98 protein-coding genes, 1 pseudogene and 2 other annotated features (2 of these 101 cut by a window edge) are annotated in these 115,343 nt (G+C 38.4%); of the genes and pseudogenes, 93 read left to right on the forward strand and 6 right to left on the reverse strand.

Annotation, left to right across the window (positions count from 1 at the left end; translation table 11 throughout):
- The 30 genes from asd to QNH29_RS09400 all read left to right on the forward strand — a co-directional run.
- Positions 1–123, forward strand: partial view of an aspartate-semialdehyde dehydrogenase gene (gene asd, locus QNH29_RS09255; protein WP_283864500.1) — the 3' portion only. The gene continues 936 nt to the left of window position 1, outside the view; only the last 123 of its 1,059 coding nucleotides appear in the window; its start codon lies beyond the left edge, outside the window; it ends in the stop codon at positions 121–123.
- A 33-nt stretch (positions 124–156) separates the two neighbouring features.
- Entirely contained in the window at positions 157–1,401 is a 1,245-nt protein-coding gene (gene dapG, locus QNH29_RS09260) for an aspartate kinase (RefSeq protein WP_283864501.1), read from the forward strand.
- An 86-nt stretch (positions 1,402–1,487) separates the two neighbouring features.
- Complete coding sequence (gene dapA, locus QNH29_RS09265) at positions 1,488–2,354, forward strand: 4-hydroxy-tetrahydrodipicolinate synthase (RefSeq protein ID WP_283864502.1); 867 nt, start codon at positions 1,488–1,490, stop codon at positions 2,352–2,354.
- Between the two features lie 212 nt (positions 2,355–2,566).
- Positions 2,567–4,234, forward strand: a complete 1,668-nt coding sequence (locus QNH29_RS09270) for a ribonuclease J (protein ID WP_283864503.1) — start codon at positions 2,567–2,569, stop codon at positions 4,232–4,234.
- A 158-nt stretch (positions 4,235–4,392) separates the two neighbouring features.
- On the forward strand, positions 4,393–5,145 hold the full coding sequence (locus QNH29_RS09275) for a ClpP family protease (protein ID WP_481858822.1): 753 nt from the start codon (positions 4,393–4,395) through the stop codon (positions 5,143–5,145).
- Complete coding sequence (locus tag QNH29_RS09280; RefSeq protein ID WP_283864505.1) at positions 5,142–5,378, forward strand: YlzJ-like family protein; 237 nt, start codon at positions 5,142–5,144, stop codon at positions 5,376–5,378. Before QNH29_RS09275 ends, QNH29_RS09280 begins: the two co-directional genes overlap by 4 nt.
- A 128-nt stretch (positions 5,379–5,506) precedes the next feature.
- Positions 5,507–7,852: an FtsK/SpoIIIE family DNA translocase gene (locus tag QNH29_RS09285; RefSeq protein ID WP_283864506.1), complete on the forward strand. Its 2,346-nt coding sequence runs from the start codon at positions 5,507–5,509 to the stop codon at positions 7,850–7,852.
- A gap of 248 nt (positions 7,853–8,100) precedes the next feature.
- Positions 8,101–8,826, forward strand: coding sequence for a GntR family transcriptional regulator (locus QNH29_RS09290; RefSeq protein WP_283864507.1), 726 nt, complete (start codon positions 8,101–8,103; stop codon positions 8,824–8,826).
- Between the two features lie 83 nt (positions 8,827–8,909).
- Positions 8,910–10,010, forward strand: coding sequence for a BMP family lipoprotein (locus QNH29_RS09295; protein WP_481858787.1), 1,101 nt, complete (start codon positions 8,910–8,912; stop codon positions 10,008–10,010).
- Positions 10,011–10,194: 184 nt separating this feature from the next.
- Positions 10,195–11,718 carry an ABC transporter ATP-binding protein gene (locus QNH29_RS09300; RefSeq protein ID WP_283864508.1) on the forward strand — a complete coding sequence of 508 codons (1,524 nt, stop codon included), beginning with the start codon at positions 10,195–10,197 and terminating at the stop codon, positions 11,716–11,718.
- On the forward strand, positions 11,715–12,794 hold the full coding sequence (locus tag QNH29_RS09305; RefSeq protein ID WP_283864509.1) for an ABC transporter permease: 1,080 nt from the start codon (positions 11,715–11,717) through the stop codon (positions 12,792–12,794). Before QNH29_RS09300 ends, QNH29_RS09305 begins: the two co-directional genes overlap by 4 nt.
- A 1-nt stretch (position 12,795) precedes the next feature.
- Complete coding sequence (locus QNH29_RS09310; protein ID WP_283864510.1) at positions 12,796–13,746, forward strand: ABC transporter permease; 951 nt, start codon at positions 12,796–12,798, stop codon at positions 13,744–13,746.
- Positions 13,747–13,943: 197 nt separating this feature from the next.
- Positions 13,944–15,230 (forward strand): EF-P 5-aminopentanol modification-associated protein YfmF, encoded by a 1,287-nt coding sequence (gene yfmF, locus QNH29_RS09315; protein WP_283864511.1) that lies wholly within the window; start codon positions 13,944–13,946, stop codon positions 15,228–15,230.
- Complete coding sequence (gene yfmH / locus QNH29_RS09320) at positions 15,223–16,512, forward strand: EF-P 5-aminopentanol modification-associated protein YfmH (RefSeq protein ID WP_283864512.1); 1,290 nt, start codon at positions 15,223–15,225, stop codon at positions 16,510–16,512. Before yfmF ends, yfmH begins: the two co-directional genes overlap by 8 nt.
- Before the next feature lie 57 nt (positions 16,513–16,569).
- Positions 16,570–17,292 (forward strand): elongation factor P 5-aminopentanone reductase, encoded by a 723-nt coding sequence (gene ymfI / locus QNH29_RS09325; RefSeq protein ID WP_283864513.1) that lies wholly within the window; start codon positions 16,570–16,572, stop codon positions 17,290–17,292.
- A gap of 78 nt (positions 17,293–17,370) precedes the next feature.
- Positions 17,371–17,628, forward strand: a complete 258-nt coding sequence (locus tag QNH29_RS09330) for a DUF3243 domain-containing protein (RefSeq protein WP_283864514.1) — start codon at positions 17,371–17,373, stop codon at positions 17,626–17,628.
- Positions 17,629–17,790: 162 nt separating this feature from the next.
- Positions 17,791–18,582, forward strand: a complete 792-nt coding sequence (locus QNH29_RS09335; protein ID WP_034676716.1) for a DUF3388 domain-containing protein — start codon at positions 17,791–17,793, stop codon at positions 18,580–18,582.
- Positions 18,583–18,603: 21 nt separating this feature from the next.
- Entirely contained in the window at positions 18,604–19,506 is a 903-nt protein-coding gene (locus QNH29_RS09340) for a helix-turn-helix domain-containing protein (RefSeq protein WP_283864515.1), read from the forward strand.
- Positions 19,507–19,556: 50 nt separating this feature from the next.
- A complete protein-coding gene (gene pgsA, locus QNH29_RS09345) occupies positions 19,557–20,135 on the forward strand; it encodes a CDP-diacylglycerol--glycerol-3-phosphate 3-phosphatidyltransferase (RefSeq protein WP_283864516.1) in 579 nt (192 codons plus the stop codon).
- Between the two features lie 18 nt (positions 20,136–20,153).
- Positions 20,154–21,407, forward strand: coding sequence for a competence/damage-inducible protein A (locus tag QNH29_RS09350; RefSeq protein WP_283865577.1), 1,254 nt, complete (start codon positions 20,154–20,156; stop codon positions 21,405–21,407).
- Positions 21,408–21,939: 532 nt separating this feature from the next.
- Positions 21,940–22,980, forward strand: a complete 1,041-nt coding sequence (gene recA / locus QNH29_RS09355; protein WP_283864517.1) for a recombinase RecA — start codon at positions 21,940–21,942, stop codon at positions 22,978–22,980.
- A gap of 316 nt (positions 22,981–23,296) precedes the next feature.
- Positions 23,297–24,856 (forward strand): ribonuclease Y, encoded by a 1,560-nt coding sequence (gene rny / locus QNH29_RS09360; protein WP_283864518.1) that lies wholly within the window; start codon positions 23,297–23,299, stop codon positions 24,854–24,856.
- Positions 24,857–24,965: 109 nt separating this feature from the next.
- Positions 24,966–25,763 carry a TIGR00282 family metallophosphoesterase gene (locus QNH29_RS09365; protein WP_283864519.1) on the forward strand — a complete coding sequence of 266 codons (798 nt, stop codon included), beginning with the start codon at positions 24,966–24,968 and terminating at the stop codon, positions 25,761–25,763.
- A gap of 170 nt (positions 25,764–25,933) precedes the next feature.
- Positions 25,934–26,194, forward strand: coding sequence for a stage V sporulation protein SpoVS (spoVS, locus tag QNH29_RS09370; protein WP_003181955.1), 261 nt, complete (start codon positions 25,934–25,936; stop codon positions 26,192–26,194).
- A 468-nt stretch (positions 26,195–26,662) separates the two neighbouring features.
- Positions 26,663–28,399: a 2-oxoacid:acceptor oxidoreductase subunit alpha gene (locus QNH29_RS09375; protein ID WP_283864520.1), complete on the forward strand. Its 1,737-nt coding sequence runs from the start codon at positions 26,663–26,665 to the stop codon at positions 28,397–28,399.
- A gap of 2 nt (positions 28,400–28,401) precedes the next feature.
- Positions 28,402–29,268 carry a 2-oxoacid:ferredoxin oxidoreductase subunit beta gene (locus tag QNH29_RS09380; protein ID WP_283864521.1) on the forward strand — a complete coding sequence of 289 codons (867 nt, stop codon included), beginning with the start codon at positions 28,402–28,404 and terminating at the stop codon, positions 29,266–29,268.
- Between the two features lie 190 nt (positions 29,269–29,458).
- Entirely contained in the window at positions 29,459–31,003 is a 1,545-nt protein-coding gene (gene miaB / locus QNH29_RS09385; protein WP_283864522.1) for a tRNA (N6-isopentenyl adenosine(37)-C2)-methylthiotransferase MiaB, read from the forward strand.
- A 1-nt stretch (position 31,004) separates the two neighbouring features.
- Positions 31,005–31,451 carry a YlbF/YmcA family competence regulator gene (locus tag QNH29_RS09390; RefSeq protein WP_283864523.1) on the forward strand — a complete coding sequence of 149 codons (447 nt, stop codon included), beginning with the start codon at positions 31,005–31,007 and terminating at the stop codon, positions 31,449–31,451.
- Between the two features lie 226 nt (positions 31,452–31,677).
- Positions 31,678–32,223, forward strand: a complete 546-nt coding sequence (locus tag QNH29_RS09395; RefSeq protein WP_283864524.1) for an outer spore coat protein CotE — start codon at positions 31,678–31,680, stop codon at positions 32,221–32,223.
- Positions 32,224–32,339: 116 nt separating this feature from the next.
- Complete coding sequence (locus QNH29_RS09400; protein WP_283864525.1) at positions 32,340–32,540, forward strand: hypothetical protein; 201 nt, start codon at positions 32,340–32,342, stop codon at positions 32,538–32,540.
- 23 nt (positions 32,541–32,563) lie between these two features.
- Here QNH29_RS09400 and QNH29_RS09405 read toward each other — a convergent pair whose 3' ends face one another.
- Positions 32,564–33,142 carry a GNAT family N-acetyltransferase gene (locus QNH29_RS09405; RefSeq protein ID WP_283864526.1) on the reverse strand — a complete coding sequence of 193 codons (579 nt, stop codon included), beginning with the start codon at positions 33,140–33,142 and terminating at the stop codon, positions 32,564–32,566.
- Positions 33,143–33,260: 118 nt separating this feature from the next.
- Between QNH29_RS09405 and QNH29_RS09410 the strand changes: the two genes are divergently transcribed.
- Entirely contained in the window at positions 33,261–33,911 is a 651-nt protein-coding gene (locus QNH29_RS09410) for a protein kinase family protein (protein WP_283864527.1), read from the forward strand.
- A 26-nt stretch (positions 33,912–33,937) separates the two neighbouring features.
- Here QNH29_RS09410 and serC read toward each other — a convergent pair whose 3' ends face one another.
- Positions 33,938–35,035, reverse strand: a complete 1,098-nt coding sequence (gene serC, locus QNH29_RS09415; protein WP_283864528.1) for a 3-phosphoserine/phosphohydroxythreonine transaminase — start codon at positions 35,033–35,035, stop codon at positions 33,938–33,940.
- 465 nt (positions 35,036–35,500) lie between these two features.
- Here serC and QNH29_RS09420 point away from each other — a divergent pair, with 465 nt between their 5' ends.
- From QNH29_RS09420 to QNH29_RS09570, 32 genes and pseudogenes are all read left to right on the forward strand, one after another.
- Positions 35,501–36,691: an MFS transporter gene (locus QNH29_RS09420; protein WP_283864529.1), complete on the forward strand. Its 1,191-nt coding sequence runs from the start codon at positions 35,501–35,503 to the stop codon at positions 36,689–36,691.
- 249 nt (positions 36,692–36,940) lie between these two features.
- Positions 36,941–39,232 (forward strand): arylsulfatase, encoded by a 2,292-nt coding sequence (locus QNH29_RS09425; protein WP_283864530.1) that lies wholly within the window; start codon positions 36,941–36,943, stop codon positions 39,230–39,232.
- Positions 39,233–39,317: 85 nt separating this feature from the next.
- The gene (locus QNH29_RS09430; protein ID WP_283864531.1) at positions 39,318–40,568 is read left to right on the forward strand and encodes an anaerobic sulfatase maturase; all 1,251 of its coding nucleotides are present in this window, start codon (positions 39,318–39,320) and stop codon (positions 40,566–40,568) included.
- A gap of 219 nt (positions 40,569–40,787) precedes the next feature.
- Complete coding sequence (locus QNH29_RS09435; protein WP_283864532.1) at positions 40,788–41,636, forward strand: alpha/beta fold hydrolase; 849 nt, start codon at positions 40,788–40,790, stop codon at positions 41,634–41,636.
- A 113-nt stretch (positions 41,637–41,749) separates the two neighbouring features.
- Entirely contained in the window at positions 41,750–42,409 is a 660-nt protein-coding gene (locus QNH29_RS09440; RefSeq protein ID WP_283864533.1) for a GntR family transcriptional regulator, read from the forward strand.
- A gap of 34 nt (positions 42,410–42,443) precedes the next feature.
- Complete coding sequence (locus QNH29_RS09445) at positions 42,444–43,637, forward strand: acyl-CoA dehydrogenase family protein (protein WP_283864534.1); 1,194 nt, start codon at positions 42,444–42,446, stop codon at positions 43,635–43,637.
- A 65-nt stretch (positions 43,638–43,702) separates the two neighbouring features.
- On the forward strand, positions 43,703–44,656 hold the full coding sequence (locus QNH29_RS09450) for a VOC family protein (RefSeq protein WP_283864535.1): 954 nt from the start codon (positions 43,703–43,705) through the stop codon (positions 44,654–44,656).
- 43 nt (positions 44,657–44,699) lie between these two features.
- On the forward strand, positions 44,700–45,173 hold the full coding sequence (locus QNH29_RS09455; protein ID WP_283864536.1) for a flavin reductase family protein: 474 nt from the start codon (positions 44,700–44,702) through the stop codon (positions 45,171–45,173).
- 29 nt (positions 45,174–45,202) lie between these two features.
- Entirely contained in the window at positions 45,203–45,979 is a 777-nt protein-coding gene (locus QNH29_RS09460; RefSeq protein ID WP_283864537.1) for a 2-keto-4-pentenoate hydratase, read from the forward strand.
- A 122-nt stretch (positions 45,980–46,101) separates the two neighbouring features.
- Positions 46,102–47,958 carry a V4R domain-containing protein gene (locus tag QNH29_RS09465; RefSeq protein WP_283864538.1) on the forward strand — a complete coding sequence of 619 codons (1,857 nt, stop codon included), beginning with the start codon at positions 46,102–46,104 and terminating at the stop codon, positions 47,956–47,958.
- 162 nt (positions 47,959–48,120) lie between these two features.
- Positions 48,121–48,960 (forward strand): alpha/beta fold hydrolase, encoded by an 840-nt coding sequence (locus tag QNH29_RS09470; protein ID WP_283864539.1) that lies wholly within the window; start codon positions 48,121–48,123, stop codon positions 48,958–48,960.
- A 21-nt stretch (positions 48,961–48,981) separates the two neighbouring features.
- The gene (locus QNH29_RS09475; RefSeq protein WP_283864540.1) at positions 48,982–49,935 is read left to right on the forward strand and encodes a VOC family protein; all 954 of its coding nucleotides are present in this window, start codon (positions 48,982–48,984) and stop codon (positions 49,933–49,935) included.
- 75 nt (positions 49,936–50,010) lie between these two features.
- Positions 50,011–51,510 carry an FAD-dependent tricarballylate dehydrogenase TcuA gene (gene tcuA, locus QNH29_RS09480; protein ID WP_283864541.1) on the forward strand — a complete coding sequence of 500 codons (1,500 nt, stop codon included), beginning with the start codon at positions 50,011–50,013 and terminating at the stop codon, positions 51,508–51,510.
- Positions 51,511–51,698: 188 nt separating this feature from the next.
- Positions 51,699–52,895 carry an acyl-CoA dehydrogenase family protein gene (locus QNH29_RS09485; RefSeq protein WP_283864542.1) on the forward strand — a complete coding sequence of 399 codons (1,197 nt, stop codon included), beginning with the start codon at positions 51,699–51,701 and terminating at the stop codon, positions 52,893–52,895.
- Positions 52,896–52,945: 50 nt separating this feature from the next.
- Positions 52,946–53,782, forward strand: coding sequence for an FAD synthetase family protein (locus tag QNH29_RS09490; protein WP_283864543.1), 837 nt, complete (start codon positions 52,946–52,948; stop codon positions 53,780–53,782).
- Positions 53,779–54,651 carry an isocitrate lyase/PEP mutase family protein gene (locus QNH29_RS09495; RefSeq protein WP_283864544.1) on the forward strand — a complete coding sequence of 291 codons (873 nt, stop codon included), beginning with the start codon at positions 53,779–53,781 and terminating at the stop codon, positions 54,649–54,651. Before QNH29_RS09490 ends, QNH29_RS09495 begins: the two co-directional genes overlap by 4 nt.
- 17 nt (positions 54,652–54,668) lie before the next feature.
- Positions 54,669–56,090: an FAD-binding protein gene (locus QNH29_RS09500; protein WP_283864545.1), complete on the forward strand. Its 1,422-nt coding sequence runs from the start codon at positions 54,669–54,671 to the stop codon at positions 56,088–56,090.
- A 17-nt stretch (positions 56,091–56,107) separates the two neighbouring features.
- Positions 56,108–56,836, forward strand: a complete 729-nt coding sequence (locus QNH29_RS09505) for an SDR family NAD(P)-dependent oxidoreductase (protein WP_283864546.1) — start codon at positions 56,108–56,110, stop codon at positions 56,834–56,836.
- Positions 56,837–56,876: 40 nt separating this feature from the next.
- Positions 56,877–57,323, forward strand: a complete 447-nt coding sequence (locus tag QNH29_RS09510; protein WP_283864547.1) for a GlcG/HbpS family heme-binding protein — start codon at positions 56,877–56,879, stop codon at positions 57,321–57,323.
- 6 nt (positions 57,324–57,329) lie between these two features.
- Positions 57,330–58,706, forward strand: coding sequence for an FAD-dependent oxidoreductase (locus QNH29_RS09515; RefSeq protein WP_283864548.1), 1,377 nt, complete (start codon positions 57,330–57,332; stop codon positions 58,704–58,706).
- A 354-nt stretch (positions 58,707–59,060) separates the two neighbouring features.
- Positions 59,061–59,912 (forward strand): aspartate/glutamate racemase family protein, encoded by an 852-nt coding sequence (locus tag QNH29_RS09520; protein WP_283864549.1) that lies wholly within the window; start codon positions 59,061–59,063, stop codon positions 59,910–59,912.
- 185 nt (positions 59,913–60,097) lie between these two features.
- Entirely contained in the window at positions 60,098–60,892 is a 795-nt protein-coding gene (locus QNH29_RS09525) for an electron transfer flavoprotein subunit beta/FixA family protein (RefSeq protein WP_283864550.1), read from the forward strand.
- 12 nt (positions 60,893–60,904) lie between these two features.
- Positions 60,905–61,885, forward strand: coding sequence for an electron transfer flavoprotein subunit alpha/FixB family protein (locus tag QNH29_RS09530; protein WP_283864551.1), 981 nt, complete (start codon positions 60,905–60,907; stop codon positions 61,883–61,885).
- Positions 61,886–61,967: 82 nt separating this feature from the next.
- A complete protein-coding gene (locus QNH29_RS30400; protein ID WP_481858788.1) occupies positions 61,968–62,093 on the forward strand; it encodes a hypothetical protein in 126 nt (41 codons plus the stop codon).
- A pseudogene (locus tag QNH29_RS09535) lies at positions 62,084–62,413 on the forward strand (ATP-binding cassette domain-containing protein); the annotation flags it as partial. The gene QNH29_RS30400 and the pseudogene QNH29_RS09535, both read left to right, overlap by 10 nt.
- A gap of 132 nt (positions 62,414–62,545) precedes the next feature.
- Positions 62,546–63,409, forward strand: coding sequence for a fumarylacetoacetate hydrolase family protein (locus QNH29_RS09540; RefSeq protein WP_283864552.1), 864 nt, complete (start codon positions 62,546–62,548; stop codon positions 63,407–63,409).
- Positions 63,410–63,643: 234 nt separating this feature from the next.
- Positions 63,644–64,396: an SDR family NAD(P)-dependent oxidoreductase gene (locus QNH29_RS09545; RefSeq protein ID WP_283864553.1), complete on the forward strand. Its 753-nt coding sequence runs from the start codon at positions 63,644–63,646 to the stop codon at positions 64,394–64,396.
- A gap of 69 nt (positions 64,397–64,465) precedes the next feature.
- The gene (locus QNH29_RS09550; RefSeq protein WP_283864554.1) at positions 64,466–65,644 is read left to right on the forward strand and encodes an acyl-CoA dehydrogenase family protein; all 1,179 of its coding nucleotides are present in this window, start codon (positions 64,466–64,468) and stop codon (positions 65,642–65,644) included.
- A gap of 96 nt (positions 65,645–65,740) precedes the next feature.
- Positions 65,741–66,841: a TRAP transporter substrate-binding protein gene (locus tag QNH29_RS09555; protein WP_283864555.1), complete on the forward strand. Its 1,101-nt coding sequence runs from the start codon at positions 65,741–65,743 to the stop codon at positions 66,839–66,841.
- A gap of 152 nt (positions 66,842–66,993) precedes the next feature.
- Complete coding sequence (locus QNH29_RS09560; RefSeq protein WP_283864556.1) at positions 66,994–67,452, forward strand: TRAP transporter small permease; 459 nt, start codon at positions 66,994–66,996, stop codon at positions 67,450–67,452.
- Positions 67,445–68,743 (forward strand): TRAP transporter large permease, encoded by a 1,299-nt coding sequence (locus tag QNH29_RS09565; RefSeq protein WP_283864557.1) that lies wholly within the window; start codon positions 67,445–67,447, stop codon positions 68,741–68,743. The genes QNH29_RS09560 and QNH29_RS09565 overlap by 8 nt, the downstream gene beginning before the upstream one ends.
- Positions 68,744–68,910: 167 nt before the next feature.
- The gene (locus QNH29_RS09570) at positions 68,911–69,528 is read left to right on the forward strand and encodes an NUDIX hydrolase (RefSeq protein ID WP_283864558.1); all 618 of its coding nucleotides are present in this window, start codon (positions 68,911–68,913) and stop codon (positions 69,526–69,528) included.
- A 57-nt stretch (positions 69,529–69,585) separates the two neighbouring features.
- On the opposite strand, the gene QNH29_RS09575 is transcribed toward QNH29_RS09570, so the two are convergent.
- From QNH29_RS09575 to QNH29_RS09585, 3 genes are all read right to left on the reverse strand, one after another.
- Positions 69,586–69,969 (reverse strand): DUF1398 family protein, encoded by a 384-nt coding sequence (locus QNH29_RS09575; protein WP_283864559.1) that lies wholly within the window; start codon positions 69,967–69,969, stop codon positions 69,586–69,588.
- A gap of 267 nt (positions 69,970–70,236) precedes the next feature.
- The gene (gene thrS / locus QNH29_RS09580; protein WP_283864560.1) at positions 70,237–71,448 is read right to left on the reverse strand and encodes a threonine--tRNA ligase; all 1,212 of its coding nucleotides are present in this window, start codon (positions 71,446–71,448) and stop codon (positions 70,237–70,239) included.
- A gap of 54 nt (positions 71,449–71,502) precedes the next feature.
- Positions 71,503–71,724 (reverse strand) — a binding site (T-box leader).
- A 39-nt stretch (positions 71,725–71,763) separates the two neighbouring features.
- Positions 71,764–71,991 (reverse strand) — a binding site (T-box leader).
- A 73-nt stretch (positions 71,992–72,064) separates the two neighbouring features.
- A complete protein-coding gene (locus QNH29_RS09585; RefSeq protein WP_283864561.1) occupies positions 72,065–74,635 on the reverse strand; it encodes a rhamnogalacturonan lyase in 2,571 nt (856 codons plus the stop codon).
- A 336-nt stretch (positions 74,636–74,971) separates the two neighbouring features.
- Between QNH29_RS09585 and bglB the strand changes: the two genes are divergently transcribed.
- From bglB to QNH29_RS09725, 28 genes are all read left to right on the forward strand, one after another.
- Positions 74,972–76,057: a beta-galactosidase BglB gene (gene bglB, locus QNH29_RS09590; protein WP_283864562.1), complete on the forward strand. Its 1,086-nt coding sequence runs from the start codon at positions 74,972–74,974 to the stop codon at positions 76,055–76,057.
- 25 nt (positions 76,058–76,082) lie between these two features.
- Complete coding sequence (locus QNH29_RS09595; RefSeq protein ID WP_283864563.1) at positions 76,083–77,396, forward strand: Gfo/Idh/MocA family protein; 1,314 nt, start codon at positions 76,083–76,085, stop codon at positions 77,394–77,396.
- A gap of 238 nt (positions 77,397–77,634) precedes the next feature.
- Positions 77,635–78,666 (forward strand): glycoside hydrolase family 88/105 protein, encoded by a 1,032-nt coding sequence (locus QNH29_RS09600; protein WP_283864564.1) that lies wholly within the window; start codon positions 77,635–77,637, stop codon positions 78,664–78,666.
- Positions 78,667–78,752: 86 nt separating this feature from the next.
- On the forward strand, positions 78,753–80,843 hold the full coding sequence (locus tag QNH29_RS09605; RefSeq protein ID WP_283864565.1) for a glycosyl hydrolase 115 family protein: 2,091 nt from the start codon (positions 78,753–78,755) through the stop codon (positions 80,841–80,843).
- Entirely contained in the window at positions 80,840–81,520 is a 681-nt protein-coding gene (locus QNH29_RS09610; protein WP_283864566.1) for a rhamnogalacturonan acetylesterase, read from the forward strand. The genes QNH29_RS09605 and QNH29_RS09610 overlap by 4 nt, the downstream gene beginning before the upstream one ends.
- Before the next feature lie 29 nt (positions 81,521–81,549).
- Positions 81,550–83,538, forward strand: coding sequence for a beta-galactosidase (locus tag QNH29_RS09615; protein WP_283864567.1), 1,989 nt, complete (start codon positions 81,550–81,552; stop codon positions 83,536–83,538).
- 100 nt (positions 83,539–83,638) lie between these two features.
- Positions 83,639–83,953: an L-rhamnose mutarotase gene (gene rhaM / locus QNH29_RS09620; protein ID WP_283864568.1), complete on the forward strand. Its 315-nt coding sequence runs from the start codon at positions 83,639–83,641 to the stop codon at positions 83,951–83,953.
- Between the two features lie 120 nt (positions 83,954–84,073).
- Entirely contained in the window at positions 84,074–85,816 is a 1,743-nt protein-coding gene (locus QNH29_RS09625) for an ABC transporter ATP-binding protein (RefSeq protein WP_283864569.1), read from the forward strand.
- 6 nt (positions 85,817–85,822) lie between these two features.
- Complete coding sequence (locus QNH29_RS09630) at positions 85,823–87,607, forward strand: ABC transporter ATP-binding protein (RefSeq protein ID WP_283864570.1); 1,785 nt, start codon at positions 85,823–85,825, stop codon at positions 87,605–87,607.
- 216 nt (positions 87,608–87,823) lie between these two features.
- Complete coding sequence (locus tag QNH29_RS09635) at positions 87,824–89,608, forward strand: sensor histidine kinase (RefSeq protein WP_283864571.1); 1,785 nt, start codon at positions 87,824–87,826, stop codon at positions 89,606–89,608.
- A complete protein-coding gene (locus tag QNH29_RS09640; RefSeq protein WP_283864572.1) occupies positions 89,601–91,160 on the forward strand; it encodes a response regulator transcription factor in 1,560 nt (519 codons plus the stop codon). Before QNH29_RS09635 ends, QNH29_RS09640 begins: the two co-directional genes overlap by 8 nt.
- Positions 91,161–91,182: 22 nt before the next feature.
- Positions 91,183–92,478 (forward strand): ABC transporter substrate-binding protein, encoded by a 1,296-nt coding sequence (locus QNH29_RS09645; protein ID WP_283864573.1) that lies wholly within the window; start codon positions 91,183–91,185, stop codon positions 92,476–92,478.
- 186 nt (positions 92,479–92,664) lie between these two features.
- The gene (locus QNH29_RS09650) at positions 92,665–93,969 is read left to right on the forward strand and encodes an ABC transporter substrate-binding protein (protein ID WP_283864574.1); all 1,305 of its coding nucleotides are present in this window, start codon (positions 92,665–92,667) and stop codon (positions 93,967–93,969) included.
- A gap of 83 nt (positions 93,970–94,052) precedes the next feature.
- Positions 94,053–95,012, forward strand: coding sequence for a carbohydrate ABC transporter permease (locus QNH29_RS09655; protein ID WP_283864575.1), 960 nt, complete (start codon positions 94,053–94,055; stop codon positions 95,010–95,012).
- A gap of 2 nt (positions 95,013–95,014) precedes the next feature.
- A complete protein-coding gene (locus tag QNH29_RS09660; protein ID WP_283864576.1) occupies positions 95,015–95,860 on the forward strand; it encodes a carbohydrate ABC transporter permease in 846 nt (281 codons plus the stop codon).
- Between the two features lie 112 nt (positions 95,861–95,972).
- Positions 95,973–96,611: a YesL family protein gene (locus QNH29_RS09665; protein WP_283864577.1), complete on the forward strand. Its 639-nt coding sequence runs from the start codon at positions 95,973–95,975 to the stop codon at positions 96,609–96,611.
- A 654-nt stretch (positions 96,612–97,265) separates the two neighbouring features.
- The gene (locus QNH29_RS09670) at positions 97,266–98,021 is read left to right on the forward strand and encodes a CAP domain-containing protein (protein ID WP_283865578.1); all 756 of its coding nucleotides are present in this window, start codon (positions 97,266–97,268) and stop codon (positions 98,019–98,021) included.
- A gap of 190 nt (positions 98,022–98,211) precedes the next feature.
- Positions 98,212–98,580 (forward strand): hypothetical protein, encoded by a 369-nt coding sequence (locus tag QNH29_RS09675; RefSeq protein WP_283864578.1) that lies wholly within the window; start codon positions 98,212–98,214, stop codon positions 98,578–98,580.
- 137 nt (positions 98,581–98,717) lie between these two features.
- The gene (locus QNH29_RS09680) at positions 98,718–99,977 is read left to right on the forward strand and encodes an MFS transporter (RefSeq protein ID WP_283864579.1); all 1,260 of its coding nucleotides are present in this window, start codon (positions 98,718–98,720) and stop codon (positions 99,975–99,977) included.
- Positions 99,978–100,174: 197 nt separating this feature from the next.
- Positions 100,175–101,146 carry an ABC transporter permease gene (locus QNH29_RS09685; protein WP_283864580.1) on the forward strand — a complete coding sequence of 324 codons (972 nt, stop codon included), beginning with the start codon at positions 100,175–100,177 and terminating at the stop codon, positions 101,144–101,146.
- An 11-nt stretch (positions 101,147–101,157) separates the two neighbouring features.
- Positions 101,158–102,036: a carbohydrate ABC transporter permease gene (locus QNH29_RS09690; protein WP_283864581.1), complete on the forward strand. Its 879-nt coding sequence runs from the start codon at positions 101,158–101,160 to the stop codon at positions 102,034–102,036.
- A 118-nt stretch (positions 102,037–102,154) separates the two neighbouring features.
- Complete coding sequence (locus QNH29_RS09695; RefSeq protein WP_283864582.1) at positions 102,155–103,744, forward strand: extracellular solute-binding protein; 1,590 nt, start codon at positions 102,155–102,157, stop codon at positions 103,742–103,744.
- A 150-nt stretch (positions 103,745–103,894) separates the two neighbouring features.
- A complete protein-coding gene (locus QNH29_RS09700) occupies positions 103,895–104,935 on the forward strand; it encodes a response regulator transcription factor (protein WP_283864583.1) in 1,041 nt (346 codons plus the stop codon).
- Complete coding sequence (locus QNH29_RS09705; RefSeq protein ID WP_283864584.1) at positions 104,932–106,764, forward strand: cache domain-containing sensor histidine kinase; 1,833 nt, start codon at positions 104,932–104,934, stop codon at positions 106,762–106,764. Before QNH29_RS09700 ends, QNH29_RS09705 begins: the two co-directional genes overlap by 4 nt.
- Before the next feature lie 219 nt (positions 106,765–106,983).
- Positions 106,984–109,503: a DNRLRE domain-containing protein gene (locus QNH29_RS09710; protein ID WP_283864585.1), complete on the forward strand. Its 2,520-nt coding sequence runs from the start codon at positions 106,984–106,986 to the stop codon at positions 109,501–109,503.
- 211 nt (positions 109,504–109,714) lie between these two features.
- Complete coding sequence (locus tag QNH29_RS09715) at positions 109,715–110,479, forward strand: SDR family NAD(P)-dependent oxidoreductase (RefSeq protein WP_283864586.1); 765 nt, start codon at positions 109,715–109,717, stop codon at positions 110,477–110,479.
- 33 nt (positions 110,480–110,512) lie between these two features.
- Positions 110,513–112,798: a DUF4962 domain-containing protein gene (locus QNH29_RS09720; protein ID WP_283864587.1), complete on the forward strand. Its 2,286-nt coding sequence runs from the start codon at positions 110,513–110,515 to the stop codon at positions 112,796–112,798.
- Positions 112,799–112,819: 21 nt separating this feature from the next.
- A complete protein-coding gene (locus QNH29_RS09725) occupies positions 112,820–113,134 on the forward strand; it encodes a cupin domain-containing protein (RefSeq protein ID WP_283864588.1) in 315 nt (104 codons plus the stop codon).
- A 78-nt stretch (positions 113,135–113,212) separates the two neighbouring features.
- Here the strand turns inward: QNH29_RS09725 and QNH29_RS09730 are convergent, their stop codons facing one another.
- Positions 113,213–113,347: a hypothetical protein gene (locus QNH29_RS09730; protein WP_283864589.1), complete on the reverse strand. Its 135-nt coding sequence runs from the start codon at positions 113,345–113,347 to the stop codon at positions 113,213–113,215.
- Positions 113,348–113,647: 300 nt separating this feature from the next.
- Here QNH29_RS09730 and QNH29_RS09735 point away from each other — a divergent pair, with 300 nt between their 5' ends.
- Complete coding sequence (locus QNH29_RS09735) at positions 113,648–114,607, forward strand: LacI family DNA-binding transcriptional regulator (protein WP_283864590.1); 960 nt, start codon at positions 113,648–113,650, stop codon at positions 114,605–114,607.
- 41 nt (positions 114,608–114,648) lie between these two features.
- On the forward strand, positions 114,649–115,343 hold the 5' portion of the coding sequence (locus QNH29_RS09740) for a Cof-type HAD-IIB family hydrolase (protein ID WP_283864591.1). It continues 85 nt past the right edge of the window; 695 of the gene's 780 nt are visible here — the first part of the coding sequence; its start codon is at positions 114,649–114,651; the stop codon falls past the right edge of the window.

Raw genomic sequence — 115,343 nt, forward strand, 5'->3', positions numbered from 1 at the left:
AACGAAAGTCGTGGTTTCCATATGTGGGTTGTTTCTGACAATTTACTCAAAGGTGCTGCCTGGAATTCAGTTCAAATTGCTGAAAGTTTAATAAAGCTGGGTTTAATCAAAGAAAAAAAATAAAGTTTTGATTTTAAAGGCAGGTTTAAAGGTTATATGAAAATCATAGTACAAAAATTTGGCGGGACATCTGTTAAGGATGAAGAAAGCCGACAACATGCGAAGAGACATATCAATAATGCATTAGAAGAAGGATATAAGGTAGTAGTTGTAGTGTCTGCAATGGGAAGAAAGGGTGATCCCTATGCAACGGATACACTCCTCTCTTTGATTGGGAGTAATGAAAGTAAAGTCAGTAAACGTGAACAGGATCTTCTTGTATCATGTGGTGAAATTATTTCAAGCGTTGTTTTTGCCAATATGCTGCAAGAAAACGGGATAAATGCGATTGCTTTGACTGGGGCACAAGCAGGATTTAGAACCAATAGTGATCATTCACAGGCTAAGATTGTCGAAATGAAATGTGATCGATTACTGCGGGATTTAGAATACCATGATGTTGTTGTGGTAGCTGGTTTTCAAGGTGCTGCGAAGAACGGTGATACTACCACTATTGGACGAGGTGGCAGTGACACATCGGCAGCAGCATTAGGAGCGGCTCTAAATGCAGAATGGATTGACATTTTTACTGATGTAGAAGGCATCATGACAGCAGACCCAAGAATAGCAGATAACGCTAGACGCCTTTCGGTTGTTACCTATACTGAGGTATGTAACATGGCCTATCAGGGTGCTAAAGTTATTCACCCAAGAGCAGTTGAAATAGCGATGCAGGCAAAGGTTCCAATTCGAATCCGCTCCACCTATTCGGACGATTTAGGAACATTAGTCACATCTATCTCAAAAGAGTCAAGAGGCAGTGATATTAAAGAGAGAACCGTAACAGGAATTGCTCATGTTTCAAATGTGACTCAAATTAAAGTGTTTGCTAAAAAAGACCAATACTACTTACAATCAGAAGTTTTTAAAGCTATGGCAAATGAACAAATTAGTGTGGATTTTATAAACATTTCACCTAATGCCGTTGTATATACGGTTACCGATGAAATGACAGACAGAGCAATTAGGGTCTTAAAGGAAATAGGTCATGAACCTGTTGTTGAACGCTATTGTGCAAAGGTTTCAGTTGTTGGAGCAGGTATTGCCGGTGTCCCGGGTGTTACTTCTAAAATCGTTACAGCTCTATCAGAGAATGGAATCCGGATTTTACAATCTGCTGATAGCCACACTACCATTTGGGTTCTTGTGAAGCAAGACGACCTGGCTAAATCAGTTAACGCATTACATGACGCCTTTCATCTAGAAGAAGAAACCCTGGATATAAAGCTTACGGATATCTAGTATATTTAGTCGGCTAAGAGTCGTCTAGATTTCTATAATCCCTATTTTTGCGCAACGGGATTTTCGTAATTGAAAGGAGTAGTAAAATGGTTCATTTTGGTCGAGTTTCGACAGCCATGGTCACACCTTTTGATAAAAAAGGTCACATCGATTTTTCTAAGACCACTCAACTAATAAATTATTTAATCGATAATGGAACGGATTCTCTAGTGGTTGCAGGGACAACGGGTGAATCTCCAACCTTGTCAAAAGAAGAAAAACTGGCATTATTTGATCATGTTGTAAAGGTAGTTGCAAAAAGAATTCCTGTTGTTGCAGGCACAGGCAGTAATAACACCTACGCTTCGGTGGAACTAACGAAGAGAGCAGAACAGCTTGGCGTTGATGGTATTATGTTAGTAGCACCCTACTACAATAAACCAAATCAGGAAGGGCTATTTCAGCACTTTAAGACGATTGCTGAAGCTACTTCTTTGCCAGTTATGGTTTACAATATCCCTTCAAGGGCATCTGTAAATATTCATCATGAAACAATAATAAGGTTGTCAAAAATACCGAATATTGTAGCTGTGAAGGAAGCGGGCGGCGATCTAAATGCGATGACAAATATTGTTGCTAATACGGATCGTGATTTTGATCTGTACAGCGGCGATGATGCTATTGCTTTACCGGTGCTTTCAATTGGCGGGGCAGGGGTAGTTTCCGTAGCCTCACATGTGATTGGAAATGATATGCAAAAGATGGTGAGGTCTTTTTTAAACGGAGATCATGAAAAAGCAGCAAAACTACACCAGAAGCTTCTCCCTATTATGCAGGGACTTTTTGCTGCTCCTAGTCCTGCACCCGTTAAAACGGCTCTTCAAATAATAGGGCTGGATGTAGGTTCAGTAAGGCTTCCACTTGTGCCATTAACGGAACAAGAACGGTCTGCCCTAACTAAATTATTATTATAATAATATAAATGCCAATCGAATTTTATTCGGTTGGCATGTTTTTTTACACATGTATATCCTCCAATGGTAAAAACAACTAAATTTGGTTGTAAAGGTTTTCACCTATCAAGTATAATAATCATAACTGATTTCGATCGGGCAATTTTGAAATGTCGAAAACCTCTAGTGAAAAAATGCTTGAGTTTGACAATCAACATAGGAGGAAACGGAAATTGATAAATAGAAAAAATAGTTCCATTAAGATTATCACGCTTGGTGGTATTGGAGAAATCGGAAAAAACATGTATCTTGTGGAAGTGGACAAGGACATTTTTATCATTGATGCCGGGCTAATGTTCCCCGAGGATGAAATGCTTGGCATTGATATCGTTATTCCGGACATCACGTATTTAACAGAAAACAAAGAAAGAGTAAAGGCTGTATTCTTAACACACGGACATGAGGATCATATCGGTGCTCTTTCCTATCTTCTCCGCCAAATCGACGTACCGGTATATGGGACTAAACTCACATTAGCTCTTGCAAATGCTAAGCTGAAAGAGCAGGAATATAATGGAAAGACTAATTTTATTGAAATAACATCGGATTCTATCATTACTATGGATTCCGTGGAAGTAAGCTTCTTTCGAACAAATCACAGTATTCCCGACTCAGTTGGTGTTTGTGTAGAAACATCAGAAGGCAGTATCGTTTATACAGGTGATTTCAAATTTGACCAAGCAGCAACAAAACTATATAAGCCTGAAATAGGTAAAATGGCTGCTATTGGAGAAAAGGGGGTACTTTGTTTACTCTCAGATAGTACGAATGCAGAGAAACCTGGATATACTACATCGGAGGCAATTGTCGAACGAGAATTATCCACTGCTTTCTATAATACTAGGGGCAGAATGATTGCCGCTTGCTTTGCGTCTGATATTAATAGAATCCAGCATATCTTTGATGCTGCTAGGGATAACGGACGTAAAGTTGCTGTTGTAGGAAAAAGCCTAGAAAGAATTTATCATATTGCTCTAGATTTAGGATATTTAGAAGTAGAGGAAGACCTTATTATCCCGGTAAATGAAATAAATAACTACGAGGATAGCGAAATTCTCGTTTTAATGACAGGAAGTCAAGGCGAGCCAATTGAGGCACTTCAAAAAATGGCAAAGCAAACTGCGAAACATGTAAATATCCAGCCCGGAGATACGGTATTAATTGCTGCTTCCCCACTAAGAGGAAGTGAATTATTAATTTCTAGAACAGTGGACATGCTCTATCGGGCTGGAGCGAATGTTATCTCAGGTAAAAGAATTATTCATGTATCCAGTCACGGCAGTCAAGAAGAACTTAAATTTATGATTAACTTGATGAAACCACAGTTTTTTATCCCAGTGCATGGGGAGTATCGAATGTTAAAGGCACATAGGAAACTGGCATTAGATTGTGGAATCAAGGATGAGAATATAATGATTCCGGACCGTGGTGATGTAGTAGAATTAAAGGATGGTAAATTAAGTATAGGCGGTAAGGTACCATCAGGAAATGTGTTAATCGACGGTATTGGTGTTGGTGATGTTGGAAATATCGTATTAAGAGACCGGAGGCTATTATCCCAAGATGGTATATTAATTGTAGTCGTTACTTTAACCCGCCAAGATAAAAAAATCGCTGCTGGACCTGAAATTATCTCTCGTGGTTTTGTTTATGTCCGCGAATCTGAAAAGTTGATGGATGAATCAACAAAATTGGTTCGAGATATTGTTCAAAAGAATATTTCAAAGGAATCCTTTGAATGGTCAAGTTTAAAGCAAGAAATAAGAGATGGATTAAATCGATATTTATATGATAAAACGAAAAGAAGACCTATGATACTTCCTATTATAATGGAAGTATAGTAGTAGGTAGGCATTGGTAAAACCAATGCCTTACTTTATTGTCAGACTGGTGATTACAGTGATTATCAATAGAGCAATTCAAATGATTATTGCTCCCTAAGAATGAAATTGTTTCATAGGTCAATACTAACGGTATCATGCGTGAAGGGAGACTTATGATGAATAACGATTTACAAAAAAACGAATCCGCAAATCAAGAGGGTCAAGAACCTCAAAAAGAGGATAAGCCTTCTTCTTTAATGGAAAAAATACAACAGCTTGGGCAAACGAATGTACCGCAGCTGTCCTCCGATTCAAGGATTCATTGTTTAACGATTATCGGACAAATTGAGGGTCATTTAGCGTTACCGCCACAGAATAAAACTACAAAATATGAACATTTGATACCTCAATTAGTAGCGATAGAGCAAAATCCAAAAATAGAAGGGTTACTGATTATATTAAATACAGTAGGTGGAGATGTGGAGGCAGGATTAGCCATCTCTGAAATGCTGGCAACACTTTCAAAACCAACTGTTTCGATTGTCTTAGGCGGAGGCCATTCCATTGGCGTGCCTATAGCTGTGTCATGTGATCACAGTTTTATCGCTGAAACCGCAACGATGACCATTCATCCTATTCGATTAACGGGCCTCGTAATCGGTGTTCCTGCAACGTTTGAATATTTAGATAAAATGCAGGATCGAGTAGTGAATTTTGTAACAAAGCACTCGAAGATTACCGAAGAGAAGTTTAAAGACTTAATGTTTGCAAAAGGCAATCTAACCCGTGACATCGGTACAAATGTAGTAGGACCGGATGCAGTGGAATATGGATTGATTGATGAAGTTGGCGGATTAGGACAAGCGATGAAGAGGCTAAACGAGTTGATTGATGAAAGGAAAGCATCTTCCGAGGGGATGATTCAATGATTCTGTATACCACAATGCCGCAGGAATCTATATTCCCTCCAGAAGCAGATTCCTTTACTAGACAACAAACGGTAACTTACCAAGGTGTATCACTAATCGTTGAACAATCTGACGCGCAAAATGTACAGGTTGTTCGTATTTTGAGCAGTGATCCTAAGCATTATCTTGACGAGCGTATATGTCCTGGTGCTAAAATTTCTTGTGCAAGCATTGAAGGATTGTCGGCAAACTAAAAGGATATTATGGTATAATTAGGATTAGAAGCTTAAGCAGCCATTCAGGCTGCTTTATTCATTTGCGGTTAAAGATCATACCATAGGATGATAATGATAGTATTACACAAATATAGACAGGTGATTAGATGGCAAAGAAAAAGAGAAGATCAAAAAAGAGAGATAATCATTTAAAACAAACCGTTCAATTTGAACTTTCCGCGCTTGTCTTATTAGCACTGGCGATTATATCGATCGCCAAATTAGGAGCTGTTGGTGAGGCAGCAGTATTGTTTTTTCGATTTTGGATGGGTGAATGGTACATGCTCAGCCTGATAGGTCTTGTGATCCTCAGTGTATATCTCATGTGGAAACGGACAATACCCTTTGTATTCCATGTTAAATTAGTCGGTATTTATTTAATTGTTTCCTCGTTACTCCTTTTAAGCCATGTTACACTATTTCATTTATTGACGAAAGATGGTAACTTTAAAAACCCAAGTGTCATAAGCAGCACATGGGAAATTTTTATGATGGAAGTAAAAGGAGAAACGAGCACAATTGATCTTGGCGGGGGAATGATTGGTGCCGTTCTATTTGCTATGTTTCATTATCTTTTTGCAGAAACGGGAACCAAAATTATTGCATTTATCTTTATTCTAATTGGATTTATTTTAGTTACAGGGAAATCATTCGGTGAATTTGTCGCTAAAATAGGGATTACACTAATTGATTTTTCAAAAGGACAATGGAGTGCGTTTCAATTAGACATGGAAGAATGGAAGCAGAAAAAACAAGAACGCCGTGAAGAAAAACGAATACAACAGCAGCAAGAAAGGGAAAACCGCGCGGCTGTTGTCCAGCCTGAAATGATTACTCCCATGCAAAATACACAGGAAGAAGTGGTTATACCTGAGCCGCTTATCTCAAGTTTTGCAGATCGTGCATACATAGATGAGGAACCACAAAAACCGAAGCGGAGAAAAGAGGAATCTAAAAATAAGGGTAATGACCAGGTAATAGACGAAGATGATTCCACACCTCCGATTACTTTCACAGAAGTGGAGAATGCAGCATATGAATTACCGCCTTTAAAACTTCTTAAACTTCCGAAGAAAACAGACCAGAGCGGGGAATATGAATTAATTCATGCAAATGCAGCTAAATTAGAACGTACTTTTCAGAGCTTTGGGGTAAAAGCGCGAGTTACCCAAGTACACCTAGGACCAGCTGTTACTAAATATGAAGTTCATCCTGATGTTGGGGTCAAGGTTAGTAAAATTGTTAGTTTAAGTGATGACCTAGCCTTAGCACTAGCTGCTAAAGATATTCGAATAGAAGCTCCTATTCCTGGAAAATCTGCAATTGGGATTGAAGTGCCAAATTCTGAAGTTGCTATGGTTTCCCTAAGGGAGGTATTAGAAGCAACCCAAAATAATAAGCCCGAGTCAAAACTGTTGATTGGTCTTGGCAGAGATATTACTGGGGAAGCAGTACTTGCTGAATTAAATAAAATGCCCCATTTGCTTGTAGCTGGTTCTACTGGAAGCGGGAAGAGTGTTTGTATTAATGGTATTATTACAAGCATACTTATGAGAGCTAAGCCGCATGAAGTCAAGTTAATGATGATAGATCCGAAGATGGTGGAATTAAATGTCTATAATGGTGTTCCTCACTTATTAGCGCCAGTGGTTACAGATGCCAAAAAAGCATCGCAGGCCTTAAAAAAGGTCGTAAGTGAGATGGAGAGACGATATGAGCTGTTCTCTCATACAGGTACTCGTAATATTGAAGGGTATAATGACCATATTAAAAGGCATAACATTGAGGAAAATGACAAACAGCCGCTTTTGCCATATATCGTTGTAATTGTGGACGAGCTAGCTGACTTAATGATGGTAGCCTCATCAGATGTAGAGGATTCCATTACTAGACTCGCACAAATGGCACGTGCTGCGGGTATCCACTTAATCATAGCAACACAGCGTCCATCTGTTGATGTCATAACAGGAGTTATTAAAGCAAATATTCCTTCAAGGATTGCTTTTGCTGTCTCCAGTGCTACCGATTCAAGAACAATCTTGGACATGGGTGGTGCAGAAAAACTGCTAGGAAGAGGAGATATGTTATTTCTGCCTGTAGGAGCATCAAAACCTGTTCGTGTACAAGGAGCATTTTTATCGGATAATGAAGTTGAAGATACCGTTAATTTTGTCATTGGACAGCAAAAAGCGCAATATCAAGAAGAGATGATACCAGATGATACACCAGAAGCAGTTGGTGAAGTGGACGATGATTTATATGCTGAGGCTGTTGACTTAGTTATTGAAATGCAAACCGCTTCAGTATCAATGCTCCAGCGCCGTTTTCGAATTGGGTACTCTAGAGCTGCACGTTTAATTGACGAGATGGAAGCGCGTGGGATAGTGGGAGCATATGAAGGTAGTAAACCAAGAACAGTTTTACAATCGAAAACAAACGAAGAAGTGAATTAAAAAAAGAGCCATTAGGCTCTTTTTTTTTTACATAATACGCCGATTGATTGTAGACAACTAAAAATTATAGCAGATTTCAGAGTAAAAAGTCCTATCAATTATGACAACTTTCGACAATTTCGCTTTTTTCGACAAAAATTACAAATTCTATTTCCATAAGCCTAAAAAAATGGTATATTATTTTCGATTAGTAGGAATGATTATACATCAGATGTCTGATGTCTTAGGAAAGAGTTGGAGGTACCTGCATGTCTATTAAGCTAGATAACCGACATTTATACCTACAAGTGATCGATCGGTTAAAACAAGATATCGAACAAGGGGTTTATAAGGAAAAGGAAAAATTACCTTCTGAATTCGATCTTGCGAAACAACTGGGTGTAAGTAGAGCCACACTTCGGGAAGCACTACGAATACTCGAAGAGGAAAATGTTATCATTCGCCGCCATGGTGTTGGTACGTTTGTTAATTCGAAACCTCTTTTTACTTCGGGGATTGAACAACTTAATAGTGTCACGGACATGATCTTCCAAGCTGGGATGAAACCAGGCACCATTTTCTTAAGTTCATCAACTGTCGGGGCTACTGAAGAGGATATTCGTCGTTTCTCATGTTCTACAAATGAGGAAATTGTGGTTATGGAGCGGGTTAGAACCGCTAATGGGGAACCAGTCGTTTATTGCATCGACAAAGTACCTGAAAAAATTCTGCCAGAGACATTTTCACATGGTGAAGAATCCATATTTTTCATTTTGGAAGAAGAAGCCAACCGAAAGATTACATATGCGGTTGCTCAAATTGAACCAATTGGGTACCACGAGAAAATTTCGCCTATTTTAGAATGTGAACCAGAAACTGCACTGCTTGTATTAAAGCAAATGCATTTTGACGAAATGGATGAACCTGTCCTTTTCTCGGTAAACTACTTTAAAGCAGATAAATTTAGTTTTCAGGTATTACGAAAAAGATTTTAATTTTTTGTGGATTATGAAAACGCAATCAAGCTGCTTTCTGAAAGTTCCTACTAAATCAAACAAATATTAGGGGGTCAATTGCCTTGAAGAAAAGTAAATTTGGCTTAACTATGTCAGTAATTTTAGCTGCAGGCACCATGTTAGCTGCATGTGGCGGCGGGGATGACAAAGGTACTGGTAAGGATAATGGTAAAGACGCTGTTAAAATTGGTATGGTTACAGATGCTGGAACGATTGATGACAAATCCTTTAACCAAAATACTTGGGAAGGTATTAAAATGGCTGAGGAAGAACTTGGAATACAATCAAAATATCTTAAGCCAGCTGGTACAACTGAGGCAGAATACCTGAAAGAAATGGGTAATTTATATGATGCAGGATATAAATTTATCGTTTCTCCTGGATTTAAGTTTGAAACTGCCGTTTTCCATGCACAAGATAAATATAAAGATGCAAAATTTGTAATTCTTGATGGTAACCCTCATTCTGGTGACTTTAAACCTGTTGTTAAAGAAAACACAGTTGCCGTTTTCTTTGCTGAGCATGAGTCAGGCTTCCTAGCTGGTGTTGCTGCTGCACTTGAATTAAAAGAAGGTGAAGCTGGCTTCATCGGCGGTATGGAAATTCCTGCTGTTCAAAAGTTTAACTGGGGCTTCCAGCAAGGTGTTAAATATGCAAATGATAATTTAGGAACTAACCTAACAATTAAAGCTGAAAACGTAGTTTACCAAGGTTCATTTGATAACGTAGCTGCTGGCGGACAAATTGCTGCTCAAATGTACGACCGTGGTGTAGATGTAATCTTTACAGCTGCAGGCGGTGTTGGTGTAGGTGCAATCAACGAAGCGAAAACACGTGGAAAAGCAGGCGAAAAAGTTTGGATCGTTGGTGTTGACTCTGACCAATATGAAGATGGTAAATATGATGGCGATAAATCAATTATCCTAACTTCTGCTATGAAGAAATTAGACAATGTTACACTAGACATTATTAAGCGCGAATTAGATGGTGACTTCCCTGGCGGAGAAACATTAGTATTTGATGCTAAAAATGATGGTATTGGCTTACCAGAAAAAAATCCAAACTTAAGCGAAGATACAACTACTAAGGTAAAAGAAGTATTTGAAAAAATTAAGTCTGGCGAAGTCAAAGTTGCTGCTGAAAAAGGAAGTTTATTTAAGTAATAAAAAATCATAAAGGGACGGTTTTTTCCGTCTCTTTTATGTCCTTATGTATGATTGTTCTGTCCAATATCCATATTACAAGAGTAATCATGTCTAACTGATACAATATCTTCAGCTTGACGTTGTGATAGGGGACTCCCTATTTTCAAAGAAACTCGAGTCTATAAAAAAGGTGAGTGCTACTATGAGTTATGTGGTTGAAATGCTGAATATCAGGAAAGAATTCCCTGGTATTGTAGCAAACGATAATATTACCCTGACATTAAAAAAAGGGGAAATACATGCCTTACTAGGTGAGAACGGTGCCGGTAAATCAACTCTTATGGGTGTATTGTTCGGTATGTATCAACCTGAGCAAGGTATCATTAAAATACGTGAAAAAGAAGTTCGTATTGGTAATCCGAATGTAGCCAATCAACTAGGTATTGGAATGGTCCATCAGCATTTTAAATTAGTAGAAAATTTTACAGTAACAGAAAATATCATTCTAGGCAGTGAACCGTTAAAAGGTATGGTCCTAGATATAGATAAGGCTTCAAAAAGAATTGCAGAATTGTCCAAGCATTATGGATTAAATGTTGACCCTCATGCAAAAATTGAAGATATATCAGTAGGAATGCAGCAAAGAGTAGAAATTATGAAAATGCTTTATCGTGAAGCCGAAGTTCTTATTTTCGATGAACCAACAGCTGTACTAACACCACATGAAATTGAAGAGTTAATGAAGATTATGCGTAATCTTATTAAGGAAGGTAAATCGATTATCATCATTACCCATAAATTAAAAGAAATAAAAGCGGTTGCAGACCGTTGTACGGTTATCAGACGTGGAAAAGGTATTGGAACCGTTAACGTAAAAGAAACAAGCGAGGCACAGATGGCAGAAATGATGGTTGGCCGTCAAGTTAACTTTAAAGTGGATAAGAAAGCTAGTACACCGGGTGAGGTGGTACTTCAAATAGATTCTCTTTCTGTAAAAAATAACAGAAAAGTATTAGGTCTTAAAAACTTCTCTGTGGAAGTTAGAAGAGGCGAAATTGTTGGTATCGCAGGGGTTGAAGGAAATGGTCAATCAGAAATCGTGGAAGCGGTTACCGGGCTTAGAAAAGTTGAATCAGGGAAGATTTTATTAAAAGGTCAAGATATTACAAATATTCCAATACGCCAAAGAATTGAAAGCGGAATTGGCCATATCCCTGAGGATAGACATAGACGAGGACTTGTTCTTGATTATACCATGGAAAATAACATGGTTTTAGAGGTTTACAATAAACCGCCGTTTGCAAAGGCTGGATTACTAAACCGCGCTGCAATTAAGAAATATGCTAAGAGTATTTTAGAAAACTTTGATGTTCGTTCAGGTGAAGGCGGTGCGTCAATTGCAAGAACTTTATCCGGAGGGAACCAGCAAAAAGCGATTATCGGCCGTGAAATAGAATTAGATCCTGATCTGCTTATCGCTGTACAGCCTACACGAGGATTGGATGTTGGATCAATTGAATATATCCATAAAAGAATAATCGAGCACCGTGATAAAGGAAAGGCAGTTCTTCTCGTTTCCTTAGAATTGGACGAAGTACTGCAGCTTTCAGATCGTATTGCCATCGTTAATAATGGAGAGTTGATTGGAACCGTTAATGCTTCTGAAACCAATGAGAACGAAGTAGGGTTGATGATGGCAGGAGTGAGCAAGGAGGGAAGCGTGTGAGAAACACCATTGTATCGCTAATATCAATTATTTTAGGTCTAATTGCAGGTGGTCTGCTAATGCTCTTCATAGGGGCAAGCCCTATTGAAGGTTACACATATTTATTTCAAGGTGCTTTAAAGAATATATCACGTATTGGTGATACTCTTGCAACAGCAACACCCCTCGTTTTTACTGGACTTGCTGTCGCTTTTGCTTTCCGTACAGGTCTATTTAATATCGGTGCTGCTGGTCAAATGCTAATTGGCGGTCTCGCAGCTACTGCGGTTGCTTTAACATTTGATCTATCACGACCTATATTAATCCTTGTAATGGTAGTAGCTGGTATTGCCGGTGGTGCATTATGGGCATTTATACCAGGGTATTTTAAAGCTAGATTCAATGTACATGAGGTAGTATCTACCATCATGATGAACTGGATTGCATATTGGACCGTTTACTATGTTGTTCCAGGTTATTTCAAAGGTGAATTCCTTGAAACTGAATCACGCAAACTTGCTGAAGAATCTACTTTAAGAACGCCTTGGCTGACCGAAATGTTTCAGGGTTCTTATATCAACCTAGGTTTGTTCTTTGCAGTTATCGCTGTCATCATCATTGCATTTATCATTAATAAAACTACTTTAGGTTTTGAATTAAAAGCTGTAGGTTTCAATCGACATGCAGCAGAGTATGCAGGTATGAAGGTTAATCGCAATATTATTTTATCTATGTTAATCTCAGGTGCGCTCGCAGGTCTTGGCGGGGTAGCATTATACACTGGTAATGCTTCAAGCATGCAAATCGGTATTTTACCATCACAGGGTTATGATGGCATTGCGGTTGCATTACTTGGAGCAAACTCTCCGGTTGGAGTATTCTTTGCAGCACTTCTCTTTGGAATTCTATATTCAGGAACTGGCTTTATGAATGCGATGATCGAGATTCCACCAGAACTTGCAAATACAATCATTGCGATTATTATTTACTTTGCTGCTACTAGCGTACTGATTCACCGTGTGTTAAATAAATTCCGTAAGACTCGTTCAAATGCAAATGATGTAGATGGACCTGTTGGCAAGAAGGGAGAAGCATAAAATGTGGACCATAATTGAACAAATATTCCCTTACGCAATTGTTTTTACTATTCCTCTTCTTATTACAGCATTGGGTGGTCTTTTTAGTGAAAGAAGCGGTATCGTAAATATCGGTTTAGAAGGTTTAATGATTTCAGGAGCATTTGCGAGTGCACTAACAGTTAACTTCTTGCAAGATAGTATGTCTGGATCAGCGGTGTTATGGATTGGTTTACTAGTTGCAGTCGTAGTAGGGATTTTGTTTTCTTTATTACATGCATTTGCCAGCATCAATTTAAGTGCTGACCAAGTAATCAGTGGTACAGCCATTAACATGATTGCAATGGCTTTAACTGTATTTTTAGCTAGAAATATTACTGGTAGTGGTAACATTCGTATAACGAACGGTTTTACACCATTTGATGTGCCAGTTTTATCTCGAATTCCAATTATTGGGGATTTGTTATTTACAAAAACATATGCCACAACTTGGTTTATCTTAGTCGTACTTCTTGTAAGTGCATTTATACTGAACAAAACCAAATTTGGTTTACGTTTAAAATCTTGTGGAGAGTTTCCGCAGGCTGCTCAAGCAGCAGGGATTAATGTAGTAAGAATCCGTTATATCGGGGTTATGATTTCTGGTGCTTTATCCGGTTTAGGTGGAGCCATCATTATTTTAACGTACGCAGGCGAATTTACTGGTTCTGTATCAGGTCTTGGGTTCTTAGCACTTGCTTCCTTAATCTTTGGTCAGTGGAGACCGCTCGGAATCTTAGGAGCAACATTATTCTTCGGATTTGCCAGCACAATCGCTAACGTATCTCAAGTTATTCCTGAATTGGCTGTTATTCCGCCAATTATTCTTAAAATCTTCCCATATGTGGTTACATTAATTGCTTTAGTTATCTTCTCTAAATCTTCACAAGCACCTAAAGCAGCAGGAGAACCATTCGATCCAGGAAAACGTTAATCATAATAAGATATCGGGGCTGACTAATTAGTCAGCCCTTTTTTTGTTTTGATAGTCAGTGGTTTTAACTTGTAAAAACCAAGCCTGGCAAATTATAGTAAGAATAAGCGTTTAAAACAATGGAAAAGATGTAAAATAACCGGATGAATGTTTACATATATAATAAGAAGGATTTGAAATCTAAAGGAGGTTATAAGATGGATTCAACAACCGAAAAGATTACCAATATGCAGGGATATAAACTCCATGTCATTGAAACAGATAAATACAAAACGAATACATTTGTATGGAAGATGAAAGCACCTTTAACAAAGGAGGATGTAACGAAAAGAGCATTGCTTCCTCATGTTTTACAAAGCAGCTCCTCGAAATATTCGACAACAACCGCATTACGGTCCTATTTAGATGAATTATATGGCGCAACCTTATTTGTAGATTTAGCAAAAAAAGGTGAATACCAAATTATCAGTTTCACTCTTGAGATCGCAAATGAGAATTTCTTAAGCGATCCTGCCCCTTTATTGGAGAAAGGTTTTGAACTTCTTTCCGAGGTGTTAACAAAACCAAATGCTTCAGGAAGTGCATTTGATCAAGAGACAGTGAACAAAGAAAAGAGAACGTTAAAACAGCGAATTCAATCTGTTTATGATGATAAAATGCGTTATTCCAATGTTCGTCTGCTCCAAGAAATGTGTAAGGGTGAACCCTACGCTCTTCAAGTAAATGGTGAAGCGGAGGATATTGATGCAATCACTCCTGAAAATCTATACGAATATTATAAAAAGGCCTTTTCCGAAGATGAAATGGACTTATATATCATTGGTGATGTAAAGGAAGATGAGGTAAAAAGCCTTGCAGACAGGCTTTTGTCATTTGAAAACCGTACACCGCAGAAAATAGTTTCCAGGGAGCAGTCCAAAAAGGAAAAGGTAAATGAAATAAAAGAACAACAGGATGTAAAGCAAGGTAAGTTAAATATCGGGTACCGTACCAATATTGTTTATGGTGATTCAGATTACTTTGCACTTCAATTGTTCAATGGCATTTTTGGAGGATTTTCACACTCGAAGTTGTTTATCAATGTTCGTGAAAAAGCAAGCTTAGCATATTATGTTTCCAGCAGGCTGGAGAGTCATAAAGGGCTGATGATGGTCATGTCTGGGATAGATTTAAAAAACTACGACCAGGCTGTGGGAATCATTCGTGACCAGTTAGATGCGATGAAAAAAGGCGACTTTTCTGATCAAGAACTTATCCAAACAAAAGCAGTGATTCGAAATCAAATTCTTGAAACCATAGATACCTCGCGGGGGTTAACAGAAATTCTTTATCATAATGTTGTTGCGCATAAGGATATAAAACTTGAGCAATGGATCAATGATATGGAGAAGACGACCAAGGAAGAAATTGTGTCTGTTGCAAATAAGATTGAACTTGATACCATCTACTTCTTAACTGGATCGGAGGCGGTAAATAATGGATAAAATTAATTTTGACCAGCTTCAAGAAGAACTTTACCATGAAAAATTACCCAATGGTTTAAATGTCTACATTTTGCCAAAAAAAGGTTTTAACAAGACGTTTGCTACTTTTACTACAAAGTATGGATCGATTGATAATCATTTTGTGCCATTGGGAAAAGAAGAATATGTTAAAGTTCCCGATGGTATTGCCCATTTTCTTGAACATAAGCTTTTTGAAAAGGAAGACGGTGACGTTTTTCAGCAGTTTAGCAGGCAGGGAGCTTCAGCGAATGCGTTTACCTCTTTTACCCGTACAGCTTATTTGTTTTCAAGTACTTCGGATGTTGAGAAGAACTTAGAAACATTAGTTGATTTCGTTCAAGATCCATACTTTTCGGAAAAAACGGTTGAAAAGGAAAAAGGGATTATCGGTCAGGAAATTACCATGTATGATGATAATCCAGATTGGCGTCTCTATTTTGGGCTGATACAAAATTTATATCAAAATCATCCTGTAAAGATTGATATCGCCGGTACCATTGAATCGATCTCTCATATTACAAAAGACTTGCTTTATGAGTGCTATAATACCTTCTATCATCCGAGCAATATGTTATTATTTATTGTTGGGCCAGTCGATCCTAATAAATTTATGGAACAAGTGCGAGAAAACCAAGCGAAAAAGGAATACAAGGAAATGCCAGAGATTAAACGTAAATTTGAGGATGAGCCAGTTCAGACAGCACAACAGAAACAAGTGTTGGAGATGAATGTACAAACCTCTAAATGTTTAATCGGCATGAAAGCACTTCATGTAGATCAATCGGGACCAGAATTGTTAAAGAATGAATTGACCATGAATGTTTTATTGGATTTATTGTTTGGTAAAAGCTCTGAAAATTATAATGAACTTTATAATGAAGGTCTGATTGATGAAACCTTTTCTTATGATTATACACAGGAACAAGGTTTTGGCTTTGCGATGGTCGGCGGTGATACCGGGAATCCAGATAAACTTGCTGATGAGCTAAAAAACATGCTGTTTCAAGCAAAGAATGGAACCACATTTACAGAACAGCAGTTAGAAAGAGCTAAAAAGAAAAAAATTGGGGCATTTTTACGTGCTGTGAACTCTCCAGAGTATATTGCCAACCAATTCACACGGTATGCGTTCAACGACATGAATTTATTTGATGTTGTTCCTACATTAGAAAAAATAACTATGGATGATATTAAAAAAATGGCCGCAGAAGTTATTTCAGAAGAACGTTTCTCAGTCTGTCAAGTAATACCTAAGAAATAACAAAAAGCGTCGCTAGCCGGCGCTTTTCTTTAGTTAAAAATAGAGAGAGTGAAACATGTGGGAAAATATGTACTAGTTACAGGGGCAAGCGGCGGGATAGGACAAGCGGTGGCTTTAAAATTAGCTTCTCTTGGCTTTAATTTATATCTGCACTTTAATCGAAATGAAACATCCATTAAGGATTTACTAAATCAACTTGAACCTTTTGGCGGCGATTATACTCCGATTCAAGCCAACCTGGAAGAGCCGGATGGTTATAAAAAGATTTGTTCACAAATCTTCTCCCTCGATGCTATTGTTCATTGCAGCGGTAATACGCATTATGGCCTCCTTGTCGATGTAAAACAGGAAGACATAGAATCATTAATGAGAGTTCATGTAATGAATCCTTTAATGATAACAAAAGAACTACTGCCGAAACTAATTCAAAAAAGGTCAGGAAATGTAATCCTTATTTCATCTATATGGGGTCAAACTGGTGCTGCATGCGAAGTCGTTTATTCGACTGCTAAGGGAGCGCAAATTTCGTTTGTAAAAGCATTAAGTAAAGAAGTGGCCTTAAACGGAGTCAGGGTGAATGCAATTGCTCCTGGAGCAGTTGAAACACCAATGATGAGCCAGTTCTCTGAGGAAGACAAACAGCTAATAGAATACGAAATCCCTATGGGACGATTAGGTGTTCCTGAGGAAATAGCCAATGGTGTTAAATTTTTACTTTCTGATGAATCTTCCTATATTACAGGACAAGTTCTCTCGATAAATGGCGGATGGTATACATAAAATATACATTTTTTTCTTGAATAAATTCTCCCTTATCATTGCAAAATAACAATGTACAACTATAAAGGAGGGTTTAATATGTCTGTTTTAGATAACTGGAAACAATGGGAAGATTTTCTTGCTGACCGCCTTCATCAAGCACAAAACGAAGGGATGAGCGAGGGTGCGATAAGTGCGCTGGCACTACAAATTGGTGATTACCTTTCAGAGCAAGTAGAACCAAAAAACGAGCAAGAAAGAATTCTTGCAGATCTTTGGTCTGTTGCAAATAAAGAAGAGCAGCAAGCAATTGCAAACATGATGGTAAAATTAGTTCAAAATAATGGTACTCGTTAAGAGAGAGGGCAACCTCTCTTTTTTTTTTTGCCTTTTAGGAGTAAAACATACATAATTAAGAATTGTACTTGTTGTTTTGCTTTCATCTTCATTCGAAATCATATATTATATTGGATAGATGAGGAAATGAAAATTTTGTCGTATACACCTGAGGAGGTTTTTATGGAGAAAAAAGAGTGGTATTTAGAATATGAGATTCAAAAAAACCGTCCCGGTTTATTGGGCGACATTTCATCTCTGCTCGGAATGCTATCAATTAATATTGTAACCATTAATGGGGTTGATGAAGGTCGACGCGGTTTATTAATTTTAGCAAAAGACGATAACCAAATAAAACGGTTAGAGTCAATTTTAAATACAATGGACACAATAAAAGTAATAAAGATTAGAGAACCAAAACTGCGTGACAGGCTGGCTGTCCGTCATGGCCGATACATACAACGAGATGCGGATGATAAAAAGACATTCCGATTTGTTCGGAGTGAACTGGGTGTATTGGTTGATTTCATGGCGGAGTTATTTAAGCAGGAAGGACACAAACTAATAGGTATTCGTGGGATGCCGAGGGTAGGTAAAACTGAATCTGTAGTTGCGGCGAGCGTGTGTGCCAATAAGCGTTGGTTGTTCGTATCTTCCACTCTTCTAAAGCAGACGATACGTAACCAGCTAATTCAAGACGAGTACAATGAAAACAACTTGTTTATACTTGATGGAATTGTTTCCACAAAGCGTGCTAGCGAACGTCATTGGCAGCTCGTACGCGAAATCATGCGTTTACCGGCGGTTAAAGTGGTCGAACACCCTGATATCTTTGTTCAAAATTCCGAGTATACGCTTGATGATTTTGATTATATTATCGAATTGAGAAACGACGCGGACGAAGAAATTACATATGATATCGTCGACCAAAATAACTTATTCTCCGGCTCTGATTTTGGAGATTTTGGATTTTAATTAATTGGAAGGTGTTAATAAGTGACTGAATTAGGTAATCGACTAAAAGAAGCGCGATTAGCCAAAGGATTAAGCTTAGAGGATTTACAGTCAATCACAAAAATTCAAAAACGGTATTTGATAGGGATCGAAGAAGGCAATTATTCTAGTATGCCAGGGAATTTTTATGTTCGTGCTTTTGTAAAACAATACGCTGAAGCGTTGCAGCTTAATCCTGAAGAAATATTTGAAACGTATAAAAACGAAATTCCAGCTACCCATAATGAGGATTTACCTGAGAAATTATCGAGGGTGAAAACGCGAAAGACGGTAACAGACGGTTCCTCAAAAATTTTTGATATAATACCAAAGGTTTTAATTGGAATCTTTATAATTGGTGCCGCAGGATTACTTTATTATTTCTTTGTTAATAACGTTGGAGACAAAGCTACTGATCAGATTAATGAGGAAAATGAACCTGTAAAATTCGTGCGCTCTCAAAACTTGGAAAAGGCAAACGAAACAGAAAAAGAAGATACTAAAGAAAATCAAGAGGCTGGGAAGGATGAACAGGAGACTGTTGAGGAAAACCCAGTAGTAGAAACTCCAAAACAAGAATTAACGCCTGTTCAAAACAGCGGAAAAAATTCTACCTATGATTTGAAAAATGCAGATAAATTTGTTGTAAAGTTGGTTTCAACAGGGCAGACATGGGTAAATGTAAAAAATAGCAGTGGTCAATCTAAGTTCCAGGGGTTATTATCAACCACTGGTACCCAAAGTACGGAAGTAGATTTAACGGGGGATACCAAAGCAGTCATTGTTGTTGGCAGAACCGTTGATACCGAGATTTACGTAAATGACCAAAAGCTAGAGTATGCCATCGCACCTGCTGATGTGGTTCAACAGAACATTACGATTCAATTTGTTCCGAAGAACGAATAGTCATCTTGTGATGACTATTTTTCTTCTTACTATTACCTGGAGGAAAAACAATGAATGTACCAAATCAAATAACGATATCAAGGATTCTTTTAATTCCTATTTTCTTGATAATTATGCTTTTTCCCTTTGATTGGGGAAACATGCATTTACTGGGAGCTGACCTTCCGGTAACCCATTTTGTTGGAGCATTAATCTTTATTTTTGCTTCTGCGACAGATTGGGTAGATGGCTATTATGCACGAAAATATAATCTTGTTACCAATATGGGGAAATTTCTTGATCCGCTTGCAGATAAGTTACTTGTCTCTGCAGCACTAGTTGTACTAGTTGATCTAGGCTATGCAGCCTCTTGGATTGTTATTTTAATCATAAGCCGGGAATTTGCGGTCACGGGCCTTCGCCTTTTGCTTGTAGAGGGTGGAGAAGTTGTCGCTGCTAATAACCTTGGAAAAATTAAAACTTGGGCACAAATTATCGCGATATCAGCACTTTTATTACATAATATTATTTTTGAAGTGATTGGATTTCCATTTGATCAAGTAGCTTTATGGATTGCATTAATTTTTACTATCTGGTCTGGATGGGATTATTTTTCGAAGAATATGCATGTTTTTAAAAATTCTAAATAGAACGCGAGGTAACGGATGATGAATGCAGAAATTATTGCAGTTGGTTCTGAATTACTGCTGGGTCAAATCGTTAATAGTAATGCACGATTTATTTCGCAACAACTCGCAGGACTAGGAATCAATGTTTTTTTCCATACGGTGGTTGGTGATAATCCTGACCGATTAAGGTCTGTAATTGAAATTGCTGAAAAGCGTTCCAATTTGATCATTTTTACAGGCGGGCTGGGACCGACAAAAGATGATCTAACAAAGGAAACCATTGCACGGCATTTAGGTAAAAATCTAGTAATGGAACAAGAAGCATTAGAATCTATTGAACTTTATTTTAAGAAGGCAAATAGGGTAATGACGGAAAATAATAAGAAGCAGGCTCTTGTTTTAGAAGATTCTATTATCCTGCCAAACCATCATGGGATGGCACCAGGAATGATGGTAGAGAAGGGTAACTGTATTTATATGCTTCTGCCAGGACCCCCGAAAGAAATGGAACCAATGTTTTTACGCTTTGGTACGGCAGCTTTGTCGGAACAAGTAAAAACGGATGAGAAAATAGTTTCTAGAGTTTTAAGGTTCTTTGGAATCGGAGAGGCTGCATTAGAAACGGAAATTTTGGATTTAATAGAACAGCAAACAAATCCAACAATTGCTCCGCTGGCTGCGGATGGTGAATGTACATTACGGATTACCGCAAAGCATCAGGATTTGCAAAAGGCAGAGACTATGCTGGATGAAGTAGAGGATAAAATTAGAGCTCGTGTAGGACAGTTTGTATATGGGTATGACAATACTTCGTTAGTAGCTGAACTTATGAACGTTTTACAAGCAAATAACTTAACGATCTCAGCGGCAGAGAGCTTAACAGGGGGATTATTTCAACAGGAATTAACGGGTGTTCCAGGTGTTAGTTCAGTCCTGAAGGGCGGAGTCGTTTGCTACACGAATGAGGTTAAGAAGAATGTTTTAAAGGTTAAACCAGAAACGATTGAAAAATATGGGGTTGTAAGTCAAGAGTGTGCAAAAGAACTTGCCGAAAATGTTGCGACATTAGTAGCTACGGATGTTGGAATTAGTTTCACTGGTGTTGCCGGTCCTGATGAGCTTGAGGGAAAACCTGTAGGAACAGTTTACATTGGGATCTCGATTAAAGGTAAAGAAACAGTCGTTGTAAAGCTGGAACTGGGCGGATCAAGAGAGGCAAACCAAATCCGTTCTGTAAAATATGGCTGTTACCATTTGATAAAGCAATTACAAGAATCACAGAAAGCTAATTAAGCTCTCTGTGGTTTTTTATCTTAAGCATTCCCTAGTATCTTATTCTCGTATAATGGAAGTTATTCTCGGATAAGCAGTAATACTCTCGTATAATGGAGGTTACTCTCGGATGAACAGAAATTACTCTCGTATAATGGAAGTTACTCTCGGATAAGCAGAAATACTCTCGTATAATGGTAGTTACTCTCGGATGAACAGATTTACTCTCGTATAATTGAAAATACTCTCGCATGAGCAGAAATACTCTCGCATAAATGGAAGTTACTCTCGGATAGGCAAAAATTACTCTCACATAACTCCATAAAAGTCTGAAAATAGATAAAAAGGTAAATTAGACTTCAAAAACTGTTGAAAAAAGCTTTAAATGTTAGAGGAATTTCCTATTATTACATGATTACTTGTTTTAAAAAAAACGAATAAGTGTTCGACTTTTTGCTGTACAAATGTCCTAAAAGAGGTTATATTATTAATAGGTTTTAAATTATAGATTTGGCTATTAACTTTTTGGTTTATATATAAGGGAGGAACTGTAGTGAGTGATCGTAAAGCGGCTTTAGAAATGGCGCTAAAACAGATAGAAAAGCAATTTGGTAAAGGTTCCATCATGAAAATGGGAGAGAAAACAGACACAAGAATTTTAACAAGTCCGAGCGGCTCATTAGCCATTGATGCAGCACTTGGTGTTGGCGGGTATCCTAGAGGAAGAATTATCGAAATTTATGGACCTGAAAGCTCTGGTAAAACAACTGTAGCTTTACATGCAATTGCAGAAGTACAAGCTACTGGCGGACAAGCAGCGTTTATCGACGCCGAGCACGCACTTGACCCAGCATATGCACAAAAATTAGGGGTAAACATCGATGAGCTATTATTATCACAACCTGATACAGGGGAACAAGCACTAGAAATCGCAGAAGCACTTGTACGAAGCGGTGCAATTGATATTCTAGTAGTCGATTCCGTAGCAGCATTAGTTCCAAAAGCAGAAATAGAAGGAGAAATGGGAGATTCACACATGGGTCTTCAAGCTCGTTTGATGTCTCAAGCACTCCGTAAACTTTCTGGTGTCATTAACAAATCAAAGACTATCGCAATCTTTATTAACCAAGTTCGTGAAAAAATTGGAGTTATGTTTGGGAACCCAGAAACAACTCCAGGTGGTCGTGCGTTGAAATTCTACTCTACGATTCGTGTTGAGGTACGTCGTGGAGAAGCTATCAAACAAGGTACTGACGTCGTTGGTAACAAAACAAAGATTAAAGTTGTTAAAAATAAAGTTGCGCCTCCATTCCGTACAGCTGAAGTAGATATTATGTATGGAGAAGGAATTTCTAAAGAGGGCGAAATCATTGATATTGGCTCTGAATTAGATATCGTTCAAAAGAGCGGTTCTTGGTATTCATATAATGAAGAAAGAATTGGTCAAGGCCGTGAAAATGCGAAGACTTTCTTAAGAGAAAATCCAAGTATTCGTCTTGAAATTCAGCAAAAGATCCGTGAGCACTTCGGATTAGACGGAGAAAAAATAGTCACAGAAGCTGATGACGATGAACAGTTCGAATTAATAGACTAATAAGAAGAGCAAAGCCTGATTAGGTTTTGCTCTTTTTAATAAAATGAATAATTATTTAATTTTATGTATATTTATTCAACTGAAGGCAGTTTTGTATATTGTTAATACATGAACAAAGTCTAAATATTTCAAAAAGCTGACAGGAGTTACCCTTGACAATGAATATACACACATTTACAATTAACATGTATATTTTACATTTTTGTTAATATTACAATGAAAAAGCTTGGTGCTTGCTGTATGTTGAACCTAACCAATGTACATGCCGACACTTAAAAAAGTGTAACAAAAGTTCATAGCAAGAGGAGGTGTAACGATGGAACCTATTACTATCATCTCCATTTTGCTTGGCATTATCGTCGGTGCCGTTGTTGGCTATTTTGTTCGTAAATCCATTGCTGAGGCAAAAATAGCAGGTGCAAAGGATGCTGCAGAGCAGATTCTTGAAGATGCAAAGCGTGATGCTGATTCATTGAAAAAAGAAGCTTTGCTAGAGGCAAAGGATGAAATTCACAAGCTTCGTACCGAAGCCGAACGTGAGGTTCGTGAACGAAGAAATGAACTGCAAAAACAAGAAAACCGTTTACTGCAAAGAGAAGAGAATTTAGATCGAAAGGATGAATCGTTAAATAAACGAGAAATTCTGTTAGAAAAGAAGGATGATTCTCTAAACCAAAGACAACAGCATATTGAACAGATGGAAAGCAAAGTGGACGAGTTGGTACGAACACAACAAACAGAACTTGAACGTATTTCGAGTTTGACTCGTGAGGAAGCAAAGAACATCATTATCGAGAAAATGGAGCAGGAATTAACCTATGATACTGCGATAATGATTAAGGAAAGTGAAAACCGCGCGAAAGAGGAAGCAGATAAGAAAGCGAAGGAAATTTTATCGCTAGCAATCCAGCGTTGCGCTGCTGACCATGTTGCGGAAACGACTGTATCTGTAGTCAACCTTCCAAATGATGAAATGAAAGGTCGTATTATCGGCCGAGAAGGAAGAAATATCCGTACACTAGAGACACTTACAGGAATTGACTTGATTATTGATGATACTCCAGAAGCTGTTATTCTATCAGGATTCGATCCGATTCGTCGAGAAACTGCACGACTGGCGCTAGAAAAGTTGGTCCAAGATGGACGAATCCATCCTGCACGAATTGAAGAAATGGTCGAAAAATCTCGTCGAGAAGTGGATGAGTATATCCGTGAAGTTGGTGAACAAACGACATTTGAAGTCGGAGTTCACGGATTACATCCGGATCTTATTAAAATCCTAGGACGCCTAAAGTTCCGTACCAGTTACGGTCAAAATGTCTTAAAGCACTCAATGGAGGTTGCACAGCTTTCGGGCTTACTTGCAGCTGAGCTTGGTGAGGATGAAACGCTGGCACGACGTGCAGGTCTATTACACGATATTGGGAAAGCAATTGACCATGAAGTAGAAGGAAGTCATGTTGAAATCGGGGTTGAACTTGCAACAAAATACAAGGAACATCCAGTTGTTATTAACAGTATAGCTTCACACCATGGTGATACGGCGCCAACATCAACCATTTCCGTTCTAGTGGCCGCTGCTGACGCTTTGTCAGCTGCAAGACCAGGAGCACGCAGTGAGACTTTAGAAAACTATATCCGCCGCTTAGAAAAGCTGGAGGAAATTTCAGAGTCTTATGAAGGTGTTGAAAAATCTTTTGCAATTCAAGCCGGCCGAGAGGTGCGAATAATTGTAAGACCTGATGCGGTCGATGATTTAGCTGCGCATCGCTTAGCACGAGATATTCGGAAACGAATTGAAGAAGAGCTTGATTATCCAGGACATATTAAAGTCACAGTCATCCGTGAAACACGGGCTGTAGAATACGCAAAATAAAGCGGTGCTTTCGCACTGCTTTATTTTTTTTCGGTATTCCACTTGCGGTTAAATAAAATAAAAGTGTGATACAATTTATAGTAAATATATGCTTTTGAAAGGATAACAAATGAACTTATTATTTATTGGAGATGTTGTAGGATCACCAGGTCGAGATATGGTTAAAGAATATGTGCCAAAAATTAAAGAAAAATATCGACCAAATTTCACCATTATTAATGGTGAAAACGCAGCAGGCGGCAGAGGTATTACAGAAAAAATCTATCGAGAATTTTTAGGTTCTGGCGCTCAAGCTGTAACCCTTGGGAACCACTCATGGGATAACAAAGAGATTTTCGAATTTATTGAATCAGCAAAGAATATGGTACGTCCTGCAAATTTTCCAGAAGGGACTCCCGGAAAAGGTTTGGCATTTTTCAAGGTAAATGACATAGAAGTAGCTGTTATCAACTTGCAGGGGCGGACGTTTATGCCTCCATTAGATTGTCCTTTTAAAAAGGCAGATGAATTAGTCGAAATCGCTCAAGAGCGTACACCTTTTATCTTTGTGGATTTTCATGCAGAAGCCACAAGTGAAAAACAAGCAATGGGCTGGTATTTAGATGGGAGGGTCTCCGCAGTCGTAGGTACCCATACACATGTGCAAACAGCTGATAGCCGCATCCTGCCAAACGGAACAGGCTATTTAACAGACGTAGGGATGACAGGGCCATATGATGGAATTCTCGGTATGGAAAGAGAAGCGGTCATCACAAAATTTCTTACGAGCCTTCCAGTAAGATTTGAAGTCCCAAAAACGGGTAGAACACAACTTAGCGGTGTTTACATGGAACTGGACAGAAAAACTGGCAAATGCAAAAAAATGGAGAGAATTTTAATAAACGAAGATCACCCTTGGTATTCTTAACCTTCCGACAGGAAGGTTATTTTTTTTACTGATAAAAAAATGCACTTTTTTTGTCCAAGCCGGAATATGTCTTTTGCAAAATGAATATAGTAGCAGTGGAATCTTATATACCTGATTTGCTCATGAAACTGCTCATGCCAGGATCGGGATTATACAAGGGGGAGCTAGGAATGGAAATATTAAAAGTTTCAGCAAAATCTAATCCTAATTCTGTAGCTGGTGCACTTGCTGGAGTTCTGCGTGAAAGAGGTGCAGCAGAAATACAGGCGATTGGTGCAGGTGCATTGAATCAAGCTGTTAAGGCAGTAGCGATTGCAAGAGGATTTGTAGCACCTAGCGGAGTTGATTTGATTTGCATCCCTGCGTTCACTGATATTCAGATTGATGGTGAAGAACGCACGGCTATAAAGCTTATTGTTGAACCAAGATGAAAGAGATAGAATCAATAATGTAAAACAAAAATGAATACTGCAAACTTTTACCTGCTTAGATTGTAAGCGGGTATTTTTATATACAAATTATTATAATAATGTTATTCTAATATAAATGAAAACGTTTTCTGAGATACAGTGTTAAAGAATTATATATTATTAGATTTATTAATAAATCCCATAACAACAACGGTTTATAACAATTTTATAGTGAGATATTCGGATTTATTAAATGTCAATTTTTAAAATATAAAAAAATATTCATATTTTAGACAATATTTAGTCTGAAAGGGTTGCAATTTTTGGTTTAGAGGTCTAGAATTGTAAGCGTTTAGTACATATCCTAGTTTCAATTAATTTTGTCTTTAGAGCTTTAAAAGGCTAAATTCTAGTGAATAACTCGGAATTGTGCTACACTATTTATGAGTTATAAAATATATTTTTTACATATCCAAAGGGGTGTAAGTCATGATCAATCAACTTTCGTGGAAAGTTGGCGGACAACAAGGGGAAGGTATTGAAAGTACAGGGGAAATATTTGCAATCGCATTGAATCGCCTCGGTTATTACTTGTATGGTTATCGTCACTTTTCATCTCGTATTAAAGGCGGTCATACAAACAACAAAATTAGAGTAAGTACGACAGAAGTTCGTTCCATTTCTGATGATCTTGATGTTCTTGTCGCATTTGACCAAGAAACAATCGATTTAAACTACAAAGAGTTACACAGCAAAGGTGTAATACTTGCGGATGCTAAATTCACGCCTAACAAACCAGAAGATACAGAAGCAACATTGTATGCGGTTCCATTTACAGAAATTGCTACTGAATTAGGAACATCGCTAATGAAGAACATGGTTGCTATTGGTGCTACATCAGCTGTCTTGAATCTTGATATTCATGTTTTTGAAGAAGTGGTTCAAGAGATTTTTGGTAAAAAAGGTGCTCAAGTTGTTGCGAAAAACATGGATGCCATTCAAGCTGGATATGATTATATGAAAAAACAACTTGTAGATGGCATTGAAATCATGGAACTTGAAAAAGCTGATGGCAAGAAGCGTATGTTCATGATTGGAAATGATGCGATTGCATTAGGAGCGGTAGCAGCTGGCTGTCGTTTCATGGCTGCTTATCCAATTACACCAGCTTCTGAAATCATGGAATATCTAATTAAAAAACTACCTGCACTTGGCGGTACGGTTATTCAAACAGAGGATGAAATTGCTGCTTGTACAATGGCAATCGGTGCTAACTATGCTGGTGTTCGTACGATTACAGCATCTGCTGGTCCTGGACTCTCATTAAAAATGGAAGCAATCGGTCTTTCTGGAATCACTGAAACTCCGCTTGTTATTGTTGATACGCAGCGTGGAGGTCCATCTACTGGACTGCCAACAAAGCAAGAACAGTCAGATTTAATGGCGATGATCTATGGTACACACGGAGAAATTCCTAAAATCGTTATGGCTCCAAGTACTGTAGAAGAAGCGTTCTATGATACGGCTGAGGCATTTAACCTTGCTGAAGAATATCAATGTCCTGTTATTATCCTTTCAGATCTTCAACTATCCCTAGGGAAACAGACTGTTGAACCTTTAAGTATGGATAAAGTGGAAATTAGACGTGGTAAACTGGTAACAGATGAAATTCCTGAAAATGAAAACAAAGGCTATTTCAAACGTTATGAAGTGACGGCTGATGGAATTTCACCACGTGTCATCCCTGGTATGAAAAATGGTATTCACCATGTAACAGGTGTTGAGCATGATGAAACTGGTAAACCATCTGAGTCTGCAGCAAACAGAATTGCCCAAATGGACAAGCGATTCCGTAAAATAGAAAATATTCGTTTCAACACACCTGTTTATAAAAATGTTAAACATGAAGATGCTGACGTTTTATTTGTTGGATTTAATTCAACCCGCGGTGTAATTGAAGAAGCGATGGTTCGCTTAGAAAACGACGGATTAAAAGTAAACCATGCACAAATTCGTTTAATTCATCCATTCCCAACAGACGAAGTGTTACCACTTATTCGCTCAGCAAAGAAAGTAGTAGTTGTAGAGAACAATGCTACCGGACAATTGGCAAACATCATGAAAATGAATGTCGGTCATGCTGAGAAGATTATTAAACATTTAAAATATGACGGAAATCCATTCCTGCCACACGAAGTATATACAAAATGTAAGGAGTTGTTCTAAACATGGCCACTTTTAAAGACTTTAGAAATAATGTAAAACCGAACTGGTGCCCTGGCTGTGGCGACTTCTCTGTACAAGCGGCAATGCAGCGTGCAGCAGCGAATGTTGGTCTCGAGCCTGAAAACCTAGCAGTTATTTCTGGTATCGGATGTTCTGGTCGTATCTCTGGATACATTAATTCTTATGGATTCCATGGAATTCATGGACGCTCATTACCAATCGCACAAGGTGTGAAAATGGCAAACCGTGATTTAACGGTTATCGCTTCTGGTGGTGACGGTGACGGTTTTGCAATTGGTATGGGACACACGATTCATGCGATCCGTAGAAATATTGATATCACATATATCGTCATGGATAACCAAATCTATGGTTTAACGAAGGGTCAAACATCTCCACGTTCTGCTGCAGGATTTAAAACAAAATCTACTCCACTTGGTTCAATTGAACAAGCAATTTCACCTATGGAGATGGCATTAACGGCTGGAGCAACGTTTGTTGCACAAAGCTTCTCTACAGATCTTAAAGATCTTACTGCTTTAATTGAAGCCGGTATTAAGCATAAAGGCTTCTCTTTAATTAACGTTTACAGCCCATGCGTAACGTATAACAAAGTGAATACTTACGACTGGTTTAAAGAAAATCTAACGAAATTAAGTGATATTGAAGGTTATGATCCTTCTAACCGTGAAGAAGCTATGCAGACATTGATGAAGCATAACGGCTTAGTAACTGGTTTAATTTATCAAAACACTGAACGTCAATCGTATCAGGAATTAATCAGTGGTTTCTCTGAAACTCCTTTATCACAGGTTGATTTAAACCTTGACCAAGAATATTTTGATAAATTAGTTGGCGAATTCATGTAATAGCAATTGGAAAAATCCCGTAGTGCACTGCTACGGGATTTTCTATTGTTTTCAAGGCTATTAACCTTTATACTATAATAATGTGCAGAAGTATGTTAGGTGTGCTCTAACACTATGTACAGGTAAAAAATTACTTTATTAATTTTAATAGACACATGCACTAAACCAACTGAAAGGAGAATTTTTTCGAATGAATGAAAAACAACGTTTAGAATCTAAACAAATTGAAGCTGCTAATTCTTCGGACAAAAAATCCGCCAAGGATTACAGTAAGTATTTTGAACAGGTCATTACTGCACCATCTCTAAAAGATGCTAAGAAACGTGGTAAAGAAGAAGTAAAATACCATAATGATTTCTCCATTCCTGAAGAGTTTCGTGGCATGGGTGAAGGACGGAAGTTTTATATCCGTACTTATGGATGTCAAATGAATGAACACGATACAGAAGTAATGGCTGGAATCTTTTTGGCTTTAGGCTATGAACCGACAGACAAAACCGAAGATGCAAATGTTATCCTTTTAAATACATGTGCTATTCGTGAAAATGCTGAAAATAAAGTGTTTGGTGAATTAGGACATTTAAAACATCTGAAGACAGAGAAGCCGGATTTACTCTTGGGTGTATGTGGATGTATGTCACAGGAAGAATCTGTGGTCAATAAAATCTTAAAAACCTATAACCAAGTAGACATGATTTTTGGTACACATAACATTCATCGTCTTCCAAATATTTTACATGAAGCGTACATGTCAAAAGAAATGGTTGTCGAGGTTTGGTCTAAAGAAGGCGACGTGATTGAAAACCTTCCAAAAGTAAGACGCGGAAATATTAAGGCATGGGTTAACATTATGTATGGATGTGACAAATTCTGTACGTATTGTATTGTTCCTTATACACGAGGCAAGGAACGAAGTCGCCGTCCGGAAGAGATTATTCAGGAAGTACGTCATTTAGCTGCACTGGGTTATCAGGAAGTTACTCTTTTGGGGCAAAACGTAAATGCATATGGAAAAGATTTAGAAGACATGAACTATGGTCTAGGTGACCTTATGGATGAATTAAGGAAGATTGATATTCCTCGTATTCGTTTTACAACGAGTCACCCACGTGACTTTGATGATCATTTGATTGAAGTTCTTGCAAAAGGCGGTAATCTCATGGATCATATTCACCTGCCTGTTCAATCTGGATCAACCGATGTATTAAAAATTATGGCTCGTAAATATACGAGAGAACAATATTTAGAACTGGTACGCAAGATTAAAGCGGCGATTCCAGATGTTGCATTAACTACTGATATTATCGTTGGTTATCCAAATGAAACGGATGAACAATTTGAAGAAACTTTATCTTTATATCGTGAAGTGGGCTATGAACTAGCATATACGTTCATTTATTCTCCTCGTGAAGGCACGCCTGCTGCAAAAATGCAGGATAATGTTCCAATGGAGGTTAAGAAAGAACGTTTGCAGCGTTTAAACGCATTGGTGAATGAGCTCTCTGCAGAAGCCATGAAAAAATATAAAGGTCAAATTGTTGAAGTTCTTGTTGAAGGGGAAAGCAAGAACAATCCTGATGTCCTTGCAGGATATACTTCCAGAAACAAGCTTGTGAATTTTGCAGCTCCTAAATCAGCAATAGGTAAAATTGTTAAGGTGAGAATTACTGACGCAAAAACGTGGTCATTAAACGGAGAAATGGTGGAAGAATTAGAACCAGTCGAGGTGAAGTAAAGTGGCGAAATATACAAAAGACGATATCGTCGCTCGTGCACAAGAATTAGCACGCATGATAGCAGAAACGGAAGAAGTTGATTTCTTTAAACGTGCAGAAGCACAAATTCACGTAAACCCAAAGGTTAGTACATTAATCTCGGATATTAAGGGGTTACAAAAGCAAGCCGTTAATTTACAGCATTACGGTAAGCCCGAAGCATTGAAAAAAGTAGAAGACAAAATTGCTTCGATTGAACAGGAACTCGATGAAATACCAGTTGTTCAAGAGTTTAAGCAGTCCCAATTAGAAGTAAATGAACTGCTTCAGTTGATTGCTACTACAATCTCTAATAAGGTAACAGATGTTATTATTGAGTCAACTGGCGGAGATGTCTTAAAGGGTGAAACAGGCGCAAGCATCCATAATGGTGGATCTTGCGGACACGATCACGACCACGAACATTAAAAAAAAACCAGGCTGTTTTTAAGCCTGGTTTTTTTGTGTGCATTAATCCCTTATAGAAATATTCCTCTTTCCTTAAAGTACATGCCTAAAATGGAACCTACCTTAAACTCCCGCATAAAATGAACTATGACTAAACTTTTAACCAGTATTCGCAGAAATTTATCGCACACTAGTCTAATATCTTGCATAGGATGAATTGAAAATGAATGAGGAGGGTTCGCGCGAAATGGGAGAATACAGAGAGATAATTACGAAGGCCGTAGTAGCGAAAGGGCGTAAATTCACCCAGTCCAATCATACGATTAGCCCGGCACATAGTCCAACAAGCATTCTTGGATGTTGGATTATCAACCATAAATACAACGCGAAAAAAGTCGGCAAAACTGTAGAAATACACGGCTCGTACGACATCAACGTTTGGTATTCATTTAATGATAATACCAGAACAGAAGTAGTAACTGAGAAAGTACAGTATACGGATGTCATTAAGTTACGATACCGTGATCATGATTGCTTGGATGACAATGAAATTTGTGCTCGAGTCTTGCAGCAGCCAAATTGTTGTGAAGCCGTTATTTCCCCAAATGGCAATCGAATTATTGTTCATGTTGAAAGGGAGTTCCTAGTGGAAGTCATTGGCGAAACGAAAGTATGTGTCGCCGTTAATCCAAAGGGATGCCATGATGATGACGATGATTGGGGAATGGATGTCGATGACGAAGAATTTGAGGAATTAAATCCAGATTTCTTACTCGGCGTCGAAGAAGAATAAACATACTAGGAAGTCTCTACTTCCTAGTTTTTTCTTTTTTATTATCTTATAATAAAAGAAAGAATGTATGATAAAAAAGAAAAATCAGCAATCTATTTTTAGGAGGTGTCACAGATATGGAGCCTAGACAACCTGGAAATAACAAACTGCCTGATTTCGATCAACTAAACGACAGAATCATTGCGGAACAGCCGTCAGAACCCCATTTAATTATTAAGACTAATCTTGACCCGAAGGATTCTACTGAGAATAACCCCTATTATCAGGGGAAGGAAGCCAATAATCCCAAAGCATTTAGAGATTACTTTGAAGAATAAAAGCCTGGATTTTTTCCTGGCTTTTATTTATTAGCTTGTGCACCTAAAGATGAAGCTGCAAGCAGTTCCCATTCACGCTTAAGTAAAGAAAACATATTGGTTGTATGAAATGCGTTGTTTTGAAGCAAATAATCACGTAAAACGCCTTCTTTTTTGAAACCTAACTTTTCAAGCAGATTACTTGAAGCTTGGTTTTCAAGGTATACAACAGCACCTATACGGTTTAAATTCAATTCTAGAAAGCTATATCGCAAAACCTCTCTTATGGCTTCAGTAGTGTAGCCTTTCCTCCAATAGGAAGGATGTATTTCATAGCCAATTTCTGCTTTTTTATTTTTAAGCTGTAATGCATTCAAACCTAATGTACCGATAAATTTGTTATTTTCCTTCAGGACTATTCCCCAGCGTATGGACCGCTTTTCATAAAAATTCTTTTGGAACATGTCAATTAACTTTTTTGCTTCTTCCATAGAGGTAAAACGATCCGTCCCGTAATATCTGGTTACTTCCTCTAATGATAAAATTTCAAATAAGCTCACAGCGTGATTAGGTATAATTTCTGTTAGTTTTAGTCTTTCAGTTTCTAAGATTGGAAATAACACAATAACACCTCACTAAAAAATCATTTTTAAAAGTTAAGAATAATTTATCTACTCTAAGTGTATATGAGATGTATACTAAAAGGAAAGAAATATTATCTGGTTGTTTTGAGGTGTACAAATGAAAATTGAGAAATATACAAGACTAATTGGAAATGAATTATTACCCAATATTCAATTATCAACGGAAGGACCATTTGAACCGATTATTGTAAAAAATTTCTCGAATACTTGGCAAACAATTGGGAGCGGAAATTATGCAGGGGTATTTTTACATCGGTCGAACCCCAATTGGGTTGTAAAGGTGTATGGAAGAAGCCCTGAGGACTTAAAAAAAGAAGTTGAAGTATATAAGAAGCTAGGGAATCATCCATCCTTTTCTTCATTAATTGACTATGGAGATAATTATTTAATTTTAAGAAGGATTGATGGCGTTAATTTGTTCAATGCAGTAGTGAAAGGAATTCGAATCCCCGAGTCAGTTATTCACGATGTTGATGAGGGAATTGAGTATGCAAGGTCGGTTGGACTAAATCCCTTTGATGTACACGGGAAAAATGTTGTGATGAGTAACGGGAGAGGGTATATAGTAGATGTATCAGATTTTTATAAGCAGGGTAAATGCCGCAAATGGGATGATCTAAAAAAAGCTTATTACAACATTTATCTGCCTATTATTTATAAATTTAATATTCCTATACCTTTCTTTATCGTTAACAGTGTCAGAAAAGGATATCGTTTGTTTAGAAAAATAAAAAAGGGAAGTATATAAAATTATATATTTCCCTTTTAGCTTACTTATCGATTTTCATTTTGAAATTTTACCATGAATTCACTAAAGGCTTTACAAGTTTCATAAGGGACAGCATTGTAAGTAGACGCACGGCAGCCTCCAACAGAGCGGTGTCCATTTACACCGATAAAACCTTCACTCTTCGCTTCAGCTAAGAACTTCTTCTCTAATTCTTCATCCTTCACTCGGAAAGTAATATTCATCAGTGAGCGGCTTTCGACCTCAGCATGACCAACATAAAATCCATTACTTTGATCGATTGCGTCATAAATAAGTTTTGCTTTTTCTTCGTTTCGTTTAGTAAGTTCAGTAATCCCGCCTGTTTCTTTAATCCAGTTCAAAACTTCACCAAGCATATAAATACCAAATGTAGGTGGTGTGTTATATAAAGAGTTGTTTTTTGAATGGATGCTATACTTTAACATAGTCGGAATGTTTGGATTCGCTTTTTCAAGAAAATCCTTTCGAATGATTGCTACTGTAACACCAGATGGACCAAGATTCTTTTGAGCTCCAGCATATATCAGTGAAAATTTGCTGACATCAAAGGGCTTGGATAAAATATCACTGGACATATCCGCAATCAATGGCACATCACCTGTATCAGGGAAGTCCTTCCATTGTGTCCCGTATATTGTATTATTTGATGTGAGATGAATATAGGCATCTGTCGGATTGTATTTCAACTCATCAAATTGGGGGACACGGCGATATTGTCCTTCCTTCGTAGTAGCTACATGGTAAGCATCTCCAAAAAGTTTTGCTTCGGAATATGCTTTTTCAGACCATGACCCGGACATTATATATCCTGCTTTTTCTCCCGGTTTCAAAAAGTTCATGGGAATCATTGAAAATTGAAGACTTCCTCCTCCTTGCAGAAAAAGGACCTCGTAATTTTCAGGAATAGATAACAATTCTTTTAGAAGTGCAATGGCATTGTTATGTACTTCCTCATAGGCAGTACTACGATGGCTGAGCTCCATGACGGACATGCCCGTACCACGAAAATTGATAAGTTCCTGTTGAGCTTTCTCAAGAACTGCTAACGGAAGGGCAGAAGGGCCTGCATTAAAGTTATAGGCGCGCTGGATAAGTGTATTCATTTTTTCACTCCTATTTTTTATTTATTAGAATATAACATATTTTCTATCATTTTAAATCAACTAAATTTAGGTGAAGCGCTTACATTCAAAAAAACTTAGCTATATAAAAATAATAGGTCATATCCCTAATAATTAGAGTTCTTATTTAAAAATAAATTAATTAAAAAATAGTAGAAAATCGGTGTTTTTTTTATTATAAAAGAGAAAACTTTGTAAGAAATTATTTGGAAAATAAAAAAGATTATGAATATATTGACAAGTATTTTAAGCGACTGTAGAATTACAGTTAGCAAAAGAAAGCGCGTTTTTTACGGTTTTTACCGGTAAAATCGTAAAAAAAATAAATGTAAAATTTCAGTTGTAAAAAGTAATATTTAAGCCGTTGTTGCTTGCTGGCCACAAGCACAGCAAAAAAGTTCTCTGTGAATTGTAAACGATTACAAATAGATACAAGGGGGATAAAAAATGGCAAAAAATATCAGTAGGAATATGCTAAAATTTTTGGTCGTCATTCTAGCTTTCCAAGATGTTGCAGCAGGAGTAGCAGGATCCATCATGGCCGACATTATTAAGGCATTTCCAGAATATGATCCCACCATTGTCATGTTGGTAGCTACTTTTCCGGGTCTTATACAAATTGTACCTGCGTTATTTTATGGAAAACTAACAAAAGTATTTAAAAAGAAAACATTGCTATTTATCGGATTGACTTTATTTATTGTAGGTGGAACACTGCCAACATTTATTGATAATCTCCCATTAATTATTGCAATGAGAGGACTCTTAGGACTCGGTGTTGGTATTACAATGCCGTTATCTATTGATATCATTACGGATTTCTTTGACGGAAGGGAAAGAGATTTCTTAATTGGTTTTGGAACCTCCACAATTGCATGTATTGGAGCAATTTTCTTCCAATTAGGCGGCGGGATATTAGCAGATTCCTTTGGTTGGCAATATGGATTTCTTACTTACCTTTTCCCAATATGGATACTCGCATTGACTATGTTATATCTTCCTGAACCTGAGAAGAAACAGGCATCAGAAGTGATTGGCTCAAAGGCTAAGGTAAAGCTTCCAAAGGCAATCTATTGGGTTTGCTTAGGTCAGGTATTTTATTCTGCATTAATTTTTGGTTATGTAACAAACATTTCTGTTGTTATTCAAGGTGATAAATTAGGTAATGCAACGGAGGCAGGTTTGGCAATCTCTATATTTACTTTTGGGACACTGCTAGCTGGGTTTGTGTTCGGAAAAGTAAAACATGCACTTCCAAACTTCTATCTTCCAGTCGGAGTTTTTGTAACTGGATTAGGGATGGTAATTTGTTACTTTTCTCCAAATTTGGCGATGATTTTTATCGGTAGTGTCATCGGCGGAGCTGGGATGGGAATTGGACTTCCTGGAGTATTTACCAAAGTTTCAGAACTTACTCCTGTAGGTGCTCCTCCTCAAGTAGGGTTAGTCGTAGTGGGCCAAGGATTGGGTGGTATCATTGGACCATTTGGTTTTCAAGCTATCCAAAATATTTTTAATCAAGATATTGGCCGTTTCCCACTAGCGATCAGTTCTGTTGGATTAATTCTATTAGCTCTAATTTGGGCGGTAACCGTTATGAAACCGAAAAAGGATTTAGAGGTGACTTTAAATTCATAAAGATCCTTAAAAATTGAAGACACCTCATTCTTTTAGGTAGTGAATAACTGAAATCACTACAAAATAGATTGGGGTGTCTCCTATTTTAGCGGAGATTGTAAGGGCGGATTATATTAAAAAGACCAGAGGATATGGCTGGAGTCTGTTTGATCCTAACATATAATCAATCGGATTATGTTGCATGACAAAAGTTTATCGTTGACGGCACTATGGCTAGTGCTAGACTCACTGAATAGAGGGGGAAATAGGTTGGATCATCAATTAAAAGTATGGAATAAATCACCGTTTCAAAAGTTTACAGTGTTCGCGTCTGCTTTGGCACTATTATCAGGATGTTCATATAAAAACCTTTTGGAGCAGGAAGTAAAAGCAGAAACAAATAAAACAAATGGACAGAATGAAAAAGGGAAGCAGAAGGAGGGGGAAGACTCCCAAAAACCCAATATCGTATACATTGTTTTAGATGATTCAGGGTTTTCCGACCTTGGAAGTTATGGTTCGGAGATCCAAACACCCAATCTAGATTGGTTAGCTGAGAATGGACTGCGCTACAACAATTCTCATGTTACCCCAGTGTGTTCGCCAACCCGAGCTGCATTGCTAACGGGCCGCAATCCTCATGATATTGGAATGTCAACTGTAGCTAATTTTGATATGGGTCCGGAGTATCCGAATAAACGTGGACGAATCTATCCGGAGGCTGGCACGATAGCAGAGGTACTTAAAGAAGAAGGCTACAGTAGCTATACATTAGGGAAGTGGCACTTAGCGCCATCTCATCAAGTAACTCCTGCCGGCCCATATGAAAACTGGCCGCTCGGTAAAGGCTTTGACAGGTTCTACGGAATACTTGAAGACTCTAGTGATCAATATAGGCCAGAGCTAGTTCAAGATAATAGTTTTATTGAAGTTCCGGAAAAGGAAAACTATCATTTCTCGGAGGATATCGTTGACAAAGCCAACCAGTATGTCGCCGATCATGCATCTGTGAATCCAGAAAAACCATTCTTCTTGAATTTAGCGTTTGGCGCTCAGCATCAGCCGGTTCAGGTGCCACAGAAATATATTGATATGTATAAAGGAAAATACGATGAAGGCTGGGATAAAATCCGGGAACAAAGGTTTAATAAGCAAAAAGAGCTAGGAATTATTCCGAACGATGCTGTGCTTGCACCACTAAATCCAGGAGTGAAACCATGGGATCAACTTACGGAAGTCGAGAAAGAAACGTTCACACGCTTTCAGGAAACGTATGCGGGATTTTTAACCCATACAGATGAGCAAATTGGCCGATTTATTAATCATCTGCGTTTTATTGGGGAATTAGATAATACCATGATTGTTTTCTTATCGGATAACGGGGCAAGCGCAATGGGGAAGGCTACAGGTTCAATAAATCATACAATGGCCTATAACGATATGCCGGAAACACTCGACGACATTGTCGAGAATATTGATCATTTTGGAACTGATAAAGCAAAAGTCGAATTTCCAGCTGGCTGGGCTCAGGTAAGTAACACTCCTTTTAAATTATATAAATCAACGATGTATGAAGCTGGAATTAAAACACCTTTAATTATATATTACCCGAAAGGCATTAAGGACAAAGGGGAAATCCGACATCAGTATGTCCACGTAAGTGATATTACTCCGACTGTCTATGATATTGCAGGAATTGAGTTGCCGCAAGAAATCAAGGGAGTGAAACAAATACCGCTTCAAGGTGAGAGTTTCGCTGAAACATTTGAAGACGCAGGCGCTCCAGGTAAAGAAACCCAATATTACGAAAATAATGGACAGCGTGCCATTTACCATGACGGTTGGAAAGCAATTGCACGTCATACAAAAGGACAGCCATATGAAAATGATGTATGGGAACTTTACCATTTAGCTGAAGACTCTACTGAATCAAACAACCTTGCAGCTAAAGACACCAAAAAATTAAAAGAACTTCAAATATTATGGGATAAAGAGGCAAAGAAATATGATGTTATTCCGATGACTGACATTATGGGTGACGGGTTCTTAGTTATTCCTAGTGATTCTAATCGTAACCGTAACACTTTTACCTTCTATCCTGGCATGTCTCTGCTGCCAGAAGGTGCGGCACCATTTATCATAAACCGTCCATATTCCATTACAGTTCCAATTAATCGGGAAAGTTCTGCTAATGAGGGAGTACTAGTGGCACTAGGAAACTATGAGAGCGGTTATACACTTTATATTAAAGATAACAAACTAGTTTATGAATATAACATAGGGACAAAAGTTTATCGGATTGAATCAGCTGCTCCTGAGGGCCAATCTACCATTAAATATGAGTTTATTCCTACGGAACTTCATAAAGGAAAAGGCAGTCTTTACATTAACGGGGAGAAATTAGGGGAAGTAACAATTGATCAAACTCATAAATTTAAAATAAGCTTTGAAGGATTGGACATCGGAAGAGATACACATTATCCAGTGAGTCCAGCATACGAAAGTGAAGGGGATTTTGAGTTTTCAGGTGACCTCGAAAAAGTAGTTTACGAACTAAAATAATGATAAAGGTCTAAGCAAAGTCAGTAAGCCAGTAACAAGCATCCGTGTTACTGGCTTATATTTTAAAGAGAAGAGGGAAGGAAAAATGGAAAAAACACAAACAAAAGGTTTTCATATTCTAGCAAAACCTTCTGGACCTATTTGTAATTTAGATTGCAATTACTGCTTTTATACAGAAAAAGAAGCCCTCTTTACAGGGGAAAATAAGTTTCGAATGTCAGAGGAGATTATGGAGGAGTTCATAAGCCAATACATAAAATCTCAAGATGTTGATGAAATACCATTCGTATGGCAGGGCGGAGAACCGACCTTAATGGGCCTTGATTTTTACAAGCGAGTAATTAAATTACAAAAGAAATATGGGACAGGAAAACGAATCACCAATTCGCTCCAAACAAACGGAACACTATTGACTGAAGAATGGTGCCGATTTTTGGCCAAGCACAATTTTCTTGTAGGCTTGAGTCTTGACGGGCCAGAATTCATTCATGACCGCTATAGAGTTGACCGGGGGGGGAAACCAACTTTTCATAAGGTGCTAAATGCACTTCGTTTATTAAAAAAATATAATGTTTCGTTTAATGTACTAGTCTGTGTAACAAAGAACGCTTCTATGTATCCGCTAGAAATTTATAACTTTTTTAAGAAGGAAGGAGTAGAGTTTATACAGTTTATTCCAATAGTGGAAAGAATGCCAGACACCGAAGCGATAAAACTTGGCCTTCGTCATGCGACACCGCCTTCTGTAAAACAGGAAGAAGCCCAGAAGGCTGTCACTAAGTGGACAGTAGAATCAAAAAAATATGGGGATTTTTTAATTGCCATTTTCGATGAGTGGGTAAGAAAAGATGTCGGTAAAATCCATGTAATGAACTTTGAGCACGCACTTACATCGTGGTTAGGACTTCCAGCTACAACATGTTTTTTTGCCGAAACTTGTGGGAGGGCAGGAATTGTTGAACACAATGGCGATGTGTATTCCTGTGATCACTTTATGTATCCTGAATACAAGCTTGGCAATATCTTTGATAACACGTTTAGTAAGATGATTGATTCAAGTAAGCAGCGAGCGTTTGGAGAAATTAAAAAGTCATCTTTACCTAAGTATTGTCAAAGTTGTGAGGTTCGTTTTGCCTGCAATGGAGAATGCCCTAAACAACGATTCCTATTAACTCCTGACGGTGAACCAGGCTTAAACTATTTGTGCACAGGCTACAAAAAATACTTTCATCATATTCACAAATATATGAAAGTAATGGTCCAACTAATTGAAAATGGTTTGCCAGCAGCTGAAGTTATGGAAGTTATTAAAAGACCGCTTATTGTTAAAAGATAATACATTTAAAGAATTTTATCCATAACAGACGATAAGATTGAATTAAATAAATCTTTAGAATTGATTGACATATTGGTTATCGGTAAGTAAAATTATAGTTAGTTAATGAAATCGCTTTTTTAAGGGTTTTATACTACATAAACGATATTAAACATAAGAACTAAAATTTTAGTAGAGGAAATTCAATTGAATAAATGGTAAATTGGGGGGTAATGATGAATGGCTGAAGTAATAAAAAGAAAAATCCAAACCGGAAACTATCAAACTTTTATCAATGAAGGTGGAAATAAAAAGTCATCTGAGACGATAATTTTTTTACACGGTAGCGGACCAGGGGCAAGCGGAGAATCGAATTGGAGAGAAATTCTACCTCGTTTTCAAAGTAAATTCCACGTTGTTGCACCAGACATTTATGGCTTTGGTAATACAGATCACCCTGAAGAGTATCCTCAAAATGGAGCAGAATGGATGCAGATTCGGGTAAATCAAGTACTTTCCTTAATGGACGCTTTAGAGGTTGAAAAAGTCCATTTGGTTGGAAATTCCTTGGGCGGTGTTATTGCACTTCACCTTCTTATGTATGCTCCGGAAAAGTTTGACCGTGTCGTCCTGATGGGAGCAGGAGGCGGTTTGAAAGAACCTACCCCAGAACTTGCAAAATTAGCAAACTTCCACAAAGATCCAAATCCTATCGCATTTAAAAATCTATTAAGCTGGTTCTTATACGATAAAAGCTTTCTAGAAGATAAGTTGGAAAAAATTGTAGCAGAACGTTTAGAGTTGTTCTTAAGACCGGATGTACGCCGATCTTATGAGGAAAATTTTACAAAATCACATCTGTCTGACATGCTTGTTCCTCCTTCAGCACTTAAACAAATGAATCATGAAATGTTACTTATTCATGGACACCAAGACCGATTTGTACCGCTTGAAAGCAGCCTTTACGTTATGGATTATTTGCCTAATGCACAGCTTCATATCTTCAAGCGTTGCGGACACTGGGCACAGGTAGAACAAAAGGAAAGATTTATCAAACTAACCTCTGATTTTTTCAACGGTGAAATATAGAAATAATAGTAGATTATTTACGTTCAAACGAATACACCGTTGATACCTAGACTACTAGAGGAATTCCGAATATTATAGGGGTAACAATAAATGAGAATTGAAGGTGTATTAAGATGAAAATAGATCAGGCTTATCGCTATATTAAAAGACAAATTATAGATGGAGTATGGGTACCTGATACAGCCATCAATGTTAATGAAGTTTCTGAGCATTTAAATATCAGCCGGACTCCCATACACAAGGCTATGACAAAACTTGCAGAAGAAGGATTCTTGTCAGTCATTCCTCAAGTAGGTGTCTTTGTAAAAAGACCAGATATGGAAGAAGTTATGGAGCGATTATTGGTCTGTACCAACCTGGATGCATTAATGACCGAGTATGCAGTAAAAAATTTAAATGATGATGAACTTTCTCAAATGTATACGATTTTAACTAAGATGGATAACCTGGAAATTTCTGAAGAAGAGTATTCTTCCCTCAATATTGAGTTTCACACAATAATATATAAAGCGGCAAAGTTACCTTATACTTTTACTCTTGCAAATCAGCTATGGGATTACTTGAATTATGTTGGCAATCCAGCATTGTTATTTTCACTAGATAGAAGAAAGCAATCGCAGGCGGAGCACTGGATGATTTACTATAGCTTAAAAGAGCGGGATGCTAAACTAGCAAAAAAGCTAATGGAAAAACATTTAACACGTATAGCAGAAAGCGTCAGCGAGAAATATCAGAAAATGGGTATAGCTCAAGAAGTGGTTAACGAAGTTTAAATGGTACGACAACCATATTACGGGAGGTTTTCTTATGAACCAAAGCGTGTTGGAAACGAAAAATGTATTAGTGGACAGAGCAAGGGCTCTTATTCCGAAACTGCGTGAGTTTAGCCAAGATATTGATAAAAATAGTAGAATTCCAGATGAAATTATTGAAGATTTGAAGAATGAGGGACTCCTGAAGGTACTCAGGCCGCATATGTTTGGCGGTTATCAGACAAATATGAGAGCGTTCACAGAGGTGGTAACAGAGATTTCCCGAGGTAACGGTTCGGCCGGCTGGTTCGTTTGCCTTAGCAATATTCGTGACTATATGATTTCCTATACATTTGGAGAGAAAGCATTAAATGAGATTTATTCTACTGGAAAAGATGTTGTGTTAGCAGGTAACTTTAAACCTATTAAATGTAATATCAAAAAGGTCGAAGGCGGATATTTTGTTGAAGAAGCCCAGTGGCCGTTTGTTTCCGGTAGCCCACATGCCGATTGGTGTTATTTCGGATTCCCTCTAGTAGATGAAAATGGCGGAATGGAAATGGCCATTATGGTGGTACCGCGTGAGGAAATTGAGATTATTGATGACTGGAATGTTATGGGATTAAAGGGTTCTGGCAGCAATAGCTGTAGAATTCAAAATGTTTTCGTTCCAGAACACCGTGTATCATTGGATCGCTTAGCGAGCAAAGGTCATTACCTAATTGATCCGCTTAAAGACGTTTCATTATATAGATCTTCTTTTGTGCCATCTCTTACTTTATCCATTGTAGGACCGGCATTAGGTCTTGCTCAGGCAGCTATGGATCTCTATATGGAAAGACTTCCGAAAGCGGGAATTGGGAACACCTTCTATCATAAACAAAATGAAGCACCAATCACACATCACCAGGTGGCAGAAGCACAATTGAAAATAGATACTGCTGAAATGTTTTTATACCGGGCTGTCGATAAAATTGATAGCTATGCGGAACGTGGAGAGGTAATGGATACGGCTGAAATTGTAAAAGTGAAGGCAGATTTCGGCTATGTAAATCAATTATGTAAGGAAGCAATTGATCTTCTTGTTGCTGGAGTCGGTTCCATGTTTACCTACCATAATAATCCTCTACAATTAGTCTATCGTGATTTTTTCGCCATGCATTTACATGGTTTCATAACACCTTCAAGTTTAATCGAAACATATGGAAGAGTCCTTTGCGGCCAAGAACCGAATACCTATTTTGTCTAAATTTAAATGAAAGGGCTTTCTGTTTTCTGAAGATTCAAATATAAAAATAATTGGAGGAAATAAACATGAGTTTACCAGAAATCGCAAAGTTAGGACATGTGGCTTTAGTTTCGTCAGATCTTGAGAAATCACTTTGGTTTTTTAAAGAATTGATAGGGTTAGAAGAAACAGAAGAGGTAAATGGCACGCATTATTTACGAGCATGGGGAGACTTTGAACATCACACATTATCCATAACAGCTGGCGAAAAGTCGTATGTTGACCATATTGCATGGCGAACAAAGCGTCCGGAAGATGTGGAGCAATTTGCACATTTGCTGGAAGAAGCCGGTACGGAAGTTAGCTGGGTTGAAGCAGGAGTAGAAGCAGGGCAAGGAAGAGCCATTCGTTTTAAATTGCCAAGTGAACACCGTTTTGAAATTTATTATGATATGGAAAAAACATTAGCAGAGCCTTCTAAGCGTTCAGTGTTAAAGAATCAGACTTATAAATCTTGGGCAAAAGGCTGTTCACCAAGAAGAATTGACCATGTTAACATTCTATCATCATTAAAGGCCAATGTTATATCTGATTATTTAATGGAGAAATTAGGCTTTAAAATGAGAGAATGTGTGAAGGCGCCAGATGACTCTTTAATTGGTGCATGGCTGAGTGTAACACCTTTGGTTCACGATATCGCTGTAAGTCATGATCCATTCTCGCCATCAACACACCAGATTCACCACTTGTCTTACTGGCTGGATAATGCCCAAGACCTTCTTCGTGCTGCAGATATCTTAACAGAACATGGCCTTAAGTTTAAAGGTCCTGGTAAGCATGGGATTTCCCAAGCTATGTATTTATACGTTGTAGATCCGGGCAGTGGAGTACGCGTTGAATTGTTCACAAATGGTTATTTGATTTTTGAACCGGATTGGGAGCCAATCGTATGGACATTAGATGAAATGGATGTTGGTTTTACATTCTGGGGAGATCAAACCGACACGCTGCCAGAAAACAATCCGACAATAGAAGCGTAAGAGATTAATAGATAATCTTATAGAGGAAAGAGGGTATTAAAAAATGGATGATCGTCAATTCCGAACAGCAATGGGTAAATTTGCAACAGGTGTAACCGTTATTGCCACTGAGGTGGATGGAAATGTTCATGGTATGACAGCGAATGCCTTCATGTCCGTTTCACTTGACCCGAAACTAGTAGTAATCTCTATTGGTGAAAAGGCAAGAATACTTGAGAAAATTAAACAAAGTAAAACATTTTCTGTAAATATATTAGCGGCGGATCAACAGGAACTTTCAATGATTTTTGCAGGACAGTTGAAGGACCACCGCGAAGTGGAGTTTGACCGACTAGATGGAAAGCCCGTACTAAATGGAGCAGTTGCGCAAATTGCCTGTGAAGTATCCGCGGAACATATTGAAGGCGATCACACGCTATTCATTGGAAGAGTAACAGATATACATTTAGAAGACGCTGAACCACTCATTTTCTACAGTGGAAAATACCGAGCTTTAGCTGAAGCCGTAACGGTATAATAAATACTTAAATAAAAGGGGACAGCTGTATGGATATTCAAAAAGCGGCGACTGCTTTAATGGAAGCAGAAGATGAGAAAAAACCAATTTCCCCATTCACATCCTCAACAGAAACTATTTCTGTTGAGGATGCTTACAACATCCAGCTTTACCAAGTCAGGCAAAAGGTAGAAAAAGGTGCTGTAATCGTTGGGAAAAAGATTGGGCTAACAAGTAAAGCAATGCAAGAAATGCTCAATGTTACCGAACCTGATTATGGACATCTCCTTAATAATATGATGTATGGAGACGGGGAGACGATTAGTCTGGACAAATTTATTCAGCCTAGAATTGAATTTGAAATTGCATTTGTTTTGAAAAAGGATTTAAAAGGTCCAGGTGTGACGATGAACGATGTAATTGAAGCTACTGATTATGTAGTTCCTGCTCTTGAAATTATCGACAGCCGAATAAAGGATTGGCAGATCAAATTTGAGGATACGGTAGCAGACAATGGTTCATCTGCCGGTGCCGTTATTGGAAATGCAACTGCGAAACTTGATAAATTAGATTTAGCAGCGGTAAATATGACGGTTACAAGAAATGGTGAATTTTTGGACACAGCAGCTGGCTCAGCTGTGATGGGTCATCCAGCACGAGCAGTGGCATGGTTAGCCAATGCACTTGGAAGCTACGGAATATCTCTCTATGCCGGGGAAGTTATTCTGTCAGGAGCCCTTTCAAAAGCAATACCAATTGAAGATGGTGATACTTTTACCGCTGAATTTGACCATATAGGAGCCGTAACGGCCACCTTCAAGAAATAAAAATACATTATAAACATTAAGACTCCTTGTATGAAAAATGTAAGGAGTCTTTATTTTAAACTTTGGCATTAAGCAGAAGCAAACCAATGTACTCCTTAACTTTAGAGGGAAAAGGTGAGTTTATGAAAGGTAATCTAGACAATCTGCTGGAACCAAACTACATAGAAGAAGGGAATAAAAAAATTCTAACGACCGCCGGGGCCTTTGGATTATTACGTAAAGGAATTATCGAAAATTTAGGATTACAGCGTGCCAAGGGCTTTTTACTTCGTTACGGTTGGAGTTTGGGTGTTAGTAATGCGGAAGAAGCCATGTTAAAAAGTACCTCCATAGACTATCTTATTAAACAAGCCGCCGTGCTCCATTTAAGTACAGGTCATATAGGTGATATCCAATCTGAAAGATTTATTGAATGGGTTGATTCAGAAAATATCAAAACAATAAGCGGCAAAGGAAAATGGATTCATTCATTTGAAGCCCAGGAGCACCTAAAACATCATGGAAAATCAGATATGCCTGTATGCCATATTTTAACGGGGTATGCAAGCGGCTATATGTCTACGATTTGTAAAAAGAGTTTGATTGTTAAGGAAATTAGTTGTGTGGCCAAAGGGGATCCCGAATGCTGCTTCGAAATGAAGCTCCAGGAGGATTGGGGACTGGAGATTGAGGAAGAGCTCAAATTCTATCATGAAATCAATATTATTGAAGAATTAGAGTATACCTACGAGCAATTGTTAGAACAGCGAAATTATATCGATAAGGTTTCCAAATTCCATAAAAAATTAACGGAAAGTATTTCAAACGGAAGCAATTTGCAGGATATTGCCGATACCACTTTCGGATTATTAAAAATACCCATTTCAATCGAGGATTTAAGTTTCCAAAAGATTGTTTACGCAGGAATGGAAGAAGACGAATATAGCAGTTTGAGTAAAGAACTGAAAGAGAGCCTAATTCGAAAAAACAGAAAAAATAATAAACCACTTCCGCTTTTTAAAGAAACAACAAGACTAAAAACAGAAAATCAAGAGCGGCTCATCACTCCGATTATTGTCCAAAAAAAAGTAATTGGTTATTGTACATTCCTTTATTTAAAAGAAACAGAGAAAAGCTCCGAAAATAATATTATGTTTATCGAGCGTGTAGCAAATGCAGCCTCTTTATATCTCTTAAATGAGAAGACGAGCTTTGAAGCACTTGAAAAGATGAAAGGCTATTTTTTAGAACAAATCTTAAAGGGACAATATTCCTCTAGGGAAGAAATTATCAATCGCGGCCGTTATATGGGGGTAGACCTTGAAACCCCATTTTATATTGCTGCAATTGACTATAAAGAAAATGGCAAGACGGCAAAAGATAGTAATGATTACTATGAACAAATTTTAGAATCGATCGCTAAGTATCTAGACATTCAGGGATATAAAGCATTAATTGGTCAATATGAAGGTAAGATTATTATGCTGATACCTGACTCGTCAAACATACTGCCTAATATGGAAAAAATATTAAAACATATAGAAACGACCCATTCATTTTACAACTATAAAATTGGAATTAGTGATAAAGCTGAGGAAATTGAACAGGTTTTGGAGTCTTTGGATGAATCACTAATTAGCCTAAGGATGTCAACCGAGAAGAAAATAATCCATTTTAAAGATTTGGGGATTGTTGGTATATTAATTAATTCAAAAAATGTCAGCGGTATCAAGAAAATTGCGAAACAAGAATTAGGTGCGCTTTATAAATTAGGAGAGGGCAAACAAAAGGAATTATTGAAAACACTTTATGTATTTTTAGCAAATGGCGGAAAACTCCAACAAACGATGGATGATTTGTCATTGTCGATGAGTGGACTAATGTATCGGATTAACAAAATCGAAACACTTATAAATAAGGATTTACGAGACTCATCACAAAGCTACCAGTTACTTTTGATACTAGACTCGCTTTTAGCTTTGGGAGAACTAGAAATATAGAGTGAAAATCCAATAAAAACTTACTAAAAAATATTAATAAATTAAATAGTTATTATTCTAGATAAAGATGATGAAATTTTCTAAAATTTCAGTAAGGATAAAATGTAAGGGATTTCAATAAGGTGGCATTCCTTATGAATAGTACGAGGAGGAGAATAAAAATTGACAAACATTACTCAACAATCGATTAAAAGTGCTAACTTTGAAACCTACCTAAATCGTGCAGGTAAAGGCAATTCAGAAGTAATTTTATTTTTACATGGCTCAGGACCTGGTGTTACATCATTTGCGAATTGGCGCTATGCGTTAAATGCCTGCTGCGAATCGTATGATTGTCTTGCTCCAGATCTATTAGGTTTCGGAAACAGCAGCCATCCAGAGAAATTACCAAAGAATAGGCAGGAATGGATGGATTTATGGATTAATCAATTGATAGAGCTTTTAGATGAACTAGATGTTCAAAAGGCTCATTTAGTAGGTAATTCGCTCGGATGCTCGATTGCACTTGAGCTATTGTTAGAACATCCAGAGCGATTTGATAAAGTGGTGTTGATGGGACCAGGAGGAACACCAAATACCAAATTAAGCCATGAGCTTGCTCGTGCTAAAGGGTTTTATAACAATCCATCACCAGAAAAATTACGTCAAATTATGAGTTGGTTTGTGTATGACGCAGAGGCAATGGCTCCAATTATTGACGCTGTGACAGATTATCGCTATGAAACAGCGATGAAACCAGAAGTCCGAATTTCCAATGATTCGATTTTCGCAACAGCCGCTGTCCCTGTACCTGTGACTGCACTAAGAAGAATTGAACATCCTGTACTGCTTGTCCATGGAAGAGATGATATGGTCTGCTCTGTGGAATCCAGCTATTACTATCTTGAACATATTCCGAATTCACAAATGCATGTATTCGGTAAATGTGGGCATTGGACACAAATTGAAAAGCAGGAGAGCTTTAATCATTTAATTCAGAACTATTTTTCTAATAAAATCTAATCATTTGAGGGGGAATAAAAGATGACTTTACCTGAAATTGCAAAGTTAGGGCATGTTGCACTCGTAACACCAGATCTAGAAAAATCGCTTTGGTTTTTCCGTGATGTGATCGGTTTAGAAGTGACAGAGGAAGTAAACGGTACCTATTATTTACGGGCATGGGGCGATTTCGAACACCACTCCCTTTCCTTAACAGCGGGGGATAAAGGTTATGTCGATCATATTGGCTGGAGAACCAAACGTCCAGAAGATGTTGAAGGTTTTGCTCAGCTGCTTCAAAAAGCTGGTACGGAAGTAAAATGGATTGAAGCGGGTGAAGAAACAGGTCAAGGACGGGCCATTCGTTTTAAACTGCCAAGTCAGCATTCATTTGAAATTTATTATGATGTAGAAAAACCAAAAGCGGATGAAAAAAGCCGTTCAGTCCTGAAAAATCAAACATACAAGGCTTGGGCACGTGGCTGCTCTCCTAGAAGATTTGACCATGTAAATATTGCTACTTCCATGGATGTTCAAGAAATCCTTGATTACTTGGGTACACAATTAGGCTTTAAGCTGCGTGAATATGTTAGATACAACAATGAAAAAACTTTAGCCGGCTGGATGAGTGTAACGCCGCTCGTTCACGACATTGCCGTTATCTCAAGACCGGAGGCAGAGACACCAAACCAGCTGCACCATATATCTTATTGGCTTGATAACGCACAAGACGTGCTGCGGGCAGCAGATATTTTAGCTGAAGAACGTATTAAGTTCATCGGCCCAGGTAAACATGGAGTTTCACAAGCACTATACTTATATGTGCTTGATCCCGGAAGCGGCTGCCGTGTTGAACTGTTTACAAATGGTTATTTAATTTTTGAACCGGACTGGGAACCAGTTGAATGGACGGAGGAAGATCATTCCATTGCGAATACCTATTGGGGTGAAACCGTCAGTGATAAAGAAATAAACAAACCAACAATAGAGGCTTAAATTAGAGAGCTGACTCAAATGCAATTGAGTCAGCTTTTTTCAAAGACATTTTCTTGAAAAGTGAGGCTGATAGTGATGAGTGAAAGCAAAATTTATGAAACAGATGTAGTTGTAGTTGGTGCAGGGAATGCAGCTATGTGCGCAGCAATCGCAGCTAAGGAAAATGGAGCGAATGTCTTGGTACTTGAAAAAGCACCAGAAGCTGAAAAAGGGGGAAACAGCACCTATACACATGGTTCCATTCGATTTGCTTACGATGGTATCGAGGATTTAAAGGAAATTATGCCAGATTTATCCCAAGAGGAAATAGAGACTTCTGATTTTGGCGTCTATTCTGAGGAAGAATTTTATGAAGACATGTGCCGGGTCACCAATTACCGGACAGACCCGGAATTAGCTTCGATTTTAACAGGAAAAAGTTTCGAAACAATGAAATGGCTCACCGCCCATAAAGTACGCTGGGTGCCTATATATGGTCGTCAAGCATTTAAGGTAGACGGTAAATTTAAGTTCTGGGGCGGAATGATTGTGGAATCTGTCGGTGGGGGACCTGGATTAGTAGAAGCTTTGCATAAAGAAGCATCTTCATTAGGTGTTGAAATTCTATTCAATGCCATGGCAACGGAGCTGATCCATGATGACGAAGGCGTGCAGGGAGTGGTTTTTAAACATAATGGTAAAACAACAAAGGTATATGCTAAGTCCGTCATTTTGGCCTCTGGAGGTTTTCACGCAAATCCTGAAATGCGTACGCGTTATTTAGGACCGAAATGGGACTTGGCCCATGCAAGAGGGAGCCGTTTTAATACTGGAGAGGGCATTCAAATGGCATTAAATATTGGCGCACTTGCTTGTGGTAATTGGTCGGGCTGTCATTCGGTCGGCGGCGACAGGTATCTTCCGGAATTTACAGAAGGATTTCAAAAGCTAAGCTATCCTTTTGGAATTATGGTAAACGCAGAAGGAAAGCGCTTTGTGGATGAGGGTGCTGATTTCCGTAATTACACCTATGCAAAATATGGCAGGTTAATTCTTGAACAGCCGGGTCAATTTGCTTGGCAGATTTTCGATCAAAAAACAGCACGGCTTTTACGAGAAGAATACAAGGGCAGGCAAGTAACGAAAGTAAAAGCTAACACTTTAGAGGAATTAGCGGAAAAACTTGAAGGTGTGGACGCTAAAGGCTTTTTACAAACAGTCAAAGAATACAATGCGTCGATTGTGAAGGATATCCCGTTTAATCCAAATATCAAGGACGGAAGGTGTACAGAAGGATTAGCAGTACGCAAATCCAATTGGGCAAACACATTGGAGGAAGGTCCGTTTGAAGCTTATGCGGTTACTTGCGGTATTACCTTTACCTTTGGAGGCTTGAAAATTAACCCAACAACAGAAGTTCAAGATGTATTATCCAATTCTATTCCAGGTCTATATGCTGCAGGAGAGGTTGTAGGAGGTCTATTTTACTTTAATTACCCTGGCGGTGCAGGTTTAATGGCTGGATCTGTTTTTGGAAAAATTGCAGGTGAAAATGCAGCGAAATTTACCAAAACGAAGGAAATTATTAATTCGTAAAAAATCTGTACTATTTATTAGTCTTGTGGACAAAACTTCAAATTTATAACTCAAAAACTAATAAAAATTATCTAAAAATGTTTAAAAGTTGAAAGGTTTTTACCCTTTAAAATAATTTTGTAATTTTCTAAAATTTGAGTAAGAACTTAAACGAATAAGTGAAATTAAGTTGAAAAGGAGAATTTACAATGACAAAAGTTGCCTATAGTGACACCTATCTTGTAGATAAAGCAAAAGCGCTCGTTCCGAAGCTAAGAGATAGAGCAAAAGAGACGGAAGAAATACGACGGATTCCAGAAGCAACGATGAATGACTTAAAGGAAGCAGGACTTTTCAAGTTACTTCGCCCAAGAATATATGGCGGCTATCAAACGAGCATGAGAACCTATTCTGATTGTATTGTTGAAATCTCCCGCGGCTGTGCTTCGACAGGCTGGATTTTATCACTATGTGCGATTCGGGAACTTATGGTAGCGGAATCATTCACAGAAAAAACGCACCAAGAAATTTTCGGAGAAAATGAAGATAATGTCCTGTTTGCTGGAGTATATGAACCTAGAAAATGCATTGCTCGAAAAGTGGAAGGTGGCTATTTAATCGAAGAAGGTTTCTGGATGTTCTGCTCAGGATCGCTTCATGCCACTTGGGGATACTTCGGAATGGCGATCAGGGATGATGAAGGGAACCTAGTAGATCAAGCTTTGATGACACTTCCTTTTGAAGAAGTAGAGATTATGGATGACTGGCACGTCATGGGATTAAAAGGCACAGGCAGTAACAGTGTCAAAATGACGAACGTATTTATTCCGGAACACCGAGTGGTCTCTTTTGCAGAAGTGCTAAACGGACAATTTAAATCAGATCATTTACGCGATATCCCACTTTACAATACAGCACTTTTTCCAGCCTTAGCGTTGTCTTTGGCATTACCAGGCTTAGGATTGGTTAAGGCAGCGTTAGAATTTTTCCAGCAAGTACTGCCTAATCGAAAAGCTGCTCATATTGGTGTAGAAAATTTAATTGATTCACCGACTCTCCATGCATTACTTTCGGACGCTGCTTTGAAAATTGATACCGCTTCCATGCATTATTACCGTGTGGCGGATGAGCTAGATGCATGGGCTGCCAGCGGTACATTCATGGATAAGCCAGCACGAGTTAAGGCATTAGCAGATATCGGTTATGCCAATCAAGTAAGTAAGGAAGCACTCGATATTTTAATTCTAGCCAGCGGTTCTGGTTATGTATATGAAGGTCACCCGCTGCAAAGAATTTTCCGCGATTTTTGGACGCTCTATTCACACAGAACGATTTCACCGTTAATCACCAAAGAAAATTATGGCCGCGTTTTAGCAGGCTTAGAATCAAATGCACTAAGATATTAGGATACTCCTAATCTATCAAAAAATTCTTAATCAAGAAGAAAGGAGACTGTATGGAAACGATTTATATTAACCATGATAATTTGGCAGATTGGCAGGGAAAAGCAAATGCATGTGTAATGGCCCTTGGTTTTTTTGATGGACTCCATTACGGACATCGAGAAGTAATAAAAACGGCTTTACGGATAGCGAAAGAAAAGGGTGTGCAGCTTGCTGTTATGAGTTTCTTTCCACATCCAAAGTCTGTCTTGTCCAATGGGGAAAAACAAGTTGATTATTTAATCCCGCTTTCTGTTAAGGAGAAGATTCTTCGGGGGCTTGGTGTCAATACGTTTTATATTGTTGAATTTACAAGGGAATTTGCCGCTCTTTCACCTGAACACTATGTTAAAGATTATCTGGTCAATCTTGGGGTTATCCATGCAGTCGCCGGTTTTGATTTTACTTATGGTTCTAGGGGAATCGGAAATTTAGAGCGTTTGATGATTGATAGTGGTGGAATCATTGATGTGACAAAAGTGGAAAAAGTAGCATGCCGCGGTGAGAAAATAAGCTCTACCAGCATTCGTGAAAGATTAGCTGCAGGCAATGTAGAGGAACTGCCAGATTTTCTTGGCTGCTGCTATGAAGTAGAAGGAATGTGGGATGGTCAAACATTCAAGCTGAATCCATACTATACACTTCCTGCCCCCGGAAAGTATGCGGTAAGCATTAATATCGGAAATTTATCAATGCTTACAGAAGTGAATGTGGTAGAAAAATCTCTTAAACCTGTTACAGAACTGCCGCTATATATGTTTGGGAGGCTATCGATTGTTTGGCATCAGCGTATCTCTGAGGAGGCTCCCTCTTCTCGTCCTATTTTAAAAGTTGGAGGATTATCTCTATGAATAAATGTCAAGATTTTCAAAAACTGCTTCGTGAACCAGGTTCCTTTATTCTTCCTGGTGCCTATGATGCGATGTCAGCAAAGTTAATAGAAGAAACTGGCTTTAAGGCGATTTATGCTACGGGAGCTGGAATATCTAATGCACAGCTTGGCTGGGCTGACGTAGGACTTACCTCTCTTAAGGAAGTGGTTGATATCGTTGCCAGAATGGCCGATGTTACCAATGTTCCGATCGTAGTAGATGGAGATACTGGGTTCGGAAATGCTATTAATGTGATTCGGACCGTAAAAGAGTTTGAACGTGCGGGTGTCGCTGCCATTCAGATGGAGGATCAGGTATCACCAAAGAAATGCGGTCATTTTAACGGAAAAGATGTCATTTCGAAAGAAGAAATGGTAGGAAAGATTAAGGCTGCCTTAGATGCCCGAAAAGATGAAAATCTGGCAATAATGGCACGGACTGATGCAATTGCAACAAATGGCGTTGAAGACGCCATTGACAGGGCTTTTGCTTATTACGAAGCAGGTGCGGATATTATTTTTGTCGAAGCACCAAATACCATTGAAGAATTACGGCAAATTACTAGTTCACTAAAAGGAATTCCTCAGGTTATTAACTTAGTAGAGGGCGGAAAAACTCCACTCATTTCTTTAAAAGAAGCAGAAGAAATAGGTTTTAAAATCATGCTGTGTGCAAATACTGCACTTCGTTCCGCTATTAAAGGAATCACTGAATCTTTAAGAATTTTAAAAGAAGAAGGCTCTCAGGAAAATCTATTACCTTTAATTTGTACCTGGGAGGAAAGACAATCACTTTTCAAACTAGATCAAATCAAAGAGTGGGAAAAGAAGTATTTATATAATAATTAATCTAGGAGGTTACGAAAGTGGAGAGAGAATTGGATTATGACATTGTAGTAATTGGCTGTGGTGTGGCAGGAACAGCAGCAGCTTTGTCCGCTGCGGAAAGTGCCAAAAAAGAAGGAAGAAATTTACGAATTGCGATCTTAGAACGCACGGATTACGATCATCGGGGCGGAAATTCCAGATGGACAGCCTCTTACATGCGAATGAAGAATATTGATGAAATCGCAGACAACTTTGTAGAAGATATGATGGCATTCTCAGATGATTTCTCCGATAGGGAGTACATAGAAACTCTCGCAGAAAACGCTGGAAGTACGCTGCGCTGGGTCGAGGAAAAAGGGGTAGATTTCGATTACCTGCCAACGATGTTTTTAACTTCTTCAAAACCGCGGCTTCTCCCAGTTGGCGGCGGCCGGGCAATCATAGATACTTTATCGCGCCGTGCAGGCGGACTTGGTGTCGAGATTGTTTATGAAGCGACTGCTTGGAAATTACTCCTTGATGATGAAGGTGCGATAAATGGACTCATGGTTCGTGTTAAGGGTGGAAATTCTCTTCAGCTGAAAGTCGGCGCTGTTGTTCTTGCAGCTGGCGGATTCCAAGGAAATCAAGAGATGATGGCACAGTATGTTGGCAGGGATGCACATAAAATCCGCACTGTTGCCGAAGGCGGCCTATACAACAAAGGGGAAGGTATTCGGATGGCAATGGCAATTGGCGCTAAAGGAGCCGGCCAGTTCGACGCCTTTCATGCAGAACCAGTTGACCCTAGAAGTAAGCGGGAAGAAGCAGCAGTTATGACCTATCCTTACGCAATTTTGGTTGATAAAAATGGCAACCGTTTTGTCGATGAAGGTATTTCCACAGTAGACGAGCAATATGAAGCGGTAGCCCGTAAAATCTTCTACGATCTCCCTGACCATATCGCCTATATGATCAGTGACCAAAAAATGTACGATATTCCGAATTATGAAAGAGCAATCGAAACAGATAAACCGGCTATTGAGGCCGATACACTTGAGGAGTTAGCTGTGAAAATTGGGGTGCCTGCAGATCAGTTGACTGCAACGGTAAAAGCATTCAATGCAGCTGTGCAGCCAGGTGAATTCCATTGGGATAAGAAGGACGGAAAGCAGGCTGTTGGAATTAATCCGGCTAAATCAAATTGGGCGATTACAATCGATAAGGCGCCATATATTGCCTACCCTATTGTCTGCTCCAATGTTTTCACGAATGGAGGCATAGCTTCTGATACAAATGGGAGGGTTTTATCGCAGGATGAAGATGTAATTCCAGGATTGTACGTAGCAGGTGAGACAGCTGGTCTTTATTATGGCAAATATCCTGGCGGCACATCCGTGCTTCGCGGCCTGGTATTTGGTAAACGTGCTGGTGAGCATGCAGCGTCTTACGTCAGCGATTTAAAAAAACTTGGGGTGTAAAGAAGGGGTGTTGACCTTTGGAATTAAAAAATAAAGTTGCATTTGTAACTGGCGGCGGCAGAGGAATTGGCAGGGAAACCTGCTTGCTTTTAGCAAAGCAGGGGGCAAAAGTAGCTGTATTTTCTCGCAGTCTAGCAGAAATTTCAGAAACGGCTGCTTATATTAGGGAGGAATTAGCTGGCGAAGCCATTGCTCTTGCTGGTGATGTACGCTCTGAAGAAGATGTGAACAAAGCAATTCAGGAAACGGTAGAAAAACTCGGTAGTATTGATATTTTAATTAATAATGCTGGTGTCATGCTGCTAAAGCCATTCGATGAAACGAGTGTTGAAGAGTGGGACTTTGTCCAAGAAATCAATACCCGCGGTGTGTTTTTATGTGCCAATGCAGTAGTACCGCAAATGAAAGAGAAAAGAAATGGTGTCATTATCAATGTATCATCGATTTGGGGAACAAAAGGCGGTCCGGACAGAAGTGCTTATATTACCTCTAAATGGGCAGTAATTGGATTTACCAAAGCATTGGGTGAAGAGTTAAAACCATTTAATGTAAGGGTAAATGCCGTCTGTCCAGGCCCAGTTGACACAAAGATGATGGAAGATATTGCTCCGGATGTTAACAAAGATAATTGGCTGCATCCAATTGACATGGCAAATGTAATTGTTGACATGTGTCTGCCAAAAATGAAAGCCGTATCGGCAACTGTGATTGAAGCCTTCGGCAATGGAAGGCCAGTTAATTTATAAAAATAATAAACTATTATGTTCATAGAAAAGGGGAAAGAAAATGGAAAACATTACAACATCAATTGAATCAAAAAATATCAGTCTAGCACTAGCAAATAAAATGCTCGAGGCAGCATTAGCAAAGGGACAAGAGTTAGGTATCCCGTTTAGTATTGTGATTGTCGACAAACCTGGAAATTTAAAAGCATTTAATGCGATGGACGGTGCGCCAATTTTAAGCCTTGAAATCGCTCAAAATAAGGCGTTTTCTGCTGCCGCTTATAACCGCGCAACACATGAATGGTATGACAGATTAAAGGATGATCCACCGTTACTTCATGGTATTGTTCACACACCTCGATTAGTCATTTTTGGCGGAGGGTATCCAATTAAAATCAATAATGAACTTATTGGTGGAATTGGTGTTAGCGGCGGTCATTATTCTCATGACATGCAGGTATGCGAAGCAGCCCTAGAAGTGTTAAAAGCCTTTGAAACTGAGGAGTGATAAGGAATGGAAAGCTATGATTTAATCATTCTAGGCGGCGGGCTTGCGGGCATGTGTGCCGCCGTTGAGGCTGGGGAGCAGGGGATAGATGTCCTGCTCCTGGAAAAGCAGGATGAACTCGGCGGAAGTACAGTCCTCAGCTCAGGTTATATGGCATTTGCAGGTACAGATATGCAGGAAAATGCAGGAATTATTGATTCTACTGAATCGCTGCTGGCTGATATGACGGAGGTTGGCGGCGGGGTAAATGATCCAACACTTGTTGCTGAATATGGCAAGCATCAGCTCGAGACCTACCAATGGCTGGTAAACCACGATATCGAGTTTAGATCCTTGGAAGCGGTAAGTGGTCATAGTGTTCCGCGCGGTCATATTATTGATCCTCATCAGGCTATCCAGTCTCTATACAAAAGAGTGAAGCAGCTAGCTAACGTGACGGTTTATTTTAATGCTCCTGCACGGAGACTGCTAAAGAACGCTGAAGGACGGATTGATACAGTTTTATACGACACGGATGGGGAAGAAAGAAAGGCGGTTGCTTCGAAAGGGGTATTAATCGCCTCTGGTGGTTTTGCCAAAAGCGAGGAGTTGCTCGGACAGTTTGCCCCACAATTAAAGGGTGCCTTAAGAATTGGCGGTGCCGGCAATCAGGGTGACGGGATTCGAATGGCCTGGGAACATGGTGCATGGATGAAGGACCTTCCCTATTTGAATGGAACATACGGATTTCATCCAAGTGCGGCAGGGAAGTTAAAGTCACAGGGATTGGCATTTTATAAAGGAGCTATTATGGTTAACCAGCTTGGTAGGCGGTTTGTGAATGAATCTATTTCTTATAAACTATTAGGAAAAGCGGCATTCGATCAGCCTGAGCAGATTAGCTATCAAGTATGGGATCAGACCGTAATGGATAAGGGTGTGCTAGATGATCCGCTCTATGATTTTGAATTGCTAAAAAAGCGAAGACTTTTGTACAAAGCGGACACGTTAGAAGAACTGGCAGACTGCATTGACGTACCTGTAGAAGTACTGGAAGAAACCATTTCTAGATACAATCAAGGCGTTCAAAATGGGGAAGATCCTGATTTTGGCAGAAGTTCTTTGACTCATAACTATGGAAAACCAACAGCGATTGAAACAGCGCCTTTCTATGCATTTGAATCAACAGTTGCAATGCTTGCCACCTATGCAGGCATATCTGTAAATGCGAAGGCCCAGGTCGTGAACCCTTATGGTGAGTCTATTCCTGGATTGTATGCGGCGGGAGAAGTAACCGGTGGATTTCATGGTGCAGGATACATGACGGGAAGTTCGTTAGGGAAAGCTGCTGTTTTTGGGCGGCTGGCAGTAAAGGCTGCTGTTTCTGAGAACGCGGTAGTTTGAGTGGTTCAGGTTATATAAGGCGGATAACTATCAATGTAAGTTCCTTTTATTAAAGCACTGTTATTATTCATTGTTGAATTCATGTAGGTATGAGAATCCATAGGCGGAGAGTTTCCGGCTAATATATATAGAGGAAACTTAAGAGGCTGATATAAGCGGAGAAATTCCGATTAACTGGCCAAAATAAGACAAAATCAAATGATTGGATAATATAAACGGAAAAACTTCCTTTATTTTTAAGGAAATATGGATATTTTCCGATTTAGTTTGAATTTTTCCGTTTATTTTTCAAACGGAGTGAAAATCAACATTCAGTTATAACAGTATAAAATACGGAAAAAGGAGGTCATTAAGATGAAAATCTGGCATCAAAGTCTAACAACAATAGATCGGGTCCCGCATTATCGGGATGCAATCATCAGACATGTTAGCAGAATTGCCCGCCCGGATGTAGAGGTTGTTTTACATGGTATGTCGGAAGAGACATATCCTTCCCATTACCCGGGAATTTTTATTACTCATTCCTATCTGCAAAATCTCCACCGGGAACAGTTCGTGCGTGCTGCGCTTACCGCTGAAAAAGCCGGGTACGACGCCATGTTCATCGCAACAATACCTGATGTAGGGCTTTTAGAAGCACGTACGCTGGTAGATATTCCTGTAGTTGGGTACGGTCAAGCATCCTTCCACATGGCTTCCATGCTTGGGGACCGGATTGGAGTGGTGAACTTCTTAGCACCGCTTGCGGATCAGCTCCGTCAGAATGCTGATAAGTATGGTTTAGGAAGTAAGCTTGGACCAATCGTTCAGACAGAAGCGGGCTTTGATGATATTATGGCTGGATTTAATGATCCTGAACCGATTATTGAATCTTTCAAAAAAGCAGCAGAGCAGGCGATTGCAGATGGAGCCGATGTCATCATTCCTGGAGAGGGTCCGATGAATGTCTTTTTAGCGACGCATGGGATTTCTAGAATTGGCGATGTACCAGTGGTCGACTCCTTTGCAGCAGGAATCAAGATGTGCGAGTCACTTGTTGATTTAAGGAAAAACTCGGGTGTTTATATGACACGCAGAGGATTCTACAATGCAAAGCCTCCTGCAGAGGCAGTGGAAAGACTGAGAGAAATGTACGGACTGATTCCTTCTCCTGATCCTAAAAATGATCATGGTTTGTCAGTTAAGGGAGTAGGAGTTAAGAGCTAATGGAGCCCTTGGGACGAGAAGAAGCTCGCTGAAGAAATTAAAAGAGGTCTTTGGTGCCCTTTTGACGAAAAGAAGCTTGCTGAAGGGAATTAAAAGAGGTGTTTGGTCCCTTCGGAAAGAAAAAAGCCCGCTGAAGGGAACCAAAAATAATATACCATCTTAACAATCGTGAGGTGAAAATAAATATGCACATCGTTGTCTGCCTTAAACAGGTACTAGACCCAGAAATTACACCGAAATATTTTAAAATAGATCCCGAAACCAATCGTCCAGATAACAGTGACAGTGATTTGGTACTCGACTCGTTCGCCGAGAATGCGCTTGAACTTGCTATACAGCTTCGTGACAAGGTTCCTGGTGCTACTGTTACCGCACTTTGCCTCGGAGATGAGGAATCGGAGGAGGTACTGAGGAGGGCACTCGCCTTTACCGCGAATGCGGCGGTAAGGGTGTGGGATGAAGATTGGGAAGATCTAGACGGACAGGCTGTTGGCCATATTCTAGCACAAACCATTAAATCTTTAGGTGGTGCACAACTGGTACTTACAGGTTATCAAGCTAGTGATATCGAGGAAGGTCTCGTTGGACCTGTTATGGCTGAAGAGCTAGGAATTCCTTGCGTGACACTTGTTTCAGACCTTGAGGTGGAAGAGAATCGTACAAAGGCTACTGTTGAGGTTGAAGGCGGATATGCGGTTGTAAGTGTTCCATCTCCTGCTGTATTTACCATCATCAGCTCTGAGTCTAACGTTCCAAGGCTTCCTAAAGTCAAGGATATTAGGCTTGCGAGAAGTAAACCTATTGTGCTATTAGAATCAGAAGATCTTAATCTTGATACTGAGCGCTCTCAATCAGGTGTTAAGCTCGAGCGGGCATACGTCCTGAATAGGGAGGTTGCTTGTGATGTCTTGCCCGGTGAGGATGGGGCAGAGCTTGCTGGCAAATTAGCTGAGCGGCTTTTTGCTCTCAAGATTTTATAGGAGGATTCAACTATGTCTAGAATTCTTGTTTTTGCAAATCAAGAGGGGGATGTCTTGAGTTCAGGTGCCAAGGAAGCTATAGCCTTTGGCAGCCGCTTGGCTAGTTCTACTGGAGGCGAAGTTCGTTCCATCACTCTTGGACCTTTCGCAGAGGCTGGAGCTAAAGAAGCAATTGCCAGTGGGGCAAGTATCGCATACACCATTACTAATCCTCTTTTAGCTGAATATGATGTTGAACTGTTTGTTAATAGCATTCATACTATTTTCGAGCAGTCTGGAGCGGATATACTTATCCTGTCCTTTGACAAGATTGGTAAGGATTTAGTTGGCAGACTAGCAGCACGAAATGGTGCCTCTGCTATTACGGAAGTAGTTGATTACACTGCCAACAGTGATAAAATAAGCTGGATTCGGCCAATTTACGGAGATAAGGCGTTTGGTGAGTACACCACTACTCGTAAGAAGGTAGTAGTGGGTATTCGTAAAAAGAGCCAGGATGTGAATGTGGCGGATGAGACAAATAAAGGTGAAATCATTGAAGTCGATTATGCACCTTCAGAAGAGATGATCGTCAGCAAACTGGTTGTGAAAATTCAAGCTGCCTTATCGGACATTCGTTTGGAGGATGCTCGAATCATCATCGCAGGCGGCCGAGGGCTTGGTGGATCAGAAGGCTTTACGGATCTTCAGGTTCTGGCAAATGTACTTGGAGGTACTGTCGGTGCTTCACGTGCGGCATGTGATGCCGGATGGGTTCCTTCAAACCTTCAGGTAGGTCAGACGGGTGCAGTCGTAGCTCCTGATTTATATATTGCAGTTGGAATATCTGGTGCCAGTCAGCACTTGGCTGGAATTACAAATGCCAAGAGTGTGGTGGCAATTAACACAGATCCCGAAGCTCCTATCTTTAAACGAGCAAATATCGGTGTGATTGCAGATTATAAAACTGTCATTCAAGCACTAACAGAAAAACTAAAAAAGGTACTTGTTTAGGAATTTTCCGCATGAAATAATAAAGACATCCTCAATTGAAATAGGTTGAGGATGTTCTTTTTTAAAGGTGGGATAAAAGAATATGGTGGTAAAGCTTGAAGATGTCTACCTATACCGAGAAGGCAATATGATTTTAGGAAATGTTAATTGGCAAATTGATACGGGGGAACATTGGGTACTATTTGGATTAAATGGTTCAGGCAATTAATGGCTGAACCTAAGTTACTGATTTTTGATGAGCCAACTAACGGATTGGATTTTGTTGCCCGAGAGTTGTTGTTAGAATCCATTGAAAAAATTGCTAAAGAACCGCTGGCTCCATCGATTATTTATGTGACACATCATGTTGAAGAAATAGTACCTGTTTTCAATAAAACATTATTACTAAAAGAGGGACAGGTGTTTGCTGCGGGCAAGACAAGTGAAATGATTTCAAATGAACAGCTTACCAAATTTTTCGATCTTCCGGTTCAGGTTAATTGGGAAAACCATCGGCCGTTTGTAACAAGATTACAAATGCAGGTTTAGCATAAACGAAGTTTTCTAATAATAATTATTGGAAAATTTTAAAAAAACAGATAGTATTTATTCAAGTAAGACAGTGAAAAAGTTTCTACTATTATATGCAAGTCTAATAAGGTAAATAGGATGGTGGATGAGATGAAGGTACTTTCTTACTATGAGAATCAACATGTAAAACTAGGGATTAAAACAGATGATGGAATTATTGATGTCCAAGCTGTTTCTGAGAAAACAGGAATTGCTGCACCAAATACAGTTTTAGAAGTTATTGAAGGTGGAGATGAAGCATTACAAGCGTTAACGACAATCATAACAAATTCTGATGAGAAATTGGATGAAGAAAATATTCAATACGCCCCGGCAATTCCGAATGCGGGAAAGGTGATATGTGTTGGTGCTAATTACCGTAAACATGCTATAGAATCTGGTCTTGCTATCCCAGAAGAACCTATTTATTTTGCTAAATATGCCAATAGTCTTTCTGGACATCGTCAGGAAATTTCGGTACCCCAAATGGCTGTAGAAGTGGATTACGAAGTAGAATTAGTAGCGGTAATAGGAAAACCAGCAAAATTTGTTTCAGTTGAAGCAGCTTTAGATTATGTGTTTGGATATGCCGTCGGCAACGATCTCTCCGTAAGGGAACTTCAATTCCGCAGTAATCAATGGCTCTATGGAAAAGCGATTGACGGTTTTGCGCCGCTTGGACCCTATATCGTAACGGCCGATGAGGTTCCTAATCCACAAAACCTGAACTTAAAGTGCTGGGTCAATGGGGAATTACGCCAAGATTCAAACACGGAGGATATGATTTTCTCTACTGCAAAGATTATAAGTGATTTGTCGCAGATTATGACGCTGCAGCCTGGTGACGTCATTTATACAGGCACACCAGAGGGAGTTATTATGGGAATGGAAGAAAAAAACTGGTTAAAGTCTGGTGATGAAATTGTTTGTGAAATTGAGGGTCTTGGAAGACTAGTGAATAAATTAAGAAAATAAGATTAATATAGAATAAATTTAGTAGAATGTTTTCATATAGTAGAAAAAAGACGACTCAAAATCGATTTTTGGATTTTTGAGTCGTTTTTTATTTACTAATTTTATTATTAGATATTTTTTAGTAATAAATTATTGAAAATAAATGAAAAAACAAATAGTTTTTACTCTAGAAAGACTAAATTGAATATTCTAAAATTTCAGTTAGAATAACTAGAAAGAAACTAGGTGAAACGGGTGGATCGAGTAAACCAAAAATTAAAAAATAAGGTTGCAATTATAACCGGAAGTACATCTGGAATTGGAGAACAAACGGCAAAATTATTTGCTAGAGAAGGGGCTAAAGTAGTCATTGTTGGAAGAAGACAAGAACGAGGAGAAAGTGTTGTAAATGAAATCCGTCAAAATGGCGGGGAAGCTATCTTTGTAAAAACCGATGTAACGAATGAAATGGACCTCACCAATATGGTGAATAAAACCATAGGAACTTTTCAAAAAGTGGATATCCTTGTCAATAATGCAGGAAATCTCATTCAAAAACCATTCTCAGAATTAACATCGGAAGATTGGGATCACTATGTCCGCTTAAATTCGTACTCTTATTTTCGAGCAATGCAGCTTGTCCTGCCACACATGGTATCTCAAGAATCAGGCAGTATCGTAAACATTACTTCGGCAGCAGCAATTAATGTTAGAAAAACACATGCACTCTATAGTTTTACGAAAGCTGGAATTACACATATGTCAAAAATTGTAGCAGCAGAATACGCAGATAAAGGGATTAGAGTGAATTGTTTATTACCGGGGGTTGTTTATACTGAAATGATTGCCGATAACCCGAGAACACCTGAGGTGGCTAGAGGGATTCCTTTAGGAAGAATGTCAACACCTGAAGAGCAGGCAAGATCTGTTTTGTACTTAGCATCAGAGGATTCTTCATTCATGACAGGGTCATCCATTGTTACCGATGGCGGAGTGACTGGAATTTAAAACTCGTCAAATATGATGTGCTGCTAAATGAATCATCCTATTATTCTTTAAAAAATGAGGAGGGAAGGCATGGTAAGCCAGACAAATGAGAGGACACAAACTGAATTTCAACAATTGATAATAGACGCAGAGCGAGTAGGTAAACTTGCTGAGTCTGAAGTGGCAGAGATGGAGAAAAACCAAACCATTTCAGAGAATGTGATAAAAGCTTTAAAAGATACACAAATACCTAAACTATTACTTCCAAATAAATATGGCGGTCCCCAGGTAAACTATAGAGAATATTCAGCGATCATTAGAAAAGTTTCAAAGTACAATATGTCTGCCGGGTGGCTGACATTCTTATATACCACCCACAATATTTGGGCAGCATATTTACCAGAAAAAGGCCGGGAAGAAGTCATCAATCAAGGCGGGTTGCTGGCAGATATTTTTTCACCCATTGGAAACGCAGTAGCAGAGGGAGATGGCTATCGTTTATCAGGTACTTATAATTTTGTAAGCGGTGTCCTACACAGTGATTGGGTAGCGGTGGGGGCGTTTATGGAGGTGCCAGAGAGCGGGCAAAAAGAACATGTCGCTTTTAATCTGCCAACGAAAGATGTTCAAATCATTCAGAATTGGGATACGTTAGGTCTTAGAGGCACAGGGAGTAACCAAGTCATAGTAGATAATCTCTATGTTCCGAAAGAGCAGTTTTTACGCTTAAGTGAGTTTGATAGGGTTGGGCGCCCGCTTGATGGGACAGGTTATGATGAAGATTATTTCTTTTTTAATAAACCATTCTTTGTGCCCTTCATCGCAGGGTTTAGTATGGTTGCTCTTGGCGGAGCTCAAAGGCTTTTAGAAGAATTTAAAGAACGTACAGAAAACCGCACGAGATTACGTGGAGTAAGTGCTAAAGAATCCCGTCATCAAGGTGTATTAGCGGAATTAAATCTTCGCTATTTTGAAGCAGAAGGTTTATTGTCCCGTATTATTGAAATGCTAGAAAATTACAATCCAAATGATGGAGATCAACGGGCTGAATTCGCTGCAATTCGAGCGAGAATTATTCATAATTGTACCGAGATTGCCCAAAGAGTTTTGCTGGTACTTGGCGGTTTTGCGTTATATAAGGGACACCCAGTTGAATTATTCTTTAGAGATATGCATGCTGTAAGCGCACATCGATCAAATTTATATGAGGACTCGATTGAGGCATACGGTAAGTCAATATTCGGTTTTGAACATAATGTGGTAGGTTAATAGTCCGTGAAGCTAGCAGAACACAGTGAATAAAAAACTAATTTGTAAGGGTTTACAAAAAATAAAAGCAGTTTTTTAAATTAGAGGAGGATTCGAATGATGAAGCCAATAGAAAAAAAGTGGAAGTTGTTTTTATTCGCTTTTGTAAGTTTACTTGTTTTAACACTTGCTGCCTGTGGGAGTTCGGATAAGAGTTCCACTGAATCAGGTAAGTCAGATGATGATGTGATTGAGTTAGTTGTGAATAGTTGGTTTTCTAGCGATGCCGATGTTCCGAACAATGTTTGGAAACCTTGGGAAAAATATGTGGAAGAAAAGACAGAGGGAAGAGTGAAGGTAACCGTTCACTATAATGGTGCTCTCGCAGCGTCTAATGAAGTATTAGAGGGTGTAAAAAGTGGACTGTTTGATGTCGGTGATACGATAGCACTTTACTATGAAGATTCACAGTTATTTCCATTAACAATTGGAGAGTTACCGTTTGCTGCAGGTGGTGACCCAGATAAAGCAGCAGAAATTATGCAAGAATTCTCTGCAGAATATTTAGATGAAATTTGGGATGGGGTTGTTAATGTAGGTGTGGGTTCCCCGCCGCCAAACCATGCTTTCTCTACAAAGCCGATTGACAATTTGAATTATATGAAAGGCAAAACGGCCCGCGCATCCACTGAACTAGAAGCTTTATTGGTTGAGAGTATGGGTGGAACACCTACACAAGTGAGTTTTGAAGAACTTTATAATTCATTGGATAAAGGAATGATTGAAACATTTTTCACTACCAAAGATGTATTTGCAGCGATGCAATTAGCAGATGTTGCTCCTCACTATTTGGAACAGCCTGTAAAAATTGCGGTAGGAACAGCACTCATGAATGAGGATTTCTATAATTCATTGCCCAAGGATTTACAAACTCTCTTTGCAGAAGATATTAACCCAAAATGGGTAGAGTTATATAAAGAGAATGCTAGAAAAGTCATGGAACGTAATGACGAAGTGGCTAAAATGGCAAAAGAAGCCAGAGGCACTGTGACCGAATTCTCTGAAAAGGAATTACTAGAGTTCCAGCAATATGCCGTTCCAGTTTGGAAACAGTGGGTAAAAAACGCGAATGAAAAAGGTTACCCTGGAGATGAAATGCTTGAACGATATATTCAAATTTCTAGAAAACACGGAGTCGAATTAGAGTTCCTTAAATAATTGGAAAAAAAGTAACGAAGGTGTATGCCAAGTAATTCATACACCTTCGTTTTAATAATTTGGCCTTTTCCTTACGTTAATAATTGATAGATCGAAAAATTTAACTTGAGGGTGATTTAGTGAAAGTATTCTCTAAGAGCGTATTCTATATCATGAATATATTGAAAATCATCGGCATGACTTGTTTGGCCTTAGTAATGTTTATTATATCAGTGGGTGTCATCTCACGCTTATTGGGAAGACCGTTGCTAGGAGTTATTGAACTTGCGGAAATTATCCACTTTGTTGTTATTCTATTTGCCTTCGGGTACACACAAGCAGAGAAGGAACATATCGCTATAGGCTTATTGGTTGATCGTTTTTCACCTAGAGTCCAATTAATATTTGATAATATTGCGCATGTTCTAACAGTTTGTGTTTGCATGGTATTTAGTTATGTTTTCTATTTGATTTCAATGGAAGAGAAGAAAACGAGTTTATTATTAGATTTTCCTTTTATGGTATTAAAAATGATTGTAACAATTGGCTTTTTGGTATGGGGACTAATTGCGCTAAGTCAAATTAGCTTTAAAACACCACCGTCGGAGAAAGAAGTGTCGCCGGATGTCTAGTGAAATGATAGGGATCATCTTCATAATTATTATGTTTCTATTGCTAGCAATAAGAGTTCCTGTGGCAATTGCAATGGCAGTACCAGGGATAGTTGGAATTTTGTATATGAGAGACTGGGTTGTTTTAGTAAACGTTATTGATTTAACAATTATGAAAAACTCACTAAGTTATACGATGACAACAATTGCCATGTTTGTCCTCATGGGAGAATTAATGAACTACTCAGGAATAAGCAATAGTTTGTATGACACCTTTAAAGTATGGTTTGGTAAACTTCGTGGTGGAATGGCATTGGCAACCGTTACTGCAGGTGCGATGTTTGCAGCCTCCTCTGGGTCAAGCATTGCTACAACCGCTTCATTAGGAACAATTGCCTCGAAAGAGATGATAAAAAATAATTATAGTAAGGCTTTAACAAGTGGTTCCATAATCGCAGGTGGATCTTTAGGGATATTAATTCCACCTAGTACCTTTATGGTTATGTATGGTGTGTTAGCACAGCAGCATATTGGGAAACTCTTAATAGCCGGATTAATGCCTGGATTATTATTAACACTTCTTTATATTACTACAGTAGTAATCTATGTAAAAATAAATCCTAATGCCGCGGTGAAAGGGGAGGGAAGTACTTGGTCTAACCGATTTAAAAGTTTATCCAGCATCTTACCTATCGTAATACTGTTCACCTTTGTGATTGGCGGACTTTTTATTGGGTTATTTGGACCAACAGAAGCTGCAAGTATGGGAGCCTTAGGCGCAGTCATTATTGCGCTTATTAAGAGAAAGTTGACATTTAAGGTTATTTTCGGGGTGTTAGAGAAAACGATAAAAACAGTGGGTACCTTATTTGGTATCTTATTAGCAGCACTCATCTTAAATAGTTTTATTGTACAGTCCGGTTTACCAGCGTACCTGAATGATTTTTTAACAGGTTTAACATTAGCACCTGTTTATATCTTTATGATTATTGTTTTGATGTATATTATTTTAGGAGCGTTTATGGATGCAATGGCCGCTATGCTTGTTACGTTTCCGATTGTTTTGCCATTGATAGAAACATTGGGTTACGATCTTATTTGGTTTGGAGTAGTGATGTGTATATTAATGGAGTTAGCATTAATATCACCGCCAATTGGGATGAGCATATTTGTCTTAAATGGTGTAGCGCCAGATCTAGGCTTGAGGCATATTTATAAAGGGGCTTTAGCTTTTTCTATCCCTATTCTTGTGTTAATTATACTAATCTATATTTTCCCTGATATTGTCTTGCTCTTACCAAGTCATTTATAGCAGGGCAGTATCTTGAATATAGGATGAAAACTAAATAAAGAAAGAGAAATAATGGCTTGTGAATCACACAAGTCATTTTCTTCTGTTATAGCTGTTCAATTTTCATAGTGATACAATGTAATGGTTGTATGGTTATTTAATACTGGAACAGCAGGGGGGGAGAATGGATGGAGACGGAACAATTAAAAATTTTTGACGAAAACAGAAATCCTATAGGCATTGCTTCTCGCGAAGATGTACATAGACTTGGTTATTGGCACGAAACTTTTCATTGTTGGTTTATTAGCAAAGAAAAGGAAATGGATTATCTTTATTTACAACTTCGCAGTAAAACCAAAAAGGACTACCCAAATCTTTTGGATATTACAGTGGCTGGGCATTTATTGGCAAGCGAATCGGTTGAGGACGGTGTAAGGGAGATTAAGGAAGAGGTGGGGATTAACGTTCATATTAGGGAATTAATTCCACTAGGAGTCATCGACTATTGTGTAATGGATGGAGATTTTATTGATAAAGAATTCGCACATACTTTTCTGTATAAAAGTGAAAAAAACTTTAATGACTTTAACCTTCAAGAGGAAGTTGCTGGTATTGTAAAAGTGGAATTTAATGAATTTGTAGAACTTTGGTTAGGTGAAAGACAATTCATTACAGCAATTGGATATGAAGTAACTAAAGATGGGAATAAAATTTATTTTGAAGAGCTTGTCGGGAAGGAAAAATTTGTACCACATCAGGCTAAATTTTACAGTACCGTTCTTCAGAAAATAAAAGCACATATTTAATTCTCCATCAGGGCGTTAATCTAAAAAGATTAACGCTTTTTGTGAGCTTTTATAGAACTATTGTTGCAGCGGTTCTACAATTTGTTCGCCATTGATACCAACGTAAGTAGACTTTTTTTCAATAATATTTACGTTATAGGTTATAACTCCTGCAGCAGCCAGATCTCTAAGAAAGTCTAAAAAGGGAAGTGTAATGTTGGCGATGGCTTGTATTGCCTGGTTTCTATTAAAATCATGCGAAATGACGAATTCCACTTGAGGGTCTGTTTTCACTTCAGAGTGCTCGCTTTTGTAGCCGGCTTGACCTGAAGCAACATTGATCTCGTATTGAATGACCCCAATTTGAGACAATTCCTCCAAAAATTCAGCGAAGCTTGTTTTTCCTGTACTTCTTCTTTCGATTATTTTATGTAACTCTTTTTCCGTTAGTTTATTAATCATGGTGGTTCCTCCGTCTAGGGTTTCTGCATATTTTTACCCAAAAGCAGGCTCCTATGCCTAAGTGAGTAATTCCAAATGGACATATGGGTGAAAATATAAAAGATGGAGAATCGTACCCGTGTGGTGAAATTTTAAGTAAAAAGAGTAACGATACTCGGAGTATCATGCCTATGTGGGGGAGTTTTAAGGGAAAAAGGTAACATACTCGCTTCAAATTAAATGAAAAAGGCCCAAAAGAATTAGGATTCTTTCGGGCTGAAGGATATTTTACCTAATAAGGTTCATTTCTTCCATGAACAGTTCAATAATTGCTTCAACGCTCAACACGCCAACGTTTCCTGCTTTTTTCTTTCTTACCGCTAAGCAATGGTTCTCAACCTCTTTATTACCAATCACAAGCATGTAAGGAATCTTTTGTTTTTCAGCCTCTCTAATCTTCAAACCCATCTTCTCATTCCTGTGATCAACTTCCACTCGTATTCCCGCTGATTCAAGTTGAGATTTCACCTGTTCTGCGTACACAGAATGTGAATCAGCAATAGGGATTATTTTTGCTTGAACTGGTGACAGCCAAAGAGGAAATTCCCCAGCAAAGTGTTCAATTAAAATAGCCATGAACCGCTCCACTGAACCATATATGGCTCGATGAATCATAACCGGTTGGTGCAGTTTATTATCTTCACCTACATACGAACAATTAAACTTTTTTGGCATTAGAAAATCCAGTTGGACTGTACCGCATTGCCAGCTTCTTCCGAGTGAATCGAGAATGTGAAAGTCAATTTTTGGGCCATAAAATGCACCATCACCTGGGTTTAATTGGTACTTAACACCTTTCCTTTGCAAAACGGATTCCAGGGCTGTTTCTGCTTGATCCCAAATTACTTCAGATCCCATGAATTCATCTGGACGAGTGGAAAGTTCAACCTTATAGTCAAAACCAAAATGAGAGTAAAACTCATCCACTATTTCAAGGACCTTATCTATTTCAGACTCAATCTGGTCAACCCGTACAAATAAATGGGCGTCATCTTGAGTAAAGGAACGAACGCGTAAAAGTCCATTTAAAGAACCTGATAATTCATGCCTATGGACCAATCCTAGCTCTGCAAAGCGAATCGGCAATTCTCGGTAGCTTCTTCGTTTGCTGTTGAAAATTAAGATTGCTCCGGGACAATTCATTGGCTTAATCGCATAATTCTGTTCATCGACATTACTGAAATACATATTTTCATGGTAATGATCCCAGTGACCAGACTGTTCCCAAAGTTCCTGTTTCATCATGATAGGTGTTTTAATTTCCTGGTAGCCAGCCTTTTTGTGTTTTTTTCTCCATAGATTTTCAAGTTCATTTCGGACCACCATTCCGTTTGGTAAGAAAAAAGGCATTCCTGGCGCCTCTTCCATTGAAGTGAACAGTTCTAACTCCTGACCTAACTTTCTATGGTTTCTTTGATCTGCTTCTGATTGAATAGACATGTTACTTCCTCCTAAATTTTTTGTATATAAAAAAAAGACCACACTCTTCCCAATAATAGGGACGAGTGTGGTCGTGGTGCCACCCTAATTCCGTAAAGTATAGGCTACTTTACGCTCAAAAAGATAACGGATTACCCGAATATAGATACTTTGATTTCCCTATAATAGCTCCAAGGTGGTAAATCATTTCGGTTTTCTACAGGGCTTTCAGCCGGTGACCCTGTTCTCTGATAAAGAAAATGTACGAACGATTCATGTCCTCTTCAACGCTGGATTATATAATTTTTAAATAAAAAAGACCACACCCTCCCCAATAATAGGGACGAGTGTGGTCGTGGTGCCACCCTAATTCCGTAAAGTATACGAAACAGCATACCTTACGCTCAAAAAGATAACGGATTTACCGATTATAGATACTGTGATTCCCTATAATAGCTCCAAGGTGGTAAATCAATTCGTTTTTCTACAGGGCTTTCAGCCGGTGACCCTGTTCTCTGCAAAAGAAAATCTGCGAATGATTCATGTCCTTATCATTGCCTGAATTTGTAAATGAATGTTGAAGAAATAATATTATAATTTTTTCAGTACGTCAATAGTAAAATGCCTATTTTTGTAATTAATTATTTATTCTTTCCCACATTCCAACTAATAATTCAGCTTTGTGTGATAAGTTTAATCTAGCGTTATCAGAAAGGTTAGCTGCGTTTGTGGTTTCGCTAAGTTCAGATTTAAATTTCTCCATAAATTTCAACGCCTGTTCCACAGAACCTTTTTCAAATTGGTGATTCGCTTGTCTGAGTGTATTTTCTAATTTGGCAGCTAACGGTCCAGTTAATTCTCCATTGGCTTGATAATCAGACATCGCTCCTTCTAACACTGACAATACACCAGGTGTGGAAAAGCTTGGGACGGGAACATTTGCCCATTTTGTATCCGAACCAAAGTAGAAGCTTGTATAGGATGGCTGATTATAAGTGGTACTTTGTCTTGCTACTTCGGCACGATATTGAGCATCGTGCATTAACGTATACAATTTGTGGTTTGTCACCTCAGTATTCGTGTAAATACGAATGGCTGAACTATCCGCAGTTCTTACTAAAAGTTCTTCTCTCCAGTCTCCAAAAATATCTGCCACTAAACTTGGGTTGCCCTTTGTACCATTATTAGATCTTGTACCTTCAGCTGTAAGAGCTCTGCCTTTTTGCCAGTCTTCAATAGTGATATCGGCATTACCTGAACCATCTACAATTTGAGTGGTCATATCAGATGCCCATTTAATATTCATGTTCGTACCTGGAGCGGCAGATGAAATTTTTTGGCCGGCTGCTGTCCATAATCCAACCCCTGTATTAGCCCACGTTTCTAAACCAGGCTTGGATGGATCAATATCACCAACCATTCCGCGGCCAGTATCCTTGCCCGTATAGCCTCCATAAATAATCTCACCTGTTTTTGCATCCCGTAATGAATAACCGTACGGTGCCCATGCTCCGCCTTCGTGCACCATAAATATCTCCATTCCAGGCCTGTTCGGATCAATATCCGTTACATGCATCGCATCACCATGGCCAAGTCTAGCCGTGGTACCAGGTGCTCCACTTTCTGCCGGCATGGTATCCATTGAACTGTATAATAAAGAGCCATCATCATCAATGGTCGCACTGCCATAAACGATTTCTTGTTTTCCATCGCCATCAACATCTGCAGCACTTAGGGAGTGTGCACCTTGTGTGGTAAGAGTGCCATATTCCGGATCTGTTCCGTCTCGTCCATGCGGACTATCATTAAATGGATTGGTCATGGGTGTCCAACCGCTGTCAATGGCCCAGTTTTCCTTCAGGTTTTTTCCATCCCAGCTATATGTAACGAGATTGGATCTTGTATAATAGCCGCGTGCAAACACAGCAAATGGTTTGTCACCATCTAGGTAGGCGACATTTGCAAGGAAACGATCGACCCGGTTGCCCGGTTCAATTCTAGCCATGGCATAGTCCCCCCACATAAGACCATCATCATGTCGAGCCGGTTTATAATCGATTGTATCCATTTCTTCGCCTGTTTCCCCATTAAATAAGGTTAAATACTCTGGACCTTCTAAAATAAATCCTTCGAATGCCCGCAGATTATTTCTTGTACTTCGAGAAGGTGCATATACATCCATGAAATAATCGGTTAGTTTTTCGGCATCTTCTTTTGTTAATGGATAGCTATATTGTTGTTCAATTCCAAATGCTTCTTCAACTGTACTTGGCCAATTTCCATTTACTACTTCTTCATGCTGATGCCAGCCCATAAAAATGTTAACCATATGATTATAATAATCTTCGCTGCTCATCCGGTAATCATCTTCATTACTATATCCAGCATCGATATCCTTTTGCAGAAGGGTAATAAATTCTTCAGATGTAACAGTTCCATTCTTATCAAACTTGATAACCTTGGTTCCCGGGGCGGTTTTGAACATAATTTCAGATTTGCCGTCACCATCAAAATCATAAACTAAGAACTGTGTATAGTGTGCACCAGAGCGGATATTTACTCCTAAATCTATTCGATATAACAGAGTTCCATCAGACTTATAACAATCAATATAAGTGTTACCAGTGTATCCTACTTGTGAAACGTCCTTGGAGTTGGAAGGATCCCACTTAACAAAATACTCATATTTACCGTCTCCATCAACGTCACCGACACTCATATCATTAGCGGAATAGGTATAATACTCACCTGCAGGGGTAACTCCATCTGCCGGCTTTTGTAACTGTAAATCAACATATGATTGCTTCCAAGGTGATATGGAAGCACTTTGATCAAGCTCCTTTCCATTTAAGACGGAGCGTACATAATAGCGGGAATTGGATTTACCATTTTGATCGACAAAGTTGGTGCTGTCTTCAACTGTTGCAATCTTTTTCCCATCACGGTATACATTGAAGTTTACCCCAGTTAAACCAGTTTCAGAGTAACCTGTGACTTCATTTGCTAACAATCTCCAGCTTAGGAATACACCCTGTGATGTAGGTGCTGCAACTAAACCTCTGTCAAGATACTCTAATTGGATGCCTGGAAGATTGCTAGTAACATTGTTTTTCTGAATTCCGACAGCAGATACACCCGAAACACCTGTTAAGAGCAGGGGCAAAGTAATTGCGGTAGAAAGGACTTTTTTTGTAAAATTTTTCTTCAAATTTGGCTTCCTCCTTATTGTTGATTAGTGATGTACACGCTTACAAAAGAATTTTATTTTAAATATTCTGAACAATAAATTTAATAATCAGTTCTTTTTAATAAAAAAACAGTGCTATCTTGTAATAAAAATTACAGTTTAAGTCTATTTACACAGCCTAAATGACCTATTATTCTACTATCTGGTATGAAGAGTACCTCAAATCTAACAAATCACTGTTTTTTAATAAATAAAAACTGAATTTTAAATTAAATCCGAAAAATAGTTAAAATATAATGAAACAGTATATACTAGGAATCTTTTAATAAATGTTGCTAACGAGGAGGAATTCATACAATGCATAGACCAGAAATTGAACAAAAAATTGAGCTCCTAATTGATAATTTAATTAACCTAAATGATCCTGATGGGAAATACGCGATCCCTCTTTCGGATGGAAGAAAAATTGATAATAAGAGTTTTAACTATTGGGAATGGACAGCCGGAGTAGGCCTTTATGGAATGATGAAATATTATAAATTAACCAAAAAAGAAGAAGTATTAAACATTATTGTAAGGTGGTTTGATGATCATTTTAAAGAACATCCTGTCGAAAAAAATGTAAACACGATGGTACAAATGTTAACGCTTGCATATTTGTATGAAGAAACAGGCAATCCAACGTACCTGCCTTATTTAGAAACCTGGGGTGACTGGCTTTATCACGATATGCCAAGAACAAAGGATGGTGGAATCCAGCACGTTGTTTTTGGAAATGAAAATTACCAGCAATTATGGGATGACACCTTAATGATGAGTGTTTTGCCTTTAACTAAGATTGGTTTATTGCTAGATAAGCCGGAATATATAGAAGAGGCAAAAAAACAATTTTTAATACATATTAAATACTTATTTGATAAGAAAACGGGATTGTGGTTCCATGGCTGGACCTTCGAAGGCAATCACAATTTTGCGGAAGCATTGTGGGGTCGCGGGAACTCATGGATTACGATTGCCATTCCCGAATTTTTAGATTTAGTAGAACTCCCTGAGAATGACCCAGTACGACAAGTGTTGATTGATACACTCGAAAGGCAATTAGAAGCATTGGAAACATGCCAAAATGAAAACGGTTTATGGCATACCTTGCTGCTTGATCCAACATCGTATGTCGAGGCATCTTGTACGGCTGGTTTTGCCTTTGGAACATTAAGAAGTGTCCGTAAACGCTATGTCGACAAAAAATACATCAATATGGGAGTAAAGGCAATAAAGGCTGTGATTGAAAATATTGATGAAACTGGTGAATTGCAGCATGTTTCTGCTGGAACGGCAATGGGGGAAACACAAGATTTTTACAAACAAATTCCTGTTACGGCCATGCCTTATGGACAATCAATGGCGATACTCTCATTAGTTGAATACCTGTATCACAGAATATAAGAATAAGAGATATCGGGGGAAGACCATGAATAAAATTGTTGTTTGTGGATTAAGTAATCGAGCATTAGGAATGTTTATTAATTCTATTGTTAATCATTTTGGCTCCAATAACCAAATTGTTGGCGTACTAGACAGTGACCCAAGAAGAATTGAAATTTGCAAGGATAGTTTCGAAGAATTAAAGTCTGTTCCCTCTTATCATCCAGACCAATTCCAACAAATGATTAGCGAAACAACTCCTGATACTGTTATTGTAACAAGCCGAGATGATACTCATATCGATTATATTTTACTTGGCTTAGAGAATGATTTGACTGTTATAACAGAAAAACCAATGGTGACAAAAGCAGCGGATGCAAGGAGAGTAATAGAAGCAGAAAAGAATAGCAGGGGAAAAGTAATTGTCGCCTTTAACTATCGTTATAATCCGTTTCACCGAAAAATAAAAGAACTGATTTTAGAAGGGAAAATCGGCAAAGTCACTTCAGTTGATCTGAATTGGTATATTGATACTTATCATGGCGCCAGCTACTTCAAACGGTGGAACCGCAACCGAAATTTTTCAGGTGGATTATCGATTCATAAATCGACACATCATTTTGACCTAGTCAATTGGTGGCTGGATCAAAATCCAGAAGAAGTGTTTGCCTATGGAGCCTTAAACTACTTCGGTAAAGACGGAGAATTTAATCCAAGTACGACCGACAACCGCTATTGTAGTACATGCGTTGAAAGGCTCTCATGTGCATACTATATGCGCTGGTCAAACCGTAGAAATAGTTTAGCAGTTAAAGATGACCATATTCAAGCAGACAGCATAGAAAAGTCGGCCCAAAACTATACCCATTATCGTCCTGATGCGTGTATCTTTGATTACGAAATTGAAATCGAAGATACGTATGTAGCCACTGTTAAATATGATAAAGGTGCTTTCTTAAGCTATTCCGTAAACTTTTCACTTCCATATGAAGGCTACCGTTTAGCCATTAACGGAACAAAAGGAAGAATTGAAACAACTGAATTTCACGAACCAAGCCGAATTCCATTTTCGGTTCCAGAACAAACCATTGAGTTCTTTCCACTATTTGGCGGGGCTAAAGAGACGATTCAAGTTCTCCAAACTGGAGGGGGACACGGCGGCGGCGACCCAGTATTGTTAGAGGATCTCTTCATGGGAGTCGATCAGACTCGCTCTTACTCCATTTTAGCGGGTGCTGAGGCAGGAGCATACTCCATTGCCGTTGGTGAAGGTGTATGGCGTTCCGTGAAAGAAAATAAGCCAATGAAGATTAAAGAATTATTGAAAAGTAACGTAAATTTCTCAAAGGCTGTGTTATAGAGTTTTTGATTACCCTCGAAGCAGGAAAATCGAGATAGGGGGACCCAAAGAATGGTTTTGGTTACCGTTGAAGCAGGAAAATCGAGATAGAAGGAACCAAAGAATGGTTTTGGTTACCGTTGAAGCAGGGAAATCAAGGTAGAGGGAATCAAGAGGTGTTTTGGTTACCATCGAAGCAGGAAAATCAAGATAGAGGGAATCAAACGTGCCTCATGGTTCCAGATAAAGGAGGATAAAAATGCCACACTTAGTACTTGAGGAAACCAAGATTTCACAGGCAATTGAACGGGTCGTTGAGCGAACCTTTAACATGGATTTCGGCTGGGATTGGCCAGGAGGAGTTGCCTTTTTCGGTGTAGCGGAAGCCTATGAAGCAACCGGTAATGAAAAATATCTACAAGCCATTAGGTCTTGGGTTGATTCAGAATTAGAAGATGGGCTGCCGAGATTAACGGTAAATGCTTCTTCCATAGGCCACGTTCTTTTAACACTATATAAAGCGACGAATGAAGAAAAATATATAGACACAGCTGTAAAAATGGCGGATTATCTACTTCATGATGCCGAGCGCTTTGCTGATGGTGTCCTGCAGCATACAGTAAATGGTGAAAAATACCAATTTCCTGAGCAGGCATGGGTGGATACCATGTTTATGGCAGGATATTTCTTATTGAGAATCGGTAACTTGCTAGAAAGGGAAGATTATTTTAACTTTGGATTAAAGCAATATCATGGACATGAAGAGTTTCTTCAAGATGATATGACCCACCTTTATTATCACGGCTGGGATAACATTGCACAAAACCACATGTCAGGAATTTTTTGGGCAAGAGGAAACAGCTGGGCAGCGTACACCATGGCACGAGCTCTTGAACTAATAGAAGTTCAGCACCCTTCGTTTATGATTATTCAAGGTTCCTTACGGGATCAGTTAAGTGCTTTGGTCCGCTTACAATCGGAGACAGGTTTATGGCATACCATTCTAGACGACCCAGATTCTTATCTTGAAACTTCTGGTTCAGCCGGAATTGCCGGTGCATTGTTAACAAGCGGGAAAGTATATAACAAATATATTCAAAGGTCAGTCGATGGAATCCTTGCTCAAATAAGACAAGACGGTTCGGTTATGGGAGTTTCTGCAGGAACAGCTGTCATGTTTGATGCTGATGGTTACAGAGAAGTTCCGTATAAACGAGTACAGGGATGGGGGCAAGGGCTAGTCCTGGCATTCTTATCCTTACTATTAAAAAGAGAAGAAAATAATCGTTAAATATAATAACCTGTGGAATGCGGCAAACTTCCACAGGTTATTTTGAATAATAGACTTATTATTTACTAGGTTAGAGGAGGGGGAAAATGAGTTCTTCCTATGTCGTGATTGATGGTAATTCTATTTTATCCGTACCAGAATATATACCTGCTCCCGTAAAGCATGCAGTAGATATGATTACGAGAGATCATACCAAAGTATTCGGAAAACCGCTGAGAGTAGAAACATCTTTTTCCGAAGAAGCGGATTTGGTTATAAGGTATGCAGCAAATGACAAAGACTGTCCAGCAAGACCTGAAGCATATAGCTACCGTTTTATTGAAAATAACGGAAAATGGTCATTTCATATTATCGGTTATGATGATTTAGGAATCGTTTACGGTTTGCTAGAATACAGCCGTCAATATTTAGAGGTAGACCCTTTCTGGTATTGGGGTGATATTCCTGTAAAACAAAAGACTGCCATACATATTCCAACAAATGATTACCTTTCACTAGAAAAAGCGGTAAAGTACCGTGGTTGGTTTGTTAATGATGAGGTTTGTCTCATTGGATGGAAAGAAGAATACCCGCCAACAGAGGAAATATGGTTTCCAGTTTTCGAAGCTTTATTAAGGTGCGGGGGGAATATGGTTATCCCTGGTACCGATCTTCCAAAGCATGGGATTCATGCTGAGTTAGCTGCTGAAATGGGATTATGGGTGACCCATCATCACGCTGAGCCGTTAGGTGCCGAAATGTTTTTAAGGGCATTTCCTGGTAAAACCCCCAGCTATAAGGACCAACCAGAATTATTTGAGTCTCTATGGGAAGAAGCCATTCAAAAGCAAAAGAATCAGAAAGTAGTATGGGTTCTTTCGTTTCGCGGCCAGGGAGATGCCCCATTCTGGCACTATGATCCACAATTTGATACGCCGGAAAAACGAGGTGCCATGATTTCCAAGGTCGTCCGCAGACAATATGAAATGATCAGCAAATCAGTAGAACATCCAGTCTGCTCCATGGCTTTATATGGAGAAATTTCAGAACTATACAAAGCAGGACATATAAAGGTACCCGAAGATGTTATAAAAATATGGGCAGATAACGGTTATGGCAAGATGGTGTCCAGGAGACAAGGAAATGAAAACTACCGAATTCCTTCTCTTCCTTCTGCAGAGGACAGCGGGGAACATGGAATTTATTATCATATCACTTTCCATGACCTCCAGGCTTCTAATCATTTAACCATGTTTCCGTCTCAACCGGAACTGCTAAAAGAGGAGCTGGAAAAGGCGTTTGAAGCAGGTGCTGTATCTTACTTGCTCCTAAATAGCGGCAATATCCGCATGCATCTCTACCCGCTGGATATTGTCAGCCAATTATGGAATAACGGCACAATGGATATTGAAGAGCACTTAATGACATTTGTTAAGCGTCTATATAAAACGAATACGAAAGAAATCGCCCAGCTTTATAGAAGTTATTTTGCAAAGAGTATTCCCTATGGTCCTAATCCAGATGACAAAGCTGGAGACGAATTTTATCATCATCCTGCAAGGAAAATTTTAGGATATTGGCTGCAAGGAAAAACCAATGTTCCGCTGGAAAAATTGTATTGGGCTACTGGTGAAATTTCATTTACCGATCAAGTGAAATGGTTTATGGAAAAATGTCAGCATGGGTTAACCGGCTGGGAAGCATTTTTACAGCAGTGCCGGAGTCTCTCTTTACAACTGCCAGAAGAAGACCGACAGCGTTTCGCTGATCAACTGTTGCTGCAGGGTGAGTTACATGCCTCTGGATGTAAAGGGTTTATCTCCCTTTGTGACGCTTATATTTCTTTTACCAAGAATGATTATCCGGTTGCTTTTGTCCACGCATCACGTTCAATTGATTATTACAAGGAATCGAAACAAGCTTTAAAGCGGGCAGAACATGGGAAGTGGAAACATTTTTATCGGGGAGATTGGTTAACCAACATAGACAGTACCATTTATGCGCTAGAAGCACTGCGTAAGTTTCTAAGGATGCAGGGAGACTGTCCTGATTTCTTCCTTTGGTATAAAGAATACCTCATGCCGGAAACGGAAAAGTACATTTATTTAGAGAATACCCACCGAAATCCGTTGTCAGATGATGAATTAGCCAAACGGCTTGCAGAAAAATTCTTCATTATAAAGGAGGAAAAAAGGTGATAAATAAGGAATTGAAACCTATCCATATATTCTTAGCAGGAGATTCAACCGTTGCAAGCTGCCCCCGTAATGAGGCACCAATGGCTGGCTGGGGACAATTGTTTCAATCTTTTTTTACAAAGGAAGTAAAGGTACTTAATTTTGCAAAGGGTGGAGCAAGTACCAATACTTTTATTGAAATAGGTTATTTGGATATTATCCTTGAGTTCATTCAGCCTGACGATTACCTGTTTATTCAATTCGGACATAATGACCAAAAATCATTTGGTACACAGCCGTTTACTACTTACCAGTCATATTTGACTGAATATATTAATGGAGCACGAGAGAGAGGAGCAATTCCCATCTTAGTTACTTCTGTACATCGGAGAAATTTTAATGAACAAGGACTATTAAATACTCTTGGGGACTATCCAACATCAATGATTCAGTTAGCCGAAAAATTAGATGTCCAGCTTATCAATCTATGGGAAAAAACAGAAAAGCTTTATGAAACATTAGGAGTTGAAGGGTCAAGAAAATTGTTCACGCAATTCGCTGCCAATGAACATCCTAATTACCCTGATGGAATTGAGGATAACACACACTTTTGCGAACATGGTGCACTGGAAGTTGGAAAGCTCGTGATTGAAGGCATTAAAGAACTGCAGCTGCCGATAGTGCCTTATATAAAATAATAGATTGATAGTCTGACGAGGTGAAAAATATGGGTAAAAAGTTATATCATGGAGCGGCCTATTATCCAGAGCTTTGGGATGAAAAGGCGATGGAAGAAGACATCAGATTGATGAAGGAAACCGGTATTAATGTAGTCAGAATCGGTGAATTTGCGTGGCATACGATGGAGCCGGAAGAGGGTAAGTTTAATCTCAGTTTTTTTGTTAACACCATAGAAAAGCTCTATGAAAATGGGATTGAAACTGTCATGTGTACGCCGACGCCAACTCCGCCAATCTGGTTCACGGATGGACATCCCGAGCGGATGTATGTGGATCGTGATGGAAAAGTAATGGGACATGGTTCCAGGCAGCATGCTTGTACGAACAATCCCTATTTTAGAGAAAGAGCAGCGCTGATTACCGAAAATCTGGCCAAAGCAGTTGGCAGCTTGCCAGGAGTCATCGGCTGGCAGATTGATAATGAGTTCAAATGTCATGTCAGCGAATGTATGTGTCAAACCTGTAAAGAGCAATGGCATCAATGGTTGAAGACTCGTTATGAAACAGTAGAAAACTTAAATGATGCATGGGGTACAAAGATATGGAGTGAATATTATAACCGATTTGAACAGGTACCCCAGCCTGGACCAGCACCTTTTTTACACAACTCATCGTTAAGTACGATGTACCAAATTTTTTCAATGGAGAAAATAGCTGAGTTTTCTGATGAACAAGCAGAAATTATTAGAAAGCATTCAACCGCGCGAATTACGCATAACAGTTCTGTTTTCTTTAGTGTAGATAATGAAAGATTGTTCAAAAACCTAGACTTTGCATCGTTTGACACTTATGCAACGGTTGATTACGTCGAAAATTATTTAATCAATAATGATTTGTGGAGAAACTTCAAAAAAGGCAGAAATTACTGGGTGATGGAGACGAGTCCATCCTATGCCGCATCATTAGAAAGTTACGCAAGTCCTCATCCAAATGGGTACTTAAAAGCAGAAGCCGCCGCCGCCTACGCATTAGGTGCAGAAGCTTTTTGTTACTGGTTATGGAGACAGCAGCGTGCAGGCTGCGAACAGCCTCATGGATCTGTTATTAGTGCGTGGGGAAAACCTACAGTTGGTTATGCAAATGTGTTAGAAGTAGAAGCGATGAGAAAGGAAATAGAAGGGATTATCACGGCGACTAAACCCTCTCAAGCCGAATTGGCGATTACCTATTCCGATCGAGCAAAAGCTTTTTTAAAAACGGAACCTCATCGAGAGTTAAATCACCGTACATTGATTACCGATTTCTACAAACGGATAGTAGAAATGGGAATTCACCGTGATGTTATACCAGAAGGAGCAAGCTTGGACGGGTATAAACTACTGTTCACACCGTTTATTCATTATTTATCTTCTGATTATATCGCGCGTGCGAAACAGTTTGTGGAAAATGGCGGCATTTGGATTGCCGGACCATTAACAGGCGGCCGCACTGAAAATCATACTATTCATAAAGATAGAGCATTAGGTGAGTTAGAGAAACTTGCTGGTGTTGAAGTGCTTTACACTTACCCAATGGAGGGCACAGGTACGATTGGGCGCGCTTTTGACATTTCTGCGCCATTAGGATTATGGAGCTCTGTTTTTGAAGCTGATCCCAAGAATGGAGTTGGAATTATTGAAGAGGGGCTTTCTAAGGGCAAAGCCTTTATCACAGAGACAAGGCTGGGGGCGGGCAAAATTGTCATGCTAGGGTCATTGCCTTTAGGGGACGAGGGAGACTTACTCTTGCAGAAACTAGTTGACCACTATTCGCAAGAGGCAAATCTTACAATGAGAACCGATGTGTCTAAAGGTACCATCGTCGCTCCAAGACAAGGTGATGATTACATCGTCTGGTTTATCATCAACATGGATGGCAATGGCGGCTCCGTCACAATCCCATATGCTGGCATAGATTTACAGACTAATAGGATGGTACAAGCTGGTAAACTTGAACTTGGCAGATTTGAGTATAAGAGGATTAGATTTAACAACTAGGCTATTCATAAATCAGAGTTTATGAAGCCCAAACGAGGAAAGAAAAAGGAAAAATGGACCTCATGGCGGGGTTCTTCCAAATACATAAGGAGGAATTAAAATGATCCGTAAAGCATCCATTATGAAGTTATTCCCTGGAAATCAGGAGGAGTATAAGAAACGCCATGACGAGTTATGGCCGGAAATGGAAACAGAGCTAAAGAATCACGGCGCACATCATTACTCTATATTTTTAGACGAAAACACCGATACCCTGTTCGCTTATGTGGAAATTGAGAGTGAAGAAACGTGGAATAAAATGGCCGAAACGGAGATTTGTCAAAAGTGGTGGGCTTATATGAAGGATATTATGGAAACAAACCCCGATAATAGCCCGGTTTCTGTTGAATTAAAGCAGGTGTTTTATTTAGATTAATCGTTAATTTAGGACCGCCAAAACAAATTGGTGGTTTTTTTAAGAAAAGTACCTCTTTATTGCATAACTTTTAGAGTTACTAAATAATATTGATTTATGTTTCAAAGGAGGCGAGGTTGTATGCAAAGTTTGCGATGGGCGTGGAGTTATATACGAAACCATAAAATCAGGCTATTTTGTGGTTTGCTGCTGGCACTAGTGGTATCAGCACTTAATATGGTAAATCCTTATCTGGCAGGAAAAATCGTCGATGATGTCATGTTTGGTGAAAATAAAGGTTTGTTATGGACATTGTTAGCAACCATGATTGGAATAACAGTCGTCAGGACTTCCGTTCGCTACGGATATCAGATCATGTTTGAAAAAATATCCCAAAGCGTCATTTTTACCATGAGAGAAAACCTTTATAATCGCCTGCTGCAATTGGATTTTTCCTTTTATAATCGGACCAAAACAGGAGATATTATGGCCCGTATGACAGGTGACATGGAAGCGATTCGGCATTTTACAGCTTGGACGATTTATATGATTTTTGAAAATGCAACAATCTTACTCTTCGCTATTATATTTATGTTTACGATTCATCCGCCATTAACTCTAGCCATTCTAACCATCGCACCAATAATTGGTTTCTTTGCTTACCGATTATCCCGGGACGTGAAGCCGACGTTTACAGAAATTAGAAACCAGTTTGCCCGGCTAAATTCAGTGGTGCAAGAGAATATCAGCGGAAACAGGGTAGTCAAAGCTTTTGCGAAGGAAGGCTATGAGATTGAGAAGTTTTCAATTGAAAACGAGGGTTTTAAAGAACGAAATCTACAATCGGCAAAAGTGTGGGAGAAAAATTTACCTGTATTGGATTCGCTTGCAGGTGTCCTAACGGTAGTGATGATTTTAGTCGGCGGTACCATGGTTATTTCGGGGTCACTTACCATTGGAGAACTTGTCGTTTTTAATTCCTTAATTTGGGCGCTAAATAACCCAATGCGAATGGCAGGCTGGCTGATTAATGATGTTCAAAGATTTATTGCATCTGCTGAAAAAGTGGAAGATCTCCTTGAAACTAAATCACAAATCACCAGTGGTGATGAACAAAATACCCAGACAGCTGTCGGGACGGTAGAGTTTGAAAAAGTTTATTTCAGTTATGGAGATGGCATGGTGTTAGAAGACATCAGCTTTGTTGCACGTCCCGGGCAGACAGTAGGTATTATCGGTCCAACAGGTTCAGGTAAATCGACTTTAGTTAACCTGCTCAGCAGATTTTACGACAGTACCAGTGGTGCTGTTACTGTAGGTGGAATCAATGTGAAGGAGTGGGATATTCATGAATTAAGGTCTTCAATGGGAATGGTCATGCAGGATATTTTTCTTTTTTCCGATACAATTGAAGGGAACATCGCATACGGAAATCCAACTGCCACTTTGGAAGAGGTTTATGAAGCGGCAAGAAAAGCAGAGGCTCATGATTTTATTAGTTCGATGCCAGAGGGTTACGACACCATTGTTGGAGAGAGGGGCGTAGGTCTATCCGGAGGACAGAAACAGCGAATTGCTCTTGCTAGGGCGCTTCTTAAAGATCCCAATATTCTTATTTTGGACGATACCACCTCAAGCGTGGATATGGAGACAGAAGAACGAATTCAACACACGTTAAATTCCATCCAGCAAAACAAAACGTGTTTTATTATTGCTCATCGTATTTCCTCTGTAAAGGAAGCCGATTTAATTCTGGTCATGGATGATGGGAAAATCATTGAAAGAGGGACTCATGAAGAGTTACTTTTGAAAAGAGGTTACTATTACAATGTCTTTCAGAATCAGTATGGGAACTTTGACATTCACCTATTGGCAAGGAAGTGACAAACAATGGCACGCAATAAATTTAATGTAGATGAAGAGCTGGAAACGCCCTTTAATATCGCCCATCTTAAAAGATTACTAACCTACTTAAAACCTTATAAAACAAAAATAATGGTGACCGTTCTCATTATGCTGGCTGCGAGTGGGGCAAATTTGATTGGACCGTACCTAATCAAACAGGCAATAGACGAAGAAATCCCTGGTAAGGATATTCAGGGTCTGGTTATCCTAGGCGTGATATATTTAGGTGCGTTAACCATAACTGGCATCTGTATGAAATACAGAATCAGAATGATGTCGCAGATTGGTCACAGTGTCATAAAAAACATCCGAAAAGATTTATTTACCCACCTGCAAAAACTTTCCTTTTCGTTTTTTGACAGCCGTCCGCACGGGAAAATTTTAGTCAGGGTTGTGAATTATGTTAATTCATTAAGTGATCTGCTCTCCAACGGCTTAATTAATTTAATTACTGATTTATTCAGCTTATTTGTTATCATCGGCTTTATGCTCGCAATTGACGTGAAGCTGACCATGTACGCGTTGGCTGGTTTCCCGGTCCTTGCTGGGATTATTTTTATCATAAAAAATGCACAGCGTAAGGCATGGCAAAATTTAAGCAATAAGCAGTCCAATATGAATGCTTATATACATGAAAGCATTAATGGTATTAAAGTGACTCAAGCATTTGTCCGTGAAGAAGAAAATAAAAAAATCTTTTTTGGGGTATCAAATGGGTACCGTGGTGCATGGCTAAGAGCGGTCAAAATTCAATTCCTGCTATGGCCGGCAATTGAGAACATATCTGTCCTAACCGTTTCTCTTGTCTACGTCAAAGGGATTAGCATGATTGGAAGTGGAGGAATCACTGTCGGAGCATTAGTTGCTTTTATTGGATATATTTGGATGTTTTGGATGCCGCTGGCAAACATCGGGAATTTCTACAATGCGATTATCAATGCATCCGCATATCTTGAACGTATTTTTGAAATGATGGACGAAAAACCTGACATCTCAAGTGAACCTGGTGCTAATGAACTTCCACTGATAAAAGGAAAAGTAGAATTTGAGAATGTGGTCTTTGGCTATGAAGAGAATGAAAGGAATTTAGATTCTATCAATTTCAAGGTAAACCCGGGTGAATCCATTGCCATCGTTGGTCCAACAGGATCTGGAAAAACGACCATTGTCAGCTTAATAAGTCGTTTTTATGATATTAACAGCGGCAAGATAAAAATTGATGATACCGATATAAAGTCTGTTACCATCTCTTCGCTGCGTAAACAGATGGGAGTTATGCTCCAGGATCCGTTTATTTTCTCGGGAACCATAATGGATAATATCCGCTACGGCAGATTAGATGCTTCCGATGAAGAAGTAATACAAGCAGCGAAGGCAGTGCAAGCCCACCAATTTATTATGGGATTAAAGGATGGTTATGGTACAGAGGTTAATGAAAGAGGATCCGTTTTATCAAACGGTCAAAGGCAGTTGATCTCATTTGCCCGGGCATTGCTTGCTGATCCGAAAATTCTGATTTTAGATGAGGCAACTTCTTCAATTGATACTGAGACCGAACTTGCATTACAAAAGGGACTCGAAGCGCTGCTTGCCGGAAGAACCTCTTTTATAATCGCCCACCGGCTTTCAACCATTCAAAATGCGACAAAAATCTTATTTATAGAGAAAGGTAAAATTGTTGAAGAAGGAACACATGAAGAATTAATTCAACGAAGAGGTTATTATTGGAAATTGTATACTTCACACTATTCCTCACTAGACGCTGGATAAAATGAGAAGAGGCCCTCAACACTTGAGGGTTTTTTTCTGTTAGATGAATACTAACCTTGTACGACATTAACAAACAAATACCACTATGAAAAAAACAGAGTAAATGTTAAAATTTAATTAATTTTACAGAAAATTTTTAGTAAAAAGATAACATTTTCCACTTCCCATTAATGACTGCGCTTACACCTACTAATAAACAATGGAGAAACCATCCCAATGAAAAAGATACTAGATAGAGTAAAGATGGAGTATAATAATTTGCAAATTAAATACAAACTATTTCTACTAGTATCCTGGACTATGGTGATATCATTTTCCTTTACCTTTTTCGGATTACAGTATGCTTTTCATATTTACGACGAGCAGATTTATAGTAAGTCTTCACAAGTATTAAGTACATCCTCTAATAGTATTGAGAGTGAATTGAAAAATTTGGAGGAGCTTTCCTATAATATTCTAACCGATTCGCAAATTCAGCAATACCTATCATCAATTAGTGAAGATAGTACAGATTATGATAAGTTTCGAATTCGAACAAACATGTTGGACAAACTATTAAGCTATGCAAACAAGGAAGAATATATCCAATCGATTAATTTAGTGGATGTAAATGGAGAAGAGTATGTGGTCGGACCTAGGACAGTAAAACTTACTCCAGCGCAAAAAGCTGATATTACCAAGATGGCCATTCATGCTAATGGCAGTAATGTTTGGCTGAATCCAGAGAAAAATGATTTTTTATTTGCAACAGCACGAGAAATCAGACAGTTTCGCAACTTAAGTTTTGATAATCTTGGTACTATCATCATCTTTATAAATATGGACAAACTGATTGCCAATATTTTAGAAGGCTCTAAAAAAATGGATGGTGAATTCTTAATTGTCAGAGATAGCAATATTCTTTTTCCAAAAGAAACGAAATCATTTATTAAAGAGGCGGCATTATCTTTAGATTCCCAAAAATCAGATTCAGGTTATCAAATAAAAAAAATCGACAGTAAAAACTATTTCCTTGTACATATAAAATCCAACTATTTTAATTGGGGATATTTAAACGTTATTCCTTTTAATCAAATCTTTGAGAATATCAATAAGGTAAAGACGTTTTTGGTCATAATTTTTATTCTGATGTTTGTTATTGTAACAATCTTTGGAATTCGATTTGCCAGGAACATAACGATTCCCTTGGAGAATCTTGTAGCTGGCATGCAGTATGTAAAAGTTGGAGATTTTAAGGAGGCAAGCAGAAAAGCACTGAAAACGCCAATGAATCAAGAGGATGAAGTTGGTAAACTTCAGCAGAATTTTCAGACGATGATCCAACAAATCGATGAACTCATTAATGAGAATTACTCTAAGCAGCTCACCATAAAAGAGACAGAGTTTAAGGCGCTGCAGGCTCAAATTAATCCTCATTTTTTATATAATAGGTTAGAATCTATCAATTGGTTAGCAAAAGGAAATGGGCAGACGCAAATTTCTAGAATGGTAGAAGCACTTGGGTTTTTACTCCGTAATTCCATCAGTTTAAAGCAACCTTTGATTACGATTGAAGAAGAACTTAATGTTGTGAATAATTATGTGATAATTCAGAAATATAGATTTGAGGAAAGATTAGATTTACACATGGAGGTAGATTCAGATATAGGAGGGTTCTTTATACCGAAGCTTACACTGCAGCCTCTAGTAGAAAATGCCATCCATTATGCGTTGGAGCCGAAGATTGAACCTTGTAAAATTTGTGTATATTCAATGGTAGAAAAAGATAGTATTAAATTAATTGTTGAAGATGATGGACCCGGAATGGAGTCAGCCTTTATAGAAAAGTTAAAAAGAGGAGAAGTAAAAACCAGAGGACAAGGGGTAGGATTGTCGAATATTAATGACAGAATCAAACTTGCCTATGGGGAGAATTATGGAGTTGAGATTGAAAGTGAACCAAATAAAGGGACGAAAGTAATCATTGTTTTACCTTTCGATAAGGGGGAGAACCATGCATAAGGTATTGCTAGTGGATGATGAAAGAATTATTACAGAAGGGATGTCAAAGGTAATCAATTGGGAGTCCATTGGGACAAATTTAATTGGGACCGCAAGAAATGGGGTTGAGGCGTTTAGTATCATTGTACAGCAGCAGCCAGACATCGTGATTAGTGATATTAAAATGCCAGGAATGAATGGTCTCGAGCTAGTTGCGAAGGTAAACAGCGTATTTCCTGAAATACAATTTATCCTGTTATCAGGTTTCAGTGAATTTGACTTTGCTAAACAGGCGATGCAATACGGGGTGAAGCATTATCTATTAAAACCTTGTAATGAGCATTCCATTATGGATGCGGTATCAGAAATCTGTGAAGATTTGAAACAAAAGCAGATTCGGGAACAATTCATTCAAAATATGAAAGGAACATTAGAAAGCGTTTTGCCCTATGCCAAAGAACAACTGTTGAAAGAGTTCATTATTAACCATTACGAGAACAAAGATTTAGAACATTATCAAAAGCTTTTTAATATTGATTTACATACACCGAATGTCAGGCTGGTATTATTTCAACTTGAAGGAAATTTTGAATTTGAGCATATGTTTGCCATTAAAAATATTGCAGAACATATTTTTGATTCCTATATTCTAAGTTGTATGGCAGGGGAAACGATATTATTTTTAATCGAAGATTACTGCAGCTACTCCATACTACTCTCTCAAATCGAAAAGATTAAAAAAACATTCTATCAATATTACCAACTAGATTCTACAGTTGCTATTAGTGATACAGGGAAAATCAGTATAGCGAATAAATTATATAGTGAAGCACTCGACTGTCTGGCTTATCGTTTTTATTTAGGAGAAGGCGGTGTTATTACCAAAAAAGACATATCCTATCAAAAAACCTCAGAGAAATTAGAATTCTATTATGATGATCAAACCTTCTGCCGATTGGTGAAATCGGGTTCTTGGTGTGATGTTAATTCAGAAATAGAGACATTTTTTAAGCATTTAATAGAGTTAAGGCTAGATATCAATATTACCAAGTCCTATGTAATTCAATTATTTAATGCGATGATTCGTTTATGTGAGCCGAAAGAAATGAATATGTATCTTACCAAATTAAATCAACTATTAGAAATCGACATGCTTCAAAATTTAAAGGTGTTTTTTGAAAGCGTTGCCCAAGAAATTACTCTTTCCTTTTTTAATCAAAATAAAAATAAACATTCAACCATCATTAAGAAGGTCATTGAGACCATCGATAAGTATATTGGGAATGAAAATTTATCTTTGCATTGGGTTGCAAACGAGATGTTATATATGAATGCCGATTATCTTGGCAAACTTTTTAAGAAAGAAACAGGCGAAAAGTTTTCAAATTATATTACGAGATTAAGAATTGAATTAGCCATAAGTATGATAGAAAGGGAAAGTGATGTAAAAATATTTGAGATTGCTGAAAAAATTGGCTATGGCGAAAACCCTCAATATTTCAGTCAGGTATTCAAAAAACATACAGGGTTTACTCCATCAGAATACAAAAGAGAATCGTTACAAGGCTTGTGATCAATGTTAAAGGGGGAAAAAAATGAAAAAACTCTTGTTTTCCACTTTATCCCTAGTAATGGTTTTTTTTGCTGGTGGGTGTGGGGATTTTGATTTAGTTGATTCTGCGGAGAGTAAAGGGAATGAAGAAATAACAATAAAAATTGCCTGGTGGGGAGAAAAACCCCGTCATGACTATACCCTGGAAGTAATTGAAATGTTTGAGGAAAAATATCCAAATATTAATGTCGAGCCATTATATTCTAACTGGGATGATTATTGGAAACGATTAGCGCCAATGGCTGCAGGGAATCAACTTCCTGACATTATCCAAATGGATATGCTCTATCTTAAAACATACAGTGAAAATTTCTTGCTTGAAGATTTAACACCATATATTAATCAAAAACGAATTAAGACAGAATCGATCAGTGAAACGATTCTTTCAGGCGGGAAGATTGATAAACATTTGTATGGCTTCCCTTTAGGATTAAATGCGCCAGCCATCATTGTTGACCCCTCTTTACTTACTTCAGGTGTTGATAATCAGCCAAAAGAAAATTGGACATGGAGCGATTTTGAACAAATTGTCTTACAGGTTCACAAGGATAAGGGCATATATGGTACGAATGGGATGAAATCACCGGATATCTTCCTCGCGTATTACTTACGTACAAAAGGCATGGATTTATATAATAAAACTGGAACTGGATTAGGCTATGATGATGACCAATTATTTGTAGAGTATTTTGACATGCAATTAAGACTACTCGACAAAGGTGCCTTTCCAAGAGCGGATGTAACGGAACAGATTAAAGGAATAGAAGATGAATTGTTAGTTAAGCAGCAGTCAGCGATGCAATGGGCATATTCGAATCAATACATTGGTTTTTTAGAAGCAACAAACCGACAGCTTGAGCTTTTTCCACCTCCAGGTCCGGGGCAGGATGTAGGGCTTACTGTAAAGCCTAGTATGCTTTTTTCGATGTCAAGAAGTTCAAAACATAAAGAGGCGGTAGCCCAATTTATTAATTTTTTCATAAATGATATAGAAGCAAATAAGGTAATAAAAGGTGAAAGAGGAGTACCTATTTCTGCGAAGGTAGCGGAGAAAATTAAACTTGATCTATCTGATGATCAGAGGAAGGTATTCGACTACGTAAATGAAGTGCAAAATAAAAACAAAATAGTTGAAAAAGCAAACCCTCTAGGCAGTAATGAGGTTGTGAAACTATTACAAGATGTTTCGGAACAAATATTGTTTAAAAAAATCACTTCAACTGAAGGAGCGCAAAAATTTAGAACAGAAGCAAATAAAATCCTTTCAGACAACAACTAACTATAAACTAGGGTGAAAGCTCTCTTGGAACAAGCATGCTGTGCTTGTATCAAGGGAGCTTTTTAAATGTCTGATTTTTAAACAAACACAGCGGAAAATTAGATTCAGACTATTTTGATTTCGTTGCATAATTAAGAATGTAAACACTTACATAAAAGTGTGAAAAACAGAAGGGGGAATTAAAGAATGAAGAAATTATTAGTGCTATTGTTTTCTTTTGTTTTAGTTTTTACATTAGCAGCATGTAACAGCAGCAGTTCATCGAGTGGTGAAGAATCTAAACCCAAAGAAGACAAAAAAGATGAAAAAGTAACTCTTCGTATTGCATGGTGGGGATCACAGCCACGACATGATTACACACTTAAAATTATTGAAATGTATCAAGAAAAAAATCCGAATGTAAAAATCGAAGCTGAATATGCTGCTTGGGATGACTATTGGAAGAAGCTAGCACCACAAGCCGCAGCAAAAGAGCTCCCTGACATCATTCAGATGGATTTATCATATTTCACACAATATGCTCAAAATAATCAAATCGCTGATCTAACTCAATATGTGGGTAAACAAATTAATACAAAAGATATTAGCGAAAATATTATCGACGGCGGTAAACTTGGTGATAAGCTTTACGGTATTAACACAGGTGTAAACGTTGTAGGTTTCCATTATGATCCAGCATTACTTAAAAAAGCTGGAGTAGAATCTATTGATCAGAATTGGACTTGGGATGATTACAAAGAAATTGCCCTTAAAGCAAAAGATGCAGGTTTATTCATGGATACTGGTTTTAAGGCAGATGTATTCTTCAACTACTACCTAAGAACACATGGAAAGTCGCTATACAGCAAGGATGGTACAACTCTCGGATATAAAGATGACAAACTGTTCGAAGACTTCTTTAACCTGACAGCTGGTTTAGTAAAAGACAAAGCAGCTCCAACTCCTGATTATTTAGCACAACTTAAAGGTCTTGAAGATAGCCCATTAGTGACGAATGCCGGGATTGGGATTTGGCAATGGTCTAACCAGTTCGTAGGAATTCAACAAGTTGCAAATCGAGAATTAGCGATTGCTCCAATGCCAGGTCCTGATAGCGATAAAGGGTTATACTTAAAGCCAGCTATGTTCTGGTCTGTTGGAAATAATTCAAAACATAAAGAAGAAGCAGCAAAGTTTATTGATTTCATGCTGAATGATATTGAGGCAAACAAATTAAATCTTGGTGACCGTGGTGTTCCTGGTTCTTCCGTGGTAAAAGAAGCATTAAAGCCTCTTCTTTCACCAGCACAAGTTCAAGTGTTTGATTATGTAGATTGGGCAGAAGGTAACAGCTCATCATTTGACGGTCCAGACCCAGTAGGTGCGGGACAAATCATCGAAACTTTGGACAGTTTATCTGAACAAATGGCTTATGGGAATATTAAAGTGGAAGATGCTGCAAAACAATTTAGACAGCAAGCTGAAAGCATCTTGGCACAAAACAAAAAATAATTTCCACTTCGATAGCTGATCACGTAATAGATCAGCTATCGTCCTTTCATCTAGGAATGAGTCTAAAATATGGAGATGAAAAAATGAATACACGTGTGATAAAGGAAAATATCCAAGCAGATGTCGCAATTCGTCCTATCAGCAAGCGTTCCCGTATCATCAAAGAGAATCTGACAGGCTATGCATTTATTAGTCCGTTTATTATCGGATTTCTGGCTTTTACATTTATCCCTATACTTGCATCATTATATCTTTCATTTACAAACTATAATTTGTTTGCCAGCCCAACATGGATAGGCTTGGATAACTACATACAAATGTTTACAGCCGATCCCCGCTATTGGCAATCATTGAAAGTTACACTTATATATGTGGCAGCTGGAGTTCCTTTAAGACTTGCGTTCGCCTTATTAATTGCTTTAATGTTAAATACCGCATCAAGGGCAGTCGGACTTTACCGCACATTGTTCTATTTACCTTCTCTAATAGGGGGAAGCGTTGCGGTTGCGATTATGTGGCGTAATGTCTTTGGTGATGTAGGAATTGTGAATATTGCTCTTGATTTACTAGGACTTTCAGCTATCAGATGGTTTGGTAACCCTACGGCAGCATTGTGGATGCTGATTTTCTTATCCGTATGGCAATTTGGTTCTTCGATGCTGATTTTCTTAGCAGGATTAAAAGGTATTCCTAAAAGTTATTACGAAGCTGCTAGTGTTGATGGTGCAAATGGGTTTCAGAAATTCTTCAAAATCACATTGCCAATGCTTAGTCCAGTTATCTTATTTAATACAGTTATGCAAACCATTGCAGCCTTTATGACATTTGTACCAGCATTTATTATCTCGAAGGGTACAGGCGGTCCGTTAGACGGAACTCTACTTTATTCATTATATCTCTTCATTCAAGGGTTTGAGTTCTTCAATATGGGTTATGCTTCAGCAATGGCATGGATTATGCTAATTATTGTAGGTGTTTTAACGGTCATTATTTTTACTACATCAAAATACTGGGTTCACTATGAATCGGAAGGAGGCAGATAACAATGGCATTAAAATTAAAATCACCAAGATGGTGGATTTATCATATACTAGTCGGCGGCTTTGCGATCTTAATGCTCTACCCGGTTATTTGGCTCCTTATGAGTTCATTTAAACCGAGTGATACGATTTTTGTCACGGCAAAATCTCTGATACCTGATCCATGGATTTGGACCAACTTTGTAGACGGCTGGAAAGGGATTGGCGGAAATTCATTCGGTGTTTTCATTAAGAATACAGCCATTCTAGTTGTAATTACTTTAATTGGACAGGTATTGTCATCAGCGGTTATTGCGTTTGGGTTTGCACGTCTAGAATTTAGAGGAAAAGCCTTTTGGTTTGGAATTATGATGGTGACGTTAATGCTTCCACATGATGTAGTAATGGTTCCTCAGTATATCATTTTTTCAAAACTGGATTGGCTGAACTCGATTAAACCACTGGCTATTCCCGCCTACTTCGGCCATCCGTTCTTCATCTTTCTATTAGTTCAATTTATCCGAACGATTCCACGGGAACTCGATGAAGCGGCGATTATAGATGGATGTGGGACTTTTAAAATTTTCACGAAAATCATTTTGCCATTAATTAAACCTTCTTTAGCTACAGCAGCGATTTTCTCATTCTATTGGACTTGGGAATCATTATTAGGACCGGTTCTTTATTTAAATAGCCCAACAAAGTATACGGTTTCTATGGCTTTAAATATGTTCTTAAGTAATGAGACAGTATCAAACTGGGGCGCGATGTTTGCGATGTCGGTTGTTACCTTGATTCCTGTATTTGTTATCTTCTTCCTCTTCCAACGCCATGTGGTTGAAGGGATCAGTACAAGCGGGTTAAAGGGGTAACATGTTAAGGAAAATCATATACGTAAAACTTTGCCACTTCGTACCCTAAATGGAAGTGGCAAAGTAACAATCATTACCATATTAGGCTATTACGGAACAAGGAGGATTACAAATGGACACTTCAGGATTTTTGGGCAGTTTTAACAAATTGCTCGAATGGATATCAAGATTAGCATTCTTAAATTTATTATGGATTTCATTTTCTCTTCTAGGTTTAATCATCTTTGGATTTTTTCCTGCAACGGTCGCGATGTTCGCAGTTGCTCGTAAATGGATGCTAGGTAATGATGAAATGTCTATTTTTAAGACTTTTTGGACTGTATATAAACGGGAATTTTTGAAGAGTAACTTACTTGGAGCGATTATTGTTGTCATTGGATTAATCTTATACATTGATCTACAGTTTGTTAAACACGCAGAGAATAGTTTCGCTTCTATTCTTTATATCCCATTTTTTATCATTACGCTGATTTTTATTTCGATGCTTTTTTATATCATTCCGATTTTTGTCCATTATGATATGAAGCTAATTCAGGTATTGAAAAACTCGTTTTTTGTGATGATTATGAACCCGCTTTCCACTTTTTATATGCTTATTGGCAGCTTTGGCATACTTTTTGTATTGTCCTATGCACCGCCGATTTGTCTATTGTATAGCGGTAATTTATTAGCACTATTTATTATGAAACCTGCCGTCAATGCCTTTGAAAAAATCAATCAAAAATCACAGTTGTTCATCCAAGAACAATAAATAATTCCTTATTTTAGTTTGCTCCCCTCTATATAAAAAATAACCGCTGGGTTTATTTCCAGACGGTTTTTTTTATGTAAAAATACACGATTATTTCCATCAATATTTATTGAAAAAAAATCAAAAATAAGAAGGCAAAAAAAATAATTTTGCAAGGGGGTAATTAATTTGATAAAAAAGCCTTTAGGCTTATTGCTATCTGGGGTTTTAACGGTCGGTCTTGCTGCGTGTAATAACAATAATGACGCAGCAGATGAAGTACGTACAAGCAGGGCAGATCGAGACAATACATTTTTAACTGTTGGGAATAACAGAGATGATGGTATTGACCATAATGGCCCACTAACCGAGGATTACACCAATAATGATAACAATGACCCGGATTGGGATCGTAATACGCGTAATGACGATAATCTAACCAATGTAAATAACAATCGTACGAACAATCGATATCACCGTACACGAAATGTAAATAACAATCGTGATAACGATCGAAACACCAATATTACAAATGTAAATAACAACCGTACGACAAATAACACGAATAATATCCGCTACAATCCTTTAAATCGTGGTCTTGACCCTGATTTAGTAAATGTAGGGAACAATAACAATAACAAAAATAATACAAACAACAATAACAACAATGATGCTTTGAATATATCTGCTGATCGAACAAATTTAGATAGTAACAGTTACCCTCATACGAAAGCGATTTTAATTCAACACGCTCAGTATAGGTATATTCCGTTCGGTTCAGTGCAATGGTTTCAATTTGGAGGCCAACAAGGAAGGACTCAACAGCAAGGACCGACAGGGCAAGCACCAAATCAACAGCAAGGACCGACAGGGCAAGCACCAAATCAACAACAGAGTCCAACAGCGCCAGCACCTGCAGCACCGACACCTGCGCCAGCTCCAGCTGCACCAGCACCAAAAGCTGCTGCACCAGCACCAAAAGCTGCTGCACCAGCACCAAAAGCTGCAACACCAGCACCAAAAGCTGCAGCGCCAGCACCAGCAACTGGTAACGTCAGTGCTTATGTTCAACAAGTTGTTGATCTAACGAATGAACAACGCGCTAAAAATGGTCTGCCCGCTTTAAAACATGATACACAACTAAGCGGAGTCGCACAAAAGAAATCACAAGATATGGCACAAAACAATTATTTTTCACATACAAGCCCAACATATGGTTCACCATTTGACATGATGAGGGACTTTGGCGTGTCTTATAGATCTGCTGGGGAAAATATCGCCCAAGGACAACGTACACCTCAAGAAGTTGTAAATGCATGGATGAACAGCCCAGGGCATAGACAGAACATTTTAAGCACTAACTTTACTCATATTGGAGTAGGGTACGAAAAGTCTGGTAACCATTGGACACAAATGTTTATTGGTAAATAATTTCGGCACAAGAAAGGAATCCAATACGGGTTCCTTTCTTCTTAGTAATAGATATATACAGGCTATATTCTCATCATTATTTGGAATTTAGCTCGGAGAATGAGAAGAGTTCAAAACGCGGAATATAATAGAGGGTTGAAATTCAAGCCCAAGTGTCTCAAAAAAGTGCTATTAATGGGGGGATTTACGAATGCAAACAAGCCAACATTCAATTACTCATATTCAACAATGCCGTCAGTTAGCACAACAGTTAATTCAACAAACACAAATGGCAAACCAGCAATATCAACAAATGCTTCAAAATGAACAGCATAATGCACAGGTACTTGAACAGATGATCCAGAAAGAACGGTTGGCGGTTCAAACCATTCAACAAAGCCTCCAGGGACACGAATTGGCCATTCAGAGATGTCAGGAAGTTATTGCTCAATGTAATCAACTGGAACGGGAACTGTCAGGTCAGGCAGGTACAGTTGGATTTCAACATCAACCGTTTGTAAATCCAGCCTTCCAATCACATCCAATGCAAAGCTTCCAAAACCAGACATTCCGTCAATAGCTAAAAGAAGAAGCACGCTTAGGCGTGCTTTTTCCCTGAAAACAATAAAAAACCCAACACCATATAAAATAGCCCGATATTCAAGCCTAAAAATAAATGGTAGGATCGAGTAATGAATTTAAAGAAGGTGAAAGGGTATGTTGTTTAGAGGATTAAAGACTAAAAAGGATGTAATTGTAGATAGATCTATAAGTCCTAGTTTATTAGCTTTGTACGTGGATACGTTAGTTATGGCGATTGGTTTTTATATGCTGGTTCCAATATTAAGTGTTTATTTTATTAATCATTTAGGAATGAGCACGGCTTTAGCCGGCTCAATCATTGCAGTCAGTGGTTTGGCTCAAAATGGGTTGCGTTTTTTTTGTGGAATTGCCGCGGACCGGATTGGTTACAAAGAAACGATTATGTTAGGTGTAGGGGTTCGAATTGTAGGGTTTACTTTATATGGTATTGTCGACCATCCTGCAGGATATGCAGTGGCAGCATTTATTTCAGGTATGGGAGGAGCAATCTTTCACCCTGCAAGTTTCGGTGCTTATGCCAGAACAGCAAGTGAAGAGATGAAAACAAGAATATTCAGCATTCGTGAAACACTAAGCAATGTTGGGTTTATATTGGGCCCAGTTATTGGCATGTTACTCCTACGATTAGATTTTTCTTATGTCTGTTTTTCTTCTGCTTTTATGTTTGCATTAGCTTTCTTATTGTCCTGGATTCTCCTGCCCAAAATGGAAGGGGAAAGATCAAAATTACAAAAGCTGTTTCCAATCGTTAAAAAAATATGTAAGGATAAAAGCTTTCTAGGATTTTGTCTTTTAATCATCGGTGTATGGGCGTTAAACGTCCAGCTCTATCTTTCCGTACCTGTCAGGGCGAAAGTATTACATGAAAATGTCGACAGCGTGTCCTTTCTATATATGGCTGGGGCTGTTTTTATGGTGCTGCTGCAAATTCCATTGTTGCGGATTCTATCGACTAAACTACATCAACTTCATATTATGGCTTTAGGCACTTTCATACTTGGACTGAGCATGTTGATATTTAGTATTACTGGAGGATTGTGGTCGATGCTTGGAACAGTATTAATTTTCACACTTGGACAAATGTTGGTGGTACCTACTATGAATTTCTTAATCTCCAATTACTCTGATTCTCACTCATTTGCAACCTATTTTGGATTTACAGGCTGGAGTTTTGCCTTAGGCGGATTCCTAGGCAATACGGGCGGAGGATATCTTCATGATCTGGCTATAAACAGTGAGTATTCTTTAGTGCCGTGGATTACATTATTTTTATTTGGAAGCTTTATTTCCATTATTTTTTATAGGAAAGGTAATGCAAGATTACATGGGAAATTGGAAGTTGAAAGTAAAACAGTAATTGAAAATGAGGGTTAAATATTTATACCTAAAAAAAACCCATGGTCAGCTAAAATGTATCCGAAGTACATATTATTCTGCAATGATAAAATGACATCATTAGGAATATGAAAGTGTCTGGATTTATAAGTCTGAAATTTTAGAAAACAATTATCAAAGGAGGTTAAAATGCAGATTTAAGATCAAAGCAAAAAGGTCCGAGGAGGTAGAGATAGATGAAAAGTACGCTTGTACAGCAAAATTTAAGTACTGAACAAAACATCACAATAAAAGAGAAATCTCGTATTAGGAAAACGCTCAGCAGTCTTAACAAATATAAAGCACTCTATATTATATCGATCCCAGGAATCTTATATTTTCTAATTTTTAAATATGTACCTCTAATGGGATCAGTTATTGCTTTCAAGGATTACAATATTTTCGCTGGAATTTGGGATAGCACATGGGTAGGCCTCAAGCATTTTCATGCATTGTTTGAAAATCCTGATTCCATTAGAGTCTTAAAGAACACCCTGTTATTAAGTTTTTATGATATATTAATTTTTCCCGCACCTCTGATTTTAGCACTTTTATTAAATGAATTGAGATTGGTCCTATATAAAAGATTCATACAAACAATTGTCTATATGCCGCATTTCCTTTCCTGGGTTATTATCAGCGGTTTGTTTATTGGAATTCTTTCTCCGACTACAGGTATTGTGAATAAATTAATTGAATGGTTAGGTCATGAATCAATCTATTTTATGGGTTCTGAAGATTTTATCAGGCCAATACTTGTGCTCACTTATCTTTGGCAGAGTGTGGGCTGGGGAACCATTATTTACTTGGCTGCCCTTGCTGGAGTCAATCCGGAACTCTATGAAGCAGCAAAAGTCGACGGAGCCAATAGATTGCAGCAAATATTGAATGTAACACTTCCAGCGATACTACCAACGTTCAGTATTTTATTCCTTCTCCATATCGGCCATTTTCTAGACTTTGGTTTTGAAAGGGTTTACGTATTCTTAAATCCATTAAACCAGGCCAATGGAGATATTCTAGATACTTATATTTACGAGGTAGGTTTACGGAATGCGCAATACAGTTTTACGACTGCGATAGGACTCTTTAAATCAGTTGTCGGACTTGTGCTCCTTGTCTTGGCAAACTTTGTAAGCAAAAAAGCGTCCGGAAATAGTTTGTATTAGGAGGGGATAGGATGAAATATAGTACAAGTTTAAGATCTAAAATATTCGATATTTGTAATGTATTATTTTTAGCTTCACTTGCGCTGACGATGCTGCTCCCTTTAATATCCGTATTTGCGAAATCATTCAGCGGCTCGAATGCGATAGCAAAGGGCGAGGTCTTCTTTTGGCCAGTAGAATTCACCTTGATTAATTATGAATACGTTTTCCACGACGCCTCCATATGGCGGGCATTTCTAGTTTCACTGGTTATTACTGTCGGCGGGACCTTTATTAACTTATTGGCAACAACATCGCTTGCTTACCCATTGTCAAGACCAGAATACAAAGGGAAAAAGGTTATCTTATTCATGGTGTTATTTACAATGATTTTTTCAGCTCCATTGATACCCTCTTATTTAGTAGTCAAAAACTTTGGAATGGTAGATACATTATGGGCGTTAATTATCCCAAGTATGATTAGTGCATTTAACTTCTTTGTCATGAGATCCTTCTTTTTAAATATACCGAGTACATTAATAGATGCTGCCAGAATTGATGGTCTCGGCGAACTGGGAATCTTATTTCGTATCGTATTACCACTGTCAAAGCCTGTCTTAGCAACAATAGGAATATTTTATGGAGTGAGTCATTGGAATAGCTATCAAACTGCCTTATACTACTTAAATGATCCGAAATTGTATCCGCTGCAGGTCAAGTTGAGACAAATGATTGTGAATGATGAATTATCCGTTGAATCGAATTCCGTATATTCAACAATCGCCTTAAATTCACCGGAAGGAATTCAAATGGCGACAGTAGTAATCGCCACACTGCCAATTTTACTACTGTATCCTTTTTTACAGAAGCATTTTGTTAAAGGGACGATGATTGGGTCTATTAAAGAGTAAATATAAAAAAAAGACAAGTGGACTTAAAAAAATCCCATAGTTGATAGTTTCATTGACAGAATATAATTAATTCAAGTAAATGAAAACGTTTGCTTAATGAATTAGGGGGGAACGAACTATGAAAGAGGTAAAAAGACTATTTACAATTTTAGCAGTAGCACTTTTTTCGCTCATTTTACTAGTAGGATGTCAAAGTGAAAAAACATCCAAAAAGACAGAAAACACTAAAGAAACAGAAGAGGAATCAAAGGAACCATTGAAATTCTCCATTTCTATGAGGACGCTGGCTTTTACACATGTAGAAAATTCTCCTAATATTAACGAGGATGAATATGTAAAAGAGCTCGAAAAGTTAACGAACACTGATTTGGATATTCGTCTGATGCCTCATAATGAATATTCCACCAAAATGGATTTAATGTTTGCTTCAGGAGATATACCGGATGTTGTTCAGACGTCAGCCGGGTATGGTGAAGGAAGTGGACAAACGTTACAGCAAGCAGTTGAGGCAGGGGTGTTCCTTCCACTTGATGATTTAATTGAAAAGTATGGGCCAAATTTGAAAAAGCATATTCCAAAAGCTGCCTGGGAGAAACAAAGATATAAGGATGGAAATATCTATTCAATTCCAGAGTTCCTATCAAATCCTTCGCGGAGAGCAACTTATATCCGTAAAGATTTGCTTGACAAGGCAGGATTGGAAGTTCCAAAAACAGTTGAAGAAACGTTAAATGTATTACGTGAATTTAAGAAAATGGGTGTAGCACAACCGTTTGGCGGACGAGCAGATTTCAAATATGCAGATACTTTCTTTGGATCTTTTGACGTTTTCCCATACAGCAGCATGTGGGAGCTAGATAAGGATGGGAAACCTGTACCGAAATTCTTTGATTCAAAGAACATGGAGGCAGCCCTTAAAACATATAAAACCATGTATGATGAAGGTTTACTTCATAAAGAGTTTTTAACCATCGATTCAAAGCAGTATAAAAACGAAGCAATCACTGGGAACATTGGTATGTGGTCGATGAATGCCAACGAATTATTACAATGGGAGCAGCAATTAAAGGAAAATGTACCGGATGCTGAAATCGCAATTGTTCCTTCTCCGGTTGGTCCAGATGGTAAAGGTGGATATTATCTATATGGTGATGTTACCCGTGCTTATGCAATCAATAAAGAGACAAAAAATCCAGAGAGAATTATCAAATTCTTTGATTGGATGTTATCTGATGAAGCAGCAAAGTACTTCACTTACGGAATTGAAGGAAAAGACTACACAATGGAAAATGGAAAAATCAATTATAAGACTCCTGTAAGCGTGGATGAAGTGAACATTGAGCGTTATCGTACTGCCTTCTTATGGATGGTCCAGGACACAACTTATATTAAAGGTTTACTTAAATTGACACCAGAGGGACAGGAACTGATTAATGTTTACGATACTATTCTTGCAAAAGAGGGCCGTGATGGGATAAATTTCGACCCGCCATTAACGGCGTTGGATACATTGCCTGATTTGCAGCCAGGTTCAGATACTCCGCCAAAATTGCTGATGGGACATATGGCCAAGATGATTACTGGTGCTGAACCAATCAGTGATTGGCCAAAGGTAGTTGAAGAGTGGAAGGAAAGAGGCGGTAATAAGATATTAGAAGAAGCTGCGGATAGATATAAAAAGAAAGAATTTACTGAGTCAAGAAGATAATAAAAGATTAGGCTGTCCTAAGCACCACCTTGGGACAGCTTTCTTGCATTGGTAATGTCAAACAAACATTTCTTCGTTTTTCGAAATGTTTTTATATTGTTAAAGATTGTATAATAGTTTTAATATTTAAAAAAAGGGGTGCATCCATTCATGAAAATATTAATTATTGAAGATGAATTCATAATACGGAAAGCATTACGCCATCTCTTAGAGCATTTGGAACTGGAAGGAGTATTCATTCATGAAATTATGGAAGCAGAGGACGGTGTCGATGCGGAAAATCTATTACAGCAGGAAAAGTTTGATATAGTCTTTACGGACATTAATATGCCTGAAATGGATGGGCTTTCTTTACTTGAAAAATCTGCCAAATATAATCCGGCTGCACAATGGGTCATTTTATCAGGATATGATTCTTTCAAATTTGCACAGCGGGCCATCTTATATGGTGCAAAAGACTATCTTTTGAAACCGATTACAAAGGAGAAGTTGAGCGACACGATGCTCCGCTTAGCAGAAAACATTAAAAAAGAGCAAAATGATTTTATTGATATAAAAGAAATAGAATGGATGTTAGTAGAGCTTGAATCTTCCATTTGGGTTTTAGATGAGAATATTGTGATGGAAACCATCCTGAAATGGACTGAAAAAATGGAGAAAAAACAATTAAAACTATCTTACTATCAAAATGTCATGAACCATCTATTAAAAACGTTGGTGGACCGGATTAACCAAAAAGGCAGCATCAGTCTGGACGCTCCACTTTGCTTCAGTGGAGAGAATATGAATCAAATAACTCGTGAATTTCAGGATATTTGTATAGATATGATTAATAAGACAAGATCCCAAAGGAAGGGGAAAATCATTGATCCGATTGAGGCAGCGAAGGATTATATGCTCAAAAATGTCTGTGCCAAAATAAACTTAGACGATGTCGCACAAAAACTAGGTCTCAACAGTTCTTATTTTAGTCAGCTATTTAAAAGAGAAACCGGCCAGACTTTTGTCGAATATCGGATAAATTTAAGAATGGAAACGGCGAAAAAGCTTCTCGAAAGAAGCGATTTGAGGATTATTGATATTTCGAGTGAAATTGGCTATGATGATGCACCACATTTTGCAAAGACTTTCAAAAAATATACCGGTATTTCTCCAAAAGAATATCGTCAGTCATTAGGGATTGACGTATGAAAAAAAAACTGGATAGTATGAACCTTTTTCAAAGATTGCTTTTGTATTTTGCACTAGTGATGATTTTACCTTTGATCATTGTAGCAAGCATCATCTATATGCAGTCATCCAATCTTCTTGAAAAACAGACGGAAGACTATCTCGGTCAGGTTGTAACGAACGTGAACTTTCAGACTGACCGTTTTGTAAAGAACTATGAACTGGTAACACTGCCGATTGTTTCAAATCCCAATGTGAAGCATTTTCTTGATTTGGAAGAGAACAATGTGTACGTAAAGGAACACATTCGTTATCAATACTATGAAAATATTTGGACGATGATGGATAATATTCTCATACAGAAACCAGAAATTAATCGAATGTACATATTGGGAGATAACAAGAGACAAATTTGGTTACGTGATAAGGGAGGTTCTTTTTCGGAAGAAGAATATTATAATTTAAAAAAAATTACGCCAGAAAGCGGCAGAATCATTATTCATCCGTCCAATCAAAATGACAGAATTACACTTACTATCGCAAGAAAGATTAGAGGTATGAAGTCGTTTTCCCCAAATGGAATTTTAGGAATTGATATTAATTCTTCTGAATTAGGAGAATTGTGGAAAGAAGCTAACCTTGGGAATGAAGGGTTTTTTATGATTGCCGATCCTAATGGGAAAGTAATCTATCATCCTGATTCAAAATTTATTGGTAATACTTTAAATGAGGTGGGAAAGGAGCAAATTAGTAAACATAAACAGGGTACCTTTTTCGATGAATGGAACAATGAGTCTACCTTCTTTCATTTTTTAACTTCGGAATATACAGGATGGAAACTAATCGCCGCAGTACCTAAATCTCAGCTTTTTGCTCCGATTTCTGGAGTTCGATTAACCGCTGTTTTTTCAGCTGTGATTGTGATTATAATTGCTTTTGTCCTATCGGTTAACTCGATCAGGCAAGTGGTTAAACCCATCCAATTATTAGAACGAACAATGAAAACTGTTGAACAAGGAGAGTGGAAAAAGGTTCCAAATCTATCAAGAAATGATGAAATAAGCAGTCTTTTAAGAAGCTACAACAGAATGGTGGACACGCTGTCAACGTTAGTCGACCAGGTCTTTATAGCGGAGTTAAATAATCAACAAGTAAAAATCGAATTGCAGGAGAGAGAACTTGAAAAACAAAAGGTAGAGATTCAGGCACTACAATCACAGATTAATCCACACTTCTTGTACAATACGCTTGAAACAATGAACGGATATGGGATCATCAACGGAATTGAGGAAATTTCAAAAATGGCGGAAGCATTGGCCGGTATGTTCCGTTATTCAGTCCGAAATTTAGAATTGGTCACATTAGCAGATGAAATTGAACATGTTAAAGGCTATCTCATCATTCATGAACTTAGAATAAGAAAGCCTATTAATCTGATTTTAGAGATTGAACCATCGTTATACGCTGCACCAATGGTTAAGCTAAGCCTCCAGCCTCTTGTTGAGAATGCAATCCAACACGGGTTTAGGAAAACTGTGAATGAAATCACCATTACAATTCGTACAAAGATTATTGGTACGTGTCTTCATGTCTGTGTAATCGACAATGGCCGGGGGATACAAAATGATAGATTAAATGAAATACGAGAGTTTATTAAGGGTGATAGAAAAAATAAACCAGAACTTAGAAGTGATTTAGGTATAGGGATTACAAATGTAAACAGACGAATTCAGTTGCTTTTTGGGAATCAATATGGATTAGACCTAAGCAGCAGGGTAAATGAAGGGACAACTGTTTCAATTATTCTGCCATACCAAGATGGGCAAAGTGATACAAATAAGCCTGCATAAAGAATAACATCATGATCAAATCCTTCTACATATCTAAAAATTTGACTAATCAATATAAAAAAAACAACGGAATTGCTCCTTGCTACTGGTTAATATGAAGAAGTAGACTTTTGCTAACTTCAGTAATGACAGCGTTTTCACGTGTTAATGGAAAGGAGCGTAGTGTGATTCCGAGTTATTGAGATTGTCAGACTTTTAGTGAAATGAAGGAGGGTAAAAATGTTTTCAAAACGGAACAAAAAAGGTTCTGTGTTTCTGTATTTACTGGTTGTGTTGATTTTAGTCATTCCTGGTTTTCCTGCTTATTCTGCAGAAGCACAGCCTATCAAACTGCCAATCCTGGAAGTAACGGCAAGTGGGAATGATGGAAACTTTCCTGAAAACACATTAGATGATGACTTAGGTACGCGCTGGTCATCGCAGGGATTAGAAGAATGGATTTTATATGATTTAGGAAGAACTCAGGAGATAGGATATTTAGGTCTAGCTTTTCATAATGGGAACCAAAGACAATCCTATTTTGATGTCCAAGTTTCTAACGACGGTACTGTGTGGCAGACTGTCCTTCAGAATGGAGTTAGTAAAGAAGGAGGGCTTGGTCTAACGGCCTATGACGTTGAAGACTCCTCTGCCCGGTATGTAAAAATCCTATGTAAAGGAAATTCAGTAAATCTCTGGAATAGTATTACGGTTACGCATATTTACAGTCCATCAGCAGATGGTCAGCTGATTCTTGCGGAACTCATTCCTCCAAAACCGGAAGAACGGGAAGATGTAACCTATACAAAGCCAGGATTAATAAATCCTGATGGTTCACAACATGCCATCCATGAGCCGAATAAAGTAACCGGAAAAACTCTAAATGTATTAGATTATGGTGCTGATTCAAAGGACAATGAAAAGGATGATACTCCAGCGATTTTAGCAGCAATCGCAGCAGCAAATCCAGGTGATGAAGTGTATCTTCCTAATGGTACTTATAATTTGAATGGAACATTAGCAAACGATGGTTCCTCCCAAATTGCTCTAAAGTCAGGAGTAAACCTAAGAGGTGAAAGTCAAAATAATGTTTTCCTTGTTTCTGATTTTGACGCTGATGTGCCAAGCGGGAAAGTGCTGCGTTCTTACGGAATGAATAATATCGTGGTCTCCAATTTGACGATTACTTCGACTTTTGATGGAAAGTATTCCACAGATTCTACCAAAACCAATCCAGACCTTGGAGGACCAACCTATGGGATTTATATTACAGATGGGGCAGGTGATACACCGTCTTATAACATTCTAGTTGAACATGTAACCATCGAAAAATACCAAAGAATGGGTATCAGGGTTGAAAATAGCCATGATGTCGTCGTCCAGCATGCTCTTTTCCAAAATGCAACCGATGTAGGCGGCGGGGGTGCCGGTTATGGCGTGAGTATCCAGGGTGTACCGAAAACAGACCGTACCGGTTATAAAAATGATACCCGCTATAATGTTGTTCGAAACAGTGTCTTTAAAGGGCCATACATCCGTCATGGTGCACTAATCCAGTACTATGCCCACAATAATGTTATTTATAATAATACCTTTGAAAACACAGTATTAGATTCCATAGATTTACATGGTGAAGATGAGTTTTTGAATGAAATCTATAAAAATACGATTACTGGTGTTCTAACTGGCGCAGGTATTGGTGTCGGTAACACTGGCGGTACAGCCCCTACGAATCATGATGCGTCAGGAGCTTACAACTATATTCACGATAATAAAATCAGCAACTCAAGAGAAGGTATTAAAGTGCATATGGGTTCACCGAATACCATCATTGAGAAGAATATGATCACCAATACGACGGAGCCTAGTAATGGAAAAGGAATCTACATCCTAAATGCTCCGGGAACCATTATTCGTGACAATATGATTTCCAACAATACAGCCGATGGTTTTACAGGCATTGTACTAGCCCATGATAAGGGGGATACAAAGGCGGGGAATATTGGCGCAGGTGATCCTAAAAAAATCACAATAACTGGCAATCATATTAAGGGTAATACCAATGGTATCAGAATTGAAGCCGGCAGTGAGATTGTTATGAATGACAATAAAGTGGAAAAGAACAAGGAGAATGATTTTTATATTAACCTAGAGTCTGGCGGCCAAGAAGAAAGGCAAGGGGAACAGGAGAAACTAACCCCTGCAGCGGACGCACTAGTTGATATTGAGAGACCTACATCCAATTACGGTCTTGAGAATCCCGATTTAACAGCAGCAGGTTCTGCTGACAAAAACTATTACAAATACTTTAACATTAAAAATAATTTAGAACATACAAAAGGACGGATCGCCTATTACCAGTTTGATATAGCAGACATTAACGATATCAAGGAAGCCATTTTGGAGGTGACTGGAAAAATAGGAAGTAACACAACGAGTGTGGAGCTGGATGTCTTCGGATTAACCAATGATAACTGGGCTGAAGATACCATTACTTGGCAGAATTCTCCCAATCACTCGCAGGAATCCGTCACAGTAACAGGGATTGGAGATTCTGCTTTTTTTCTAGGTTCGATTACCGTTGACTCTGCAGAGGCAGCAAAAATGAATCTGAATGTGACATCGTTTGTTAAATCACAAACAGACGGAAAAGTAACATTGATGATTGTTGATACAAAAGGGCAAAACGGAAATATTAATATGTATTCTAAAGAAGATAGTAACCAGGCTAACTGGCCATCACTCCTGATTGAAAAATAGAATGAGATTTTCATAGTGGCTGGCTCAAAGGGGAAAATGAGAGATCTTTTGAGTCAGCCTTCTTTTTGTAGAGATTGTCCATTGGGCTAAAAAAAAGCCTCTAGAGTCTAAAATTTTTCCGAAGAACAATTTTATCACCATTGTTAGAATGGGTTTATACCAATTATATCTTACGGATTTTTCTTTTTATTATGAATAGGGGGTAAAGGATATGCAATTCGATTTAAATGGAAAAACAGCCTTAGTAACAGGAGCAAGCGGCGGAATTGGGCAAGCGATTGCCATTGATTTAGCCGCAAATGGTGCAAAGGTGGCAGTTAATTATTTAAGCAACCAAGAAGGCGCGGAAGAAACCGTTCGCCTTATTAAAGAGCAGGGCGGAGAAGCCATCATGGTTCAAGCCGATGTAACAGACCTCGACCAAATAGAAGGTCTTGCCTCAGAAGTACAAGAAAAGCTGGGAACAGTAGATATTCTCGTAAATAATGCCGGTCATTTGGTAGAACGAAGAAAGATTGAAGATATGACTATAGAATTATGGCGAAAAGTAATCGATGTCAATGTTACATCGGCAGCCTTTATGAGCAAAGCGGTTATCCCTGGTATGAAAGAAAAAGGAAGCGGTATCATTATCAACCTAAGTTCCGTTGCTGCCCATGATGGAGGCGGGCCTGGTGCAGTACCATATGCAACGACTAAAGGAGCAATCATTACTTTTACTAAGGGACTGGCAAAAGAACTGGCACCGTTTGGGATTCGAGTGAATGCACTTTCTCCTGGTTTTGTTGATCAAACCAAATTCCATGCAACTTTCAATACGGAGGAAGGTAGAAAGGCAACGGTTGCAAAAATTCCATTGGGCCGTGGCGGTGTACCCCAGGATATCAGCGGTGCCGTCCTATTTTTAACATCTCCATATGCTTCTTACATTACGGGAGAAACCATTGAAATCAATGGCGGTATGTTCATGAAATAAATTTTTAAAAAAATAGATTAGGAGGAATAGCAAATGCAATCAATCTATCAACCAGTAAGTGGTATATTAGATGTAAAGTATGCGCCGGATGAGACGACAGAATTAATCGAGAATCCGCCCCGGTTTACCTGGCTGCCCGTACAATTAGAGAATGACCAATACTGCTTGCAGATTTCAAAAAATGAAGATTTCTCACCCGAACAAACTGAAACGATTCAACCTGTTCCCTTTAATTTTTATACACCTAGCACCGCAATGGAACCTGGTACCTATTATTGGCGGTATGCGTTATTAGACACTGTGGAGCAAAATTGGAGTGAAGCAAGGAAGTTCAACATCCCTGATAATCTCCCGGATACTGCTATTCCAAGCAGAGATGAGCGATACCAGGAAGTGAGTCTTGCACACCCAAGGTTATGGTTATCTCCTAATCAAGTGGAGACATTTAAAGTGAACATTAAAGAAAATCCGCAGCACTGCAATTGGAGTAATTTTTACGAAAAGTCGGTTAAACCATGGCTTACTCGTGAGTTAATGCTGGAACCAAGCCCGTATCCGGAAAATAAGCGAGTAATCAAGCTGTGGAGACAAATGTACATGGATTGCCAGGAAACACTATATGCTATTCGACATTTAAGTGTTGCAGGTGTCATCCTCGAAGATGAAACGATTCTCAATCGAGCAAAGGAATGGCTGATTCATGTGGCGAATTGGGATACAGAGGGCACAACTTCAAGAGATTACAATGATGAATGTGCGTTCCGTATCGCAGCTGCGTTAGCCTGGGGATATGATTGGCTTTTTCAACACCTGTCAGATGAAGAAAAAGGTCTTGTTCGACATTCCCTGCTAAGAAGAACGGAACAAGTAGCCTATCATGTGATCAAACGTTCCAAAATCCACCAGGTTCCATATGACAGCCATGCTGTCCGTTCCCTGTCTTCTGTCCTTATTCCTTGTTCCATTGCCTTATTGGATGATGCTCCAGAAGCACAGGAATGGCTGGATTATACAATCGAATATTACGCATGTCTCTACACGCCATGGGGAGGTAAAGATGGCGGATGGGCAGAAGGCGGTATGTACTGGACCACCGGGATGGCATATCTGATTGATGCGTTAAATCTATTAAAGAATTATATGAGTCTTGATTTTTACAAGCGACCGTTTTTCCAGAAAACCGGAGACTTCCCATTATATTGTTATAGTCAGGATACCCGCCGTGCGAGCTTTGGCGACCAATCCAATCTGGGAGAACGCCCGGGTTTGAAGACCGCTTTTAATATCCGTCAATTTGCCGGGATTACCGGAAATGGCTGGTATCAATGGTATTATGAGCAGGTAAAAGCATGGGACAAGGATGCCGATCAAAAGTTCTTCAACTATGGCTGGTGGGACTTTCAGTTTGATGAAATGCTTTATCTTCACGATTTCCCTGAAGTTCAAGCCGTACCACCAGCAGATGTTGAGCAAGTTAAATGGTTTAAGGATGTTGGCTGGGTAGCCTTCCACGATAAAATGGACCAGCCCGATGAGCATATTATGCTGTTAACGAAGAGTAGTCCGTACGGGTCGCTGAGTCATAGTCATGGGGATCAGAATAGTTTTGTCCTTCATGCATTTGGCGAACCGCTCGTAGTGCGTTCTGGACATTATGTTGGCTTTAACAGTACGATGCATAAAAAATGGAGAAGGCAGACACAATCTCATAATACTTTGCTAATCGATGGTGTTGGACAATATGCTGAATCCAATAAAATTCTTAATAAGCAGGCAAATGGTGAAGTGTTGGGAGTGGTATCAACGGATGAATATAGCTATGTTAGAGAGGATGCCACCAACGCATACAAAGAATATGTACCGTATTTAAATAAATTTGAGAGAGAAATCTACTTCGTGAATCAATCGTACTTTGTTATTGTTGATTCCGTTGAATTGGAACAGCCAGGCAGTGTCAACTGGCTTCTGCATTCCTTACACCAAATGAAAATCGAGGATCAGGTGTTTAAAATCGAGGGAGAAAAAGCCGATTTAGAAGGTCGGTTTATCTATAGTTCTTCGGGAGAACTGTCATTAGATCAGAATAATGACTATAAGGATGTCGACCCAGCAGAAGTGGAAGGCTTGCCAAGAGAATGGCATTTGCAGGCCACAACAAAAAAAGCAAAAGGGCACCGAATTGTTACCCTGTTAACTCCGAACCGCAAAGGAGAAAAGAAATACGTTTCGTACTTTATGGATGATCAGGACCACGGAGTACATCTCTATTTAACAGAAAACGGGAAAACATTCCGCGTGGAAGTTGCTAAAGCCTATTAAAAAGAGAACAGGAGGTACTAAATGAGTATTCAGTTGAATTGGGAAGCGGCAGAACCAGGTGTGAAAAGAAAAATTTTCCCGCCAGGAGATAGTATTATGATGATGGAAGTTCATTTTGAGAAGGGGGCAGAAGGCTATGAACATAGCCATCCCCACGAACAGCTGACTTATTGTTTAAGAGGAAAATTTGAATTTACAATTGAAGGTGAAAAGCATATTGTCGGACCTGGAGAAACGATCTTTATTCCAGGTGGAGCAAAGCACGGTGCAAAGGCTTTAGAAGCAGGCGCTATCATTGATACGTTCACACCACTTAGAAATGATCTGTTAAAATGATAATTGAATTAAATAAAAATGCTCACAAAAATTGTTAAATCAATGTTTGTGAGCATTTTTTTGTAAAAAGGATTACTATTACTTATTTTTACCTTTGCTTTCTCCCTTGTTCCCTTGACCATAACGCATATGGCCGGAATCACCTTCACCTTTTTCATTAGACTTTTTTCCGCCTAAACTTGCATTCGGATAGCTTTTTGTATTCTCATCCATTTAATTCACCTCCAAAACTATATTCTCTTCTATTTTTTAAAAATTATGTTTTCGATTTCGAGTCACACCTAATTGTTGCATTTGACATGAAACGCGTTTCATCATTTACACTGAAAAAAATAACAGAAAGTGAGGAGAAAATAGAAAAATTAGAACCCATTCAATCCTTTGAAGACTATTTTGTCGATTCTACTGAAAAAAACTTATATAATTAATCAAAATCAATATTCTGTATCTCTGCTAAAAAAACGGGTATTATACAACCAAAACAACTTTTTTCGAAATAATAAGGTGAAAAACATGGCAAATATAAAAGACCTGGCTGAAATGGCAGGAGTATCCAAAACCACTGTTTCCCGTGTATTAAATAATCACCCATATGTTAGTGAAGAAAAGAAGAATGCTGTTTTAAAGGCTATTCAATCGACCAATTATCAAAAAAACATAAATGCAGTTCATTTAAGCAAGGGAAAAACACAGTTGATGGGGGTGGTCCTGCCATTCTCCGATCATCCATATTTTGCGCAGTTATTAAAGGGAATAGCAAAACAAGCATTGAACCATAACTATAAATTAGTCTTATTTCAAACAGACTATATGGAAAGCAGGGAAAGAGAAGCTTTACAAATGTTAAAACAAAAACAGATTGATTCACTCATTATTTGTTCAAGAGCATGTGAGTTATCTGTTATTGAAGAGCATTTGCATTTTGGACAAATTGTATTATGTGAAGTTAATAAAGGGAAGAGGTTATCAACCACTTATGTTGACCACTATAAAATCTTTTTTCGTGCTTTAGAATATCTGTACCATAAAGGTCATAGAAAAATCGGGTATTGTATAGGCAGAAAAACAGGAACAAATAGCGTTTATCGGGAGAAAGCATATAGGGATTTTATTACGAAATATAATTTACTTTTCCAGCCCGATTACATTATTGATGAGTGCCTCTATTTTGAAGACGGTGAAAGTGTCATCAAACAATTAAAAGGAATGGATACACCGCCATCTGCATTATTGGTGACGAACGATCAAGTTGCAGCCGGAATCGTTACCTATTGTAAAAACCAGAATATATCTGTTCCAGATGAACTTGCCATTATTGGTTTCGATAATCAACCCATTGCGAAAATGATGAATATTACTACAATCGAAATTCCACTTGAAGAGATGGGGAAAAACCTTTTCCTGCAAGCAGTAAAAAGTGATATCTTAAATAAGGAAATACCGGTAAAACTCATCGAAAGAGGAACAGCTTAAACATTTTCACTAAAAAAATCAATTGAAAGTTGGAAGCAATAATGAAACAGAGAAGTATGATATTCTTTGACATAGATGGAACTTTGCTCACACATGACAAAGAATTGCCTCAATCAACCAAAGAATCAATTTTTAAATTAAAGGAACTTGGACATGAAGTAGCAATTGCAACCGGACGAGCTCCTTTTATGTTTGAGGATTTGCGAAAAGAATTGGATATAAACACCTATGTTAGTTACAATGGTCAATACGTTGTGTATAAGGGTGATGTCCTGTTTACAAATCCATTAAAGATTTCATCTCTTGAAAAGTTAACAGCAGCAGCTCTTCAAAACAATCATCCTGTAGTCTTTATGGACCATGAGGATATGAGGGCGAATGTTCCTGAACATGCTTACATTAAGGAAAGTATTGATACCTTAAAAATTAACGTATTTCCTACCCATGACCCGCATTATTACAAAGGAAGGGAGCTTTTTCAAACTCTTCTTTTTTGTCCAGAAGGTGAAGAAAAACAATATGAACAGGTGTATTCTGACTTTGATTTTGTGAGATGGCATCCAGTTTCAGTGGACATACTACCAAGTGGAGGATCAAAAGCTAAAGGCATAGAAAAGATAGTCGAAGCTCTAGATATTCCCAAGGAACGACAATATGCCTTTGGAGACGGACTAAATGATATGGAAATGCTCTCAGCTATACATAATAGTGTGGCAATGGGAAATGCAGAAGAAAG

The sequence above is a fragment of the Neobacillus sp. DY30 genome, assembly GCF_030123065.1.
Lineage (GTDB): Bacteria > Bacillota > Bacilli > Bacillales > Cytobacillaceae > Neobacillus.

Coding starts and splice junctions, on each gene's coding strand:
- dapG (WP_283864501.1), top strand. CDS start 157: ATGAAAATCATAGTACAAAAATTTGGCGGGACATCTGTTAAGGATGAA.
- dapA (WP_283864502.1), top strand. CDS start 1,488: ATGGTTCATTTTGGTCGAGTTTCGACAGCCATGGTCACACCTTTTGAT.
- QNH29_RS09275 (WP_481858822.1), top strand. CDS start 4,393: ATGAATAACGATTTACAAAAAAACGAATCCGCAAATCAAGAGGGTCAA.
- QNH29_RS09280 (WP_283864505.1), top strand. CDS start 5,142: ATGATTCTGTATACCACAATGCCGCAGGAATCTATATTCCCTCCAGAA.
- QNH29_RS09285 (WP_283864506.1), top strand. CDS start 5,507: ATGGCAAAGAAAAAGAGAAGATCAAAAAAGAGAGATAATCATTTAAAA.
- QNH29_RS09290 (WP_283864507.1), top strand. CDS start 8,101: ATGTCTATTAAGCTAGATAACCGACATTTATACCTACAAGTGATCGAT.
- QNH29_RS09300 (WP_283864508.1), top strand. CDS start 10,195: ATGAGTTATGTGGTTGAAATGCTGAATATCAGGAAAGAATTCCCTGGT.
- QNH29_RS09310 (WP_283864510.1), top strand. CDS start 12,796: ATGTGGACCATAATTGAACAAATATTCCCTTACGCAATTGTTTTTACT.
- yfmF (WP_283864511.1), top strand. CDS start 13,944: ATGGATTCAACAACCGAAAAGATTACCAATATGCAGGGATATAAACTC.
- yfmH (WP_283864512.1), top strand. CDS start 15,223: ATGGATAAAATTAATTTTGACCAGCTTCAAGAAGAACTTTACCATGAA.
- QNH29_RS09330 (WP_283864514.1), top strand. CDS start 17,371: ATGTCTGTTTTAGATAACTGGAAACAATGGGAAGATTTTCTTGCTGAC.
- QNH29_RS09335 (WP_034676716.1), top strand. CDS start 17,791: ATGGAGAAAAAAGAGTGGTATTTAGAATATGAGATTCAAAAAAACCGT.
- pgsA (WP_283864516.1), top strand. CDS start 19,557: ATGAATGTACCAAATCAAATAACGATATCAAGGATTCTTTTAATTCCT.
- QNH29_RS09350 (WP_283865577.1), top strand. CDS start 20,154: ATGAATGCAGAAATTATTGCAGTTGGTTCTGAATTACTGCTGGGTCAA.
- rny (WP_283864518.1), top strand. CDS start 23,297: ATGGAACCTATTACTATCATCTCCATTTTGCTTGGCATTATCGTCGGT.
- QNH29_RS09365 (WP_283864519.1), top strand. CDS start 24,966: ATGAACTTATTATTTATTGGAGATGTTGTAGGATCACCAGGTCGAGAT.
- spoVS (WP_003181955.1), top strand. CDS start 25,934: ATGGAAATATTAAAAGTTTCAGCAAAATCTAATCCTAATTCTGTAGCT.
- QNH29_RS09375 (WP_283864520.1), top strand. CDS start 26,663: ATGATCAATCAACTTTCGTGGAAAGTTGGCGGACAACAAGGGGAAGGT.
- QNH29_RS09380 (WP_283864521.1), top strand. CDS start 28,402: ATGGCCACTTTTAAAGACTTTAGAAATAATGTAAAACCGAACTGGTGC.
- miaB (WP_283864522.1), top strand. CDS start 29,459: ATGAATGAAAAACAACGTTTAGAATCTAAACAAATTGAAGCTGCTAAT.
- QNH29_RS09395 (WP_283864524.1), top strand. CDS start 31,678: ATGGGAGAATACAGAGAGATAATTACGAAGGCCGTAGTAGCGAAAGGG.
- QNH29_RS09400 (WP_283864525.1), top strand. CDS start 32,340: ATGGAGCCTAGACAACCTGGAAATAACAAACTGCCTGATTTCGATCAA.
- QNH29_RS09410 (WP_283864527.1), top strand. CDS start 33,261: ATGAAAATTGAGAAATATACAAGACTAATTGGAAATGAATTATTACCC.
- serC (WP_283864528.1), bottom strand. CDS start 35,035: ATGAATACACTTATCCAGCGCGCCTATAACTTTAATGCAGGCCCTTCT.
- QNH29_RS09420 (WP_283864529.1), top strand. CDS start 35,501: ATGGCAAAAAATATCAGTAGGAATATGCTAAAATTTTTGGTCGTCATT.
- QNH29_RS09430 (WP_283864531.1), top strand. CDS start 39,318: ATGGAAAAAACACAAACAAAAGGTTTTCATATTCTAGCAAAACCTTCT.
- QNH29_RS09435 (WP_283864532.1), top strand. CDS start 40,788: ATGGCTGAAGTAATAAAAAGAAAAATCCAAACCGGAAACTATCAAACT.
- QNH29_RS09440 (WP_283864533.1), top strand. CDS start 41,750: ATGAAAATAGATCAGGCTTATCGCTATATTAAAAGACAAATTATAGAT.
- QNH29_RS09445 (WP_283864534.1), top strand. CDS start 42,444: ATGAACCAAAGCGTGTTGGAAACGAAAAATGTATTAGTGGACAGAGCA.
- QNH29_RS09450 (WP_283864535.1), top strand. CDS start 43,703: ATGAGTTTACCAGAAATCGCAAAGTTAGGACATGTGGCTTTAGTTTCG.
- QNH29_RS09455 (WP_283864536.1), top strand. CDS start 44,700: ATGGATGATCGTCAATTCCGAACAGCAATGGGTAAATTTGCAACAGGT.
- QNH29_RS09460 (WP_283864537.1), top strand. CDS start 45,203: ATGGATATTCAAAAAGCGGCGACTGCTTTAATGGAAGCAGAAGATGAG.
- QNH29_RS09465 (WP_283864538.1), top strand. CDS start 46,102: ATGAAAGGTAATCTAGACAATCTGCTGGAACCAAACTACATAGAAGAA.
- QNH29_RS09475 (WP_283864540.1), top strand. CDS start 48,982: ATGACTTTACCTGAAATTGCAAAGTTAGGGCATGTTGCACTCGTAACA.
- tcuA (WP_283864541.1), top strand. CDS start 50,011: ATGAGTGAAAGCAAAATTTATGAAACAGATGTAGTTGTAGTTGGTGCA.
- QNH29_RS09485 (WP_283864542.1), top strand. CDS start 51,699: ATGACAAAAGTTGCCTATAGTGACACCTATCTTGTAGATAAAGCAAAA.
- QNH29_RS09490 (WP_283864543.1), top strand. CDS start 52,946: ATGGAAACGATTTATATTAACCATGATAATTTGGCAGATTGGCAGGGA.
- QNH29_RS09495 (WP_283864544.1), top strand. CDS start 53,779: ATGAATAAATGTCAAGATTTTCAAAAACTGCTTCGTGAACCAGGTTCC.
- QNH29_RS09510 (WP_283864547.1), top strand. CDS start 56,877: ATGGAAAACATTACAACATCAATTGAATCAAAAAATATCAGTCTAGCA.
- QNH29_RS09515 (WP_283864548.1), top strand. CDS start 57,330: ATGGAAAGCTATGATTTAATCATTCTAGGCGGCGGGCTTGCGGGCATG.
- QNH29_RS09520 (WP_283864549.1), top strand. CDS start 59,061: ATGAAAATCTGGCATCAAAGTCTAACAACAATAGATCGGGTCCCGCAT.
- QNH29_RS09525 (WP_283864550.1), top strand. CDS start 60,098: ATGCACATCGTTGTCTGCCTTAAACAGGTACTAGACCCAGAAATTACA.
- QNH29_RS09530 (WP_283864551.1), top strand. CDS start 60,905: ATGTCTAGAATTCTTGTTTTTGCAAATCAAGAGGGGGATGTCTTGAGT.
- QNH29_RS30400 (WP_481858788.1), top strand. CDS start 61,968: ATGGTGGTAAAGCTTGAAGATGTCTACCTATACCGAGAAGGCAATATG.
- QNH29_RS09540 (WP_283864552.1), top strand. CDS start 62,546: ATGAAGGTACTTTCTTACTATGAGAATCAACATGTAAAACTAGGGATT.
- QNH29_RS09550 (WP_283864554.1), top strand. CDS start 64,466: ATGGTAAGCCAGACAAATGAGAGGACACAAACTGAATTTCAACAATTG.
- QNH29_RS09555 (WP_283864555.1), top strand. CDS start 65,741: ATGATGAAGCCAATAGAAAAAAAGTGGAAGTTGTTTTTATTCGCTTTT.
- QNH29_RS09560 (WP_283864556.1), top strand. CDS start 66,994: ATGAATATATTGAAAATCATCGGCATGACTTGTTTGGCCTTAGTAATG.
- QNH29_RS09565 (WP_283864557.1), top strand. CDS start 67,445: ATGTCTAGTGAAATGATAGGGATCATCTTCATAATTATTATGTTTCTA.
- QNH29_RS09570 (WP_283864558.1), top strand. CDS start 68,911: ATGGAGACGGAACAATTAAAAATTTTTGACGAAAACAGAAATCCTATA.
- QNH29_RS09575 (WP_283864559.1), bottom strand. CDS start 69,969: ATGATTAATAAACTAACGGAAAAAGAGTTACATAAAATAATCGAAAGA.
- thrS (WP_283864560.1), bottom strand. CDS start 71,448: ATGTCTATTCAATCAGAAGCAGATCAAAGAAACCATAGAAAGTTAGGT.
- bglB (WP_283864562.1), top strand. CDS start 74,972: ATGCATAGACCAGAAATTGAACAAAAAATTGAGCTCCTAATTGATAAT.
- QNH29_RS09595 (WP_283864563.1), top strand. CDS start 76,083: ATGAATAAAATTGTTGTTTGTGGATTAAGTAATCGAGCATTAGGAATG.
- QNH29_RS09600 (WP_283864564.1), top strand. CDS start 77,635: ATGCCACACTTAGTACTTGAGGAAACCAAGATTTCACAGGCAATTGAA.
- QNH29_RS09605 (WP_283864565.1), top strand. CDS start 78,753: ATGAGTTCTTCCTATGTCGTGATTGATGGTAATTCTATTTTATCCGTA.
- QNH29_RS09615 (WP_283864567.1), top strand. CDS start 81,550: ATGGGTAAAAAGTTATATCATGGAGCGGCCTATTATCCAGAGCTTTGG.
- rhaM (WP_283864568.1), top strand. CDS start 83,639: ATGATCCGTAAAGCATCCATTATGAAGTTATTCCCTGGAAATCAGGAG.
- QNH29_RS09625 (WP_283864569.1), top strand. CDS start 84,074: ATGCAAAGTTTGCGATGGGCGTGGAGTTATATACGAAACCATAAAATC.
- QNH29_RS09630 (WP_283864570.1), top strand. CDS start 85,823: ATGGCACGCAATAAATTTAATGTAGATGAAGAGCTGGAAACGCCCTTT.
- QNH29_RS09635 (WP_283864571.1), top strand. CDS start 87,824: ATGAAAAAGATACTAGATAGAGTAAAGATGGAGTATAATAATTTGCAA.
- QNH29_RS09640 (WP_283864572.1), top strand. CDS start 89,601: ATGCATAAGGTATTGCTAGTGGATGATGAAAGAATTATTACAGAAGGG.
- QNH29_RS09645 (WP_283864573.1), top strand. CDS start 91,183: ATGAAAAAACTCTTGTTTTCCACTTTATCCCTAGTAATGGTTTTTTTT.
- QNH29_RS09650 (WP_283864574.1), top strand. CDS start 92,665: ATGAAGAAATTATTAGTGCTATTGTTTTCTTTTGTTTTAGTTTTTACA.
- QNH29_RS09655 (WP_283864575.1), top strand. CDS start 94,053: ATGAATACACGTGTGATAAAGGAAAATATCCAAGCAGATGTCGCAATT.
- QNH29_RS09660 (WP_283864576.1), top strand. CDS start 95,015: ATGGCATTAAAATTAAAATCACCAAGATGGTGGATTTATCATATACTA.
- QNH29_RS09665 (WP_283864577.1), top strand. CDS start 95,973: ATGGACACTTCAGGATTTTTGGGCAGTTTTAACAAATTGCTCGAATGG.
- QNH29_RS09675 (WP_283864578.1), top strand. CDS start 98,212: ATGCAAACAAGCCAACATTCAATTACTCATATTCAACAATGCCGTCAG.
- QNH29_RS09680 (WP_283864579.1), top strand. CDS start 98,718: ATGTTGTTTAGAGGATTAAAGACTAAAAAGGATGTAATTGTAGATAGA.
- QNH29_RS09685 (WP_283864580.1), top strand. CDS start 100,175: ATGAAAAGTACGCTTGTACAGCAAAATTTAAGTACTGAACAAAACATC.
- QNH29_RS09690 (WP_283864581.1), top strand. CDS start 101,158: ATGAAATATAGTACAAGTTTAAGATCTAAAATATTCGATATTTGTAAT.
- QNH29_RS09695 (WP_283864582.1), top strand. CDS start 102,155: ATGAAAGAGGTAAAAAGACTATTTACAATTTTAGCAGTAGCACTTTTT.
- QNH29_RS09700 (WP_283864583.1), top strand. CDS start 103,895: ATGAAAATATTAATTATTGAAGATGAATTCATAATACGGAAAGCATTA.
- QNH29_RS09705 (WP_283864584.1), top strand. CDS start 104,932: ATGAAAAAAAAACTGGATAGTATGAACCTTTTTCAAAGATTGCTTTTG.
- QNH29_RS09710 (WP_283864585.1), top strand. CDS start 106,984: ATGTTTTCAAAACGGAACAAAAAAGGTTCTGTGTTTCTGTATTTACTG.
- QNH29_RS09715 (WP_283864586.1), top strand. CDS start 109,715: ATGCAATTCGATTTAAATGGAAAAACAGCCTTAGTAACAGGAGCAAGC.
- QNH29_RS09720 (WP_283864587.1), top strand. CDS start 110,513: ATGCAATCAATCTATCAACCAGTAAGTGGTATATTAGATGTAAAGTAT.
- QNH29_RS09725 (WP_283864588.1), top strand. CDS start 112,820: ATGAGTATTCAGTTGAATTGGGAAGCGGCAGAACCAGGTGTGAAAAGA.
- QNH29_RS09730 (WP_283864589.1), bottom strand. CDS start 113,347: ATGGATGAGAATACAAAAAGCTATCCGAATGCAAGTTTAGGCGGAAAA.
- QNH29_RS09735 (WP_283864590.1), top strand. CDS start 113,648: ATGGCAAATATAAAAGACCTGGCTGAAATGGCAGGAGTATCCAAAACC.